This window comes from Actinomyces oris (assembly GCF_001937445.1).
GTDB classification, from domain to species: domain Bacteria; phylum Actinomycetota; class Actinomycetes; order Actinomycetales; family Actinomycetaceae; genus Actinomyces; species Actinomyces acetigenes.
Window position 1 is genome coordinate 69610 of the sequence record NZ_MSKS01000006.1, and the last position, 106437, is coordinate 176046.

The 106437-nt window shown below is 67.9% G+C and carries 76 protein-coding genes, 6 tRNA genes, 2 pseudogenes and 1 CRISPR repeat array; of the genes and pseudogenes, 53 read left to right on the forward strand and 31 right to left on the reverse strand.

Annotated elements, in window-relative coordinates:
• Positions 1-25: 25 nt before the first annotated feature.
• Positions 26-99, reverse strand: a tRNA-Leu gene (locus BKH20_RS01725).
• 54 nt (positions 100-153) lie between these two features.
• Here BKH20_RS01725 and BKH20_RS01730 point away from each other — a divergent pair.
• On the forward strand, positions 154-762 hold the full coding sequence (locus BKH20_RS01730) for an ANTAR domain-containing response regulator (RefSeq protein ID WP_009405613.1): 609 nt from the start codon (positions 154-156) through the stop codon (positions 760-762).
• A gap of 33 nt (positions 763-795) precedes the next feature.
• Here the strand turns inward: BKH20_RS01730 and BKH20_RS01735 are convergent, their stop codons facing one another.
• On the reverse strand, positions 796-1434 hold the full coding sequence (locus BKH20_RS01735) for a PaaI family thioesterase (RefSeq protein ID WP_256277305.1): 639 nt from the start codon (positions 1432-1434) through the stop codon (positions 796-798).
• A gap of 17 nt (positions 1435-1451) precedes the next feature.
• Here BKH20_RS01735 and polA point away from each other — a divergent pair, with 17 nt between their 5' ends.
• The 8 genes from polA to BKH20_RS01775 all read left to right on the forward strand — a co-directional run bounded on the left by polA (position 1452) and on the right by BKH20_RS01775 (position 15819).
• On the forward strand, positions 1452-4289 hold the full coding sequence (gene polA / locus BKH20_RS01740) for a DNA polymerase I (protein WP_075389686.1): 2838 nt from the start codon (positions 1452-1454) through the stop codon (positions 4287-4289).
• Between the two features lie 310 nt (positions 4290-4599).
• On the forward strand, positions 4600-6054 hold the full coding sequence (gene rpsA / locus BKH20_RS01745) for a 30S ribosomal protein S1 (protein WP_009393299.1): 1455 nt from the start codon (positions 4600-4602) through the stop codon (positions 6052-6054).
• 200 nt (positions 6055-6254) lie between these two features.
• On the forward strand, positions 6255-8000 hold the full coding sequence (locus tag BKH20_RS01750; protein WP_075389687.1) for a hypothetical protein: 1746 nt from the start codon (positions 6255-6257) through the stop codon (positions 7998-8000).
• A gap of 88 nt (positions 8001-8088) precedes the next feature.
• On the forward strand, positions 8089-8739 hold the full coding sequence (gene coaE, locus BKH20_RS01755) for a dephospho-CoA kinase (RefSeq protein WP_256692978.1): 651 nt from the start codon (positions 8089-8091) through the stop codon (positions 8737-8739).
• A 112-nt stretch (positions 8740-8851) separates the two neighbouring features.
• A complete protein-coding gene (locus BKH20_RS01760; RefSeq protein ID WP_075389689.1) occupies positions 8852-9583 on the forward strand; it encodes a transcriptional initiation protein Tat in 732 nt (243 codons plus the stop codon).
• A 351-nt stretch (positions 9584-9934) separates the two neighbouring features.
• Positions 9935-12031: an excinuclease ABC subunit UvrB gene (gene uvrB / locus BKH20_RS01765; RefSeq protein ID WP_075389690.1), complete on the forward strand. Its 2097-nt coding sequence runs from the start codon at positions 9935-9937 to the stop codon at positions 12029-12031.
• A 240-nt stretch (positions 12032-12271) separates the two neighbouring features.
• A complete protein-coding gene (locus tag BKH20_RS01770) occupies positions 12272-13276 on the forward strand; it encodes a TerC family protein (RefSeq protein WP_075389691.1) in 1005 nt (334 codons plus the stop codon).
• A gap of 56 nt (positions 13277-13332) precedes the next feature.
• Complete coding sequence (locus tag BKH20_RS01775; RefSeq protein WP_075389692.1) at positions 13333-15819, forward strand: HAD-IC family P-type ATPase; 2487 nt, start codon at positions 13333-13335, stop codon at positions 15817-15819.
• Positions 15820-15894: 75 nt separating this feature from the next.
• Here BKH20_RS01775 and BKH20_RS01780 read toward each other — a convergent pair whose 3' ends face one another.
• Positions 15895-16179 carry a YciI family protein gene (locus BKH20_RS01780; protein ID WP_075389693.1) on the reverse strand — a complete coding sequence of 95 codons (285 nt, stop codon included), beginning with the start codon at positions 16177-16179 and terminating at the stop codon, positions 15895-15897.
• A gap of 139 nt (positions 16180-16318) precedes the next feature.
• Between BKH20_RS01780 and uvrA the strand changes: the two genes are divergently transcribed.
• Positions 16319-19165 (forward strand): excinuclease ABC subunit UvrA, encoded by a 2847-nt coding sequence (gene uvrA, locus BKH20_RS01785; RefSeq protein WP_075389694.1) that lies wholly within the window; start codon positions 16319-16321, stop codon positions 19163-19165.
• Between the two features lie 60 nt (positions 19166-19225).
• On the opposite strand, the pseudogene BKH20_RS01790 reads toward uvrA, so the two are convergent.
• A pseudogene (locus tag BKH20_RS01790) lies at positions 19226-21851 on the reverse strand (DUF2339 domain-containing protein).
• Positions 21852-22059: 208 nt separating this feature from the next.
• On the opposite strand from BKH20_RS01790, the gene BKH20_RS01795 reads away from it, so the two are divergent.
• Positions 22060-23436 carry a UTP--glucose-1-phosphate uridylyltransferase gene (locus tag BKH20_RS01795; RefSeq protein WP_075389695.1) on the forward strand — a complete coding sequence of 459 codons (1377 nt, stop codon included), beginning with the start codon at positions 22060-22062 and terminating at the stop codon, positions 23434-23436.
• Positions 23437-23604: 168 nt separating this feature from the next.
• On the opposite strand, the gene BKH20_RS01800 is transcribed toward BKH20_RS01795, so the two are convergent.
• Positions 23605-23677 (reverse strand) — tRNA-Val (locus BKH20_RS01800).
• A gap of 150 nt (positions 23678-23827) precedes the next feature.
• Here BKH20_RS01800 and BKH20_RS01805 point away from each other — a divergent pair.
• From BKH20_RS01805 to BKH20_RS01825, 5 genes are all read left to right on the forward strand, one after another.
• Positions 23828-23900: transfer RNA gene (locus tag BKH20_RS01805), tRNA-Gly, on the forward strand.
• 36 nt (positions 23901-23936) lie between these two features.
• Positions 23937-24007 (forward strand) — tRNA-Cys (locus tag BKH20_RS01810).
• A 1-nt stretch (position 24008) separates the two neighbouring features.
• Positions 24009-24083, forward strand: a tRNA-Val gene (locus BKH20_RS01815).
• A gap of 125 nt (positions 24084-24208) precedes the next feature.
• A complete protein-coding gene (gene uvrC / locus BKH20_RS01820; protein ID WP_075389696.1) occupies positions 24209-26356 on the forward strand; it encodes an excinuclease ABC subunit UvrC in 2148 nt (715 codons plus the stop codon).
• 167 nt (positions 26357-26523) lie between these two features.
• The gene (locus BKH20_RS01825) at positions 26524-27987 is read left to right on the forward strand and encodes a glycoside hydrolase family 1 protein (protein WP_075389697.1); all 1464 of its coding nucleotides are present in this window, start codon (positions 26524-26526) and stop codon (positions 27985-27987) included.
• A gap of 30 nt (positions 27988-28017) precedes the next feature.
• Here the strand turns inward: BKH20_RS01825 and purT are convergent, their stop codons facing one another.
• Positions 28018-29304 (reverse strand): formate-dependent phosphoribosylglycinamide formyltransferase, encoded by a 1287-nt coding sequence (gene purT / locus BKH20_RS01830; protein WP_075389698.1) that lies wholly within the window; start codon positions 29302-29304, stop codon positions 28018-28020.
• A gap of 120 nt (positions 29305-29424) precedes the next feature.
• On the opposite strand from purT, the gene rapZ reads away from it, so the two are divergent.
• The 17 genes from rapZ (at position 29425) to BKH20_RS01920 (ending at position 47836) form a co-directional block, all read left to right on the forward strand.
• Positions 29425-30399 (forward strand): RNase adapter RapZ, encoded by a 975-nt coding sequence (gene rapZ / locus BKH20_RS01835; protein WP_070658938.1) that lies wholly within the window; start codon positions 29425-29427, stop codon positions 30397-30399.
• A gap of 3 nt (positions 30400-30402) precedes the next feature.
• Positions 30403-31413 carry a gluconeogenesis factor YvcK family protein gene (locus BKH20_RS01840; RefSeq protein WP_075372579.1) on the forward strand — a complete coding sequence of 337 codons (1011 nt, stop codon included), beginning with the start codon at positions 30403-30405 and terminating at the stop codon, positions 31411-31413.
• A gap of 263 nt (positions 31414-31676) precedes the next feature.
• Positions 31677-32657 carry a DNA-binding protein WhiA gene (gene whiA, locus BKH20_RS01845; RefSeq protein WP_075389699.1) on the forward strand — a complete coding sequence of 327 codons (981 nt, stop codon included), beginning with the start codon at positions 31677-31679 and terminating at the stop codon, positions 32655-32657.
• A 248-nt stretch (positions 32658-32905) separates the two neighbouring features.
• A complete protein-coding gene (gap, locus tag BKH20_RS01850) occupies positions 32906-33913 on the forward strand; it encodes a type I glyceraldehyde-3-phosphate dehydrogenase (protein WP_070658941.1) in 1008 nt (335 codons plus the stop codon).
• 112 nt (positions 33914-34025) lie between these two features.
• The gene (locus BKH20_RS01855) at positions 34026-35219 is read left to right on the forward strand and encodes a phosphoglycerate kinase (RefSeq protein WP_070658942.1); all 1194 of its coding nucleotides are present in this window, start codon (positions 34026-34028) and stop codon (positions 35217-35219) included.
• 15 nt (positions 35220-35234) lie between these two features.
• Complete coding sequence (gene tpiA / locus BKH20_RS01860; protein WP_075389700.1) at positions 35235-36014, forward strand: triose-phosphate isomerase; 780 nt, start codon at positions 35235-35237, stop codon at positions 36012-36014.
• Positions 36015-36245: 231 nt separating this feature from the next.
• The gene (gene secG / locus BKH20_RS01865) at positions 36246-36488 is read left to right on the forward strand and encodes a preprotein translocase subunit SecG (RefSeq protein ID WP_070658944.1); all 243 of its coding nucleotides are present in this window, start codon (positions 36246-36248) and stop codon (positions 36486-36488) included.
• A 90-nt stretch (positions 36489-36578) separates the two neighbouring features.
• Positions 36579-37502, forward strand: a complete 924-nt coding sequence (locus tag BKH20_RS01870; protein ID WP_075389701.1) for a site-specific tyrosine recombinase XerD — start codon at positions 36579-36581, stop codon at positions 37500-37502.
• Positions 37503-37653: 151 nt separating this feature from the next.
• Positions 37654-38526 carry a ParA family protein gene (locus BKH20_RS01875; protein WP_009406376.1) on the forward strand — a complete coding sequence of 291 codons (873 nt, stop codon included), beginning with the start codon at positions 37654-37656 and terminating at the stop codon, positions 38524-38526.
• Positions 38516-39337, forward strand: coding sequence for a segregation and condensation protein A (locus BKH20_RS01880; RefSeq protein WP_075389702.1), 822 nt, complete (start codon positions 38516-38518; stop codon positions 39335-39337). Before BKH20_RS01875 ends, BKH20_RS01880 begins: the two co-directional genes overlap by 11 nt.
• Positions 39334-39933 carry an SMC-Scp complex subunit ScpB gene (scpB, locus tag BKH20_RS01885; protein ID WP_070658947.1) on the forward strand — a complete coding sequence of 200 codons (600 nt, stop codon included), beginning with the start codon at positions 39334-39336 and terminating at the stop codon, positions 39931-39933. The genes BKH20_RS01880 and scpB overlap by 4 nt, the downstream gene beginning before the upstream one ends.
• The gene (locus tag BKH20_RS01890) at positions 39930-40904 is read left to right on the forward strand and encodes a pseudouridine synthase (protein ID WP_075389703.1); all 975 of its coding nucleotides are present in this window, start codon (positions 39930-39932) and stop codon (positions 40902-40904) included. The genes scpB and BKH20_RS01890 overlap by 4 nt, the downstream gene beginning before the upstream one ends.
• On the forward strand, positions 40901-42061 hold the full coding sequence (locus BKH20_RS01895) for a prephenate dehydrogenase (protein ID WP_075389704.1): 1161 nt from the start codon (positions 40901-40903) through the stop codon (positions 42059-42061). Before BKH20_RS01890 ends, BKH20_RS01895 begins: the two co-directional genes overlap by 4 nt.
• A 129-nt stretch (positions 42062-42190) precedes the next feature.
• Positions 42191-44350 carry a bifunctional cytidylate kinase/GTPase Der gene (gene der / locus BKH20_RS01900; protein ID WP_075389755.1) on the forward strand — a complete coding sequence of 720 codons (2160 nt, stop codon included), beginning with the start codon at positions 42191-42193 and terminating at the stop codon, positions 44348-44350.
• 66 nt (positions 44351-44416) lie between these two features.
• On the forward strand, positions 44417-45595 hold the full coding sequence (locus BKH20_RS01905) for a low temperature requirement protein A (protein WP_256692979.1): 1179 nt from the start codon (positions 44417-44419) through the stop codon (positions 45593-45595).
• Between the two features lie 225 nt (positions 45596-45820).
• Positions 45821-47476 carry a glucose-6-phosphate isomerase gene (pgi, locus tag BKH20_RS01915; protein ID WP_070658951.1) on the forward strand — a complete coding sequence of 552 codons (1656 nt, stop codon included), beginning with the start codon at positions 45821-45823 and terminating at the stop codon, positions 47474-47476.
• A 63-nt stretch (positions 47477-47539) separates the two neighbouring features.
• The gene (locus tag BKH20_RS01920; RefSeq protein ID WP_075389707.1) at positions 47540-47836 is read left to right on the forward strand and encodes a rhodanese-like domain-containing protein; all 297 of its coding nucleotides are present in this window, start codon (positions 47540-47542) and stop codon (positions 47834-47836) included.
• A 61-nt stretch (positions 47837-47897) separates the two neighbouring features.
• Here the strand turns inward: BKH20_RS01920 and BKH20_RS01925 are convergent, their stop codons facing one another.
• From BKH20_RS01925 to zwf, 8 genes are all read right to left on the reverse strand, one after another.
• Positions 47898-48767 carry an HAD family hydrolase gene (locus tag BKH20_RS01925; protein ID WP_075389708.1) on the reverse strand — a complete coding sequence of 290 codons (870 nt, stop codon included), beginning with the start codon at positions 48765-48767 and terminating at the stop codon, positions 47898-47900.
• 143 nt (positions 48768-48910) lie between these two features.
• Entirely contained in the window at positions 48911-49873 is a 963-nt protein-coding gene (locus tag BKH20_RS01930) for a CAP domain-containing protein (protein ID WP_075389709.1), read from the reverse strand.
• Positions 49874-50345: 472 nt separating this feature from the next.
• Positions 50346-50422 (reverse strand) — tRNA-Pro (locus tag BKH20_RS01935).
• Positions 50423-50522: 100 nt separating this feature from the next.
• Positions 50523-50960, reverse strand: coding sequence for an RNA-binding S4 domain-containing protein (locus BKH20_RS01940; protein ID WP_075389710.1), 438 nt, complete (start codon positions 50958-50960; stop codon positions 50523-50525).
• A gap of 22 nt (positions 50961-50982) precedes the next feature.
• Positions 50983-52044 carry an HNH endonuclease family protein gene (locus tag BKH20_RS01945; RefSeq protein ID WP_075389711.1) on the reverse strand — a complete coding sequence of 354 codons (1062 nt, stop codon included), beginning with the start codon at positions 52042-52044 and terminating at the stop codon, positions 50983-50985.
• Positions 52045-52126: 82 nt separating this feature from the next.
• Positions 52127-52918: a 6-phosphogluconolactonase gene (pgl, locus tag BKH20_RS01950; protein ID WP_075389712.1), complete on the reverse strand. Its 792-nt coding sequence runs from the start codon at positions 52916-52918 to the stop codon at positions 52127-52129.
• The gene (locus BKH20_RS01955; protein WP_075389713.1) at positions 52911-53879 is read right to left on the reverse strand and encodes a glucose-6-phosphate dehydrogenase assembly protein OpcA; all 969 of its coding nucleotides are present in this window, start codon (positions 53877-53879) and stop codon (positions 52911-52913) included. Before BKH20_RS01955 ends, pgl begins: the two co-directional genes overlap by 8 nt.
• Complete coding sequence (gene zwf, locus BKH20_RS01960; protein ID WP_075389714.1) at positions 53876-55459, reverse strand: glucose-6-phosphate dehydrogenase; 1584 nt, start codon at positions 55457-55459, stop codon at positions 53876-53878. The genes BKH20_RS01955 and zwf overlap by 4 nt, the downstream gene beginning before the upstream one ends.
• Before the next feature lie 368 nt (positions 55460-55827).
• On the opposite strand from zwf, the gene gndA reads away from it, so the two are divergent.
• The 7 genes and pseudogenes from gndA to BKH20_RS01995 form a co-directional block, all read left to right on the forward strand.
• Positions 55828-57303 (forward strand): NADP-dependent phosphogluconate dehydrogenase, encoded by a 1476-nt coding sequence (gndA, locus tag BKH20_RS01965; RefSeq protein ID WP_075370944.1) that lies wholly within the window; start codon positions 55828-55830, stop codon positions 57301-57303.
• A 73-nt stretch (positions 57304-57376) separates the two neighbouring features.
• Positions 57377-60076 (forward strand): aminopeptidase N, encoded by a 2700-nt coding sequence (pepN, locus tag BKH20_RS01970; RefSeq protein ID WP_075389715.1) that lies wholly within the window; start codon positions 57377-57379, stop codon positions 60074-60076.
• A 257-nt stretch (positions 60077-60333) separates the two neighbouring features.
• Positions 60334-60786 carry an FHA domain-containing protein gene (locus BKH20_RS01975; RefSeq protein WP_070658962.1) on the forward strand — a complete coding sequence of 151 codons (453 nt, stop codon included), beginning with the start codon at positions 60334-60336 and terminating at the stop codon, positions 60784-60786.
• Entirely contained in the window at positions 60783-61547 is a 765-nt protein-coding gene (gene ftsR / locus BKH20_RS01980) for a transcriptional regulator FtsR (protein ID WP_176747130.1), read from the forward strand. The genes BKH20_RS01975 and ftsR overlap by 4 nt, the downstream gene beginning before the upstream one ends.
• A gap of 131 nt (positions 61548-61678) precedes the next feature.
• Positions 61679-62155, forward strand: a complete 477-nt coding sequence (locus BKH20_RS01985) for a hypothetical protein (protein WP_075389716.1) — start codon at positions 61679-61681, stop codon at positions 62153-62155.
• Between the two features lie 317 nt (positions 62156-62472).
• Positions 62473-63000, forward strand: coding sequence for a MerR family transcriptional regulator (locus BKH20_RS01990; RefSeq protein ID WP_075389717.1), 528 nt, complete (start codon positions 62473-62475; stop codon positions 62998-63000).
• 31 nt (positions 63001-63031) lie between these two features.
• Positions 63032-63260: pseudogene (locus BKH20_RS01995) on the forward strand (aldo/keto reductase); the annotation flags it as partial.
• 23 nt (positions 63261-63283) lie between these two features.
• Here the strand turns inward: BKH20_RS01995 and BKH20_RS02000 are convergent.
• Positions 63284-64885, reverse strand: coding sequence for an Hsp70 family protein (locus BKH20_RS02000; RefSeq protein ID WP_075389718.1), 1602 nt, complete (start codon positions 64883-64885; stop codon positions 63284-63286).
• A gap of 308 nt (positions 64886-65193) precedes the next feature.
• Here BKH20_RS02000 and BKH20_RS02005 point away from each other — a divergent pair, with 308 nt between their 5' ends.
• The 4 genes from BKH20_RS02005 (at position 65194) to BKH20_RS02020 (ending at position 70533) form a co-directional block, all read left to right on the forward strand.
• Complete coding sequence (locus BKH20_RS02005; RefSeq protein ID WP_075389719.1) at positions 65194-66432, forward strand: inorganic phosphate transporter; 1239 nt, start codon at positions 65194-65196, stop codon at positions 66430-66432.
• A complete protein-coding gene (locus BKH20_RS02010; protein ID WP_081381558.1) occupies positions 66429-66674 on the forward strand; it encodes a hypothetical protein in 246 nt (81 codons plus the stop codon). Before BKH20_RS02005 ends, BKH20_RS02010 begins: the two co-directional genes overlap by 4 nt.
• 43 nt (positions 66675-66717) lie before the next feature.
• The gene (locus BKH20_RS02015) at positions 66718-68250 is read left to right on the forward strand and encodes a glycoside hydrolase family 32 protein (protein WP_075389720.1); all 1533 of its coding nucleotides are present in this window, start codon (positions 66718-66720) and stop codon (positions 68248-68250) included.
• A 231-nt stretch (positions 68251-68481) separates the two neighbouring features.
• The gene (locus BKH20_RS02020; protein WP_178388536.1) at positions 68482-70533 is read left to right on the forward strand and encodes a sucrose-specific PTS transporter subunit IIBC; all 2052 of its coding nucleotides are present in this window, start codon (positions 68482-68484) and stop codon (positions 70531-70533) included.
• 16 nt (positions 70534-70549) lie between these two features.
• Here BKH20_RS02020 and BKH20_RS02025 read toward each other — a convergent pair whose 3' ends face one another.
• From BKH20_RS02025 to BKH20_RS14480, 5 genes are all read right to left on the reverse strand, one after another.
• Positions 70550-71581: a LacI family DNA-binding transcriptional regulator gene (locus tag BKH20_RS02025; protein WP_075389722.1), complete on the reverse strand. Its 1032-nt coding sequence runs from the start codon at positions 71579-71581 to the stop codon at positions 70550-70552.
• A 110-nt stretch (positions 71582-71691) separates the two neighbouring features.
• Entirely contained in the window at positions 71692-72315 is a 624-nt protein-coding gene (locus BKH20_RS02030) for an SGNH/GDSL hydrolase family protein (protein WP_075389723.1), read from the reverse strand.
• 44 nt (positions 72316-72359) lie between these two features.
• On the reverse strand, positions 72360-73109 hold the full coding sequence (locus tag BKH20_RS02035; protein WP_075389724.1) for an ABC transporter ATP-binding protein: 750 nt from the start codon (positions 73107-73109) through the stop codon (positions 72360-72362).
• Positions 73106-73456, reverse strand: a complete 351-nt coding sequence (locus BKH20_RS14475; protein ID WP_256692980.1) for an FtsX-like permease family protein — start codon at positions 73454-73456, stop codon at positions 73106-73108. Before BKH20_RS14475 ends, BKH20_RS02035 begins: the two co-directional genes overlap by 4 nt.
• 71 nt (positions 73457-73527) lie before the next feature.
• Positions 73528-73827, reverse strand: a complete 300-nt coding sequence (locus BKH20_RS14480) for a hypothetical protein (RefSeq protein WP_256692981.1) — start codon at positions 73825-73827, stop codon at positions 73528-73530.
• A gap of 426 nt (positions 73828-74253) precedes the next feature.
• Here BKH20_RS14480 and BKH20_RS02045 point away from each other — a divergent pair, with 426 nt between their 5' ends.
• Positions 74254-75525: a GNAT family N-acetyltransferase gene (locus BKH20_RS02045; RefSeq protein ID WP_075389725.1), complete on the forward strand. Its 1272-nt coding sequence runs from the start codon at positions 74254-74256 to the stop codon at positions 75523-75525.
• A gap of 33 nt (positions 75526-75558) precedes the next feature.
• Here the strand turns inward: BKH20_RS02045 and BKH20_RS02050 are convergent, their stop codons facing one another.
• The 3 genes from BKH20_RS02050 to serC all read right to left on the reverse strand — a co-directional run bounded on the left by BKH20_RS02050 (position 75559) and on the right by serC (position 79709).
• Positions 75559-76680, reverse strand: a complete 1122-nt coding sequence (locus BKH20_RS02050; protein WP_075389726.1) for a 6-phosphofructokinase — start codon at positions 76678-76680, stop codon at positions 75559-75561.
• A 627-nt stretch (positions 76681-77307) separates the two neighbouring features.
• Positions 77308-78498: a phosphoglycerate dehydrogenase gene (locus BKH20_RS02055; RefSeq protein ID WP_075389727.1), complete on the reverse strand. Its 1191-nt coding sequence runs from the start codon at positions 78496-78498 to the stop codon at positions 77308-77310.
• 131 nt (positions 78499-78629) lie between these two features.
• Complete coding sequence (gene serC, locus BKH20_RS02060; RefSeq protein ID WP_075389757.1) at positions 78630-79709, reverse strand: 3-phosphoserine/phosphohydroxythreonine transaminase; 1080 nt, start codon at positions 79707-79709, stop codon at positions 78630-78632.
• 312 nt (positions 79710-80021) lie between these two features.
• Here serC and BKH20_RS02065 point away from each other — a divergent pair, with 312 nt between their 5' ends.
• Together BKH20_RS02065 and BKH20_RS02070 are read left to right on the forward strand one after the other, a co-directional pair.
• A complete protein-coding gene (locus BKH20_RS02065; RefSeq protein ID WP_075389728.1) occupies positions 80022-81578 on the forward strand; it encodes a DUF4832 domain-containing protein in 1557 nt (518 codons plus the stop codon).
• Between the two features lie 173 nt (positions 81579-81751).
• Positions 81752-82678, forward strand: a complete 927-nt coding sequence (locus tag BKH20_RS02070; protein ID WP_075389729.1) for an ADP-ribosylglycohydrolase family protein — start codon at positions 81752-81754, stop codon at positions 82676-82678.
• A gap of 1159 nt (positions 82679-83837) precedes the next feature.
• Positions 83838-84475: a CRISPR direct-repeat array (repeat unit 28 nt; unit sequence CCTCTACCCCCGCGTGCGCGGGGCTGAC).
• Between the two features lie 18 nt (positions 84476-84493).
• Here BKH20_RS02070 and csb2 read toward each other — a convergent pair.
• The 5 genes from csb2 to cas3g all read right to left on the reverse strand — a co-directional run bounded on the left by csb2 (position 84494) and on the right by cas3g (position 91360).
• A complete protein-coding gene (csb2, locus tag BKH20_RS02075; protein ID WP_075389730.1) occupies positions 84494-85810 on the reverse strand; it encodes a type I-G CRISPR-associated protein Csb2 in 1317 nt (438 codons plus the stop codon).
• A complete protein-coding gene (cas7g, locus tag BKH20_RS02080) occupies positions 85803-87014 on the reverse strand; it encodes a type I-G CRISPR-associated RAMP protein Csb1/Cas7g (protein WP_075389731.1) in 1212 nt (403 codons plus the stop codon). Before cas7g ends, csb2 begins: the two co-directional genes overlap by 8 nt.
• 64 nt (positions 87015-87078) lie before the next feature.
• A complete protein-coding gene (locus BKH20_RS02085) occupies positions 87079-87654 on the reverse strand; it encodes a type I-E CRISPR-associated protein Cas6/Cse3/CasE (protein WP_075389732.1) in 576 nt (191 codons plus the stop codon).
• A gap of 24 nt (positions 87655-87678) precedes the next feature.
• Positions 87679-88590 carry a hypothetical protein gene (locus BKH20_RS02090; protein ID WP_256692982.1) on the reverse strand — a complete coding sequence of 304 codons (912 nt, stop codon included), beginning with the start codon at positions 88588-88590 and terminating at the stop codon, positions 87679-87681.
• The gene (gene cas3g, locus BKH20_RS02095) at positions 88583-91360 is read right to left on the reverse strand and encodes a type I-G CRISPR-associated helicase/endonuclease Cas3g (RefSeq protein ID WP_075389734.1); all 2778 of its coding nucleotides are present in this window, start codon (positions 91358-91360) and stop codon (positions 88583-88585) included. Before cas3g ends, BKH20_RS02090 begins: the two co-directional genes overlap by 8 nt.
• Before the next feature lie 389 nt (positions 91361-91749).
• On the opposite strand from cas3g, the gene BKH20_RS02100 reads away from it, so the two are divergent.
• Positions 91750-93060, forward strand: a complete 1311-nt coding sequence (locus BKH20_RS02100; RefSeq protein ID WP_075389735.1) for an ATP-binding protein — start codon at positions 91750-91752, stop codon at positions 93058-93060.
• A 43-nt stretch (positions 93061-93103) separates the two neighbouring features.
• On the opposite strand, the gene BKH20_RS02105 is transcribed toward BKH20_RS02100, so the two are convergent.
• From BKH20_RS02105 to BKH20_RS02115, 3 genes are all read right to left on the reverse strand, one after another.
• A complete protein-coding gene (locus BKH20_RS02105; RefSeq protein WP_075389736.1) occupies positions 93104-94612 on the reverse strand; it encodes a glycoside hydrolase family 36 protein in 1509 nt (502 codons plus the stop codon).
• A 138-nt stretch (positions 94613-94750) separates the two neighbouring features.
• Positions 94751-95968, reverse strand: coding sequence for a Gfo/Idh/MocA family protein (locus BKH20_RS02110; protein WP_075389737.1), 1218 nt, complete (start codon positions 95966-95968; stop codon positions 94751-94753).
• Between the two features lie 10 nt (positions 95969-95978).
• Positions 95979-97466 carry a CCA tRNA nucleotidyltransferase gene (locus BKH20_RS02115; RefSeq protein ID WP_075389738.1) on the reverse strand — a complete coding sequence of 496 codons (1488 nt, stop codon included), beginning with the start codon at positions 97464-97466 and terminating at the stop codon, positions 95979-95981.
• A 201-nt stretch (positions 97467-97667) separates the two neighbouring features.
• On the opposite strand from BKH20_RS02115, the gene BKH20_RS02120 reads away from it, so the two are divergent.
• The 5 genes from BKH20_RS02120 to trxA all read left to right on the forward strand — a co-directional run bounded on the left by BKH20_RS02120 (position 97668) and on the right by trxA (position 106384).
• Positions 97668-98177, forward strand: coding sequence for an NUDIX hydrolase (locus tag BKH20_RS02120; RefSeq protein ID WP_075389739.1), 510 nt, complete (start codon positions 97668-97670; stop codon positions 98175-98177).
• Positions 98174-100630: a DUF6049 family protein gene (locus BKH20_RS02125; protein WP_075389740.1), complete on the forward strand. Its 2457-nt coding sequence runs from the start codon at positions 98174-98176 to the stop codon at positions 100628-100630. Before BKH20_RS02120 ends, BKH20_RS02125 begins: the two co-directional genes overlap by 4 nt.
• Complete coding sequence (locus BKH20_RS02130; protein WP_075389741.1) at positions 100627-104937, forward strand: murein biosynthesis integral membrane protein MurJ; 4311 nt, start codon at positions 100627-100629, stop codon at positions 104935-104937. Before BKH20_RS02125 ends, BKH20_RS02130 begins: the two co-directional genes overlap by 4 nt.
• A gap of 85 nt (positions 104938-105022) precedes the next feature.
• The gene (trxB, locus tag BKH20_RS02135) at positions 105023-105949 is read left to right on the forward strand and encodes a thioredoxin-disulfide reductase (protein ID WP_075389742.1); all 927 of its coding nucleotides are present in this window, start codon (positions 105023-105025) and stop codon (positions 105947-105949) included.
• A gap of 108 nt (positions 105950-106057) precedes the next feature.
• Positions 106058-106384, forward strand: a complete 327-nt coding sequence (gene trxA / locus BKH20_RS02140; RefSeq protein WP_070658888.1) for a thioredoxin — start codon at positions 106058-106060, stop codon at positions 106382-106384.
• Positions 106385-106437: the final 53 nt, after the last annotated feature.

Here is a 106437-nt window from a genome sequence, read left to right on the forward strand (position 1 = left end):
GTGGGAGCCCCCTTCAGTTCATGAGTACCTCCGGTGGGACTCGAACCCACAACACTCCGATTTTGAGTCGGATGCCTCTGCCAATTGGGCTACGGAGGCACGCCGCCGGCTCTGCGGGGGCGCTAACAGCGAGATCATACTAGGATCGCAGCCGTGAGCAATGAGTCCAGCACCACCAAGTCCCGCCGGGTGCTCGTCGCCGAGGACGAGACCCTCATCCGCCTTGACATCGTCGAGACTCTCACCGACGCCGGCTACGAGATCGTCGCGGAGGCCGCAGACGGTGAGGAGGCTGTCCGCCTGGCTGATGAGCATGACCCTGACCTGTGTGTTCTTGACGTCAAGATGCCGGTGACCGACGGCATCACCGCGGCGGAGAGGATTCTCGAGAAGCACAACTGCGCCGTCGTCATGCTGACCGCCTTCTCCCAGACCGAGCTCGTCGAACGAGCCAGCGCCGCCGGCGCCATGGCCTACGTCGTCAAGCCCTTCACCCCGGCGGATCTCATCCCGGCACTTGAGATCGCCATGTCACGGCACGAGGAGATCCTCTCCCTGGAGAGTGAGATCTCCGACCTCACCGAGCGCTTCGAGACCCGTAAACGCGTTGACCGGGCCAAGGGACTGCTCATGGAGCGCATGGGGCTGAGCGAGCCGGAGGCGTTCCGCTGGCTGCAGAAGACCTCCATGAACCGGCGTCTGACCATGCGCGAGGTGGCCGACGCCGTCATCGAACAGGTCGGTTCGGCCAAGAAGGACTAAGCGCCCACTGATCGCCCTCTGCGGAGCGGCGCCTCAGGTGAACAGGCTGCGCAGCGTCCCGACGGCGATGGTCCGCTCCTCGTCGTCAGTGACCGTCACCTGGTAGACCACGGTGCGACGGCCGCGGTGAAGAGGAACGGCGGTGGCCTTCACCCAGCCCTGGGACACGGAGCGCAGGTGGCTGACCGTCAGCTCCGCCCCCACCGGGACGGCACCGTCGGGCGCTGCCGCGCGCGCGGCCACGGAGGCAGCCGTCTCAATGATCGCAGCGGTGGCACCGCCGTGCAGGATTCCGACGACCTGTCGGGCGCCATCGACCGGCATCCGGACCTCGGTCCGATTCGCGTCACGAGTCACCACCTCCATCCCGAGGGTCTCCATGAGCGTGCCCTCCTCACTGTCCTCCAGCACCGCGTGCAGTGCTGAGGAGGCGGAGACGGCAGAGCCCGCGGGACGCGGATCCGGGTACGGGCGCCGGGCAGGGTCCGGGAAGGCCACGGCGGAGGCACTCGCTCCGGAGTAAGAGGCCGCAGTGACGCGGCCTACGGGGCCCAGCGGCCCGACGACCGCCGGCGAGCCGGGGGAGTCGGCGGAGGCAGGAGAGGCCTGAGAGTCACTGGAGCCCCCTACGCTGATGGGGGAGAGGGGCGAGTCGGACTGTGGATGGGTCATGGGCCTAGGCTGGCACGGTGAGCACCACCGAGACCAGCCCTGCGACGAGTCCAACACCTCAGTCCCCCTCGGATCCGGTACCCGAACGGCTTCTTCTCATTGACGGACACTCGATGGCCTTCCGCGCCTTCTACGCGCTGCCCGTCGACAACTTCACGACGTCGACGGGGCAGTCCACCAACGCCGTCCACGGCTTCGTGTCCATGTTCCTGTCGCTGCTGGACAATGAGCGCCCCACCCACGTGGCGGTCGCCTTCGACCTGCCGGGAGGCACCTTCCGCACTGAGGAGTACGCCGAGTACAAGGGAACCCGCGATGAGACGCCGCAGCCCTTCCTCGGGCAGGTCGAGCTCATCCAGGAGGTCCTGGAGGCCATGGGCGTCACAGCGCTGACCGCGCCGGGCTACGAGGCCGACGACATCCTGGCCACCCTGGCGACCTCTGCCCAGGCAGAGGGCATGGAGGTCCTCATCTGCTCCGGAGACCGCGACTCCTTCCAGACGGTCACCGAGCGGTGCACCGTGCTCTACCCGGTCAAGGGCGTGTCAACACTGCGTCGCATGACGCCTCAGGAGGTGGAGGAGCGCTATGGGGTGACGCCCGAGCGCTACCCGCACCTCGCCGCCCTGGTCGGCGAGACCAGCGACAACCTCCCCGGAGTCCCGGGCGTGGGCCCCAAGACCGCCGCCAAGTGGATCAACCTCTACGACGGGCTCGACGGCGTCATCGCTCATGCGGACCGGATCAAGGGCAAGGCCGGCCAGTCGCTGCGCGACCACCTCGACGACGTCGTGCGCAACCGCCGCCTCAACCACCTGCTCACCGACCTGGATCTCGGAGTCGTCCCGCGCACCGACCTGCGCCTTGCGGGCGCCGACCGCGCCGGCCTGGCACGCGTGTTCGAGGCCCTGGAGTTCCGCACCCTGCACCAGCGGGCGCTGCGCATCCTGAGCTTCACCGACACCTCCGACCACGCCGAGCCGGGCGAGGCAGAGGAAGCCGGCGCTTCGAACGCACTGAGCGACCTGGAGATCGTCTCGCTGGGACACGATCTCGCCGCGGGGCAGCTGGCTGACTGGTTGGAGGCCGGCCTGCCGGCAGATGGCGACGACGGCACCCGCCCCCTGGGTGTCGATGTTGTCGGCGCCCTCAGGCCGGTGGAGGGCGATGCCGTGCTCGTGTCGCTGTCCGATGGCTCTCGGGCGGTCGTCATCGATCTCGCCGAGATCCTGCCCGAGGACGAAGCCGTCCTGGCCCGGCTCCTGTCCGACGTGGAGCGCCCCAAGCTCGTCGCCGACGCGAAGGGCAGCTGGCACGCGCTGAGCGCCCGGGGGCTCACACTCGACGGCGTCGTCGCAGATCCCTCGCTGGCCGGCTACCTGTGCCGCCCTGAGCAGCGCAGCTACGACGTCGACACCCTCACCCAGCGCTGGCTCGGCATCGACCTGGCCTCCGTCAACGAGAACGGAGCCAGGGGCGACGGCGGCCCTGGCGACTCCCAGAGCGCCTTCGACCTCGAGGCCCTCACCTCCGAGGCCGTTCCCGCATCCCACCTGGCCAGTGCACGTCGGGCCGCCGCCCTGCTCCCGCTCCAGGCCGTGCTCGATGAGCAGATGGCGGCTCGTGATGTCACCGGACTGTTCACCGACCTGGAGATGCCCGTGGCCGCGACCCTGACCGTCATGGAGAACGCCGGCATCGCCGTCGACGACGCCGTGCTCCAAGCCCGCCAGACCGAGCTCGACGCCCGCGTGACCCACGCCGCTGAGGGCGCCTACGCCGCCGCCGGGCGAGAGCTCAACCTCTCCAGTCCCAAGCAGCTCCAGGCCGTCCTGTTCGACGAGCTGAAGATGCCCAAGACCCGCAAGACCAAGACCGGCTACACCACGGACGCCGATGCCCTGGCCGGGCTGTATGCCAAGACCTCCCACCCCTTCCTGGAGCACCTTCTTGAGCACCGCGACGCCATCAAGCTGCGGCAGACGGTTGAGGGACTGCGCAAGGCGATCCAGCCCGACGGTCGCATCCACACCACCTTCCAGCAGACCATCGCCGCCACGGGGCGCCTGTCCTCCACCGACCCCAACCTGCAGAACATCCCGGCCCGTCACGAGGAGGGGATGCGCATCCGCGAGGCCTTCACCGTCGGCGAGGGCTATGAGTGCCTCATGACCGCCGACTACTCCCAGATCGAGATGCGCATCATGGCGCACCTGTCCGCAGACCAGGCGCTGATCGAGGCCTTCCGCAGCGGGGAGGACCTGCACCGCTACGTCGCCGCCCTCGTCCACGGCATCAGGGTCGAGGACGTCACCGCCCAGCAGCGCAGCCACGTCAAGGCCATGAGCTATGGACTGGCCTACGGTCTGTCGACCTTCGGACTGGCCCGTCAGCTCGGTATCGACAACGCCGAGGCGGCGGATCTGAGGAACGCCTACTTCGCCAGGTTCGGGAAGGTTCACGACTACCTGGAGTCCGTCGTGGAGCAGGCGCGCCGCGACGGATACACCGAGACGATGTTCGGGCGCCGGCGCTACCTGCCCGACCTGACCAGCGACAACCGGCAGCGCCGTGAGATGGCTGAACGGGCCGCCCTCAACGCTCCTATCCAGGGCAGCGCCGCCGATATCGTCAAGAAGGCCATGATCGACGTCGACAGCGCGCTGAGCGAGCAGGCACTGGCAAGCCGCATCCTCCTGCAGATCCACGACGAGCTCCTCATCGAGGTCGCGCCCGGAGAGGCCGAGGCGGTCGAGGCCCTCCTCAAGGAACAGATGGGCGGGGCGGCAGAGCTCTCGGTCCCCCTGGACGTCGCTGTCGGACGAGGACGCACCTGGCGTGAGGCCGCCCACTAGAGGACCCTTCCAGGACCCGCGCTCTTGGCCGAAGAAGCCGGTGATATATGAATGAGATCGGCACGTCATCCTTTTGACATCAAGTCGTCAGATGACGTGAGCGATTGCACGTACGTACGGGATAATGCTTGAGCATCGTCTAGTTACGGATTCGTCACGTACTGCTAAGGTTTACTCGTGCGCTTCTGGGCGTCTCCTATGAGACTGATCCAACCAGGATGATGAATTGGTCCGGGCCGATCCACGTCACTGGGGAGCGCGCAGTCCCTATCAACCCGATCCAACTATCCGCATTCGGAGCATCCACTCAATGACAACCACTACGCCCAGCCCCGCCCCGGTCGCCGTCAACGACATCGGTTCGACCGAGGAGATCCTCGCCGCCGTTGACGAGACCATCAAGTACTTCGATGACGGCGATATCGTCGAGGGCACTGTCGTCAAGGTCGACCGTGATGAGGTCCTCCTCGACATCGGCTACAAGACCGAAGGCGTCATCCTCGCTCGCGAGCTGTCCATCAAGCACGACGTCGACCCCGATGAGATCGTCTCCGTCGGCGATGAGATCGAAGCCCTCGTCCTGCAGAAGGAGGACAAGGAAGGGCGTCTGCTCCTGAGCAAGAAGCGCGCGCAGTACGAGCGCGCCTGGGGCACCATCGAGCGCATCAAGGAGGAGGACGGCGTCGTCACCGGCTCCGTCATCGAGGTCGTCAAGGGCGGCCTCATCCTGGACATCGGCCTGCGCGGCTTCCTGCCCGCCTCCCTGGTGGAGATGCGTCGCGTTCGCGACCTCCAGCCCTACGTGGGCCGTGAGCTCGAGGCGAAGATCATTGAGCTGGACAAGAACCGCAACAACGTGGTCCTCTCCCGTCGCGCCTGGCTCGAGCAGACCCAGTCCGAGGTCCGCACCAACTTCCTGCAGACCCTGCAGAAGGGGCAGGTCCGCTCCGGTGTCGTGTCCTCCATCGTCAACTTCGGTGCCTTCGTGGACCTGGGCGGCGTCGACGGTCTGGTCCACGTCTCCGAGCTGTCCTGGAAGCACATCGACCACCCCTCCGAGGTCGTCGAGGTCGGCAACGAGGTCACGGTCGAGGTCCTGGACGTCGACTTCGACCGCGAGCGCGTCTCCCTGTCGCTCAAGGCGACCCAGGAGGACCCGTGGCAGGCCTTCGCCCGGACCCACGCCATCGGCCAGGTCGTTCCCGGCAAGGTCACCAAGCTGGTTCCCTTCGGTGCCTTCGTCCGCGTCGAGGACGGCATCGAAGGCCTGGTCCACATCTCCGAGCTGGCGCAGCGTCACGTCGAGGTCCCCGAGCAGGTGGCCAAGGTCGGAGACGAGGTCTTCGTCAAGGTCATCGACATCGACCTGGAGCGTCGTCGCATCTCCCTGTCGCTGAAGCAGGCCAACGAGGGAGTCGACCCGACGTCGGAGGACTTCGACCCCAGCCTCTACGGAATGGCGGCCGAGTACGACGAGCAGGGCAACTACAAGTACCCCGAGGGCTTCGACCCGGAGACCAACGAGTGGCTCGAGGGCTACGACGCCCAGCGCGAGGCCTGGGAGGCCGAGTACGCGGCTGCTCACGCCCGCTGGGAGGCCCACAAGGCCCAGGTCGCCAAGGCCCTGGAGGAGGAGCAGGAGTCCGGTGCTCCGGCGGCCCCCGCGGGCGGCACCTCCTACTCCTCGGCTCCGTCGGAGGCCTCTGGCACGCTGGCCTCCGATGAGGCCCTGGCCGCTCTGCGCGAGAAGCTCACTGGTAACTGAGCATCCGCACCTCTTCACTGATCAGAACTGATCTCTGACATCATCTGAGGGTCTCTGCCTGTTCTGCAGGTAGAGACCCTCAGATGTCGGTGCCTTCTCCCCATCGCTCGGGCACCTCACCTGTGCCATGCTGTGGCCGGGGCCGGCGCTCCCTGCCTCCCAGGAGCAGGAACCTGTACGTGACGACCGTTGGAGACGATATGAGCTATTGGGGCGACATTGCCCGTGCTCTGGAGGATGTCGACCCCGTCTGCCCCAGTCGCGCCGCTGCAGCGGCCCTGTGGAAGGCGATCGCCGCCGACGACGGCGAAGGGGCGGCTGCGGGAAACGCGCCCGACCAGGTGGTGCAGGCGGTCTGCGCCGTCGACCGGGCGTGGCTGGTTCAGCTGGGCCAGGACCCGGACACGAGCAGGAAGAGCCTTGAACAGGCGATCGCCTTCTGTCAGGGGATTCGGGCCGCCCACGGCTGCTCGACGCTTCCACTGCGCTACGCCCAGGTGGAGCTGTCCGCCGTCCTCGGCCTCAGGGACGAGGCCCTCGAACAGCTCCGTGAGGCCAGACTCTTCTCCTTCGGCAAGACCGACACCGGAGCCGTCCTGGCCACCGCCCGCATGCATGACGACTACTCCGGCGTCATCAGCACGGCCACGGCCACCCCGAAGCGTGCCGAGGCTGATCCCCTGGAGACCGCGCGGGGGCTGGGAGCGGTGCTGGTCCCCTACCTGGCCCACCAACGGCTCGTTGAGGCCGAGGACGCCTTCGTCTCCTTGAGCCGGCTCGACCTTCCAGATGTGGTGTCACTCCAGTGCCTGGCGGACAGGCTCGAGTACCTGGGGCTGTCCTCCCAGTGGCAGCGGGCCATCGCGCTCATCCGTCACAGCCCCATGAAGGCCGTCTCGGAGGCCTCGGCCTGGCAGCTGATGAACACCGCTGTCGGACTGGCTCTCGTCATGCGGGAGGCCAACCGGGCTGATTACGGAAAGCATGCCCTGGGTGCCTCGCTGAGCTGGACGACGCCGTGGGGGAACCTGGAGCTCACGGCTTGGGACACCGTTGTCCACGCCTATGACGTCATGACCGCCTTCGTGCGTGGCATCGCCCACCGCTTCGACGTCCGCAACGGCAACAATGGCGTGTCGTACCGGGTTGAGATGCGCATGGCCGCCGAGGCCGCAGGTCTGGCCAGCCGGTCCTACGGGACGGTGACGAGCGCCGTGCCGGCTGATCGCGCCCGGCTGCGTAATCAGGGTGCTCTGCTCAAGGACGTCCGTGAGCTGCTCACGCTGTCTCGCGGCTATGGCATGGAGTCGGTGCGACAGCGCGCCATGTCGACCGCGGAAACGGTCAGCGCCTCGCTGTCGGAGGTGGTGGACGACTCCACCCTGGAGCTGGTCGTCGACCTCCGCCTGGCCTTCGGCCGGCTGCTGGCGGCACTGGGCGCCAATGAACGCGCGGAGAAGGAGCATCTCGACACGGCGGAGCTGAGTCTGAGCCAAGGGTGGACGGAAACGGCCTGCGCCGCCCTGGCTCTGGCCTCGCACGCCGCTCAGGCTCGTGGAGACAGCGCTTCCAACGGCCGGGTATGGCGCCAGTGCCGGGAGGCGATGGAATCCTGGCCGATGAACCGGCCAGGAGAACGCTGCGGGATACTCGTCGACGCCGTCGGCGACCCTCTGGTTGCCGTGCAGGTCCTCTCCGCGCTGGCGGAGGTCCTGGTTGACGGGGTGGAGGAGGACCACTCTCGCGCACCGATCATCCGCGAGATCATCTCGCGGGCCTCGGAGCAGGCCTCCCGGTGCGCGAGTCCCCCGCAGGGCGCGGTGGAGTCGCTGGCCCGAGTCGAGGAGCGCATCGCTCCCTACGGGCGGGGCCGGGGAAGAAGAAGACGACCCGGATCAACCACGACGATCACGACTGACGGTCGGGCGGCCTCAGCGGGCGACTGACAGGGCGAGGCCGCGCCTTGTATCGCTGGTGACGCCAGTATCGCCGGCGCGCTGGCCCGGCTCGGGCAGGTCACGGCATGATGGGACCATGCGCCACACACCTGCCCCCTGTTCCATTCGCCGTCCGACGGATCGAGCCCTGCGCGTGGGGCTCACCGGTGGCATTGGTTCAGGCAAGTCGACGGTGGCCTGCCTGCTCGAGGAGCGTGGCGCGGTCGTGACCAGTGCCGACGAGGTCGCTCGTGACGTCGTCAGCCCGGGCAGTGACGGTCTTGCGGCAGTGGTGGCCGAGTTCGGGGAAGGAATCCTGGCCCCGGACGGCTCCCTGGACCGCAGTGCCCTGGGACTGCTGGTCTTCTCCGACGACCTGCGCCGTGTGCGCCTGGAGGAGCTCCTCCTGCCCCTCATCGCAGCAGAGGCGTGGGCTCGGATGGACACGGTTCCGGCCGGGCAGGTGGCGGTCTACGATGTTCCTCTCCTTGTCGAGGGGCAGATGCAGGACCTGTTCGATCTCGTCGTCGTCGTCGAGGCCGAGCTCGAGCTGCGTCTGGAGCGGCTCACCGCGCGAGGGATGACTCGTGACGAGGCACTGGCCCGTATCGCCGTGCAGGCCACCGACGAGGAACGCCGAGCCGTCGCCGATGTCATCGTGTCCAACTCTGGGACGCTGGAGGACCTGCGCGCCGAGGTCGACAGACTCTGGAGCACCCGGATCCTGGAGCCGGGAGCCACCGCCTGACGGCAGGGGAGGCCTTCCCATCGGCGGATACCGCGCCCACTCCTACAGTGAGGCGAGCAGCCACGGCGCCCCGGACGCCGTCGGGCCGGACAGTTCTACGAAAGGAACCGTCATGCCGCCTTCACCGATACAGACTCCCGCTCGTCGGAGCCTTCTGCTGCTCGGCGGCCTTGCTGCGGGCGGGATGCTCGCGGGCTGTGCCGCCATCCAGCAGCAGAACCGGGAGCCGACTGAGGAACCGAGCTCAGAGCCGGAACGGGACATGCCCAAGAAGCCGGTCCTGTACCTCTACCCCACGAAGACGATGGGCCTCTCGGTGTCCCTGGACTATGAGGGGACGCTGACCTACACCTATCCGACGCCGCAGACGCAGGCCGACGGCAGCGTCGCGTGGCAGGTGACGGCAGCACCTGACGGGGACCTGACCGACGCCTCGGGGCGGCACTACCCGTCACTGTTCTGGGAGGGGGAGGAGCCGGCCACCCTCGCTCAGGACGAGGGCTTCGTCGTCGAGGCGGATGCGGTCACCGGTTTCCTGGAGGACAAGCTCTCCACCCTGGGGCTCAGTGAGCGCGAGGCGGCCGAGTTCATCACCTTCTGGGGGCCGCGGATCGCCCAGCGGGGCAGAGCCCTGGTCACCTTCGCCTCTGAGGAGTTCGCGCGCCAGGCCGTCTACCGCTTCACAGACCCCTCCTCGGGTGCCGAGATCGTCCCGGATACCTTCATCCGGGTCTACATCGTCGTCGGGGACGCGCCGCAGACAGCGGTTCGGGAGCAGAAGCTGGTGCCCGCACCCGCCCGGACCGGATTCATCGCCGTCGAGTGGGGCGGAACCGAGAGGTAGAGCCGGAAAGCGGACTCAGCCCGAGCAGCTGCTGCGTCGGGAGGCGGTGCGGGCAGGGCCGAGGGCGCCAACGATGGTGGCGGAGACGGCGACGATGAAAGCCATGAAAGTTCCTTGGACTCAGGGGAAAAGACAGGGCAGACGCGGGCCCAGTGAGTATCCACATGAACATGGAACGGGACGGCCCGGCGTCCTGCGGAGATCACCGTAATAGGCGAACTCGATTGGAAGGTTCCTTCCTGGACACAAAAACGTATCTGTGTGGTGACAGCCGGATCGCAGGATGATGAACGAGCCGCCCGCGCGATCAGAGGTGTCAATGGTGTCGGCCGGACCGCGTAGCCTGAGGGTATGCGTCCCGTTACCGAGCTCCAGCGCGCAGCCAAGCCCTTCGAGGTCGTCAGCCCCTACACGCCCAGCGGTGACCAGCCCACGGCGATCGCCGAGCTGACCGAGCGCCTCCGGGCGGGGGAGAAGGACATCGTCCTGCTCGGTGCCACGGGAACCGGCAAGTCCGCGACGACCGCCTGGCTCGTCGAGCAGGTCCAGCGCCCCACCCTCATCCTGGAGCCGAACAAGACCCTGGCCGCCCAGATGGCCGCCGAGTTCCGCGAGCTTCTCCCGAACAACGCGGTGGAGTACTTCGTCTCCTACTACGACTACTACCAGCCCGAGGCCTACGTCCCACAGACGGACACCTTCATCGAGAAGGACTCCTCCATCAACGACGAGGTCGAGCGCCTGCGCCACAGCGCCACCAACTCCCTGCTCACCCGCCGAGACGTCGTCGTGGTCTCCTCGGTGTCCTGCATCTACGGCCTGGGCACCCCCCAGGAGTACGTGGACCGGATGACGCCCCTGGAGGTGGGCCAGCAGATCGACCGGGACGATCTTCTGCGGCGCTTCGTGACGATGCAGTACACCCGCAACGACATCGACTTCACCCGCGGCACCTTCCGCGTGCGCGGCGACACGGTGGAGATCATCCCGATGTACGAGGAGCTCGCCATCCGCATCGAGTTCTTCGGAGACGAGATCGAGGCGCTGGCCACGCTGCACCCCGTGACCGGCAACGTCATCGACACCGTCGAGCAGGTCTTCGTCTTCCCCGCCTCCCATTACGTGGCCGGTCCCGAACGCATGCAGAAGGCCATCGAGGGCATCGAGGCCGAGCTCGCCGAGCGCCTGGCCCAGCTCGAGCACGACGGCCGGCTCCTGGAGGCCCAGCGCCTGCGAATGCGCACCACCTACGACCTGGAGATGCTGCAGCAGATCGGCATGTGCTCGGGGATCGAGAACTACTCCCTGCACATCGACGGGCGCGAGACCGGCACCCCGCCCAACACGCTCCTGGACTACTTCCCCGAGGACTTCCTCCTCGTCATCGACGAGTCCCACGTGACCGTCCCCCAGATCGGGGCCATGCACGAGGGGGACGCCTCCCGCAAGCGCACCCTGGTCGAGCACGGGTTCCGTCTGCCCTCCGCACTGGACAACCGCCCCCTGACCTTCGCCGAGTTCGAGGACCGCGTCGGTCAGACCGTCTACCTGTCGGCCACCCCGGGCGACTACGAGACCCAGCGCTCCGACGGCGTCGTCGAGCAGATCATCCGGCCCACGGGACTGGTGGACCCCAAGGTCGTCGTCAAGCCCACGCAGGGACAGATCGACGACCTGCTCGAGGAGGTGCGCACCCGCGTCGAGCGCCAGGAGCGGATCCTGGTGACCACCCTGACCAAGCGCATGGCCGAGGACCTGACCACCTATCTCGCCGAGAGGGGCGTGCGCGTGGAGTACCTCCACTCCGACGTTGACACGCTGCGACGCGTCGAGCTCCTGCGCGAGCTGCGGCTGGGGCGCTTCGACGTCCTGGTGGGCATCAACCTGCTGCGTGAGGGCCTGGACCTGCCGGAGGTCTCGCTCGTGTCCATCCTGGACGCGGACAAGGAGGGCTTCCTGCGCTCGACCCGTTCCCTGGTGCAGACCATCGGACGTGCCGCCCGCAACGTCTCCGGCGAGGTCCACATGTACGCCGACACCATCACCCCGGCCATGGCCGAGGCCATCGAGGAGACTGAGCGCCGCCGCACCAAGCAGCTGGCCTACAACGCCGAGCACGGCATCGACCCGCAACCGCTGCGCAAGAAGATCGCCGACGTCACCGACATGCTCGCCCGTGAGGACGTCGACACCGCCGACCTCCTGGCCGGCGGCTACCGGGGCCACGAGGACTCATCGGTGCGGGCCCGACGCAAGCACGCCGCCGAGGCCACAGTGCGCGAGAAGCTCGCCGGGGCGGCACAGGGCGACCTCGCCGAGCTCATCAACGAGCTCACCCAGCAGATGCACGCCGCCGCCGAGGATCTCCACTTCGAGCTCGCCGCCCGGCTGCGTGACGAGATCCAGGACCTCAAGAAGGAGCTGCGTGCCATGCAGGCCGCCGACTGATCTCACAGCCATGAGTGCGTCGGCGGGGCTACGCCGAGAGGAAACGCCCCGTTAGACTCTCGGACGTTATACACGGAGGGGAGTACTCCCAACCAACGGCGACGTCGTCATCACGGCGGTGCGGGCACCACGTACGGTCCTGCGTTCCCGGCGTCGCGGCCAGAGCGGTACGCGCCTTGAGGGCCTGTGCACGTGGCGGGAGGAGACCTCCGGTACCAGTTCCGTACCGGAGGAGAACACGTGGACGTCCACATCCTGGGGTGGATCGGCCTGGCGGCCATCATCCTGGCCCTCATCGTGATCGACATCGTCGGTCACGTGCGCACCCCTCACGAGCCCACCATGAAGGAGGCCGCCGTCTGGTCGGTGGCCTATATCGCCATGGCGCTGGCATTCTCCGGCATCGTCTGGTTCGTGTGGGGCGGGGGTTTCGCCCAGGAGTACCTGGCCGGCTACATCACCGAGAAGGCGCTGAGCATCGACAACCTCTTCGTCTTCGTCATCATGATGTCCTCCTTCAAGGTGCCCCGGAAGTACCAGCAGGAGGTGCTGCTCGCAGGCATCGTCATCGCCCTCGTCCTCAGGCTCATCTTCATCCTCGCAGGCGCTGCGCTCATCAATAACTTCTCCTGGGTGTTCTACTTCTTCGGGGCCTGGCTCCTGTGGACCGCCTTCTCCCAGGCCCGGGAGGGAGTCGAGGAACCCGACGACGACGATGAGGAGTACCGGCCCAGCGGCTTTGTCAAGCTCGTCGCCCGCGTCATCCCCATGACCGACGGCTTCGTGGGCGGCAAGGTCATTCACCGCCACGCCGGGCGCACCATGATCACCCCCATGATGCTGTGCATCATCGCCATCGGTACCGCCGACGTCATGTTCGCCGTCGACTCCATCCCCGCGATCTACTCCCTGACCGGCGAGCCCTTCCTGGTCTTCTCCGCCAACGCCTTCTCCCTGCTGGGCCTGCGCCAGCTCTACTTCCTCATCGACGGGCTGCTCGACCGCCTCGTCTACCTCCACTACGGCCTGGCGGTCATCCTCGGCTTCATCGGCTTCAAGCTCATCGTTCACGCCCTGCACACCAACGAGGTGCCCTTCGTCAACGGTGGCCAGGAGTGGTACGCCATCCCTGAGGCGTCGATCGGCGTGTCCCTGGGCGTCATCATCTCCACCATCCTGGTCACGGTCATCGCCTCGATTCTCAAGTCGCGAGCAGATGCTCGGCGTGCCGAGGCCGCATCCTGAGGTCTCGGCCCCCAGGAGGAGGAGCACCCTCCGACTGATTCACTACTGTGTGACTCGTGAGTACGACGAGTCCCCCCGAGTCCCCGGTGATCGGGCTCAGCGCCGCCCAGGTCGCCGAGCGTGTCAGTTCCGGACGGACCAACGAGTACCGCGAGCGGACCTCCCGCAGTGCCGTCCAGATCCTGCGAGCCAATGTCTTCACGATCTTCAACGGCATCCTCGGCGTCGCGCTGGTCCTCGTCCTGGCACTGGGGCACTGGGCGGACGCTCTGTTCGGTTTCGTTCTGCTGCTCAACACCGCCACCGGGACCCTGACGGAGATCCGCGCCAAGCGCGCCCTGGACCGTTTGTCTGTGCTGGAGACGCCCCGCGCCGTTGTCGTCAGGGACGGGACTGAGACCGAGGTGGCGGTCGGCGAGGTCGTCCTCGACGACGTCGTACGGCTCCGGGCCGGACAGCAGGTGCCTGCTGATGGGGAGGTCCTGGCCAGTGACGGACTGGAGATCGATGAGTCGATCCTCACCGGTGAGTCCCGGCCCGTGCGCCCCGTGAGCGGAGCGCAGGTCATGTCCGGGACCACGGTGATGGCCGGGACCGGGCTGTTCCGCACCACCGCGGTCGGCGGGGACGCCTACGCCCACCGGCTGGCCCGGGAGGCCCGCAGGTACTCGCTCGTCGTCAGCGAGCTGCAGGCTGGGACCAACCGGGTGCTGCACTGGATCAGCTGGGTCATCGTGCCCGTGGCCCTCGTGCTGGTGTGGTCCCAGCTGCGGTTGAGCGGAAGCATCGCCGAGGCCTGGAGCAGCGGCGCCTGGCGGAACGCAGTCGTCGCCGGTATCGCGGGCGTGGTCAGCATGGTGCCCCAGGGCCTGGTCCTTCTGACCTCCGTCAACTTCGCCACCGCCTCCCTGTCCCTGGCCAGGCGCAACGTCCTGGTTCAGGAGCTGCCTGCCGTCGAGGTCCTGGCCCGGGTCGACACCCTGTGCCTGGACAAGACCGGCACCATCACCACCGGCCGCATCCGCCTCGGGGAGATCCAGGGCGCCGACGGCGGTCGGGCGTCCTGTGAGGTGCTCTCGGCGCTCGCCCTACTCAGTACGGTGGGGGAGCCCAACGCCACCGCCGACGCCATCAGGGAGGGGCTCAGCGATCCCGAGCGCCTCGGCGAGCACGGCCTCAGGGAAGTCCCGGAACCCGGCGAGGCGGCCTTCTCGACAGACGTCGAGTCAGTGCCCTTCTCCTCGCGCCGCAAGTGGTCCGCAGCTCGCGACCGCTCCGGCACCACCTGGGTGCTCGGCGCCCCCGAGATCCTCCTGGCAGGACACAGCGAGTCAGTACTGGATCGTGCTCGTCAGATCGCCGCGCAGGGAGCGCGCGTCGTGGCCCTGGCCCGCTCATGCTCACCCTGGAGGCTGATTCCGGGGGAGGAGGAGCCTCGGCTTCCCGACGACCTTGAGGCCGCAGGGATCGTCGTTCTCACCGAGGAGATACGCCCCGACGCCGCCGAGACCCTCGCCTACTTCCGCCAGCAGGGCGTCGACGCCAAGGTCATCTCCGGTGACAGCCCTGAGACCGTGGCCGCGGTTGCTCGTCAGGCCGGAGTCACCGCTCCTGACGGCGGCGAGCTCGTCGCCCTGGACGCACGTACCCTGCCTGCCGGAGCGGGCAGCGGGCAGGAGACGGAGGAGGACCTGGACCGCCTGGCCGACGCCGTTGAGGGCGCCAGCGTCCTGGGACGGGTCACTCCCGAGCAGAAACGGGCACTGGTGCGGGCACTGAAGTCCCGAGGGCACGTCGTCGCGATGACCGGGGACGGCGTCAACGACGCCCTGGCGCTCAAGGACGCCGACCTCGGCATCGCCATGGGCAATGGGGCACCGGCCACGAAGGCGGTTGCGCGCCTGGTGCTGCTCAAAGGAGAGTTCTCGGCCCTGCCCGGGGTCGTGGCCCAGGGGCGCCGCGTCATGGCCAACACCGAGCGCATCGCCTCCCTGTTCCTGGCCAAGACCATCTACGCCTCGCTCATCGCCGTCGTCGTGTCAGCCCTGGCGGTCGCCTACCCGTTCCTACCCCGTCAGTTCACGGTCGTCTCCTCTCTGACGATCGGAATCCCCGCCTTCGTCCTGGCCCTGGCCCCCAGTGACCAGCGCTACCGGGAGGGGTTCCTCAGACGAGTGCTCAGCCTGTGCGTACCGGCGGGACTCATGGCGGGCACCGTGACCCTGACCACGTACCTCTGGCTGACACTCACCCACGCCCCGCGCGCCCAGGTGACCACGGCGACGACCCTGGTGCTCATCACCTGCGGTCTGTGGCTGCTTACACTCACCGCCAGACCGTTGACGAGCTGGCGGCTGGGGCTGGTGGTCCTCATGGGGGCGATCGCGGTCCTCGGCGTCGTCGCCCCGCCGGTGCGCGCCTTCTTCCTTCTGGCCTGGCCCACCCCCGGCGTGTGGTGGGTGATCGCGCTCATGGCGGGCCTGGCCGTTGGCGGCATCGAGCTGGTCCACCTGGTGCGACGCCGGATCGTGCGTGACCGTTAGGGACCGCACCCTGAGGCGTGAAGGCACATCGCCGCTGAGCGTGAAGACCGGTGCCTCAGTCCGGGTCAGGCCGGCTCAGGCCAGGACCCCGATGACCGGGTTCCACTCGCGCGCGATACGCTCTGAGATGAAGCCTGCCTGCTGGAAGGGGTCCTCCTCGAGCAGGGCCAGCGCGCCGGCCTCGTCGTCGGCCCGCACGACGATGAGGGCGTCATGGGTGCCCACGTAGGGGCCTGCGGCCAGCAGCCGGCCCTCATCGGCCAGCCGGCCGTTGAAGGCGCGGTGCGAGGGCCGAACAGTGGCCATCTCCTCGTCCTTGTCAGTGACGTAGCGGTACTCGACGGCGTAGATCTTGCTCATGACCTCAGCATAAGGGCGGCAGCGCCAGCCGTGGAGAGAACCCAGGAGCGCAGGCATTCTTCCGCCGTCCCGACCATGAGACACGTCGAACACATGTGCGATGCGCGGGACGCGCAGTCACCCCTTAGACTCGAATCCCGTGAACGACTCTCTCATCATCCGTGGGGCCCGCGAGCACAATCTCAAGGGCGTCGACCTGGACCTGCCGCGCGACACGATGATCGTCTTCACCGGACTGTCGGGCTCGGGCAAGTCCTCCCTCGCCTTCGACACGATCTTCGCCGAGGGGCAGCGCCGCTACGTGGAGTCCCTGTCCTCCTACGCCCGCCAGTTCCTCGGCCAGATGGACAAGCCCGACGTCGAACTCATCGAGGGCCTGAGCCCGGCTGTCTCCATCGACCAGAAGTCCACCTCGCGCAACCCCCGCTCAACAGTGGGCACCGTGACGGAGATCTACGACTACCTGCGTCTGCTCTACTCGCGCGCCGGTATCCAGCACTGCCCGGTCTGCGACGCCGTCATCTCCTCCCAAACCCCGCAGCAGATCGTCGACCAGGTCCGCTCCCTGCCCGAAGGCACACGCTTCCAGGTTCTCGCCCCCGTGGTGCGCGGACGCAAGGGCGAGTACTCCGAGCTCTTCGGCGAGCTGCGCGGACGCGGCTTCAACCGGGTGCGCGTCGACGGCGCCGCCGAGCGCCTCGACAACCCCCCGACCCTCAACAAGCGCCTCAAGCACGACATCGAGGTCATCGTCGACCGGCTCGTCGTCCGCGAGGGTATCCGCCAGCGCCTCACCGACTCGGTGGAGACAGCGCTCGGCCTGGCGGAGGGCCTGGTCATCATCGAGCAGGTCGACCTGCCCGAGGACGACCCTGACCGGGAGCGACGCTACTCCGAGAAGCGCGCCTGCCCCAACGAGCACCCCCTGGCCCTGGACGAGATGGAGCCGCGCACCTTCTCCTTCAACGCCCCCTACGGCGCCTGCCCCGCTTGCACCGGGATCGGCACCCGGCTCGAAGTCGACCCCGAGCTCGTCGTCCCCGACGAGGAGCTCACCCTGGCCGAGGGTGCCGTCGCCCCCTGGTCGAGCCACCAGAAGTACTTCACCCGCCAGCTCGAGGCCCTGGGCAAAGAGCTCTCCTTCGACGTCGACACCCCCTGGCGCGCCCTTCCGGCGCGTGCGCGGGAGGCGATCCTGCGCGGCAAGGACTACGAGGTCAAGGTCACCTACCGCAACCGTTGGGGGCGCGAACGCATCTACTCCACCGGCTTCGAGGGCGTCCTCGACTACGTCATGCGCAAGCATGACGAGACCGAGTCCGACTGGTCCCGGGAGCGTTACCAGGCCTACATGCGTGAGATCCCCTGTCCCGTCTGCGACGGAGCCCGGCTCAAGCCCGAGGTGCTGGCCGTGCGTGTGGGCGAGCTGTCCATCGCTCAGCTGTGCGAGCTTCCGATCAACGAGGCCCGCGACTTCCTGGCCGACCTCAACCTCACCGGCCAGGCCGCCCAGATCGCCGGAAGCGTCCTGACGGAGATCAACGCGCGCCTCGGCTTCCTCGTGGACGTGGGTCTGGACTACCTCAGCCTGGCCCGCGGCGCGGCCACGCTCTCCGGGGGTGAGGCTCAGCGCATCCGCCTGGCCACCCAGATCGGCTCAGGCCTGGTGGGCGTCCTCTACGTCCTGGACGAGCCCAGTATCGGTCTGCACCAGCGCGACAACACCCGACTCATCGAGACCCTCCAGCGACTGCGGGACCTGGGTAACACGCTCATCGTCGTCGAGCACGACGAGGACACCATCCGCTCGGCCGACTGGATCGTTGACATCGGGCCGGGAGCCGGCGAGCTGGGCGGTGAGGTCGTCTACTCCGGTGACGTCGCGGGCCTGGCCGGAGCCGAGGGCTCCATCACCGGCGACTACCTGGCCAGGCGGCGTCAGATCAAGATCCCCGCCACTCGACGCAAGCGGGACAAGAACCGTGAGGTCACCGTCGTCGGCGCCCGCGAGAACAACCTCAAGGACGTCACCGTCTCCTTCCCGCTCGGCGTGCTCACCGCCGTCACGGGTGTATCCGGCTCGGGGAAGTCCTCCCTGGTCAACTCCATCCTCTACCAGGTGCTCGCCAACAGGCTCAACCGGGCCCGCGGCGTACCCGGCAGGCACAAGACGGTGCGGGGAGTGGAGCACCTGGACAAGGTGGTCCACGTTGACCAGTCACCGATCGGGCGCACGCCCCGGTCCAACCCCGCCACCTACACCGGCGTGTGGGACCACATCCGCAAGATTTTCGCGGCCGTGCCCGACTCGAAGGTGCGCGGCTACGGACCCGGGCGCTTCTCCTTCAACGTCAAGGGCGGACGCTGCGAGTCCTGCAAGGGTGACGGCACCCTCAAGATCGAGATGAACTTCCTGCCCGACGTCTACGTCCCCTGCGAGGTCTGCCACGGCGCCCGCTACAACCGGGAGACCCTGGAGATCCGCTACAAGGACAAGACGGTCGCCGACGTCCTGGACATGACCATCCACCAGGCGGCCGACTTCTTCTCCGCCTCCTCGGTCATCTCCCGCCACCTCAACACCCTGGTCGAGGTGGGACTGGGGTACGTGCGCCTGGGACAGTCGGCCACCACTCTCTCCGGCGGTGAGGCCCAGCGCGTCAAGCTCGCCACCGAGCTGCAGCGCCGCTCCACCGGCCGGACCATCTACGTCCTGGATGAACCGACCACCGGGCTGCACTTCGAGGACATCCGCAAGCTGCTCGGGGTGCTTCAGGGGCTGGTGGACAAGGGCAACTCCGTGGTCGTCATCGAGCACAACCTCGACGTCATCGCCAACGCCGACTGGGTCATCGACATGGGCCCCGAGGGCGGCAAGGGCGGGGGAACCGTCGTCGTGGCTGGGACCCCGGAGAAGGTCGCCGCCACCGAGGCGTCCTACACCGGCCAGTTCCTGGCCCCGGTGCTTGAGGCCGCCCGCGGCTGACGCCCGTGCCCGCTCCGGTCCGGCTCAGCTGGACGGTTCGACGGCGGATCCTCGCCGCGCTCAGATGCTCCCGGGGCCCATGGGGACCTGGTCGTGCTCGCGACGCTGCTCCTGCGCGAAGCGGTTGTAGAGCAGTGAGAGGACGAAGCAGACGACACCTGCGGCCGCCAGCGAGATGACTCGAATGATCGAGTTCTGCGAGGCCACGTCCATAACGGCGAGCTTGAGCACGGACAGAAGCACCAGGGTCAGTCCGTAGTGGCGCAGGATCGTCAAACGCGCGCCGAAGCCCAAGACGATGCAGGCTCCGCCCGTCAGCAGGACCAGCACCGATATGAGGACCGAGCCCGGTCCCACCTCGGTGGCCACCATGACTGCGAACCACATGAGCAGCGAGTTGCCGATCGCAAGGCTCAGACACACCTCCGCTCTCCGCCGCCAGGGAAGCAGGAGCCACGTGGCGCTCGCGCCCAGTCCCAGGGCGACGGCGACCAGTAGCAGCATCCAGACAGACGAGGACGCGGCATCAGCCCACGACAGCGTCGCCAGCGCCAGCATGGCCACCATCCCCGAGACGATCCAGGACGGTGCCGGCGCTCCCGTCTGCCTCCCTGATGGGTCGGGCAGGGCCGCGCCGTGGGGGCCTACCTGGTAACGGGCTCCTCGGCACTGCCCACTGAGCACTCGCAGGGGTGTGGCGCCACCAGAGACCGCACCCAGCGCGATGAGTGCGATCGTCACCAGGCCCGGGACCATGCGCAGGGCCGCCCAGGTGCCCTGGGAGTCCTCCACGAGGCCGGATCCCAGGAACGGAACGAGGACGGTGAGATTGAAAGCCACTGCCGCCAGAGCCGCCCGCAGGGCCAGCACCCGTGGCTGAGTGCGTGAAGGTGCGGCATACGGAGCCGGGACCGCAGAGCTGCGTGCGACTCGGTCACCGAGCCCCTCGGCCACGCACACCATAAGCGCAGAGATCACCACGGAGATGATCAGCGACCACGAGTCGCTGCGGGAGTAAGCAGTGCCCGCAGGCACGAGAATCGGCGCCGTCCCGAGAAGGGCCAGGATCGGGGCCGGCTCCACTCTTGCGTTCATGATGGCCGGGAGAAGGCACAGCATCGCAGCGACGACGACGAAGAGATGGACCCGGGGGGGCGTCAATGACCACCATGCCGGCCAGTGCGAGGGGGAAGAACGCGGCCTCGTGCCCGATCGCCATGGCGCGGCGCCAGTGATCGGGGCAGTAGCCCGGGAGAGTCGCGAGCGCCGCCGCGGCCAGCAGGAGAAGCTCGAGGAGATAGGTGATGACGACGACGGTGTGCGCCAGGTGCAGAGTCATCTGCCCCATCAACAGGTTGATGAACCCCACCATGAGCACCGCCGCAGTCAGGCCCCAGTCCCAGCCTGAGGTCTTGACACCAATGCTCCACAGCCGTGTGCTCGCGTGCATCGTCTGAGACACCAGCAGCACGCACAGGATGAGACTGATGCTGGTGCCGCCGACGGTGGAGACGCGCAGCATCGGCTGGATCGGTGCGGCGATGAGGGCTGTCGCCGTCGCCACCATCGATGTCACCGGATACCAGGCGGCCGACCTCATCCGTCCGGTGTTGCGCGACAGGACGGTGCAGGTCAGCGCCAGCACCGTGACATAGATACTGACCATCAGCCACGTGACGAGCGCGGCCTGTGGCTGGCGCGCCACGTGACTGACTGCGAACCCGATGGTCACCAGAGCGCCGATAGTAGAGACGACCGCGGTGAACAGCACCCGTGTCATATGCGACACGGCCAGAAGCACGATGCCCCAGCAGGCCATGAGGATCAGCGCGGGCTCCGGGCGGAGCATCCCGCCGAGAAGGACGGCTCCCACGACGGCGACAAAACCCAGCCCCCCGCCAGTTCCCGTGATCGTCGCTGCGGCGACACGGTGATGGGGATGACGGAGCCCCAGTCGAGCTCCGGAGGCCGTCATCGTGACCGCGATGAGTGCCAGCCCCAGGATCTTGACAGGGTTGGGAATGGAGCCCCAGACGAGAGCCAGCAGACTGACCCCGGCAGACAGCACGAGCACCGCTGCGGCGCCGGAGAGCAGATAGCGCCCGAGGTTGCCCTCCCGCATCGCTCGCTGGACCCAGCCCGGGACTGCCTCGGCCTCAGCGCCGCCTGCCTGGCCGATCCCGGTCGGTCCCACCTGGTTCGTCCCTTGCGTATGAGGGGCGTTGCCCGCCACGGGGGCAGGCTGCATCGGAGCCGGGCTCGCCTGGGGCGCGAAGGATCGCGCGGGCTCCACGGGGGCGGGAGGCTGGAAGCGTTGGTCCTGCGGTACCTCAGTCTGAGTAGCTCGGGGAGCGTCAGTGGACAGGGGCGTTGTGGGGTGGGCGGTTCTGTCCTCCGGGAGAGGGCCGTTGACCGGGGCCTGAACGGGGGACTCGTTGAGACGCTGCCAGGAGTGCTCCGAGGCGGCCCTCGTCTGCGGGGGAATCGCAGGCGGAGTCGTCTCCGGATGGGAGGGGCTGTCGCTCCTCGCCGTGGCGGGGGAGTCGCTGCTCTCCTGCGTCGGGGCGGCGGAGGAGTAGGTCAGCCAGGTGACGCGCTCCGCGAGCCAGTCGATCTTCCTCTCGATGAGGTCCAGTCGCTGCAGGACCAGGGCGACATTCGGCCCGACAGTGGGCGGTATGGACATGACGGTTCTCCTCGTCACTCGGTGCTCGGCGGTGAGCACGTGTCACTCAACCGGATCATCTGAGAGTAAAGGGGAGTCGTCGATGTCGTGAAGGGGGTACAAGTGCCCTGTGGATAACTCGAGAACCGGGAGAGGTCCGATCCTTCAAGAACGAACAGAACCGAACAAAGTGACACAAGAACGGTCAGGCTGAGATAGGCTGCGCGTCATGAGCGAGAACGGACTCACTTCAGCCCAGCACAAGATGCGCGACGCCGGCGTCGCAGAGCAGGCCATCACGGTCTTCACCCACTACTACCAGGCCCTGGAGGCCGGAGCCACAGGACTCATCCCCGAGGAGACCATCGAGCCCCTCACCCAGATCGACTCCCTGGCTGACGTCGAGGTCAGCGAGGAGGAAGCCCGCGAGGCGCTGAGCAAGACGGTCTTCATCCGGCTCAATGGGGGCCTGGGCACCTCGATGGGCCTGGATCGCGCCAAGTCCCTTCTGCCGGTGCGTGACGGCAAGACCTTCCTGGACCTGCTGGTCGATCAGGTCCTGGCGGCGCGTCGACGTTACGGCGTGAGCCTGCCGCTGATCCTCATGAACTCCTTCCGCACTCGCGAGGACTCCCTCGAGGTGCTGGCCGGGCACCCCGAGATCCAGGTCGACGGCCTGCCCCTGGACTTCCTGCAGAACCGCGAGCCCAAGCTGCGCGCTGACGATCTGACTCCCGTGGAGTGGGAGGCCGACCCCGAGCTCGAGTGGTGTCCTCCGGGCCACGGCGACATCTACACCGCCCTGCTCGCCTCCGGGCTGCTGGACGCCCTCCTGGACAAGGGCTACCGGTACGCCATGACCGCTAACTCCGACAACCTCGGTGCGGCCCCGTCGGCCAGGATCGCCGGCTGGTTCGCGGCCTCCGGTGCGCCCTATGCCCCAGAGATGTGCCGCCGCACTCCGGCCGACGTCAAGGGCGGGCACTTGGCCGTGCGCAAGAGCGACGGGCGCATCATCCTGCGTGACACGGCACAGACCCCCGACGACCAGATGCACTTCTTCACCGACCAGTTCCGCCACCCCTTCTTCCATACGAACAACCTCTGGTTCGATCTCAAGGTGCTGCGCGACACCCTGGTCGAGCGGGGAGGGATCCTCGGGCTTCCGCTCATCAGGAACAGCAAGACGGTGGACCCCGCCGACTCCTCCTCGACGCCAGTCATCCAGCTCGAGACGGCCATGGGGGCCGCTGTGGAGGCCTTCGAGGGGGCGACTGCCATCGAGGTGCCCCGCTCCCGCTTCCTGCCGGTGAAGACCACCAACGATCTGCTGCTGGTGCGCTCGGACGTCTACAAGGTCGACGACGACGGTCTGCTGCAGATGGTCCCGGAGCAGGCCTGCACCGTGAGTCTCGACCCACGCTTCTACAAGAAGATCCAGGACTTCGAGGCGCGGTTCCCCGACGGCGTCCCCTCCATCAAGGAGGCGCAGTCGCTGACCGTGGATGGCGACTGGACCTTTGGCGCCGACGTCGTCGCCACCGGTGAGGCGCACGTGGAGGCGGAGGGCTCGCCCGGAAGGATCGCCGACGGCACCCGGATCTGAGTAAGCCGTTGGTCGCGACCTTGCCGGTCGTTACTGGCCGTTACTGGCCGTTACACGGTGGCGCCGGACTCTCAGTCATGAGGTCCGGCGCCACCGCGCTGAGCAGGAATGAAAAACGCCTGCCCTCCAAAGAGAGGGCAAGCGTAGGGAAAGTAAAGTGCTGTCCGGTGGGCGATACTGGAATCGAACCAGTGACCTCCTCGGTGTGAACGAGGCGCTCTAACCCCTGAGCCAATCGCCCGGTGCGGCGCTAACCATAGCCAGGCCGGTGCCCCCGGAGCAAACGGCTGCCCGGTGAGGTGAATCACCGCGATGCTGTTTGCCTGTCACTGCGATCGTGATGCTATGGTTTTCCAGCACCGAGCGGTTCGGTCGGACCGTGAGGAGTCATGCGGATGTGGCTCAGTTGGTAGAGCATCACCTTGCCAAGGTGAGGGTCGCGGGTTCGAGTCCCGTCATCCGCTCCGAGGAGCCGGGAGCGCCCAGCCCCAGCATCTCATGGTGGGTTGGCCGAGAGGTTAGGCACCGGCCTGCAAAGCCGTTTACACCGGTTCGAATCCGGTACCCACCTCGGGCGATTGGCGCAGCGGGAGCGCGCTTCCCTGACACGGAAGAGGTCACTGGTTCGATCCCAGTATCGCCCACCACCATGATGAAGGTCCGGTCCATACTGGCTCGGACCTTCCACTATTTCGGATTCCTGTGGGGCCTGGCGGCCGACTGCAGGGCGGCGTGTCGTGAACGAGGATGATGGGCGTCTACCCTTGCGGGCATGGCCGACCCCTCGACGTACCGTCCTGCCCCGGGCGAGATCCCCACATCCCCGGGGGTCTACCGCTTCCTGGACGGGCAGGGGCGCGTCATCTACGTCGGCAAGGCCAAGAACCTGCGTCAGCGCCTGTCCAGCTACTTCCAGGACCTTGCCGCCCTGCACCCGCGCACCCAGAAGATGGTCACCACCGCATGCGCGGTGGAGTGGACAGTCGTGTCCACCGAGGTGGAGTCCCTGGCCCTGGAGTACTCCTGGATCAAGGAGTTCAACCCCCGTTTCAATGTCATGTACAAGGACGACAAGTCCTACCCCTACCTGGCGGTGACGATGGGGGAGACCTACCCCCGCGTGCAGGTGGTCCGCGGGGCCCGCAAACCGGGAACCCGCTACTTCGGTCCCTTCGTCCAGGCCTGGTCCATCCGCGAGACCGTTGACCAGCTGCTGCGGGTGTTCCCGGTGCGCTCCTGCTCCGCCGGGGTCTTCCGCCGTGCCCAGGCCTCGGGGCGTCCCTGCCTGCTGGGCTACATCGATAAGTGCTCCGCCCCCTGCGTGGGCCGCATCAGCCCACAGGACCATCGGGCGCTGGCCGAGGACTTCTGCGCCTTCATGGCCGGGCGCACCGGTCCCTACCTGCGTCAGGTCGAGGCGGAGATGAAGGCCGCTGCCGCCGCCCTCGACTTCGAGAAGGCCGCCCGCCTGCGTGACGACGCCGCCGCACTGCGCAAGGTCATCGAGGGCAACGCCGTCGTTCTGCCCGACGCCACCGACGCCGACGTCTTCGCCCTGGTCCGCGACGAGCTCGAGGCCGCCGTTCAGGTCTTCCACGTCCGCGGCGGCCGCGTGCGCGGGCAGCGCGGCTGGGTCGTCGACCTCATCGACGATGCCGGGGACGCCGAGCTCATCGAACGCCTCCTGGAGCAGGTCTACGCCTCCCTCATCGATCCGGCTGACGCCGGCGCCGTCCACCACAGCGGCGCCCCCACCTCCTCGGGTACCACCACCTCCGTCGGGGTGGGGGAGCGCGCCCCGTCCAGCCCCCTGCCCCGCAGCGGTCCCAACGGTGACGCCTCCCGGCGCAACGGGGAGTCAGCGGCCACGAGCGTCGACGACGTCGCCCACACGGCCACCACGGCGGTGCCCAAGGAGATCCTGGTCCCCGAGATGCCCAGCAACGCCGCCACCGTACGTGCCTGGTTGGTCGGCCTGCGCGGGGCGAAGGTCGACCTGCGCGTCCCGCAGCGCGGTGACAAGGCCGCCCTCATGGATACGGTGCGCAAGAACGCGGAAGAGGCCCTGCGGCTGCACAAGACCCGGCGGGCGGGAGACCTCACCCAGCGCACCCTCGCCCTCGACGAGCTCGCCGAGGCCCTCGACCTGCCCGAGGCGCCCCTGCGCGTCGAGTGCTACGACATCTCCCACACCCAGGGCACCTACCAGGTCGGCTCCATGGTCGTCTTCGAGGACGGCGCCCCCCGCAAGTCCGACTACCGGCGCTTCACCGTTCGCGGCCAGGACGGCAGCGGCGCCGCCGACGACACCGCCGCCATGCACGAGGTCCTCACTCGGAGGTTCAAGCGGCTCATCGCCGAGCAGGGGCGCGGTGAGGCCGCCGCCCGAGCGGCTGAGGAGATCGAGGACGTCGAGGGCATTGCCGTCGCCTCCGGGCCCATTGATCCGGAGACCGGCAAGGCTCGGCGCTTCTCCTACGCGCCCGGGCTGGTCGTCGTCGACGGCGGGCTGCCGCAGGTCAATGCCGCGCGCACCGTGCTCGACGAGCTCGGCATCGACGTGCCGCTCATCGGCCTGGCCAAACGCCTGGAAGAGGTGTGGGTGCCGGGGGAGGAGTTCCCCGTCATCCTGCCGCGCACCTCACCCGCCCTCTACCTGCTCCAGCACCTGCGCGACGAGTCCCACCGCTTCGCCATCACCCACCACCGCAAGAAGCGCTCGGCAGGCATGACCCGCTCCGTCCTGGACGGGATCCCCGGCCTGGGACCGGCTCGTCAGGCGGCCCTCCTGCGGGAGTTCGGCTCGGTGAAACGCATCCGGCAGGCCGATGTGGACGACATCACCCGTGTCAAGGGCATCGGACCGGCTTTGGCAGGTACTATCTTGGCCCACCTCAACAGTCCAGGTGCTGAACAGTAGTGTGATTTCACAACGTGCTGGACTGATGTCAACCTGCAGGACTGAGGCCGTACGCCGCCGCGAGGCGCAGGTCGGCGCGGCCGTCAGTGCGATCATGGCAGGGGCGGTCACTGGCCCAGAACCTTCTGAACCTGCCACCCGACAGAAGATACAGAGGATGAGGAGCTATGACCGCACCATTGCCTGACCCCGACCTCGACCTGCGCTTCCCCGAAGGCTTCCTGTGGGGCGGAGCCACCGCCGCCAACCAGATCGAGGGCGCCTACAACGAGGACGGCAAGGGCCTGTCCGTCCAGGACGTCATGCCCCGGGGCATCATGACCCCGCCCACCCAGGCCCCCACACCGGACAACCTCAAGCTTGAAGCCATCGACTTCTACCACCGCTACGCCGAGGACATCGCCCTGCTGGCGGAGATGGGATTCAAGGTCTTCCGCTTCTCCATCGCCTGGAGCCGCATCTTCCCACTCGGAGACGAGACCGAACCCAACGAGGAGGGACTCGCCTTCTACGACCGGGTCCTCGACGAGCTCGAGAAGCACGGCATCGAGCCACTGGTCACCATCAGCCACTACGAGACCCCGCTGCACCTGGCGCGCACCTACGACGGCTGGACCGACCGCCGCCTCATCGGCTTCTTCGAGCGCTACTCCCGCACCCTGTTCGAGCGCTACGGCAAGCGGGTCAGGTACTGGCTCACCTTCAACGAGATCAACTCCGTGCTCCACGAGCCCTTCCTGTCCGGCGGCATCGCCACCCCCAAGGACAGGCTCAGCGAGCAGGACCTCTACCAAGCCATCCACCACGAGCTCGTCGCCTCCGCGGCCGCCACCAGGATCGCCCACGAGACCAACCCCGACATCCAGGTCGGCTGCATGATCCTGGCCGTGCCCACCTACCCGCTGACCCCCGATCCCCGGGACGTGTGGGCGGCCAAGCAGGCCGAGCGCGCCAACTACGCCTTCGGGGACCTCCACGTGCGCGGCGAGTACCCCGGCTACCTGCTGCGAACCCTGAGAGACAAGGGCATCGAGCTGGAGATCACCGAGGAGGACCGCGCGCTGCTGCGGGAGCACACCGTCGACTTCGTCTCCTTCTCCTACTACATGTCCGTGTGCGAGACCGTCACCCGGTCGGCCGAGGCAGGCCAGGGCAACCTCATGGGCGGCGTAACCAATCCCACCCTTGAGGCCTCCGAGTGGGGATGGCAGATCGACCCGGCGGGCCTGCGCACCATCCTCAACGACTACTGGGACCGCTGGGGCAAGCCCCTGTTCATCGTCGAGAACGGCCTGGGAGCCAAGGATGTTCTCGTTGACGGCCCCAACGGCCCCACGGTCGAGGACGACTACCGCATCGCCTACATGAACGACCACCTGGTCCAGATCGCCCAGGCCATCGCCGACGGCGTCCAGGTCCTGGGCTACACCTCCTGGGGCTGCATCGACCTGGTCTCGGCCTCCACCGCCCAGATGTCCAAGCGCTACGGGTTCATCTACGTCGACCGCGACGACGACGGCAACGGCACCCTGGCCCGCTACCGCAAGAAGTCCTTCGACTGGTACCGCGACGTCATCGCCTCCAACGGCGCTTCCCTCGTGCCCCCGTCGCAGGAACCGCCGCGGGCGTAGCCACTGCGATTCCGGGCTCGGGCGGCCGGCTCAGACGCTGGGACGGATCGACCCGGCGGCGGACCGCGCCCTGTCTCGGGCGACCTGTACGTCGTCGGCGCTGGCCACGATGACGCCCAGGCGCCGCCCCGGGTGGGCCTCAGGCTTACCGAAGAGCCGCAGGTCCACGCCCTCCTGCGCGAGCGCCTCGTCAAGTCCCGCGAAGCGCACGCCCTCGCCCGGCGCGGACTCCCCCGTCGCCTTGACGGTCACCGAGGCGCCGGGGGAGTGCAGCGTGGTGTCCACGGGCAGGCCCAGCAGGGCGCGGGCGTGCAGCTCGAACTCGCTCAGGCGCTGGCTCGCCAGCGTCACCAGGCCGGTGTCATGGGGGCGCGGGGAGACCTCGGAGAAGAGGACGTCGCGCCCGCAGATGAACAGCTCCACCCCGAACAGGCCCCAGCCGCCCAGCGCCGCGGTCACGCACTCGGCCACCTGGTGGGCCCGCTCCAGGGCCACCGGGCTCAGGTGCTGCGGCTGCCAGGACTCCACATAGTCCCCGTCGACCTGCCGGTGCCCGATCGGCTCGCAGAAGCTCGTCACCGTCTCTCCGGTACCCGGGTCGCGCCAGCGCACCGTGAGCAGGGTGATCTCGGTGTCGAAACGCACGAAACCCTCCGCGATGACCCGGCCTCGGTCGACCCGCCCGTCGGCCGCCGCGTAGCGCCAGGCCGCCTCCAGGTCCTGCGGCCCGCGCACCACCGACTGGCCGTGGCCCGACGAGGACATGACCGGCTTGACCAGGCAAGGGAAACCCACCTGCTGGGCGCCCGCTGCCAGCTCCTCCTGGCTGGAGGCGAAGGCGTAGGGACTGGTTGCCAGCCCCAGCTCCTCGGCGGCCAGGCGTCGGATGCCCTCGCGGTTCATCGTCAGCTGCACCGCACGGGCGGTCGGCACCACCCGCACCTCACCGGCCTCCTCCAGGCCCGCCAGGGCATCGGTGGCCAGCGCCTCGATCTCGGGGACGACGACGTCGGCGCCGCTGGCGCGGATGGCGGCCGTCAGAGCCTCGGGGTCGCTCATGTCCACCGTCAGGGCGTTGTGCGCCACCTGCTGGGCCGGAGCCCCCTCATAGCGGTCGATCGCCGTGACCTCCACCCCCAGGCGGGTCAGAGCGATCGCCACCTCCTTGCCGATCTCACCGGCACCCAGCAACGCCACCTTCGTCGCGCTGCTGGTCCAGGGTGTACCCAGCACCGGGGCTGTGGGTCGGTGCGTCGCAGTCTCCTGGGGCGCGCACTGGGGCGAATGGGCGCGGTCGGACATGGGGGAGGAGCTCATGGGGCCTCCTGGTATCTGGCGCCGAGAACCGGCGGCAGTGAGTACTGGCAACGATGAAACGCTACCGGTAAACCGACGTCGGCGACGGGCGGAGCGAGCTGGACATGCGATGCTTGGGACATGCATGACGAGCGCCGCCCTCAGTCCTCCTCCGGCAAGCGCCAGCGGCTTCAGGACACGGTTCCCATTGAGATCCCCGCCCTCGATGAGGCGACTCCTCCGGTTCCCCCGGCAGAACGCCCCGAGATGATCATTGTCACGGGCATGTCCGGGGCGGGGCGCTCGCGCGCGGCCAACGCGCTGGAGGACCTCGACTGGTACGTCGTGGACAACCTGCCGCCCCAGCTGCTGCCGGCCCTGTCGGGAATGATGACGACAGTCGGCGCCGGGGTACACCGGCTGGCCGCGGTGGTAGACGTGCGCAGTCGCGAGTTCTTCTCCCATTTCATGGACTATCTGCGCAAGGTCCGCGACAACGGCACCGACGTGAGGCTCATCTTCCTGGACGCCTCCGACGCCGTCCTGGTCCGACGCTTCGAGTCCTCCCGCCGACCCCACCCGTTGCAGGGCAGTGGCTCCGTCCTCGACGGGATCGAGCACGAGCGCACTCTCCTGGGGGGCTTGCGTGGCGTGGCCGACAGCGTCATCGACACCTCCAACTACTCCGTCCACGACCTCGCCCGGCGCGTGCGCGAGCTCGTGGCGCACGAGTCCGACCTGGCCCTGCGCATCAACGTCATGTCTTTCGGGTTCAAGTACGGCATCCCCCTGGACGCCGACCACGTCCTGGACGTGCGCTTCATCCCCAACCCCTACTGGGTCTCCGAGCTGCGCCACCTCACCGGACGCGACGCACCGGTGGCCGACTACGTCTTCGCCCAGAAGGGGGCGGCGGCCTTCGTCGACGGGTACGCCGACCTGCTCATCCCCGCGCTCCCGCAGTACGTTGATGAGCTCAAGCCTCACGTCACCCTGGCTGTGGGCTGCACCGGTGGCAAGCACCGTTCCGTGGCCTCGGCGGAGAGGCTCGGGGCCAGGTTGAGGCGGGCGGGTTTCGAGGTCGTTGTCCAGCACCGCGATCTGGGACGGGAGTAGGCAGTGGGAACAACGATCGATGCGGCGGGCTGGCCCCGTCGCGGTGAGGAAGGACCGGCCGTCGTCGCCCTGGGAGGTGGGCACGGACTGTCCGCCACGCTGCGGGCGCTGCGCCACGTCACCCACCGGCTGACCGCCGTCGTCACTGTTGCCGACGACGGAGGTTCCTCGGGACGCCTGCGCCGGGAGTTCGACTGCCTGCCGCCAGGAGACCTGAGAATGGCGTTGGCGTCGCTGTGCGAGGACTCTGAGTGGGGACTCACCTGGCGGGACGTGCTGCAGCACCGTTTCGAGGGGCAGGGAGAGCTCGACAATCACGCCCTGGGGAACCTGCTCATCCTGGCGCTGTGGCAGCTGCTGGGGGACGAGGTCGCCGGGCTCGACTGGGTGGGGCGCCTGCTGACGATTCACGGCCGCGTCGTGCCCATGTCCTCCTCACCCCTGGTTATTGAGGCTGACATCGTCTCCGGGGGGAACCGGCGCCGGGTCAGTGGGCAGGTGGCAGTGGCCTCGGCCCGCGGGCGTCTGGAGAACGTGGTGATGGTTCCCGAGGACGCCGACGCCCACCCCGAGGCGCTGCGCGCCATCGATGAGGCGGAGTGGGTGGTCCTAGGGCCCGGCTCCTGGTACACCTCAGTGCTCCCGCACCTCATCCTGCCGTCCATGCGTCGCGCGCTGGTGAACACCTCGGCCCGTAAGGTCGTGGTCCTCAACCTCTCCGCTCAGCAGGGCGAGACCGACGGGATGACCATCGCCGATCATCTACGGGTCCTGAACCAGTACGCGCCCGACCTGCGCCTGGACGTGGTGCTGGCCGACCCCTCCACCGTTGAGGACGTCTCCGACCTTGAAGCCGTTGCCGCAACCATGGGGGCCACGGTTGTCCTGCGGCAGGTGCGCACCGGCGAGGCCCTGTGCCACCACGACCCGCTGCGCCTGGCAGCCGCCTTCCGGGACGCCTTCGAGGGAGCACTGGGAGACGTCACCGATCTCAGCGAACGTGATGGCATGTGATGCTGGACTCATTGACGAGTCCTGCTGCCCGTGATCGTCCATAATTCTCCGCGGCCGCTTTCAGCCGGCTGCCGGGTGCTGCGGCTAGAAATTCTGCATTGATACGCCTCGGGCGCCGTTTGACAGCGCTTTGACGTCTCAGCCGCTTGGCCCGCTCCGTTCGAGCAGCGCCTCGCCTGCACCTAGGACGCCCTGGCAACGGCAGCGGCCTCCACCATGCCCCTAGACCCGAATCACGAACCCCGACCACGAGGAGCCCGCCCATGTCACTGACGGTCACCGTCAAGGATGAGCTTGCGCTCGTCGCCACCGAGAACGCCGCCCAACGACGGGCCGAGGTCTCCGCGATGCTGCGCTTCGCCGGAGGGCTCCATATCGTCTCCGGGCGCATCGTCGTCGAGGCCGAGCTCGATCATGGGGGAGCCGTGCGCCGGCTGCACCAGCACCTCAAGGAGCTCTACGGGATGGAGCCCGAGGTGATGGTGGTCCAGGGTGGTTCCCTGCACCGAGGATCTCGCTACGTGCTGCGCGTGGCCAAGCGTGGCAAGGACCTGGCCCGGCTGTCCGGGCTGGTCGACGACCGGGGCCGGCCGGTACGGGGCATGCCGGTGGCCGTCATTCAAGGAGGGCGCAACGCTGCCGCCGCCGCATGGCGCGGAGCCTTCCTGGCCCGCGGATCCCTGACCGAGCCCGGCCGGTCCTCCTCCTTGGAGGTCACCTGTCCCGGCTCTGAGGCCGCACTTGCCCTGGTCGGGGCCGCGCGGCGCTTCGACATCTCCGCCAAGGCCCGTGAGGTGCGTGGGGCCGACCGCGTCGTCGTTCGCGACGGTGAGGCCATCGGTGTCCTCCTGGAGCGGATGGGGGCGCCGGAGGCCTTCAAGGTCTGGGCCGAGCGCCGATCCCGGCGCGAGTCGCGGGGCACCGCCAACCGGCTAGCCAACTTCGACGACGCCAACCTGCGCCGTTCGGCCCGCGCCGCCGTCGCCTCGGGGGCCCGCGTCGAGCGCGCCTTCGAGATCCTGGGGGACGACGTCCCCGCCCACCTGCTTCAGGCCGGCCGCCTGCGGGTCGCCCACAAGCAGGCCTCCTTGGAGGAGCTCGGGCAGCTCTCCGACCCGCAGCTGACCAAGGATGCCGTGGCCGGGCGTATCCGGCGCCTCCTGGCCATGGCGGACAAGCAGGCCCACGAGCTGGGCATCCCCGACACTGAGTCTGTTCTCACCCAGGAGATGCTCGAACCCTGAACCGAGATAGGACCTCGGTCCTTGCCTCGGGGTGCCCGATGGTCTTTAGTCCCCCTCGGACTGGCTTGTGCATCACAGTGTTCGCCCGTGGCGTGGTCGGCGACTCCCAGCGCCCGCCCAGTGTGACTAGACTCGGCCGTGCCGGAGCCGATTCGGATATGAGCTGAAGAAGTTCCGGCAGCACACGCCATGTGTGAGAAGAGCCCAGCAACCGTGCGCCGCCAACCGGCGCACTAGGAGGACACAAAGTGACCACCCGCGTTGGTATTAACGGCTTCGGCCGGATCGGCCGCAACTTCTTCCGTGCCGCCCTCGAGCAGGGCGCCGACATCGAGGTTGTCGCCGTCAACGACCTGACGGACAACAAGACCCTGGCCCACCTGCTCAAGTACGACTCGATCCTCGGTCGTTTCGACGGCGAGGTCTCCTACGACGAGGATGGCATCACCGTCAACGGCAAGCACATCAAGGTGCTCGCTCAGCGCAACCCCGCCGACCTGCCCTGGGGCGACCTGGGCGTCGAGGTCGTCGTGGAGTCCACCGGCTTCTTCACCGACGGCGAGAAGGCCAAGGCCCACATTGACGGTGGTGCCAAGAAGGTTGTCATCTCCGCTCCCGCCAAGAACGTCGACGGCACCTTCGTCATGGGTGTCAACGAGGGCGACTACGACAACGCCACGATGAACATCGTGTCCAATGCCTCGTGCACCACCAACTGCCTCGCCCCCCTGGCCAAGGTTCTCCACGAGAACTTCGGCATCGAGCGCGGCATCATGACCACCATCCACTCCTACACGGGTGACCAGCGCGTCCTCGACGCCCCGCACAAAGACCTCCGCCGTGCTCGCGCCGCCGCCCTGAACATGATCCCCACCAAGACCGGTGCCGCCCAGGCCGTGGCCCTCGTCCTGCCCGCGCTCAAGGGCAAGTTCGACGGTCTGGCCGTGCGTGTCCCCACCCCGACCGGCTCGCTGACCGACCTGACCTTTGTCGCCGAGAAGGAGGTCTCCGTCGACGCCGTCAAGGCCGCCGTCAAGGCCGCCGCCGAGGGTGAGCTCAAGGGCGTTCTCGAGTACACCGAGGACCCGATCGTCTCCACCGACATCGTGGGCAACCCGCACACCTCGATCTTCGACGCCACCGAGACCAAGGTCATCGGCAACCTCGTCAAGGTCCTGTCCTGGTACGACAACGAGTGGGGCTACTCCAACGCCCTGGTCCGCCTGACCGCCCTGGTCGGCTCCAAGCTCGCCTGAGACCAGACCGAGAGCATGACTCTCTAGGAGACGGCGCCCGCGCCACGCTATGCGTGCGCGGGCGCCGTCCGTCCCACACCCACACCATCACCCACAACCGATGAGAGGCTTTATGAAGACCATCGAGTCCCTGGGCGACCTCAAGGGCAAGCGAGTCCTGGTCCGCTCCGACTTCAACGTGCCGCTGGACGCCGACAAGAACATCACTGACGACGGTCGTATCCAGGCTGCTCTGCCCACCCTGCGTACCCTGCTCGACGCCGGTGCCAAGGTGATCATCGCCGCCCACCTGGGACGCCCCAAGGGGCAGGTCAACCCCGACTACTCCCTGGCCCCTGTCGCCAAGCGCCTCGCCGAGGTCACCGGCGTCAAGGTCACCCTCGCCAAGGACACCGTGGGCGAGTCCGCCAAGGCCGCCGTCGCCGCAGCCGGTGACGGTGAGATCGTCCTGCTGGAGAACGTGCGCTTCAACGCCGCTGAGACCTCCAAGGACGACGCCGAGCGCGAGGCCTTCGCCGCCGAGCTCGCCGCCCTGGCCGACGTCTTCGTCTCCGACGGCTTCGGCGTCGTGCACCGCAAGCAGGCCTCCGTCTACGACGTGGCCAAGCTGCTGCCCGCCGCAGCCGGCCTGCTCGTCGTCAAGGAGATCGAGTCCCTGGGGCGCGCCGTCAACAACCCCGAGCGCCCCTACACCGTGGTGCTCGGCGGCTCCAAGGTCTCTGACAAGCTCGGCGTCATCTCCAACCTGCTGGGCAAGGCCGACCGTCTCCTCATCGGCGGCGGCATGGCCTACACCTTCCTGGCCGCTCAGGGCCACGAGGTGGGCACCTCCCTGCTGGAGAAGGACCAGATCGACACCGTCAAGGGCTATCTGGAGACCGCCAAGGCCAACGGCGTCGAGCTGCTGCTGCCCGTCGACACCGTCGTGGCCCCGACCTTCGCCGCGGACGCCCCCGCCACCGTGGTGCCTGCCGACGAGCTGCCCGCCGACCAGATGGGGCTGGACATCGGTCCTAAGACGCGACAGCTCTTCGCCGACGCCATCGCCACCTCCAAGACCGTGGTGTGGAACGGCCCCATGGGTGTCTTCGAGTTCCCTGCCTTCGCCGAGGGCACCAAGGCCGTGGCCAAGGCGATCTCCGAGTCCGACGCCTTCTCCGTCATCGGCGGTGGCGACTCCGCCGCGGCCGTGCGCACGCTCGGCTTCGATGAGGCCACGTTCTCCCACATCTCCACCGGCGGCGGCGCCTCCCTCGAGCTCCTCGAGGGCAAGACCCTGCCCGGTATCGCAGTGCTCAACGACTGAAGGAAGGCAACCCAGATGAGTAACCGCACCCCGCTCATGGCGGGAAACTGGAAGATGAACCTCGACCACCTCGAGGCCAATCACCTCGTCCAGGGCCTGGCGATGGAGCTCAAGGACCACGACCACGACTACACCAAGTGCGAGGTCCTTGTGATCCCGCCCTTCACGGACATCCGTACCGTTCAGACCATCGTCGAGGCCGACTCCCTGAACATCAAGTACGGCGCCCAGGACGTCTCCATCCACGACAACGGTGCCTACACCGGTGAGATCTCCACCGAGATGCTCACCAAGCTTGGCGTCAGCTACGTGGTCATGGGGCACTCCGAGCGTCGCGAGTACCACGGCGAGTCCGACGCCCTCGTGGGCGCCAAGGCCCGCAAGGTGCTCGACGCCGGGATGACCCCCATCCTGTGCTGCGGTGAGGCCCTCGAGATCCGCAAGGCCGGCACCCACGTCGACTTCGTCCTGGGGCAGATCCGCGCCGCCTTGGAGGGATGGAGCGGCGAGGACGTCGCCAAGATCGTCATCGCCTACGAGCCCATCTGGGCCATCGGCACCGGCGAGACCGCCACCGCCGAGGACGCCCAGGAGGTGTGCGGAGCGATCCGCGAGGCCCTGCGCGCCGACTACGGTGACGCTACGGCCGACGCCACCCGCATCCTCTACGGCGGCTCCGCCAAGCCCGGCAACATCAAGGAGCTCATGGCCCAGCCCGACGTCGACGGCGCACTCGTCGGCGGAGCCTCCCTCAAGGCGGACTCCTTCGCCGCCATGGCAGGCTTCTACGCCTGAGCGACCCGAGCCGCGACGAAGGAGCCGAGTGATCGTCTCCCCGTAGCGTCTCACCACTCACTGACAGGGTCCCGGACACCTCACACCTCGAGGTGTCCGGGACCCTGTGCGTTGCAGGTAGACTGCCACGCGGACAGGTGGGGGCGCGGACCCTGTCGGGAGTCGCGCCGGACCCAGCCGGAGCGTGAGGCCCCCGCAGCAAGACTGAACCAACAACGAAGGGAACGTGACGTGAACGTAGTGCGTATCGTCCTTCAGGTGCTGCTCGTCCTCTCGAGCTTCTTCCTCATCATGTCGATCCTCCTGCACAAGGGCAAGGGCGGCGGTCTGTCGGACATGTTCGGAGGCGGTATCTCCTCCTCGGCCGGGTCCTCCGGCGTGGCCGAGCGCAACCTCGACCGCATCACGGTGACGGTGGCCGTCATCTGGACGATCACGATCGTCGGGCTCGGCCTGGTCGCCAAGCTCGGCTGAGCATCGGCGGATCCGACGAGCACTGCGCACACGACGGAGCCGACCGTCGATACCACCCCCGATCCGCGTGGCGACGTCCTGGACCGGGGGCTGCGCGGTTACCTCGCCCACCTGCGTGTTGAGCGAGGGCTGAGCCCCCACACCCTGAGCGCATACGAGCGCGACCTCGGCCGCTACCTGCGTTATCTGAGAAGCGCAGGCATCTCATCCCCGCAGGAGGTCAGTCGCAACGACGTCGCCGGCTTCCTGGAGGTCCTGCGCTCCGGCTCCGACGGGGCCCGCCCACTGGCGTCGTCGTCGGCATCCAGAACCGTCACGGCCGTGCGCGGTTGGCACAAGTTCCTCCTGGCCGAGGGCACCACCACCGAGGACCCCTCGGCCACCGTGCGCCCGCCCCAGCCCAGAAGGCGCCTGCCCAAGGCCTTAGGGATCGATGAGGTCCGCCGCCTCCTGGAGGCCGCAGGTGTTGACGACTCCCCGGTGAGCCTGCGCGACCGGGCGCTGCTGGAGGTCCTCTACGCCACCGGCGCCCGCATCTCCGAGGCGGTGGGGCTCGTCGTCGACGATCTCGACACCGGCTCCCGGCTGCTGAGGCTGTTCGGCAAGGGACGCAAGGAACGCGTGGTCCCCATGGGGACCTACGCCTGGGAGGCGCTGGACGCCTACCTGGTACGAGGCCGGCCGATCCTGGCTGAGAAGGGCAGGGGAGTGCCGCAGGTCTTTCTCAACACCCTGGGCAGGCCCCTGAGTCGGCAGAGCGCCTGGGCCGTCCTGCAGCAGGCCGCTGAACGGGCCGGGCTCATCGGGACGGACTGCGCCGACGAGCGACGCATCTCCCCCCACACCCTGCGCCACTCCTTCGCCACGCATCTGCTGGCGGGAGGGGCGGACGTGCGGGTCGTCCAGGAGATGCTCGGACACGCCTCGGTCACCACCACCCAGATCTACACGAAGGTCACCGTCGACCACCTGCGGGAGGTCTACGCCACCAGTCACCCGCGGGCTCTGGCCTGATCACCGAGCTCATCGCCGCAGGCCGTGCTCCCGGTCCAAACCTGAGTGCGCACCCGGTCGCGCCTGAAAGCAGGATCCTGTCAGGGCTGTTCTCTGGCGTGTCCCGTCTGAACTGGGCGATGTCGGTCGGCTTTCGACTAGGCTGGGCGACGTGAATGACTCCATCCAGCCAGGCCTGATCGACAACCCCGGCACCGACGAGAGCGAGGAGAAGGACTTCCCCGTTCCCGCGCCGCTGGAGTCGCACGGACCCGCTCGGGTCATCTCCATGTGCAACCAGAAGGGCGGCGTCGGAAAGACCACGACGACGATCAACCTCGGCGCGGCGCTGGCCGAGCTGGGGCGCAAGGTCCTCATCGTCGACTTCGACCCCCAGGGAGCGGCCTCGGCCGGCCTGGGCATCAACGCTCACGAGCTCGACTCCACCATCTATGACCTGCTCGTCGCCAGCCGTCCGGATATTCGCACGGTCATCCACGAGACCACGGTGGAGGGACTGGACATCGTCCCGGCCAACATTGACCTGTCTGCAGCTGAGGTCCAGCTCGTCAACGAGGTTGCCCGCGAGCAGGCCCTCAAGCGGGTGCTGCGTCCGGTTCTCGACGAGTACGACGTGATCCTTGTGGACTGTCAGCCCTCGCTCGGACTGCTGACCATCAACGCCCTGACCGCCTCCCACGGCGTCATCATCCCGCTGGAGACCGAGTTCTTCGCCCTGCGCGGAGTGGCGCTCCTGGTCGAGACCGTTGAGCGCGTCAAGGACCGTCTCAACGCCACCCTGGAGATTGACGGCATCCTCGCCACCATGGTGGACTCCCGCACCCTGCACTCACGAGAGGTGCTCGAGCGCCTGGAGCAGGCCTTCGGCGAGCAGCTCTTCGACACGCGCATCCGGCGCACGATCAAGTTCCCGGACGCTTCCGTGGCCAATGAGCCGATCACCAGCTACGCGCCCTCCCACCCCGGCGCGGACGCCTACCGCCGGCTGGCCCGTGAGGTCATCGCCCGCGGCGATGTCGCCTGAGCCGGAGGAGCAGGCGCCGCCCCGGCTGCCCGGATTCAGTGTCACGCTGCCCCAGTTCGAGGGGCCCTTCGACCTGCTTCTGAGCCTTATTTCCCGCAAGCGGCTCGACGTTACCGAGCTGGCGCTGGCCGAGGTGACCGACGACTTCATCGCCCACATGCGCTCGGACTGGGACCTGGGGCGCGCATCGGAGTTCATCGTCGTGGCTTCCACCCTCCTGGCTCTCAAGGCCCATCGCCTTCTGCCTCACGACGAGGACGAGGAGGAGCCCGACCTCGAGCTGCTCGAAGCCCGTGACCTGCTTTTCGCCCGGCTCCTGCAGTACCGGGCCTTCAAGGAGGCCGCCGCGGCCTTCCGCCACCGGGCGGAGACCTCCGCACGCAGCCACCCCCGCATCGTCACCCTGGAACCGCATCTGGCGGCGCTACTGCCCAGGCTCGTGGCCACCATCACCCCCGAGGAGCTGACCCGGATGGCGGTGGGTGCCTTCACTCGGCCCACGGATCCGGGCGTCCAGACCGTCCACCTGCACGAGCGAGTACCGGTCGGTCAGCAGCTGAGCCTCATCGCCGGCAGGCTGCGCAGCCACGGAACCCTGACCTTCGCCCAGATCATTGAGGACGCCGAGCGCGCCGCCGTCGTGGTGGCCCGGTTCCTCGCGCTGCTCATTCTCCACCGGCAGGGCAGCGCCGAGCTGGAGCAGATCGAGGCCATGGGCGAGATCACCGTGACCTGGTGCGGCGGCCAGGACGACCTGACCGGCATGATGACCTCTGAGAACCTCACTGAGCTCGAGGAGGAATTCGCATGAGCGAGGCCGCCGGGTCTCAGCTGCGCAGTGCTGCTGAGGCCATCCTCATCGTTGCCGACGAACCGGTGACCACCTCTGCGATCGCCGAGGCCCTCGGCATTGACGAGAGCGCCTGCGAGGAGCTGCTCGAGGAGCTGGCCGCCGAGTACCGCGGAGAGGTGCCCGGCGGCCGTGCTCACGGATTCCTCCTGCGACGGGCAGCAGGCGGGTGGCGCTTCGCCTCCGTGCCCGAGCATGCCGACCTCGTCGAGCAGTTCATCATCGGCGGCGCCACCGCACGCCTGAGCCAGGCCGCGCTGGAGACCCTGGCAGTCGTCGCCTACCGGCAGCCGGTCACCCGGGGACGCGTCGCCCAGATCCGCGGGGTCAATGTCGACGGCGTCATGCGCACCCTCCATGCCCGCGGTCTCATCGAGGAGGCCGGTGCCGAGACCTCCGGTGCGATCCTGTACCGGACCACGGGAGACTTCCTGGAGTACCTGGGAATCGACTCCCTGGACGAGCTGCCACCCCTGGCTCCCTACCTCCCCCGCGTCGAGGCGCTGGGGGAGATCGTCGAACAGGCCGATGAGATGGCCGGTAGGAGGACCCCATGACCCTGAGGAACCGCCACATCCGAAGTGAGTCCGTGCCCCACAGCGACTTCGGGGCGCAGGAGTTCTACGACGAGGACGACCTCGAAGAGCTCGACGAGCAGGCTGACGCCGCCGATCTGGCCGCCTTCGACGCCCAGGCCATCGGTGAGAACGAGGAGTCCCGTCTGCTTCAGATGCGTGAGCGCGCCACCAAGGGCGGTCAGGACGACCCGCACGTCGCCTCCGGACAGCGGCTGCAGAAGGTCCTGGCCCACGCCGGGGTCGCCTCGCGCCGTGCCTGCGAGCAGCTCATCGCCGACGGCCGCGTCAGCGTCGACGGCATCACCGTCACCGAACCGGGCGTCAGGGTGGACCCGCTGGCCCAGGAAATCCGCCTCGACGGCAGCCGAATCCTCACCAACCCCGAGCTCATCACCCTCATGCTCCACAAGCCGGCCGGGGTGGTCACCACCATGGAGGACCCCGAGGGCAGACCGACCGTGGCCCAGTACGGACGCGACTACCTGGCCGAGCACCCCGAGCTGCCCGACTCGCTGCGCCTGGTGCACGTCGGCCGCCTCGACACCGAGACCGAGGGGCTGCTCCTGCTGTCCAACGACGGCGAGCTCTCCCACCGGCTCATGCACCCCAGCTTCGAGATCGCCAAGACCTATGTCGCCATCGTCGAGGGACAGGTCGAACCCTGGGTCCCGCGCAAGCTGCGCCGTGGCATCGAGCTGGAGGACGGTGAGGCCAAGGCGGACCGGGTCACCGTCAAGGACTCCGGGCCACGCGGTTCCATCGTCGAGATCACCCTCCACTCCGGCAAGAACCGCATCGTACGACGCATGCTGGACGCCGTCGGCCACCCGGTGACGCGCCTGGCGCGCACCAGACTCGGACCGCTGCGGCTGGGCAACCTGCACCCCGGCCAGACCCGCCTCCTCAGCGGTGAGGAGATCGCCGCGCTGCAGCAGGAGGTCGGGCTGTGAGCGCCCCCGAGCCGCGGGCGTCAGTGTCCACGCGCGGCCCGGTGCTCATCGTCGGTACGGGGCTGCTGGGCACCTCGCTCGCCCTGGCGCTGCGGGCGGCGGGTGTCGAGGTCCAGCTCGCCGACACCTCGCCCACCTCCCTGGCCCTGGCCCGAGACATGGGCGCGGGAGCGCTTCATGGCGAGGACAGCCCCGAGCCACAGGTCGTCGTCGTGGCCACGCCGCCCGACGTGACCGCCGACGTCGTCGTCGCACAGCTGAGCGCCCACCCCAGTGCCGTGGTCACTGACGTCGCCTCCATCAAGGAACACGTCGTCAACGAAGTCCGGTCCCGGGCGGGTGCCGAGGCGCGCAGGTACGTCGGCTCCCACCCGATGGCAGGCCGGGAGCGTTCGGGCGCCGGTGCCGCCGACTCCGACCTCTTCGCCGGGCGCCCCTGGGTGGTTGTCGCTCAGGACTCGGATCCGCAGGCGGAGCTGGTCATCAGGAACCTGGCGGTCGATGTGGGCGCCAGCCCGGTGCGCATGGGTGCGGCGGAGCACGATGCCGCCGTCGCCGCCGTCTCCCACGTGCCCCAGCTCGTCTCCTCACTCGTAGCCGCCCGGCTGGAGGAGCTGGGGGAGGGGGCCCTGGCCCTGTCGGGACAGGGCCTTCGTGACGTCACTCGGATCGCGGCCTCCGACCCCCGGCTGTGGTCGGCCATCATCGTGGGCAATGCCGGGCCCGTGGTCGGCCTGCTGCGCCGGATCAGTGATGACCTGGGTGCACTGATCACGGGGATCGAGGCCGCCGTCTGCGATCCGGATCGCCCAGAGCACACAGCCCCGGGAGCGGCACGTGTGGTCGCTCCCGGGGCTGTCGGCGCGATCACCGACGTCATGACTCGGGGAAACATCGGTCGAGCACGCATTCCCGGCAAGCACGGCGGGGCGCCGCGCCGCTACACCGAGGTCCAGGTCCTGGTACCCGACGCCGCCGGCGAGCTGGGCAGGCTCTTCTCCGACGTCGGTGCCGCCGGTGTCAACATCGAGGACTTCTCCCTGGAGCACTCGGCCGGGCAGAGCGCGGGCATCGCCCTCATCTCCGTCCTACCGGCGGCCGCCCTACGGCTGGAGGAGGCCCTGGACGCCCAGGGCTGGCGCGTCGTCGCGGGTTGAAACCGGTTAACCCGTTTGTGGAAGGTCCCTGTGTCAGTGCTCATGGGGGCCTGATCCGCAGTACCGCGCCGAAGTGTGGGACGCTTGGCCCAGTTCATGACCGTCAATCGGACCCTGATGGAGGGCACCATGGGAATCGTCGTTGCGATCGACGGACCAAGCGGATCGGGCAAGTCCACCGTCTCGCGGCGCGTCGCCGCCGAGCTGGGACTGGCCTACCTGGACACCGGTGCCATGTACCGGGCCGCCGCCTGGTGGTGCGAGCACGAGGGGATCGACCTGGACGACGGGGCCGCCGTCGCCGAGGCCGTCGCCGCGATGCCCCTGCACATAGGCCTGGATCCCGAGCACCCCACCTTCACCGTGGACGGCACAGACGTATCGACTGCGATCCGTGACCCGCACATCGCCACCGTCGTCTCGAAGGTCGCCACCAACCTCGAGGTGCGCGCCGAGCTGGCGCGCCGCCAGCGCGAGATCATCCGCTTCGAGGCGACCGGGCACACCGGGTCCTTCTCCGGCGGTGCCGGCATCGTGGCCGAGGGACGTGACATCACCACCGTTATCGCGCCCGACGCCGACGCCCGCCTGCTGGTGACCGCCTCCGAAGAGGCCCGCCTGTCCCGCCGCGCCGGGGACCTGGAGGCCGCCGGCAAGCAGGTCGACGCCGCCGCCCTGCGCGACCAGGTGGTGCGCCGCGACCGCGACGACGCCACGGTCTCCCAGTTCCTCACCGCACCCGAGGGCGTCACCCTGGTGGACACCTCCGAGCTGACCCTGGAGCAGTCCGTTGAACGGGTCCTGGATCTGGTGGAGGAGGCCGCAGACGCCGCCGCCAAGCGGGACGCCCAGGAGGACCTGCGGGCCCAGGCCATGCGTGCGGGCCTGGCCGACTACGAGCTCGATGAGGAGGACCTCGCCCTCCTGGAGGCCGACGGGGGCCTGCCCACCGGCGACAGCATCGAGCCCGGGCTGCCGGTCCTGGCCGTCGTCGGCCGGCCCAACGTGGGCAAGTCGACTCTGGTCAACCGGGTCCTGGGCCGCCGCGAGGCCGTCGTCCAAGACACCCCCGGTGTCACCCGCGACCGGGTCTCCTACCCCGCGGAGTGGGCCGGGCGCCGCTTCACCATCGTCGACACCGGAGGCTGGGAGGTGGACGTGGCCGGCCTCGACGCCGCCGTGGCCACCCAGGCCGAGGTCGCCGTGGAGATGGCCGACGCCGTCCTGCTGGTCGTCGACGCCCAGGTCGGCATCACCGAGACCGATGCCCGCGTGGTGCGGATGCTGCGCCGCAGCGGCAAGCCGGTGGTCCTGGCTGCCAACAAGGTCGACTCCCCGGCCCAGGAGGGGGACGCCGCCACCCTGTGGAACCTGGGGCTGGGAGAGCCCTTCCCGGTCTCGGCCCTGCACGGCCGGGGCAGCGGCGAGGTCCTCGACGCCGTCATGGAGGTCCTCCCGGAGGTCTCCGCAGTGGCTGCTGCTGCGCCGGAGGGGGACCTGCACCGGATCGCCCTCGTGGGGCGTCCCAACGTCGGCAAGTCCTCGTTGCTGAACTCCATCGCGGGCAGGGAGCGCGTCGTCGTCAATGAGACCGCGGGCACGACCCGTGACCCGGTCGACGAGATCATCGAGCTGGACGGGCGTCAGTGGGTCTTCGTTGACACCGCAGGGATCCGCAGGCGCGTCAAGCAGTCACGGGGCGCCGACTACTACGCGGTGCTGCGCACGCAGGGCGCCATCGACAAGGCCGAGGTCGCCGTCGTCCTCCTGGATGCCTCCGAGCCGATCAGTGAGCAGGACGTGCGCGTCATCCAGCAGGCCGTCGATGCCGGCCGCGCCCTGGTCCTGGTCAACAACAAGTGGGACCTGGTGGACGAGGAGCGTCAGAAGATGCTGCTGTGGGAGGTCGAGCACGACCTGGCCCACGTCTCCTGGGCCCCCCACATCAACCTGGCCGCCCGGACCGGCTGGCACACCAACCGGCTCGTGCGCGCCCTCGACGCCGCCCTGGAGGGCTGGACCACGCGCGTCCCCACGGGCAGGCTCAACGGCTTCCTGGGCCAGCTGCAGTCGGCCACCCCGCACCCGGTGCGCGGCGGCAAGCAGCCCCGCATCCTCTTCGCCACCCAGGTCCAGGTGGCCCCGCCCCGGATCGTCATCTTCACCACCGGTTTCCTTGACGCCGGCTACCGGCGCTTCATCGAGCGCCGCCTGCGCGAGGAGTTCGGCTTCACCGGCACCCCCATCCAGATCGGAGTGCGCGTGCGCGAGAAGCGCCAGCGGCGCTGAGGGGTCTTTTCGAGCGACAACGGAGTGACCAGTGTCTAACCACGTACCGAGTACGTGAGGAGAATCGTGACTGCACTAAGACCCGCCGAGCGTCAAGGGATCGGATCGCTGCTGCCACACCGGGCTGTGGACCCGGTGATGCTCTTCTTCGACCTGGTTTACGTCTTCCTCATCACCGAGCTCAATGGTGTCATCCGGGAGGAATCCGGGTGGAGAGGGCTGGCACACGCTGGAGTCCTGCTGGCCCTCATCTACTGGCAGTGGCTGCTGGTGACGATCCAGTCCAGCCTGCGCGACGCGTCGACGAATCGCCACCGCCTCACCATCATGACCCTCATGGTGATCGTCATGGTCAGCGCGGTCGTCGTGCCTCGCGCCTTCGAGGAACGGGCACTGATATTCGCGACGTCGTGCTGGCTCTCGCGCCTGGTCATCACCTTCCGCCTGGCGCGCCACGAGAACTCCAACGCCTTCCGCATGGACCTGGTCTCCAGCCTCATCCAGGGGCCCCTTCTGCTCGGCGGAGCCATCATGGGCGGCAACGGCCAACTGGCACTGTGGGCCCTGGCGGCGCTGTGGGAGATCACCGGCCCCCTGCGGCACAGCCGGGCCATGAGCACCCAGCGCTACGACGTCGGCAACGTCGTGGAGCGCTTCAGCCTCCTCATCATTGTGGCTCTTGGCGAGACCATCGTGTCGATCGCGACTCCTCAGACTGAGCTCGAGCATCTGACCTGGGCCGACCTGGGCGGTCTCGTCGCCGCCTTCATCATCGTGGGCGGGCTGTGGTGGGCCTACTTCCATCACAGCCTTGGTCTCATGGAGCACTACATCAACCGGGCACGCGTTCCCTTCCGTGCCGTGCGCAGCCTCCTCGCCTACGGTCATCTCGCACTGGTGGCCGGACTGATCGCTCTGGCCGCAGGCCTCCACCACGTGATGGAGGAGCCACGTGACCACGTCCCGATGGAGACATCGGCGCTCCTGTGCAGCGGCGTCATCGTCTTCCTCGCCATGTTCGCCGTCATCAGGCTGCGCAACGCACATAGGATCTATCGATCCCGTGTCGTGGCCTGTGCTCTGTGCCTTGCTCTCATCCCTGCAGGCCGTCACATGAGTGGGATGCTCCTGGTCAGTCTCCTCTCCCTCATCACCGTGGCAGAGTGCCTCTGGGAGACACTGGCTCCGGCCGCTGCGGGCGTTCCCGATCTCGATGAACTCGCTGAGCGTGCGGCCCAGGCCTAGCACCGGCCGTTCCACTCCTGTCCGCACGCCTGTTCCTTGGCCCACGCGTCAACAGCGCTGCTCTCCTCCTCAAACGGGTCCTCGACCCGGGGCATGACCGCCCATCGCACGCCGACGGGAACGCTGATGGAGACGAACCGGTTCCGGGAAACGAAGGCGACAATCGGTTCCAGAAGAGCCGCGCCGGACAGTGGCGCGCAGCCGCAACACCCATAGACTGTAGCCATGCTGAATCCGGTTGATCCCACCACCACGCCCGCCTGGAAGCGCCTCACCGAGCTCCACGACACCATGACCCCAGACCTGCGCGCCTGGTTCGCCGACGACCCCGAGCGCGCCAAGCGCTTCTCCTACGAGCTGGGAGACCTCTACGTCGACCTGTCCAAGAACCTGCTGACCGACGACGTCCGCGACGCCCTGGTCGAGCTCGCCGAGCAGGTCGACGTCCCGGGCCGCCGCGACGCCATGTACGCCGGCGAGCACATCAACATCACCGAGGACCGGGCCGTCCTCCATACGGCTCTGCGCCGCCCGGCCACCGACTCCCTGACCGTGGACGGCCAGGACGTCGTCGCCGACGTCCACGAGGTCCTGGAGAAGATCTACGCCTTCGCCCGTCGCGTGCGCTCGGGGGAGTGGACCGGCATCACTGGCAAGCCCATCAAGACAGTGGTCAACATCGGCATCGGAGGCTCCGACCTCGGCCCCGTCATGGTCTACGAGGCCCTCAAGCCCTATGTGCAGAAGGGCCTTGAGTGCCGCTTCATCTCCAACATCGACCCCACCGACTGCGCCGAGAAGGTCGCGGACCTCGACCCGGAGACGACCCTGTTCATCATCGCCTCCAAGACCTTCACCACTCTGGAGACCCTCACCAACGCCCGCATGGCCCGCGACTGGTTCCTGGCCGCCCTCCAGGCCAAGGGCATTGAGACCGACGGCGCCATCGCCAGGCACTTCGTGGCCGTGTCCACCGCCCTGGACAAGGTCGCCGAGTTCGGCATCGACCCGGCCAACGCCTTCGGGTTCTGGAACTGGGTGGGCGGACGCTACTCGGTGGACTCCGCCGTCGGTACGATCCTGGCCGTGGCCATCGGCCCGGAGAACTTCGCCGACTTCCTCTCCGGCTTCCACACCGTTGACGAGCACTTCGCCACCAAGGCTCCGGCTGAGAACGTCCCCATGCTCATGGGCCTGCTCAACGTCTGGTACGTCAACTTCTTCAAGGCCGGCTCCCACGCTATCCTGCCCTACGCCCAGTACCTGCACCGTTTCCCCGCCTACCTCCAGCAGCTCACCATGGAGTCCAACGGCAAGTCCGTGCGCTGGGACGGCAGCCCCGTGACCACGGAGACCGGTGAGGTCTTCTGGGGCGAGCCGGGCACCAACGGCCAGCACGCCTTCTACCAGCTCATCCACCAGGGCACCCAGCTCATCCCCGCGGACTTCATCGCCGTGGCCAATCCCGCTCACCCCACCAAGGACGGGGGAGTGGACGTCCACGAGCTGTTCCTGTCCAACTACCTGGCACAGACCGCGGCGCTCGCCTTCGGCAAGACCGCCGACGAGGTGCGTGCCGAAGGCACCGCCGAGGAGATCGTCCCGGCCCGCGTCTTCGCCGGCAACAAGCCGACCACCTCGATCCTCGCCCCGGCGCTGACGCCCGCGGTCGTCGGAGAGCTCATCGCCCTCTACGAGCACATCACCTTCACCCAGGGCATCGTGTGGGGTATCGACTCCTTCGACCAGTGGGGGGTCGAGCTGGGCAAGAAGCTGGCCCTTGAGATCGCCCCCGCCGTCCAGGGCGACGAGGAGGCCCTCGCAGGGCAGGACGCCTCCACCCGCGGTCTCATCACCCGCTACCGCAGCCTGCGTCACTAGCCCGACCAGACCAGCCGGATGCTCTGTTGTGTCAGCGACTGATAACCCATCGAGGAGGACGTGATGAAGGAAGTGGGCGTCGATGAGCTGCGTCGCCGGCTCGAGGCCAGGGAGGACCTGGTAGTCCTTGACGTGCGTGAGCCCGACGAGGTCGAGCGCGCGGCGATCCCCGGCTCGGTCAACATCCCGCTGGGTGAGGTGGTCGACCGGATGGGAGAGCTCGATGCGGCCCGCCCCACCGCGGTCATCTGCGCCGGCGGAGTGCGTTCCGTCAAGGCGGTCAAGGCTCTGACTGCTGCCGGCTACACCGGTGAGCTGGTCAACGTCAGCGGCGGCATGAAGGCGTGGCTGGGCCAGTAAACCGGCGGGCGACTTCTCGGGACGGCCGCGGACTGACCGGTTCGGGGCCGTCCCGCGTGCCTCAGCCCTGTCTCTGTGAGCGCCTGAGCAGCTCCTCGACTGTACGCAGGACGCCGTCCTCGGTGTTGGCGGGCGCCGTGTACGCCGCTGCGGCATGGATGCCGGGGTGGGCGTTGCGCATGGCGAAGCCCAGGTCCGCGTGGTTGTAGAGATCCAGGTCGTTGAGGTAGTCCCCGAAGACGGCAGTCTGTTCCGGGAGGACCCCGAGCCTGGCCTGAAGCGCCGCCAAGGCCCGCCCCTTCGAGACCTGAGCCGACATCATGTCCGTCCAGTGCAGCCCGGAGACGACGGTCTGCACGTGGGGAACCGCCGCGGTCAGCGCCTGGGAGCTTCCGTTCTCAACATCGTCGAAGTCGAAGACCGCGACCTTGAGCGCCTCATCCAGAGGAATGGCAGTGAGGTCCTCGACGATCTCCAGTGCCTCGTAGTACAACTTGGCCTGTTCCAGGAAGGCCGCATCGGAGCGCTCGATGTAGGCGCAGTACTTGCAGGCAACAACCGCGCCGACGTCGTACCCGGAGGCGACCAGGTGACGGGTCGTGACAATGGCGGCCTCGGCGGCCTGGGCGCTGATGGTGTCGGAATGGACCTCCTCACCTGCGTGGACGACGAAGGAACCGTTCTCGGCGATCAGTGGTGAGTCCTCAACGGCGGGGCCCAGGACCGCACGCAGGTTGGCCAGCTGTCTGCCCGAGGCGGGGGCGAAGACGATGCCGGCGTCTCGCATCTCCGCCACCGCATCCATCAGCCCGGCGGGAACGCACCCTTGGCCATCAAGGAGAGTTCCGTCCATGTCGGTGACAACAAGACGGAGATCGATCTGCGCCGGCAACGCTGCAAGGAGCTCGGGCTCAAGGGGAAGATGCTTCACGGCGTCATCCTCTCAAGGATGACGCCTCCACGTCACCACGGCGCGAGGAGCACGAAGACGGGCGCCTGCTGGTCCACACCGATCAGTGGACAAGCAGGCGCCCGTGAGAGGAGCGGCTCACGCTCTGGGAGCCTTCAGCTCAGTCAGCTGGCCTGACGGCGACGCATGACGAGGACAGCGCCGGAGCCGAGCAGGCCGGCGGCGGCGACGGCGACGGCGATGCTCGGACCGGTGGTGGCCAGCGCGGGCTTCGTCGGGGTGGTGCGAGAAGCCGTAACGACAGGAGTTGCGGACGGCTTGGCCGGGGTGCCGGTCTCAGTGGTCACCGTGGTGGCCGGAGCGGACGGCGTCGGCGTGGCCGCAGGGGTGGTGGTCTCCACGGTCGGGGTAGCAACCGGAGCCGGAGGAGTCGTCGAGGTGGACGGCGTCGACGGAGTGGTCTCCGGGGTCGGCGTCGGAGAGGGGACGGTGCTGCCCGTCGGCGGGGTGTTGGTCGTCGACGGCGGGGTGTTGCTCTTCGTCGTCGTGGTGTTGGTCGTCGTGGTGTTGGTGGTCGTCGTGGTCGACGGGGTCAGCGTCGAGTTGCTGACGTTGTAGGCGGCGAAGTTCTGGGTGGCGTACCACTTGCCGTCCGAGGTCTGGGCGAATCCGATGCCGATGGAGTTGACGTTCGGGTCCGTCATGTTCTTGTAGTGGCCAGCGGAAGTGCGCCACTGCTCGAAGATCAGCGCGCCGGTGTCGCCACCCGCGGTACGCCAGGCCACGTTCTCAGAGCCGGTGGTCCAGCCACTAGGGTAGGCCGACGTGAAGTCGGGGCGGTGGCTCATGCTGTTGGCGGCGGCCTGCTGCTCGGACCAGTCCTGTGCGACGGCGTCGAGCTCCTGGTACCGGGTCACGGGCTGAAGGCCCTTGCTGCTGCGCAGCTCGTTGACCTTGTTCAGGACGGTGTCGGCGTACTGGGCCCCCTCCGAGGTCACCTGTGCGGGAACCGCAGCGGCGGCTGCCGGTGCGCCCTCAGGGGCGGCCGGAGCGGCCAGTGCGGCCGAGGAGGCGGTCAGCGGCACGACGGTGAGCGCAGCTGCGGCGATGACGCGCTTGATGTTCATGTGTCGTTCTCTCTGATCGGGAATGTGAGAACACAGTCTGATCTGCACAACCGGCTATGAGCCGATGCGCGGGATGCTGTGAGACACCCTTGATGTCGGTGTTCACTCAACCACAGTCGCGCCGGCCATGCATGTTATTCGGTTGTGACTTTCCTGACCGAATTCGTCACATGACCGAATCGCGTGGCGGACCGTGAGGGGTAGTCCTTTCGTCTTGAGACACTGATGAAAGGTGGGTGTGGGTGTTGGGGTCGCCGGGGAAGCGGCGTCATCACAGCGTTTACTGGATCGTGATTAAGTGTTGGTGAATTGCAGCAGAGGCTGGAAACTAAAATAGACTCAATGGTTGTTATATGGGATGCAAATGTGACTCATGTTGATGAGGGTGGTATCAGAATAATGCGAGGATCTACCGCCGAAGTTCTTTCAAAAAGAAATCCGCACTCTTGTGAAAGAGTGCGGATTCTCATGCTGGTCGGGCTGGCGGGATTTGAACCCACGACCCCTTGACCCCCAGTCAAGTGCGCTACCAAACTGCGCCACAGCCCGTTGACTCGCGGCACCGGGCCGCTTGCAACGAGCAGAACCTTAACTCATGGAACGGCTCCTTCAGAAATCTGCTGGCGGTGAGGCCGCTCACCCCGACATGTCAGGCGCGGTCGTCCTGATGGCGCCCGCCTCCCATGAGGGCGTCGAGCTGACGGCGTTCCTTCTTCGTGGGCCGTCCTGCCCCGCGATCTCGGATGATGGCGGCCGGCGCATCCAGAGGCGACGGGCGAGGGGGAGAGGAGTCGATGTACGCGGTGCGGGCGATAGGAGCACCCACTCGCTTGGTGAGGATCCGAGTGACGGTCAGCAGCCGGTCGAACCCGTCGACGCGGTAGCGGACCTCATCTCCCACCGAGACGTGCTGGGCGGGCTTGGCGGTCTCTCCGTTGATACGCACATGCCCCGCCTTGCAGGCGCTCGTCGCCGCCGAGCGGGACTTGATCTGTCGCACGCTCCACAGCCAGACGTCGATACGGGCCGATGCCGGGGCACCAGGGGTGCTGTTGCCACTGGGTGCGGAACGAGGGTGAGCTGCCATGGTGGCATCCTAAGCAAGTGGCTCAGCGGCGGGGCATGGAACGGCTTCGGCGCCGTGAGGCTGCGCGCCCGCGGCGCTGCCCCCGAACCATGAGTCCCCATCCCAGAACCAGGGCGCCGACGGCCGCCAGCGCGGCGTACCCGGGACTGCGCCACATAACGGAGCCGACCTCCTTCGCGGTACGAGCGGCTCGTTCAGGGAGCGACGCGGTCTCGTTCCCACCGGCGAGGCAGCTGTTCAAGGCGGAGCGCAGCGCCTCCCTGTCGGCCTGGGGCAGGCCGAGCCGGTAGGCGGCTGCCACTGAGACGAATCGACGCGCGTAAGTGCAGCGGTAGGAGGTGTTCTCCGGCCACCAGCCCCCCGGGCCGGTCGGTCGCCAGCTGCCGGTCTCGGTGGAACCAACGGGACAGCTCGCCGGGCCGCAGGCGCCCTTGGCCTGGTTGGCCTCGCCTTTAACAGCGACGAGATTCAGCGGGTCGTTGGCTGCCAGCAGTCGGGTGCGCTCATCCCACTGCCAGGCTCCGTGGGCGTAGAGGTAGTTCAGCGGTACCACATGGTCGATCTGGACGGCTTCCGAGGTCCCCTGACCACGCGTGAAGGTGATCCTATTCCCGGTGTACGGATCCTGAAGGACACCCGCCCAGACGGTGGCGTCCGGACACACACCCGCACCCTGGCCACGTCCCTCCTCACGGGACTGAACGCCGTCGGCACGCGAGAAGTCGGCGTCCGTCAGGTCCCGGGCCAGGATCTCGTTACGAGTGTCACAACCGTCGCCGTCGACGTCGGTCCACGCCTCACCGAACCAGCCGGTGCGGGAACCTCCCTCTGCCCAGGAGTGGGCGGCCGGAGCGTCCTCGGGCAGCTCCGAAAGCGCCTCGAGAGAGGCCTTCGGGGACAGGATGAAGTCTCCTCTACGGTCCCAGGGTGCCTCGTGGAGAGCGGCGAGCTCAGTGGTCGCGGAGTTCTGGACGGGCACCGGCGAGGCGTTATCGGCATGGACGGGAGTGGCGGCTGCCATCCCCGACGCACTGAGCGCACCGAGCACCGTGAGGCGCGCCAGGAGCCGGCCGGAAGCGTTCATAGGGCTACGGTAGCCTGACCCGCCGACACGAAAATCGTGGGCTCGTCACCCGCAGCGCGCCAGCAGGGCGACCGGATCGGACTCAAGCAGGCATCAGAGCGTTGGCCGGCTCATCCAGGTACCAGGTGGTCTGATCCCCCCGGCAGCACGAGGCCGGTGCCTTGAGCACATCGGGGGCTCCTAGACCCAGGCGTACCGCCTCGGCCTTGCCTCCGCCGCCGGCCACCACCATGACCCGGCCGGCATGCTGCAGGGCCTCGAAGGTCAAGGAGTAGCGCTCGGGAGGGGGCTTGGGCGAGTTGCGCACGGCCACGGCGGGCACTCCTACCGCGAGCGCGGCCGGGTGCCCGGGGAAGAGGGAGCAGACGTGTGCGTCAGGTCCCAGCCCTACGTGGACCACATCGAAACCGCCGTGGGTCAGACCTGCCGACTCAAGCTCGTGGACCATACGCGCGGTCGCCTCATCCAGACCGCTGACCTCGTTCGGAGCGGCCAGCCGGTGCGTCTGAGACTCCCTGATGCCTGCGGCGATGAGCGGCGCAGCCAGCAGATCGTTGCGCTGCGGGTCCCCGGCGGGCACGAAGCGCTCGTCACCGAACCACAGGTGGATGGCGCGACGCACCGGTTCGGGCTGAGCGGCGATGAGCGGCGCGAGGGCTTCAGCCAGCGCCATCCCCCCGGAACCGCCTGTCAGCGCCAAGTGGGCGACTCCCCGGTCCGTCACCACCGTGGACAGGATCCGCATGGTGTCCTGGCAGGCCCTGAGCGCGGCGTCGTTCAGTGTGGGAACCACGATGACGTCCGGCGCAGCAGCCGCAGAGGCGGCCGTCTGGATCTCGGCGATCGACTGGGCGTCGGGCGTGCAGTCAGCCATTGAGGGGCTCCTCGAGCAGTGAGGCCAGGACCTCTTGGTAGACGAGGTCGGGGGTGAGTCGGCGCAGCTCCTCGTCGAGGGTGCTGATCGGCTCGCGTCGGGCCATCGTGACCACCTGAGGCTCGGGGGAGCCGGGGCGCGTGATCGTGACCCGCTCCAGGTCGTGGCGGGCGATGATGATCTCGCCGTCGTCGGTTCTGGCGGTGATGGAGGAGATGCCCTTGAAACCCTCTTCATCGACTCGCGTGACCGGCACATCCAGCCGCAGCCGCAGCCAGGTGATCATGAGGCAGAGCGAGGAGTTCCTTGGTTCGCCGGCCACCACCACCTCCCGCAGCCCGCCCGCGCGCAGCAGCGGATCCAGAGTAGAGGCCACCATGGCGCGCCACAGGGTGATGCGGGTCCAGGCCAGATCGATGTCGCCGCGCACGCTCACCGGTGCCAGCTTCCGCAGCGCCCTGGCCGGGAAGTCCTGTGCGGGAGTGTTGGTGATGCGAGTCGAGCCCAGGCGGCCCAAGGGGTCCTGCGAGGGGATCTCAGGGACGGTCGTTGGCCACCACACGACCACCGGGGCGTCGGGCAGGAGGAAGGGCACCACCAGCGTGTCGGTGTGCAGAGCCGCCTCGTCCCAGGGCCTCAGGACCAGCGTCTCGCCGGCGCCGGCGTCGTGACCGACTCGGATCTCGGCGTCCAGGTGTCCACCGGCCTGAGCTGAGACGTGTCCATCACGACTGCGCGGAGTCGCGCGGCCGATGTCCTCCTCAGGCGGCTTGACGACGGCGATGATTCGGCTGGGATGATCCCGGCTGGCACCGTGCGCGGCGCACAGCGCATCCTCCAGGCCCTTCTCGTCGGTGGAGATCACGAGCGTCAGCACCCGGGAGGAGCCGGAGGCCCCCTCGTGCTCCACCAGCCGGGAGACGATCCGGGAGGTGGTCGTCGCGGTCAGTGTGGTAATCATGAGCGCCTCCAGGTGCGGCCGTCGCGGGCAAGGAGTTCGTGGGCACTGGCCGGCCCCCAGGAGCCGGGGCGATAGCCCTCGGGGCTCCCGCCGGCGCTCCAGTGCTCGATGACAGGATCCAGGATGCGCCAGGACAGGTCGACCTCGCGCTGGTGGGGGAAGAGCGGGGCGTCCCCCAGGAGCGCATCGAGGATGAGGCGCTCGTAGGCCTCCGGGGACTCCTCGTTGAAGGTGGCTCCGTAGCCGAAGTCCATGGAGACGTCGCGCAGCTCCATCTGGGTTCCGGGTACCTTGGAGGCCAGCCGCAGCGTGATGCCCTCATCGGGCTGGATTCGCAGCACGATGGTGTTGGCTCCCACGGCCGTGGTGGCCGCTGACTCAAAGGGCAGGAACGGCGGCTGCTTGAAGACGACGGCGACCTCAGTGACCCGGCGAGTCAGGCGCTTGCCGGCGCGCAGGTAGAACGGCACGCCGGCCCAGCGACGGTTGGCGATCTCCAGACGCAGAGCGGCAAAGGTCTCGGTTCGGGAGTCGGCGGCGACGCCGTCCTCCTCCAGGTAGCCCCGCACCGGCAGCCCTCCCTGGAAGCCGGCGTCGTAACGGCCCCGGGCTGCGGTGAGGTCCAGGTCCAGCACCCCGTTGCGCTCCAGGCGCACGCAGTTGAGCACCTTCTCCTTCTCCAGGCGCACCGCGGCCGCCTCCATGCTGGTGGGCTCCTCCATCGCGGTCAGCGCCAGGAGCTGGAGCAGGTGGTTCTGGATGACGTCGCGAGCCGAGCCGATGGTGTCGTAGTAGCCGGCCCGGGTGCCGATACCGATGTCCTCGGCCATGGTGATCTGGACATGGTCGACGTAGCGCTGGTTCCACAGCGGCTCGAACATCGTGTTGGCGAACCGCAGCGCCAGGATGTTCTGCACCGTCTCCTTACCCAGGTAGTGGTCGACCCGGAAGACGTCGTCGGGACGCACGATGCGTCCCACGAGGTCATCGAGCTCTCGGGCGCTGGAGCGGTTGTGCCCGAAGGGCTTCTCGATGACGACGCGCCGCCAGGCGTCAGCCGACTCCTCCACGAGCCCGGAGCGGGCGATCCGCTCAGTCACGGCCGGGAACCATCCCGGGGGGATCGACAGGTAGAAGGCGCGGTTGCCGCGTGTGCCCCGGGTGGCATCCAGGTCATCCACCACGGCCGTGAGCCGGTCGTAAGCGGCGTCATCCTCGAAGGAGGTGAACTCCACGAAGCGCATCCCCGCTGCCAGCTGCTCCCAGATGGCGGGACGCCAGGGGGTGCGGGCACCCGCCCGAGCCGATTCCTCCACGTAGGCGCGCAGGTCGTCGTCGGACCAGGAGCGCCGGCCGACCCCCACTAGGGAGAAGCTGGGGGAGAGCAGGCCGCGGTTGGCCAGGTCGTAGATTGCGGGCAGGAGCTTGTGGCGGGCCAGATCACCAGTGATGCCGAACATCACCAGGACGCAGGGGTCCGCGATACGCGGAAGGCGAAGGTCACGGGCGTCGAGAAGCGGGTTGACCGCCCGCGCGGGTCTCGACGACGGAAACGGAGTCGCAGAGTCGGAGCTGGACACGTCAGCCTTTCTGAAATTCGACGAACGGCGGACCAGGCGCCACCAACGGGTCGTCGGCGCGCTACGGCACTCTGAGCGGAGGCCCGGCCAGGGCCACTGCAGGGACACTGCATGGCCACTGCACCGCCCCGAGGAACTTGTGCTCGCCGCACATGTCACTGTAGCGCCCCCGGAGGCGTCTCACCCGGAAGGGACAGGCCTGCCGTGAGCCGTTACACGCCGTTGCGGACACGTCTGAACCACGGACGCTCCTCGTGCGCGAGGACTGGACGCGGTAGGGTCCTGGCAGAGCGCAACCAGTATCGTCCACCACCAAGGCTTGGAATCGCAGCGCCGTCATCAGGGCTGCGGCACAGGAAAGGACTTCCATGAGCAGCTTCACCCCCGCACCGGCCACAGCCGATCTCGGTGTCTTCGGGCTGGGGGTGATGGGGGCGAACCTGGCCCGCAACCTGGCTCGTCACGGTCACGCGGTCGCCGTCTTCAACCGCACGCTGGCCCGTACCGAGAGGCTCATCGAACGCTACGGCTCCGAGGGCGACTTCGTGCCCGCGGCCGACCTGAAGGACTTCGTGGCCTCGCTGCGCACGCCGCGTGTGGCCATCATCATGGTCCAGGCCGGAGCGGCCACGGAGGCGGTGATCGAGGAGCTCGCCGCCCTCATGGAGCCCGGTGACATCATCGTCGACGCCGGCAACACGCTCTACACCGACACCCGGCGCCGTGAGGTCTCCCTGCGTGAGCGCGGCCTGCACTTCGTGGGCATGGGGGTCTCCGGCGGCGAGGAGGGGGCGCTCAACGGCCCCTCGATCATGCCTGGCGGCACTGCCGAGTCCTATGACCGCCTGGGGCCGATGCTGGAGTCCATCTCGGCCCACGTCGACGGTACGCCGTGCTGCACCCACGTCGGTCCCGACGGCGCCGGCCACTTCGTCAAGATGGTCCACAACGGCATTGAGTACGCCGACATGCAGCTCATCGCCGAGGCCTACGACCTGCTGCGCCACGTCGGCGGGTTCACCGTGGAGGAGATCGCCGAGGTCTTCCGCTCCTGGAAGGACTCCGAGCTCGACTCCTACCTCATCGACATCACCACCGAGGTCCTGTCCCACACCGACGCGGCCACCGGAGAGGCCTTCGTCGACGTCGTCGTCGACGCGGCCGGCCAGAAGGGCACCGGCGTGTGGACCACCCAGACGGCCCTCGAGCTGGGAGTGGCTGTGCCCGCCATCGCCGAGGCCACCTTCGCGCGCGCGGTCTCCTCCTCCAGCGCGGCGCGGGCCGCGGTCCAGGCCGCCGACATCGCTGCAGGAACCACGCAGACGGCCCTGACCGACCCCGAGGAGCGACGCGCCTTCGTCGACGCCGTCAAGCAGGCCCTCTACGGCTCCAAGATCGCCGCCTACGCCCAGGGTTTCGACGAGATCGCCACCGCCTCCAAGCAGTTCGACTGGAACATCGACCTGGGCGCTATGGCCCGCATCTGGCGAGGCGGCTGCATCATCCGCGCCCGCTTCCTGGACGACATCACTCGCGCCTACGACGAGAACCCGGCTCTGGCCAGTCTGCTCACGGCGCCGGTCTTCGCCTCCTCCCTGGCGAAGGTCCTGCCCGCCTGGCGCCAGGTCGTGGCCACCTCCGCCACCACCGGTGTCCCCGCCCCGGCCTTCGCCTCCTCCCTGGCCTACGTCGACCAGCTGCGCTCACGGCGCCTGCCGGCCGCCCTCATCCAGGGGCAGCGAGACTTCTTCGGCTCGCACACCTACCACCGCACCGACGACGTCGAGGGCGTCTACCACACCCTGTGGGCCACGCCCGAGCGCACCGAGGAGAAGTGGGACTGAGACCCCCAATTGAGGCCTCGCACCCGCCCCGTGGAGGCCTCAGTCGCGACCACATAGCGCTAGATTCTGGCGCATGACGACCACCGCGCCCGCCCGCTCAGACAGCCCCACGAACCTGCGTCACGAGGAGGCCTCCTGGCGATCCTCCGTGTGCCAGGTGCCCTCCACCTACGTGGCCGTCGACATCACCGGGGCCGCCGCCCGTCACGAGCCCGCCTTCAGCGTGCGTTGCCTGATGCGCCTGGACATCAGGCAACGCGTCGAAGGCCTCTGGGTGGATTTCGTAGGGCAGGCGGTCGACTCCCTCAGCATCGACGGGCAACCCGTCCCGGTGAGCTGGGACGGGGCCCGTATCGAGCTGCCCGTTCTCGACCCGGGCGAGCACACGGTGGAGATCACGGCGCGCGGCCTCTACTCCAACTCGGGCCAGGGGCTGCACCGCTTCCACGACCCGGTCGACGGCGCCACCTACCTCTACACCCATTTCGAGCCCTCCGACGCGCGCCGGGCCTGGCCTATCATGGAGCAGCCGGACATCAAGACCCGCTTCTCGCTGGAGGTCACTCACCCACGCGGCTGGACGGTCATGTCCAACACCCGACCGCAAGCAGGCGGATCGAGCCGTCAGTCCCCGACCGGCACCGGCTCCGGCTGTGAGACGACATCCTTCGCCGCCTCCAGACCCCTGCCCAGCTACCTCACCGCACTGGCCGCAGGCTCCTGGCACCGAGTGACCGGGCAATGGACGTCCCCGAGCCGTCCGGGCCTGACGATCCCTCTGTCCTGGTCCTGCCGCGCCAGCCTGGCCGAGCACCTCGATGCCGCCGAGCTCCTCGACCTGACCCGCGCCGGCCTGGACCTCTACGACCGTGCCTACGCCTACGGCTTCCCCTGGGACTCCTACGACAGCGTGCTCGTCCCGGAGTACAACCTCGGAGCCATGGAGAATCCGGGCTGCGTCACCTTCAACGAGGAGCTCTACCTCTTCCGGGGGCCGGTCACCCGCTCCCAGAGGGCCGGACGCGCCAACACGATCCTCCACGAGATGTGTCATATGTGGTTCGGCGACCTCGTGACCCCCACGTGGTGGGAGGACACCTGGCTCAAGGAGTCCTTCGCCGATCACCAGAGCACCTGGGCCGAGGCCGAGGCGGCCGGCTACACCGAGGCCTGGGTGAGCTTCGCCTCCACCCGTAAGGCCTGGGCCTACCTGGAGGACTCCCGGCCGGCCACCACCCACCCCATCGTCGCGCAGGTCGATGACGTCGAGGCCGCCCGGCAGGCCTTCGACGGCATCACCTACGCCAAGGGCGCCGCCGTCCTCAAGCAGCTCGTCGCCCACGTCGGCCAGGAGACCTTCCTGGAGGCCGCGGGGCTCCTCTTTGAGCGCAGGGCCTACGGAAACGCCTCCCTGGACGACTTCCTGCGCGTGCTCTCCCAGGTCTCGGGCCGCGACATGCACGACTGGGCCCGCGCCTGGCTCCACACCGCAGGCCCCTCGACCATCACCGATGAGCTGGCCGTTCATGAGGGGCGGATCGCCTCCCTGACCCTGAGGCAGGAGGGAACCGACCCGGTGACCGGGCAGAGCGTCCTGCGTCCGCACACACTCGTCGTCGGCCTGTACTCCGTCGACGGGGGAGGGGCGCTGGTACGCACCCACAGGCTGCCGGTCACTCTGGATGCCGAGCGGCTCGACGTCGCCGAGGCCGTGGGTCTGCCCGCTCCCGATCTCGTCGTCGTCAACGACGAGGACCTCACCTACGCCATCGTGCGGCCTGACGACGCCTCACTGTCCTGCCTGACCACCTCGCTCGGCTCCCTGCGCGATCCCATGGCGCGGTCCCTGGCCTGGTCGATGCTGCACAACCTGGTGCGTGACGCGCTCATCGATGCGGCGCTGTTCGTCCAGGCCGTCCTGGCACACGCCGACGACGACACCGAGCCGAGCACCCTGACCGTCCTGCTGAACCAGGCGCTGCGGGTCGCCTGCAGGTATGCCGGAGGGCACAGGCGTCGTGCGCTCCTGGGGCTCCTCCTGGCCGATGACTCGACCGAGCCGTCGAAAGAGACGGACCCGGCCGTCCTGCGCGGCGGGTGGGGCAGACTCCGTGCTGCCGCGCCGGGCTCCGACGCCCAGATCGTGCGCGCCCGTGCCTGGCTGGAGGCCGCAGGGCAGGCACGGCTGCTCGGTGAGGCGGATAGCGCCCAGGCGGCCACTCGTGCACGCGAGATCCTGGATGGCGCTCTGCCCGGCCTGGAGCTGGACGCCGACATGCGGTGGCGGGCCCTGACCGCCTTGGCGAGACTGGACGCCGTCAGCGCCGACGAGCTCGAGGCGCAGCGGAAGGCAGACCCGACGGCCAGTGGCATCACCCGTCACCTGCAGGCCTCCAGCTCGATGCCCCGCCAGGACCTCAAGGCCGAGGTCTTCGACCGGCTCCTGAACGACACCGCTTTGAGCAACGACCACATCGATGCCCTCGTGGGTGGCTTCGCCGTCGATGCCCACCGAGAGCTGACCGCGGCATTCACCCCTCGATACCTCCAGGAGCTTCCCGGACTGTGGTCCGGGCGCGGCCAGGAGATCGCCACCCGGTTGGTCAACGGGCTCTTCCCGGCCTGCGGGGACGAGGCGGACGCCCAAGCGGTCGAGGACTGGCTTGCGACGCACCCCGAGGCACCGTCGGCCCTGCGCCGGCTCGTCCTCAAGAGCCTCGACGACCTGCGACGTGCTCTGAACGCTCGGCGCACCGGCTCAGAGGATCTCTGAGAGCTCAGACCATCTCCATGCCTGTGAGACCTTTGTCCTAGCCTGACCAACATCAATGCGGAGTCGTGACCTGTTTGAGACCTTCAATCGGTGCTCCTGGTCACCTCGAGGGCATTGTTGCGGGCGTGCAGCGGGTAGGGTCGTGGACAATCATGGAGAGCCATGTCGTGGTGTTGACTCGACGGCGGTGCAACGAACGGTATGGTGGTCCCTGAGGCGGCGCACCGGGCGCCGCAACGAACTGAGGGGCAGGAATAATGTCGAGCAGTCCGATCGAGCAGGATCCCTCCTCCACACAGACCTTCGGGGTCGTTGACGTCGCCAACTCAGTTGACTCCCCGGTGGTGGGGCTGAGCCAGCAGGACGCCGCTGCGATCGCTGCACTGCCGTCGGGAACGGCGCTTCTCCTCGTCCACCACGGGCCGACTACCGGTGCGCGGTTCCTCCTGGACGCCGAGGAGACGACGGTCGGGCGCCACCCCCGTGCCGACATCTTCCTCGACGACGTCACCGTCTCCAGGAAGCACGCAGTCTTCTCATCTCTGCCCGATGGTGGGTACGGCGTCCGTGACTCCGGTTCACTCAATGGAACATACGTCAATCGCACGCGCGTGGAGCAGGCGGCTCTTCGCTCCGGTGATGAGGTTCAGATCGGCAAGTACCGGATGACCTACCACCCCGGCCCCCAGGGCGGAGCCGCGTCTCGGTGAGCGCTGCAACCGCACGAAGCAAGAAGCGAGACGCCCCCTCCTCCTTGCTTGAAGCCTCTGAGCGCCCGGCAGGCGAGACCTGGCCCCGCGGAATCTCTCGAGAGCCCGTGATGAAGATCGGGCAGGTGGTGGATCTCCTCAAGGTGGAGTTCCCTGCCCTATCGATCTCCAAGGTTCGTTATCTCGAGGGTGAGGGGCTCATCAGTCCTCATCGTGTCGGCAACGGGTACCGCCGCTACTCGCAGGCGGACCTGGAGCGTCTGCGCTACGCCTTGGCGGTGCAGCGCGACGAGTACCTCCCGTTGCACGTCATCCGTGACCGTCTGGCACGGCTGGACGCCGACGTCGAGGCCCCCGCTCCACAGCCTGTTGCTCGGGTGGTCGCCCGAGACGGGCAGATCGTCGACGACGGCCCCATGGACCTGGAGGCGCTCTTGGCCCACTCCGGTGCCAGTGAGTCCCAGATCGAGGAGCTCGTCGCCGTCGGACTCATCAGTCCCGATGTTCGGGGGCGTTACAGTCAGCAGAACCTGAGGACCGTGCGTCTGGCCATGGAGATCACCCGCAAGGGAGTGCCCCTGCGCAACCTGCGTGCGGTACGCGCCTCAGCTGAGCGGGAGGCGGACACGATCGATCAGGCGGTGGCCCCGCGCCGCTCGCGGTCGCGCAGTGCCGGTGAAGAGACGGCTCGGGAACTGGCCGAGCTCGTCGCGGATCTGCACACGATTCTGCTGCGTCGCGCCGTCGACGCTCTGGGCTGACAGCGGGTGCCCGCACGCCCAGTAGGCGTTGACCAGGCCGGGCCGCGCGTGTCGACGAAGGTCAGCGTGCGTCGGTTGCGTGTTCCCGGGACAGGGGGGACTGCCTCCCGTAGGGTTGGAACGTGCCATTGATGCAGTTGGTGGGTGTCAGATCCACTGATCCTGATGACGGCTTGGTCGCCGTCCTCGTGGAGGACGGCGGGCCGGCGATGCTGGCCATTCCGGTGACGGCGCACGAGGGACTGGCGCTGCAGGCTCACGGCTCGCACCGGTCGCCCTCCTGGCCACGGCTCCTTGACGACGTCGTCGAGGCACTGGGTGGTCGGATCGGGTGCACTGAGCTCGACGTTGACGATGACGCGCGCATCGTCGCCAGACTCATCGTTGAGACTCCTGCCTGTACCAGTCGGGTGATGACGGTTGCCTGCACTCCGGGGGAGGGGCTGCTTCTGAGCGGATACCACCGGTTCCCGGTGCATGCCAGCAGCTCGCTGACGCGCCTGAGGGCTGTGGATCTCAGTGACGACCACGGGGCGGAGAGACTTAAGCAGTGGCAGCGAATGTTGTCGCAGACTGATGATCTCGCCGATGACGACACGCGGGACTGATGTGACTCGTGTGACTAATGTTGTAATCTGTGTCACTTGTTGAAAGTGACGTACTGGCGGAGAACTGGCTTCATCGCAGGGAATAGTGGGCGCCTGGGAGGCAACTGTTGACCTCAGCTAGAGATTCACGCCCGACGGCACACCGAGATGAGGCGTGCCCTTCGTTGAGCATCGCCCCAAGTGGCCCTATCGTGGAGCCGTGGCCGCACGAGGCGTGCCGCCGCACCAGTTTCAGGTGCGTGTTCTTCCGGCGACAGGAGCAGGTCGTGAGCATGAATGAAGCCAGTGCGATAGCAAGGCCTCAGCGTACTCAGGGCATGCTGTTCGGTGACCCGTTGCCCCAGCTCGATGCCGACTCGGGCTACCGCGGGCCGGTCGCCTGCCGCGCTGCCGGTATCACGTACCGCCAGCTCGACTACTGGGCACGCACCGGCTTGGTCGAGCCGTCGATTCGAAGCGCCAAAGGATCGGGTTCTCAGCGCCTCTACTCTTTTCGCGACATCCTGGTCCTCAAGGTCGTCAAGCGCCTCCTGGACACCGGGGTCTCGCTCCAGCAGATCCGCACGGCCGTCAGCGCCCTGCACTCCCGCGGTGTCGAGGACCTGGCCTCCATCACTCTCATGAGCGACGGCGCCTCGGTCTACGAGTGCACCTCGGCCGACGAGGTCGTCGACCTGGTCGCCGGCGGCCAAGGCGTCTTCGGCATCGCCGTGGGGCGGGTGTGGCACGAGGTTGAGGGAGCGCTGGTGGACCTGCCCGTCGATCACGCTCAGGCTCTCGGCACGCCGCTGGTCGAGGACGAGCTGGCCAAGCGTCGCGCCGCCAAGCGCCAGCAGGCCATCTGAGCGACGTGAGGCGCGCGCAATTTGCCATCGCCAGTGCTATGACGTCGTTGAGACCGTCGCCGGAGTGGCGGCGGATCACGGGGTGGAGCCGGCAGCGGTGGCACCGGCCTGGCTTGCGTGATCGTCCCGGTGTCACCGCTCCGCTGGCCTCGGCGCGCAACCTGAGTCAGCTTCGGCCGATCGTGGAGGCACTGACCCTCGAGGTCAGTGACGAGGAGACCCGGGCTCTCACCCGGGTCTCCGATGCCGCGCGCTCCTGACCCGCTGTGGGGCCGGCCTGCGCCTACAGAGTGCGCCTGCCCAGAACGTAACAGCGGCTGTATCCGTCGGTGAGGTCGGTGATGGTGACGCGAACCAGACCGGCCTCATCGACGCGGTAGTGCTCCTGAATCCGCGGTCCGTGATCGCGCCGCTCCACCGAGTAGGTCCTCAGCTCCTGGTCGTCGACGTCCCGCAGTGGGGCCTCGAAGGGGAAGACGATGTCCTGGTAAGGTGCGATCTCGCCGCGGGGCTCACCGCCCTCGTCGACACCGGCACACTCCACGAAGCGGTACCAGCCGATGTTGTGCGCCGCATCATACTCACGGGTCAGCACCGTACCCTCCCGGCCACCGGGAGAGGCCTGGACTGACTCGGGGCTGAGGATCGCATCGAAGGTGAGACGATGACCGCCGTCGGCCTCGCGGAAGACACCGAAGCCTCGTGAGAGTCGGTCGGTGAGGTCGTAGTCGCTGGTGCGGTCCGCCGCGATCGCCAGACCGATGGCGGTGGAGGCCCCGGGGTAGGGGGAGCGGTGAACCCGGCGACCGAAACGCTCCCGCAGGAGCCTGGGCACCAGAGGCAGACCTGAGGCGCCGCCAACCAGGTAGACGCCGGCGATATCGGTCAGATCCGGGCTCCCGTCGTCCAGCCTGCCGACGAGGGGGGCCATCGTGTCCAAGGACCGCTCAATGAGCGGCGTGCAGGCATTATACAGGTCGGCCACGGGCAGGACGACGTCCTGACCCCTCAGGATGATGAGCACCCGACGGCTCTGAGGGGTGAGGTGCTCCTTGGCATCCCGGCACTGGTCCAGCAGGTCGTCGAGCTCAGTGGGGGAGAGGTCCTCCTCGGCGATGCCCGCCCGGTTCAGGGCCATCGTGGCCATGAGCAGGTCGACGTCGTCCCCGCCCAGGTCCCCCAGTCCGTGAGAGGCCAGCACCTCATGGGAAGTTCCGACGACGTCGACCAGTGAGGTGTCGAAGGTACCGCCGCCCAGGTCGTAGACCAGCACCCGGGTGCGCCTGGAGGAGACGGTGGTCGCCTTGCGATGGGTGTACTCGAACCCGGCTGCACTGGGCTCGTTGAGCATGGCGGCGACACGGAAGCCCGCCTGCTGGAAGGCCTCAAGAGTCAGAAGACGCTGAGCGCCGTAGGCGTGGGCTGGCACCGCGACCACCACGCGGGCGCGTGCGATGTCGATGCCCCGCTCAGCGAGCTCGCTTTCAAGGTGGCGCAGGAAGTTGGTGAGAACCTCCAAAACGGAGAGGGTCTGGTCTCCCAGCCGTACCGGCGTCGATGCCGTCAGCGTGGGGGAGGCCAGGACCCGTTTGAGGCTGCGCAGCAAAGGAGCCCCCTGGTGAGCGGCCTGCCTGGCGGCGAAACCGTGAACGAGCGCGCCTTCGTGCAGTGCTGTCAGTGAGGGGATGAAGTCGTGCTCGTCACCGTGCTCGTCGGTGAAGCTGATAACGGGATAGTTCCCCCGATCAGCACGTGCCACGACGGTGCGTGTCGTCCCCAGATCGATACCCAGGTCGATGTCCGTTGCCGACTCGGAGTCGATCCCCTGGTCGGGGAGGATGCCGCTGCCGATGCTGTCCAGGCTCTTCATGGTGTCCGCTGCCATGCGTTGACCCTATCGTGACGGGCCCCTCTTTCCGGGGAATGCCACCATGTCGAGAGGTACTTGTGGAACGTGACAATTGGCTCAGCGGCTTTGCCCCCGAGATGGGACGAAAGACCGTGTCGCTGGGGAGTGGGCATGACGTGCCTATGAGCCGTCCGGAACCGGTGCGAGGCTCGTATGCGATTGGTTAGGCAGCAGGGGGGTCGGCGGGTAACAATACTAGTGGGTTGCGCTCACGCGACCCGGACCTCGGCAACCGTCTGCCAGGGCGGCCGAGAGGGGCAGCCAAATCTTCCATCGGGAACGGTATGAGCACCATTCTCTTCCTCGTGATCGTTGTCGTCGTGACAGCCCTCATCTTCGACTTCACGAACGGTTTCCACGACTCGTCCAATGCGATGGCGACGTCGGTGGCGACAGGCGCCTTCACACCCAGAAGAGCGGTTCTGGTCGCCGCCGTGCTCAACGTCATCGGTGCCTGCCTGTCGACCGAGGTCTCCAAGACGATCTCTCACGGCATGTTCGACGACACGGTGATCGAGGCGGCGCCGGCCATGATCTTCGCTGGTCTGGCCGGCGCCATCCTGTGGAACCTGGCGACCTGGTTGTTCGGACTGCCGTCGTCCTCGTCCCACGCCCTGTTCGGAGGACTCATTGGAGCGGTCGTGGTGGCGGCCGGGGTGCAGGGAGTCCACTGGGGGACGGTGATCTCCAAGATCATCCTGCCCGCCGTCGTCGCACCGGTGGTGGCCGGGCTGGCGGCAGCGCTGGCCACAGCCCTGGCCTACCGCATCGCGCATCCGACCAACCCCTACTCCGAGAGGCTCTTCCGCAACAGTCAGCGGGTCACCGCATCGCTGGTGGCGCTGTCTCACGGCACATCCGATGGGCAGAAGACCATGGGGGTCATCACGCTGGTGCTGGTGGCCAGCGGCTACCAGGAGGCCGGTACCGGCCCCCACTGGTGGGTCATCGCCGCAGCGGGCCTCGCCATCGGTCTGGGCACCTACTCGGGCGGCTGGCGCATCATGCGCACCATGGGGCGCGGGCTGGTGCATGTCGAGGCGCCGCAGGGCTTCGCCTCCGAGACCGCCTCAACGGTGGCGATCCTGGCCTCCTCCCACCTGGGTTTCGCCCTGTCCACCACCCATATCTGCACCGGGTCGATCCTGGGCTCAGGGATCGGCCGGGGCACCAAGGTCTCGTGGAGAACCGCTGGCAAGATGGGGATCGCCTGGCTGGTGACGCTTCCGTGCTCAGGCCTGGTGGGAGCCGCCACGTCCTATGTCGCGGTCAAGGGCGGGGTGCCGGGCACGATTGCCGTCATCTGCCTGCTCATTCTCGGAGCCCTGGCCATCATCCGTCAGGCGGGCCACAACCGGGTGGATTTTTCCAATGTCAATGACGCCTCCGAGATCGTCGTCGTCAAGCAGGAACCGGAGCTGGGACGTGAACCGCTGACGCTGGACGAGGTGCGTTCCGAGATCGTCAACGGCGTGACGGACCAGGACAGTACGCATCGGATGACGACAGGATCCATGGCATGACCGGTATGGCGATCGACTGGGGCTCGCTGGGGCTGGTGGCGTCAGTGACGGTGCTGGGCACCGCCTTCATCCTCATCATCTGCTCGCTGGCGGCTCGCATGCTGGCCATCGTGCACGCCAAGCACGAGGCCGGCGAGGTCGAAGGGGTGCGTCTGGCTCAGGTCCTGGCGGGCGTCTTCATCACCATTGCGGCCATGATCGCGTTATTCGGCCTGTGGCTCATCATCCCGTACTTCCACTGAGAACCGCCCCAGTACGCGACAGTGGCCCTGCTAACATCCGATCGTGACTGAGGACCTTAAGGGCCTGGCCCTGGATGCGATTGCCGCGTCCACGGCGGCTGATGACCCGGACTATCCCCGCTTCCACGTTGTCCCACCGGTGGGGCGACTCAACGATCCCAATGGGCTGCTGGTCGACGGCGACACCTACCACGCCTTCTACCAGTTCAGTCCTCTTCACCCCCACCGCAAGCTGGTCTACTGGGGGCACTCCTCCTCGACGGACCTACTGCACTGGCGCCACCACGCCCCCGCGGTCATCCCGGACTCCTCCTACGACCGCTCCGGGGCGTACTCCGGCAACGCGATCGTGCTGGAGGGGGCTGAGCTCAACGGCGCAGCCGCTCAGGTTCCCTATCACCTCTTCTACACCGGGAACCTCAAGGACCCGGTGACCGACGAGCGCACCGCCAGCCAGTGCCTGGTGACCAGTGGCGACCTGACCGACTTCACCAAGTGGCCCGGCAACCCCCTCATCCCCACCCATGCTGAGGGATACACCGCCCACTACCGCGACCCGCAGGTCTTCCGGGACGCCGACCGACCGGGGGAGTACCGGATGCTCATCGGGGTCCAGCGCGCCAACGCCACCGGAGCCGCAGTCCTGTACCGTTCCCGGGACCTGGTCTCCTGGGAGCTGGAGGGGGAGCTGAGCTTCCCCGGGGCCGGAGGCGCCTTCGACTCCTTCGGGTACATGTGGGAGTGCCCCGGCCTGGTGCGGCTGAAGGACGAGGACACCGGTGAGGACTGGGACGTTCTCTTCTGGTGCCCGCAGGGCATCAACCCCGACAGGGAGGGCTTTGAGAACATCTTCCCCTGCGTCTACACGGTGGGTCACCTCGTGGGCACTGAGCTGCAAGACACCGGCGGGGTCTTCTACGAGGTCGACCGGGGCTTCGAGTTCTACGCCCCTCAGGTCTTCGCCCGGCGTCCCTCCGAGCCAGGGCCGGTGCTGCTGACCGGGTGGGCGGGCAACGCCTCCGAGGACGACCAGCCCTCCATCGAGATCGGACAGTGGGTCCACGCCCTGAGTATGCCTCGGATGCTGAGTCTCAAAGCGGGGAGACTCGTCCAGCGCCCTGCCGCTTGTCTCCCATACGACGCCGGGGAGCCGGTTCTCGTGGGTGAGTACCTGGAGACGGGCATCTATGAGATCGACCACCTCAGTGGGCACCGCAGCTGGCAGCTGCGTCTGGAGGCCGACGCAGAGCAGACCACGGGGCCGTGGGGACTGCGAATCGGATCGGATGACTCGCACGTGGACATCACTCTGGACGGGCGTGTGCTTCGGGTGGATCGCTCCACCTCCCGCTATACCCAGCACGGCTCCACGCGCGTTGTAACGCTTCCTGAAGGATGCGAGCAGGTGCTGGAGGTCACCCACGACCGCTCGCTGACTGAGGTCTTCGTCGGTGACGGGGCGCTGGTGCTCACCCTGCGCAGTTTCGTCGACATCAACAGCTCGGGAGCGCGACTGATGGTGGGGGAGAGCCTCGCGCTGACAGCTGGCAGCACAAGGACTTTCGCACCGTCCTGAGGCCTTCCCGACGTGGCGTCGCCACGGGAGCAAAGGGCTCCTGAACAGGGCGAAGACAGGGAATTGACCAGGACCTTTCTCTCCGGTTGCAGGGTGCTCTAACTCACTGTAACGTGACTATCGATTGACACAGGTGTGGCCGCAGGGAGTCAGCGATGATCCCGACCGTTGGGTTTCCCCGCCCTCCCAGGTGCTGCGGTCCCATCACGAGAAAGGAACCCCCGGGTGGCAATGGATCACGCCCGCGTGGCGAAGGACGTCCTGACGTACGTCGGTGGCGCCGACAACATCAACGCAGCAGCGCACTGCGCAACGCGTCTGCGTCTTGTCCTCAATGACATGGACAAGGTCGATCAGAAGGCTCTCGACAAGGATCCCGATCTTAAGGGCACCTTTATCGCGGGCGGTATGTTCCAGATCATCGTCGGACCGGGAGACGTCGACCTCGTCTTCTCCGAGATGATCCGAACCGGAGGCGTCAAGGAGGTCTCCAAGGACGAGGCCAAGGAGCAAGCCGCCAAGGGCGGTAACCCGCTCTCCCGCTTCATCAAGACCATCGCGGATATCTTCGTTCCGATTCTTCCCGCCCTCATCGCCGGCGGTCTCATGATGGCTCTCAACAACGTCCTGACCGCCGAGGGGCTTTTCGGTGACCAGGCGTTGACAGAGCGCTGGGGCTGGCTCAAGGACTATGCGGCCCTCATCAACATGATCTCGGCGGCGGCCTTCGCCTTCCTGCCGGTACTCGTGGGCTACTCGGCGACCAAGCGCTTTGGTGGCAACGTCTATCTCGGCGCCGCTATGGGCGCGGCCATGGTCTCGACATCGTTGTTGTCCGCCTACGACATGTCCAATCCGGAGGCTGCGGCGAAGTTCTGGGAGTACACAGGGCAGTCGCCGACCTGGTCCCTGTTTGGTCTGGAAGTGGCCAAGATCGGCTACCAGGCCATGGTCATCCCGGTGCTGTGCGTGGCATGGATCCTGTCCGTGGTGGAGAAGTGGCTCCACAAGCGGTTGTCCGGAACCGCCGACTTCCTGCTGACGCCGCTCTTCACCATGCTGGTCACCGGGTTCCTTACCTTCATCGTCGTCGGGCCGCTCACCCGTGAGCTGTCGATCTGGATCACGGACGGCCTGGACTGGTTGTACAACACAGCAGGTCCCGTGGGTGGTTTCCTCTTCGGCATTGTCTACTCCCCGATCGTGGTCACCGGATTGCACCAGTCCTTCCCCGCGGTGGAGCTGCCGCTCATCGCTGACAAGGCCAATACCGGTGGGTCCTTCATCTTCCCGATCGCCTCCATGGCCAATGTCGCTCAGGGTGCCGTGGCTCTGGCCGTGTTCCTCAAGACCCGTGATGCCAAGATGAAGGGGCTTGCTGGTGCCGGTGGTGTCTCCGCACTCTTCGGCATCACCGAGCCCGCCATCTTCGGTGTCAATCTCCGACTGCGCTGGCCCTTCTTCATCGGAATGGGAGCAGCCGGCGTCGGAGGCATCCTGGTGTCCCTGCTCGATCTGCGCACGCACTCTCTGGGGGCTGCGGGAATGGTCGGCTTCGTGTCGATGCGGACAACGGACATCCCCAAGTACCTCGCCGTGGAGGTGTTCACCATCATCATCGCCTTCGCTGCCGCCTACGTATACGCCTCAACCCGTGGTAAGGCCTCTCTGGCCGGTGACGACGTCGACGCCGATGAGGCCGCTCTGGAAGCCGAGGCCATGGCCGAGCACGCCGAGACCGTCGAGCTGCCCGCTGAGGCCGCCGAGGACTTCACCGTCACCGCTCCGATCCAGGGGCGCGCTATCCCGCTGTCCGAGGTGGAGGACCAGACCTTCGCCTCGGGCATGCTCGGCCCGGGGATGGCCATCGCCCCCTCCGAGGGTCCGGTCGTCTCCCCGGTCGACGGAGAGGTCCTCGTGGCCTTCCCGACCGGTCATGCCTACGGGCTGCGAGCCGCCAGTGGAGTCGAGCTGCTCATTCACGTCGGCATGGACACCGTCCAGCTCGAGGGCAAGCACTTCAGCCCCAAGGTCAAGGCAGGCGACAAGGTTCTGCGCGGCATGCCGCTGGTGGACGTCGACTGGGCCGCCGTCGGAGCCGCCGGCTACCAGACCGTCACCCCCATCGTCGTCTCCAACGCCCAGGGCTACGAGGGAATCGAGGAGCACGGTGCTGGAACGATTCACCGAGGTGATGCCCTCTTCGACGTTGTGCGCAAGACCGACGACTCCGATGACGGCAAGGAGAATGCTCAGGCCGACGCCGCACAGGCCACGGCCTGATCCAGTCAACGGATCACTAGGCGGTACGGCCGGGCAGCAGCTTCACCGGCATGGGGGAGGGGGCTTGCAGGTCCTTCATTCCGGGACCGTCCGACGGCGTGCTCTCCGAGGAGACGGCCGTCGTCGACTCGATCCGGTTCAGGAGCAGGTCGACCGCTGCCCGTGCCAGTTTGGTAATGGGTTGCTGGATCGTGGTCAGCGCTGGCAGGGCGTGCTGCATGGCGACCGTTCCGTCGAAGCCGATCACCTTGAAGTCGTCCGGAATCCTCAGGTCGCGCTGGGCCGCCCACTCCATCACTTGCGCGGCAGCCAGATCGTCGGTGGCGAAGACCGCATCGACGTCGTCGGCCACGAGGTTGAGCCGTTCGCGAATGAGACCGGGGCGCTCACTATTGGGTGTGTTGAAGTCGACAGTCAGGACCACCGGCTCGATACCCGCCTGCTGGAGCACCTGGCGGTAGCCCTTCTCCCGCAGGTTGTGGGTTCCCGTGCGAGAAGTCAGCAGGGCCGGGCGGCGCGCCCCCCGCTTGAGCAGGTGCTCGGCGGCGAGCCGACCGCCGGCCTCGTTGTCGCAGCGGACATTGGGGACGATGGGGGAGAGGTCCCGATCCACACTGACCAGGGGTAGGCGGATCGAGCTGTAGTCGGCCAGGCCGTCATTGTGGGCGCTGGAGATGATGCCATCGACCCGGTGGGAGACGAGAAGGTCGAGGTATTCGCGTTCCCGATCCGCCTTGCCCATGGAGTTGCAGACGAAGGCCCTGTAGCCGCGCTCTGCGAGAAAGTCTTCGACATGCTCGGTCAGCTCGCCGAAGAAGGGCAGGGCGACGGTGGGGACGATCAGACCGATCGAATGCGTCGACTTGCCGTGCAGTGCTCGGGCGATCTGATTGGGGCGGTAGTTGAGCTGCGCAATCGCCTCAGCCACCCGCTCCCGTGTCTCTTGGGAGAGGTAACCACGGTTGTTGAGCACGCGGGAGACTGTGGTCAGTGAGACGCCTGCAGCCTGAGCGACATCGGCCAGTGTGGGTTCGCGGTGTGACTCCACGAGTGGGTCCTCGAGCTCCTTCAGTCGGTCACGGTGAGTGCGATCTGCCGCCAAGCATATGCCTCGAGGGGCCATTACCCAACTGACCTGCGTAAACGTGGTCGGAAGTGTTACGTGTCGGGCAGGATTTCAGCGTAGAAGGAGATCATGGCGCGGGCCATCTGGGCGTGTCCGGCGTCGTCGGGGTGGATCTGGTCGATGGCCAGCCGGTCCTCATCACCGTTGATGGCCGTGCTCAAGGCATCGGTTGAGGTCAGACCCAGGGAGGTGGCCCTCTCATGAACGAGGCGGCGGACGGCTTGGAAGCGTGGGCCGGCCTCCAGTGAGGGGAAGTAGGGGGCAATGACAACCGGCGCACCCCGCAGGCGTGTGGCAACGAAGCTGAGGTCGTGGTCGATCGCCTGTTCGACCAGCTCACGCTGCGAGGGGAGGAAGGCGGCGTCGTTCAGGCCCAGGCTGATCGTGACGATGTCGGGCTCGCAACGCAGAACCGCTTCCAGCCAGGCGGTGTCACGGCACGACGGCGAGCGCTGCCCGCCGGGCAGGTGGCCCCCGCGTCGTGCGAAGAAACCCAGGCCGTCCGCCGCCAGGTTCACTTCCCGCCACCGCTGATGCTCGCACGCGAGGGAGGTCCAGCGATTGCGAGGATGGCTCAGGGCTCGCCAACCGGTGGTGACGGAATCACCGAGGAAGACGGCAGTGGGGAAGTGGTCGGAGTGCGGGATCGTGGACACGGCTACCGACTGTAGTTCTCCATGCTGAGAGGAGCCAACGCTGCTCAGCGGTCATCTTGCGAGTCGCTCCGGCCCTCGTCATCCTTGGCCATGTGCTGCTCCGTCAGGACGCCGTCGTGCATGACCAGTACCCGGTCGCATACGGGAAGCAGCCGCTCGTCATGAGTGACCATCACCGTGGCCTTGCCCAGCTCGTGGGTCTGGTCGGCGAGCAGATGAGCGACGTCCTGCGCCCGTCGAGTATCCAGGGATGCGGTGGGCTCGTCGGCCAGGATGATGTTTGGGTCGTGGTAGAGCGCCACCGCGATGGCAGCGCGCTGACGCTCGCCCCCGGACAGCTCGGAGGGGTAGGCGTGGGCGCGCTTCGTGATGCCGAGCGAGTCCAGCAGATGGTCCCGTCTGTCAGTGTTGCCCTTCGTTTGTGCCGCTCGGTCGTGCAGGCTGAACTGGTCGTTGAGCCTCAGGAAGGGGACCAGCCCCGAGGCCTGGAGGACGAAGCCGATGCGCCGAAGTCGGAGCCTGGCCCGCTGCTTCTCCGACAGGTTGGAGAAGGGCTGACCGGAGATTGTCACGGTGCCGCTGGAGGGGGTGCGCAGGCCGCCCATGATGGTCAGGAGCGTGGACTTCCTTGAGCCGGAGGGGCCCAGGATTCCCACCAGCTCACCAGCACGTAGCTCAAGGTCGGTGCCACGCAGGGCATGAACGGTCTCATCGCCCTGACGGTAGTCCCGGGTCACCGACTCCAGGGACATGACGGGGGTTGTCGCTTCGCTCGCTGCTGCTGATGCGGTCATGAGATGGCCTCCACGGGGTCGATGCGGGAGATGACCCGTACGGAGATGAAGCCTCCGATGACGGAGATGACGATGAATGCCGTGACGATGAGAAGGTCCAGCGGAGCGGAAATCCTGAAGGGCACGGCGCGGGGGAGGACCAGGGACGTCGTGAGCGTCAGAAGCAGGCCGACGCCGATGCCAACGACCGACAGCACGAGGGTCTGGGCACATCCGGAGCGGATGAGGTAGCTGGTGGGAACGCCGCGGGCTTTGAGGATGCCCAGTACCGGCCTCTTCTGCAGCGTCAACACGTAGATGAAGATGCCCAGCACCGTGGAGGCGATGATGATGAGTGAGCCGGTCATGAGGCTGAAGGTGAGGACCTGGGCTGAGTAGCCGGGGAGCGTGCGAACGAGCTCCTCGGTGGTGAGGATCGTCAGTCCCGCGTCCTCGGCGGACTGTGTGGCCTTGCTGTTGGTGCGTTGTCCTTGGCCAGGTCCGTGGCCGCGCTCAGCTGCTTGTCGCTCAAGCGTGAGGCGGAGAGGTTCTCGTTGGAGGCGTCCGTGACGGCGACGCTGGCGGTGTTCCAGCCGTCGATGCCGGCGCGGTAACGATGGGCGAGGCCCACGGCTAACGAAGCCAAGAAAAATATGAGGTAAGCCACCAAAGTGATGACGGAGATGATGAGCGTGAAGCGGACGGGTTCGTGCTGGATCTCGCGCAGCGCGAGGAACATGGGGCTCCCTGAGGGAAAGTCGGCAGCGGGCCGGCTGGCGCGCTCCGTGAGAGCGGTACATGCTGCTTAGGGGTCACACGGTGGATGGTTCAGGGTTGGTGGTCGTTGCGGGGTGGCGACCAGGCAGGACACCCAAGTCCTGCGGCGTGTCGCGGGAGAGGGTCGCTCCAGCAAGAATGACATAATGTACATTATCGGTGTTGAATGAGTGGGGCTTGTTCTGCTGAGGAACGCGCGCGGCATCATGTCCTTGCCATCCGGTGTCGGCGGCGTCCGGCAACATCCCCCTGAACCAGGGACGCTCCTGGGCCGCCCCGTGGACTGCGGCCGTGTCGTGTTCACCGGAACGCTGACGCAGATTGGTGACGGACCGAAGTACGCTGACGGGACAGTACCTCGCCCGGTACATCGAGCAGGTGAACGAACATGCCCTCACGCGAGACCACAACGGCACCGACCTACCGGATCCGTCCGGCGACCATGGCGGACTGCTCCGCTATCCGTCGGATCCGCAACGCCGCTGTGCGGGAGTCCCTGGCCATCTGGACCAGCATCGAGCAGAACTCCGTTGAGGCCGAGGCCTGGTTGGCCCCCATGGTGCAGCGTGGAACGGCTCTCGTCGCCCACGTCAGCGGCAGGCCGCAGGACGTCGTCGGGTTCGCGGTGGCCGGTCCCTGGCACTCCTACGAGGGCTATGCCCGCACAGTCGAGGACTCGATCTACCTCAGCCCGTCGGCTCAAGGGAAAGGGCTGGGAGCCAGGCTCCTCGCCGCCCTCATTGAGGCCTCGCGGCGGGCCGTGGACCGTACCATGATCGCCTTGATCGAGGCGGGTAACGCGACCTCGGTGCGTCTGCATGAGCGCTATGGTTTCACCACTGTCGGCACTGTCCCGCAGGCCGGCGAGAAGCATGGTCAGATCCTCGACCTGACCCTCATGAGCCGTTGCCTGAAAGGACCTACGATGTGCTGTCACCAGAACAAGCCCGCTGACGGAGAGAGTCCCCGATGGGTCAACGCCGACCAGTCCATCGAGTTGCAGCCCGAGGAACCCGCCGTCACTCGGTGGCAGGTCAGCGCTACCGATGAGCTCGTTGCGCACCTGCTGAGCCTTGTCGGAGCCCCGCAGGGGCGGCCGGCGATCGTCGCGGTCGACGGGAGAGGCGGTTCGGGCAAGACCACGCTCACCACGGCGCTGACCGCGGCCGTCCCTGGCGCGCAGGTTCTCCACCTGGATGACCTCATCTGGAACGAGCCGCTCTACGACTGGGACCAGCTGTACGTCGACACCCTGACCCGGCTGCGTCAGGCCGGCAGCCTCGACCTTGTCCCGGACAAGTGGCGCGAGCATGGACGCGAGGGCTCCATCCGGATCCCGGCCGGTTCCCCCGTGGTTTTCGTCGAGGGAACCGGGGCCGGCCTGGCTGCAGTCCGCAGCCTCATTGACGCACACGTGTGGGTCCAGACCAGCGACGACGTAGCCGAGCGCCGCGGCATCAAGCGGGACATCGCCGAGGGAGTCAACGGCGACGCCGAGGAGTCGGTGCGTTTCTGGCACTGGTGGATGGCCGGCGAGCGCCTCTTCTTCGCCAAGGACCGTCCCTGGCGGCGCGCCGACGTCATCGTCTCCGGGGACGCCCCGGCCGGCGTGGAGCCGGGAGAGATCGCCTGGACTCCGGGGCCGCTCCTGGCCCGCTGAGGCGCACAGCCGCCCGCCGCAGACTGTGGGCTCTCAGTCCCCCAGCGCCGTCCCCACCGCGCGAGCGGCCTGAATCCACTCGTGATCGGCTGGAACGAACTTGGTGCGTCCGGCCACATCCTTGAGTGGTACCAGCTCCGTGCCCTGACCGCGGTCGGCCACCATGACCCCGTAGTGGCCCTCGGCGATCGCGTTGGCCCCGGCTACGCCCAGGCGCGTGCCCAGGAGGCGATCCGCGCCGCAGGGTGAACCGCCACGCTGGACGTACCCCAGGATGGACACGCGCGCCTCCAGCCCGGTCAGGCTCTCCAGCTGCTCGGCCAGGGTGAAGGTGTTGGCGCGGTGGGAGGCCTCCAGACGCTTGACGCCCCGCTTGGCCATCGCCTTGCGCTCGGGACTGGAGGCGTCCTTGACCAGGGCACGGGCGTGCTCCAGCTCGGCGTGATCCGTCACTGACAGTGCCCCCTCGGCCACGGCCACCACGGAGAAGGACGACCCGTGGGAGCGGCGTCGCTCGATCTTGTCCGCGATCGCGTCCACCGAGTATGGAATCTCTGGCAGCAGAATGACGTCCGCCCCACCGGCGATGCCCGCGCCCAGGGCCAGCCAGCCGGCCCGGTGCCCCATGATCTCGGTGAGGATGATGCGGTGGTGGGAGTGCGCCGTCGAGTGCAAGCGGTCCACGGCCTCCGTGGCGATCTCCAGGGCCGTGGCGAAACCGAAGGAGGAGTCAGTGTGGACGATGTCGTTGTCAATGGTCTTGGGCAGGTGGATGACGTTGAGACCCGCATCCATGAGGCGTTTGGCGTTCTTCGCGGTTCCTCCCCCGCCGAGGCAGACTAGGGCGTCGATCCCGTTCTTCTCGCAGTTGTCCACAATGGTGGGCACCATGTCACGGGGCTCGCCGTCCACCATCATGCGATGCACCTTGTCCCGGCTGGTTCCCAGCATGGTTCCGCCGGTGGTGAGGATCCCGGACAGGGCGGCGGGGTCGAGCTCGGTGAAGCGGTTCTCGGCCAGGCCGCGCATACCGTCCCGGAAGCCGATGAGCTCCCAGCCGTGCTCCTGGATCGCCGCCTTTCCGAAGCCTCGGATCGCTGCGTTGAGTCCCGGGGCGTCGCCGCCCGCCGTGAGAATGCCGATGCGCTGAGCCATGGAACCAAGTATGCCGTTCCTTGCCAGCCCGCACAGGCTGTAGGCGCCTGTTCCGGAGATTCTGGCGATGCTGACAACAAGGTTCTTCGCTGAAACTGTGCTGTCTCCTCACTTGAGAGACATGTGAGTGTCATGGCTTCTGAGGCGTTCGGTGGCCTCGACGCAGCACTCACTTCGGCCCGAGTCCCGCCTCGGGGCGGTCTGCTGCACGAGGGTGGGGATCTACTGGCCGGGGGTTGTGCGTACTGCACGAGCCCCGGACCCCTATGGAGTACACCCGACGCTCGTGCAGTGACGCCCTACCCTCGTGGAGTGGACGCTGGAGGGTGGGATCGACTCCGCGGTGCCTTGGCGGCGAAGTCGGCCGCGTAGGCCACCGTCGCGTTCGTACCTTATGCCTCGCGTTCGGGGGTTCAGGGTACGAACCGGCGCCCTACCCTACGAACGCGAGGGCGGGGCTAAGCCGGTCAGGCGTGGTGCATGCCGCACGGTCCCCCGGCAAGCCACCCAACCAGTGTCTCAGATGTCATGACATCCGAAACTCTCAGAAGTCATGAGACGACACAGGCCCCCGCGGGTGCAGACCGCGCGCCTTCAGCTGCGTCCTTAAGCCCCGGGGACCCCGGCTCAGATGCAGCGCGCGGACAGCACGCCGTCGATCGCGCGCAGCTCCTCAAGGACCTTGGGCTCGATCTCACCCTCGACGTCGACCAGCATCACCGCCAGCTCACCACGCGACTTGTTGAGCAGGTTGGCGATGTTCTGCCCCTGCTGGGCCACGATCGTGGAGACCTGGCCGACCATGTTGGGCACGTTGCGGTTGACGATGACGAGCCGGTGCGTGCCCTCCTGGCGCGCCATGACGGCCTCGGGGAAGTTCACCGAGTTGTGGACCTGCCCGTCCTCGAGGAAGCCGCGCAGGGAGTCCACCGCCATCATGGCGCAGTTGCGCTCGGCCTCCTTGGTGGAGGCGCCCAGGTGCGGCAGGGAGATGCACTTGGGGTGCTTGTGGACCTTCGTGGAGGGGAAGTCGCACACGTAGCCGCCCAGCGTGCCCTCGTCCAGGGCGGCCACGACGGCGTCGGTGTCCACGATCTCGGCCCGCGCGAAGTTGAGCAGCACCGCGGTCTCCTTCATGAGGGCCAGGCGCTGGGTGCTCACCAGCCCGCGGGTGGCGGGGATGAGGGGCACGTGGACGGTGAGGATGTCGGCGCGGCGGAAGACCTCCTCCATGGAGTCGGCCCGCTCGACCTCGGCGCTCAAGTGCCAGGCGTGCTCCACGGAGATGCCCGGGTCGAAGCCGACGACGTTGAGCCCCAGCCCCAGGGCGGCGTTGGCCACCTGCACGCCGATGGCCCCCAGCCCGATGATGCCGAGCGTGCGGCCGGGCAGCTCGAATCCGACGAACTGCTTCTTGCCGGCCTCGACGGCCTTGGCGATCTCGGCGTCGTCGCCCTCAAGGGTGTGGGCGAAGCGGGCCGCCGGGATGAGGTTGCGCGAGGCGATGAACAGGCCCGCCAGGACCAGCTCCTTGACGGCGTTGGCGTTGGCGCCGGGGGTGTTGAACACGGGCACGCCGCGCTCGGTGAGCGCCTCGACCGGGATGTTGTTCGTGCCGGCGCCGGCGCGGGCCACGGCCAGGACCGAGTCCTCGATGGGGGTGTCGTGGAGCTTGGCCGAGCGCACCAGGAGGGCGTCGGGCTCCTCCACGGAGCCGCCGACCTCGTAGAGCTCGTCGGGCAGGCGGGACAGGCCGGCCCCGGAGATGGCGTTGAGGGTACGGATGCGGAACTTGTGGTCAACGCTGCTGGTGGTCACGGAACTACTTTCTGCAGAGCGGTCCGGGTGGGGAAGAGGTTGTGACGGGCGGCCGGGCTCACGGGCCGGTGGTCGGACCCGCAGGCCAGGCGAGACGGCCGGGACTGCCGGGACAGCAAGCCAGTGGGCGCTCAGGCCCGGGCGGCGAAGTCGGTCATGTAGTCGATGAGGGCGCGCACGCCCTCGATCGGCATGGCGTTGTAGATGGAGGCGCGCATGCCGCCCACGGAGCGGTGGCCCTTGAGGTTGGTGAGCCCGGCGGCCTGGGCGCCGGCCAGGAAGTCGGCGTCGCGGGCGGGGTCGGCCAGGGTGAAGGGCACGTTCATCCAGGACCGCGAGCGCTCCTGAACCGGGTTGGTGTAGAAGTCGGAGGAGTCGATGAAGCCGTAGAGGAGCTTGGCCTTGGCGCGGTTGCGCTCGGCCATCGCCTCCAGGCCGCCGCCGTCCTCGAGCCAGTGGCCGATGAGCCCCAGCAGGTAGATGGCGAAGGTGGGGGGCGTGTTGAGCATGGAGTCGGCGTCGGCCATCTTCTGGTAGTCCAGGATGGTGGGGGTCACCGGGCGGGCCCGCCCCAGCAGGTCCTCGCGCACGATGACGACGGCCAGGCCCGAGGGCCCCATGTTCTTCTGGGCGCCGGCGTAGATGAGGCCGTAGCGGGAGACGTCGATGGGCCGCGAGAGGATCGTGGAGGAGAAGTCGGCCACGAGCGGGACCTCGCCGGCCTCAGGCACGTAGTCGAACTCGACGCCGCCGATGGTCTCGTTGGGGGTGTAGTGCAGGTAGCGGGCCGCCTCGGGCACCGTGAAGGAGCCGGGCTCGGGGGTGGTGGTGTAGGAGGAGGCGGCCTCGTCGGCGGGCACGACGACGTCGAGCTCGTAGGCGCCGGCCTGCTTGATGGCCTTGGCGGACCACTGGCCGGTGTTGAGGTAGGCGACCGTGTCACCGGGGGCGGTCAGGTTGAGGGGGATGCCGGCGAACTGGGCACTGGCCCCGCCCTGGAGGAAGAGCACACGGTAGTTGTCAGGGACGGACAGGAGGCGGCGCAGGGTGGCTTCGGCGTCGGCCGCGCAGGCCACGAAGTCGGCCCCGCGGTGGGAGACCTCCAGGATGGACATTCCCGATCCGCCCCAGCTGGTGAGCTCGGAGGCGGCCTGCTCGAGGACGGGCAGGGGGAGCTGGGCAGGACCGGCGGAAAAATTGAAGACGCGCACGGAGTCATCATGGCCGCTTATGCGCGCGGCGGCAATCTCGTCCCGCATGGCGACGACGCCTCTCATTGCGTCCCGCCCCGGAAGGCCTCATCGATCCCCTCGACGTTCTGCCTGGCCGACGCCACCCGCCGACGTCGGACCGCAGCCGGAACGAGGCGCAGCGCGGCACGAAATTCTCATGTCCGCCAAAAGTACGAGTGACACAGACCCTCCACTCCGTCAACTGGGCACGTTGTCAGCGATAGCACAGGTGGACCGCTCAACTGGCCGGTAGGGTTTACCCACACCCAAGTCCCTACCTGACAAGTTTTCATGATCGATTCACAGCACGACGAGACCACTTCTGCAGCAGCTTCCGGCTCCAAGCCGAGGGCCGCGCAGCAATCGCACGGCCCAGGTTCTGATCGCACGCCCTCCCTGGGACGCCAGATGCTCGACCGGCTCCGCAGGGGGCGCAAGCCGCGCTTGGGCGCCGTCCTCGTGGCGCTCGTCGCCGTGGTGTCCCTGGCCACCGGGTTCCGGGCCTGCAACTGCAACCGGGCCTGGACGGAGGTCTCCGCGGCGGCCACGCCGGAGGCCAACCCACTCAAGGGCATGATGCCCTTCGCGCCGTCGGACGCCTCCCACTCGCCAGCGCTTCAGGACAACGCCCCGCCCTACACGATGGAGTGGCTGACGCTGCCGGTCAGCGACGTCGTCACCGGGCCCGGCTCGTACTCCTGGGACAAGCTCGATGCGCACCTCAACGCCATCGCCTCGCGCGGGCACCAGGCGGTGCTGCGCTTCTACGTCGACTACCCCGGGCGCCCCAGCGGCATACCGGCCTACCTGCTGAGCTCCCACGCGGTGGCGACCCACGAGTACACGTTCAACGGCAACGCGCCGGGCCAGTCGCTGGCGCCGGACTACAACGACCCCGAGATGATGTCGATGCTCACCGGCTTCATCTCCGCCCTGGGCCAGCAGTACGACGGCGACCCGCGCCTGGCCTTCATCACCCACGGCCTGGTGGGCTTCTGGGGAGAGGGGCACACCTATCCGATGAACGGCAAGGTCTCCGGGGAGAACCCCTCCGGCGAGAACTGGATGCCGTCGGCGGCCAACCAGAACACCCTCATCGACACCTGGGACGGAGCCTTCCAGGTGACGCCGACGCTGGCGCGCTACCCGTCCGCGGAGACGGTCAAGCGCGGGGTCGGCTACCACGACGACTCCTTCGGCTACGCGACGATGGACACCGCCGACTGGCACTTCCTGCCGCAGCTGAAGCAGGCCAAGGCGGACCAGGCCTGGCAGCAGCACCCGATCGGCGGCGAGGTCTACCCGGGCATCCAGGAGTGCTCCGTGCGCAACCCGGGCAGCTGCATGGCCTCGGGCTCCAACGGAGGAACGGTGGACATCAACGCCTCCATCAAGGCCACGCACGCGAGCTGGCTGGTGGACAACTGGGCCTTCACCACGACGCTCAACAGCTCCGAGCGCGAGCGGACCGTGCAGGCCTCCGCCGAGACCGGCTACGACCTGGCGGTGGCGCGCTGGCGGATGCGCAACGGCAAGGTCGAGGTGCAGATCGCCAACAACGGGGTGGCGCCCTTCTACTACAACTGGAACGTGGAGGCGGTGGCCATCAACACCTCCAACGGCATGGAGGTCGGGCGCACCACACTCAGCGGCGACCTGCGCAAGATCGCAGTCGGCAAGACCCAGACCTTCTCCGGGCAGCTCCCGGCGGACCCGGCTGGACAAAACACGATCCTGGTGCGCGTGGTCAACCCGCTGGAGTCGGGTCAGCCGCTGCGCTTCTCCAGCGCCGGCCAGGACCAGACGCTTCCCGGCTACCTCACCCTGGGCCGCACCCCCACCAAGTAGGCCGGGGCCCGACGGCGGAGTCCTGACGGAATGCCGGTGGGTCCTGGCGGGGCCCGGCCCGGAGCCGGCTCGGAGCCGGCCGAGAGCCGGCCGCCCCGGGCCGGGTCCGGGTGGCCGCCTGAGGCGCCGTCATTCCCCGGTCGTCCTCCGCTCATCCTCTGTACTGTGGTCCCATGCATGAGGATCGGATTGTGGGCAGTCTCCTGGGGCTGGCAGTGGGCGACGCCCTGGGTACCACCGTCGAGTTCCAGGCCCGTGACTCCTTCTCGCCGGTCACCGACATGGTGGGTGGCGGGGTGTTCCGTCTGGCGCCCGGGCAGTGGACTGACGACACGTCCATGGCGCTGTGCATCGCCGCGAGCCTGGTGGAGACCGGGGCCTACGATCCCCGCGACCAGCTGGCCCGGTTTGTCCACTGGTACCGCGACGGGTACCTCAGCAGCACGGGCCGGTGCTTCGACATCGGCAACCAGACCCTCACCGCCCTGGGGGAGTTCGAGGCCACCGGCGAGCCCTACCGCATGACGGCTGGTGGGATGAGCGCGGGCAACGGGTCGCTGATGCGCCTGGCACCGGTCGCAATGGCCTTCTGCGACGACCTCGAGACTGCGGGGCGGCTCTGCGCCGACAGCTCGCGCACCACCCATCCCGCCGTCGAGTGCGTTGAGGCGTGCGGGGCCTACGGCCGGCTGATCGCGGCCGCCATCCAGGGGGCGTCGCACGCACAGCTGCATGCGCTGGCCGCCGACCTGGCCGGGCAGGTGACCAGCCCCGAGCTGGCGGCGATCCTGAGTGGCTCCTACCGGGTCAAGGAGCGCGAGGACATCTCGTCGTCGGGCTACGTCCTGCACAGCCTGGAGGCGGCGCTGTGGGCTTTGGCCAGGACCGACACCTTCCTCGACGGGGCGCTGCTGGCCGTGAACCTGGGCGACGACGCCGACACCGTCGGGGCCATCTACGGTCAGCTGGCTGGGGCGCTGTACGGGCGCAGCGGCATCCCGGAGGGCTGGCTGGCCCGTCTCCACGACGCCAGGATGATCGAGGACCTGGCGGCGGGGATCGCGGGGCGGGTCGGAACCTTCAAGGTCGCGGCCGGCTGAGGAGCGGCCGCTGACAGCGGTCTGGCGGGGCGTCAGTGTCCACAACGCTGACATTAACGCCACTCCGATGCGACAATCCAAGAAAGAACCGCGGAATTCCAACGATTCCTACTGGGCCTTCCGACGACGGGACCGCTAATGTCAGCACCGTGGACACTGAGCTGCTGACGTACTCGACTCCGCGAGGTCCTGCGTGGTCTCAGCGGCGGAGCCGGGTGCCCTCATCTCAGGTCCTGCCCATGACAGCGTCGACCGCAGGTCCGTGTACCCCGCTTACGCGAGGCTGACGCACTGCGGCTCACCTGGCCGCCGGACGGTAACGGCAAGCACCGGAAGTGAGAGACGGCGGGGATTGAAAATGGAACTAGCATCTTCAATCCCCGCCCTCCTGGTCAGGGTACATCCTCTCGGGAAGGAACACCATGACTGAGACCGGCCGCCGCCGCGTCATGATCGCCTCGCTGGCCGCCGCCATCATCCCCATACCCCCGCGTACGCGGGGCTGACATGAGAGCGGCCCGGCGGTTGTCGAGGTAGGTGCCTCTACCCCCGCATATACAGGGCTGACCTTCTCGGGCTGGCGGCCCGGATGCGGGACCAGCCTCTATCCCCGCGTGCACGGGGCTGACCGTACCCGTAATCTTGTAGGCTACGTCATCGGTGCCTCTACCCCCGCTTACGCGGGGCTGACGACAGGCCGTAGACGGTCTTGTCGGCGTACTCCCCTCCACCCCCGCATACGCGGGGCTGACCCAATGGCAGTGAATGCCGACAACGTACTCGGCCCTCTACCCCCGCGTGCGCGAGGCTGACCCGGGCTACACCCCTGGCAAGGACATCTACCACCCTCTACCCCCGCATGCGCGGGGCTGACACCCACTTGGCCCATCCGATGAGCGTGTCTGTCCCTTTACCCCCGGCATACACGGGGCTGACACGGTTACCGTGCGCTGCGCCTTCGCCGTCAACCCTCGACCCCCCGCGTACGCGGGGCTGAAGCACTGCGGCTCACCTGGCCGCCGGACGGTGACGGCAAGCACCGGAAGTAAGAGACGGCGGGGGTTGAAAATGACCGAACCATCTTCAATCCCCGCCCTCCTGGTCAGGGTACACCTCTCGGGAAGGAACACCATGACTGAGACCGGCCGCCGCTATCCTCCCTCTACCCCCACATGCGCGGGGCTGACGAGATGCACACGACGGGGCCTTTCACTGAGCAGCCTCTACCCCCGCGCACGCGGGGCTGACAAGAACCGCGCGGTGCACGGCTTCGACTTCACGCCTTTACCCCCGCATGCACGGGGCTGACAGCCGACACCTGGTTCAGCACGTCGATTCGCTGCCTCTACCCCCGCATACGCGGGGCTGACTCAATGCCGTCCTTGTCGATCCACCCAACCTCCCCTCTACCCCCGCGTGCGCGGGGCTGACAGACTCATGAGCTTCTTGTCGTACCCGGTAGAGCCTCTACCCCCGCGTGCGCGGGGCTGACTCAATACCAGCCGCATAGAGGCCGCTATCCCGCCCTCTACCCCCGCGTGCGCGGGGCTGACCGCGGCTCGCGGCGTGCAGTGTGGTACGCGTGGCCTCTACCCCCGCGTGCGCGGGGCTGACAACTCGGGCCACTGCTGGAAGAACTTCGCCTCGCCTCTACCCCCGCGTGCGCGGGGCTGACACACGCAAGCCGACCGGGCAGGTCTCCTGGCCGCCTCTACCCCCGCGTGCGCGGGGCTGACGCCACCTGCCCTCTCCACGCCCCCAGCCCCCAGCCTCTACCCCCGCGTGCGCGGGGCTGACACTTGCTGACCTGCGATGTTAATCGGTTCGGGGGCGCCGCGGGTTCACTGCCAAGGTGGTGGCTCCCAGGGGAACCATGAGGGTGCCGTCGAAGACCACCGGCCCGGGCACCTCCGCGTCGAAGGCGACCGAGACGTGCCAGCGCCCGTTGTCCTCCTGCACATCGACACTTCCGTCGCTTCGCGACTCTGAGTGACGCTCGACCTCAACGAGTCCGCAACCGAGCCCCGAGGCGCATTCCTCGAGTATGTCCATGATGCCTTCAGGTTCCTCCGCCGTCGGCACAACGGTGGTCCACAGCGACGATGGAGCGGTGGCGGCCCGCAGAACTCGAGGCAGAGAAGCCATCGTCCTGGTCTCGGCGAGTCTGGCCTCAACCACCCCCGTTCTCACCGCGAGTCCCACGGATGGAAGCCGAGGCCCCCCGGCCACGAGCACCCCCCGCAGGACGGGCAGGTGACGGCGGCCCAGTCCACCGATGAGTGGCAGCATCCAGCCTGTTTCTTCAAGGGAGTCTCGCAGCTGCTCCATGACGAGAGCAGCGTCGGAGGCATGCACCAGAATTGCGCCTTGTCGCCCACTGTGGGGCATTCGGTAGAGCGAGCACGTGCGCAGCAGCTCCCGAGTATCAGGCGCAGCCCCATCACCGGACTGCACACCCACGAGCCGGTAGGGAGCGGTGGGTCGCACGCCCATATACGGATGCGTCCCCGTCACGGTGCTGCGGCGCCGCTCCTCCTCGCGGGCGTCCAAAGCAGCCAGGAGTCCTTCCGTTCCCACCCGCAGCTGAATCCAGCCCGTCGGGTCCGGTTCCCAACAGAAATGGCCAGGTGGCACCTCGACAGCACCGTCGACGACGTCGAGCAGCACGGGTGAGGTCGGACGCCCGAGGTACTCCACAAACCGCGCCACCTTCTGCAGAATGCCCAGATCGACTGGGCCATCAACGGCGAAGGTCCAACGCACGACGTCGTCCCGGCCGGTACCGACCATCATGCCGCACTCGGGATCTTTCGCCTGCTTCTCCAGGAGGCGGTCGTTTCGGTCGACAATCCCGGTCGGCGAACCGTTCTTGTCCATCTTCAACTCGTTGTTGACGGGAACCCACCGCCGGTAACCGATCTGACGCTCACCGGCCAGAGGGGCGGTGATCCGTGGAGGAAGGCATCGGAAGAGAGCCTCGACCTCGGTGATGCCTTCTCCGAGGCCATGGGCGGCAGACAGCATCGCGGCCAGTACCCGCGCTGGAGCCGGCGGCCATTCGGCGCGCCCTTCTCCATCGTGCGCGTTGAACTCTCCGAGGGGGAACGAGGCCGTGATGGTCGGATCACTCATCACTGCGTCCGTCAGTCTTGCGCCCGTCGACATCCAGGATGATCTTTCCCAGCGGGGAGTTGTGGGTGATCGTGACCGTGGTGGCGCCGTTCCAACCGATCTCCTGACCCAGGTCACGCACGAGGTCCACCAGCTCATCAACCTCCGGCAGTGCGAGGGGCTCGGAGGGTGCTCCGTGCCTCTCGACCTTGACCTCGAGGCCCGGCTCGCGCAGACGCAGTTCCGCCCCTGCGCGCAGGTCCAGCCGTTCCTGCAGCAGTCGGTACAGCAGCAGGGTCAGGCTGACCACCAGCGCTCGCGCAGGCTCCGAGCGAGAGAAGGCGAATGTCCTCAACCCAGCAAGGGAGAAGAAGGCCTTCCCCACGATAGAGTCGTACGTTAAATCTGACGGAGCCTCAGAAATATCAAGCGGAGGCAACGATCCAATCCCCAGAGCGGAAAGCTTTACTCCACGAATCGTCGTTTTATTACTGGTTGCCGCGAAGAGCGGATCCGTTTTCCCGGCCATACGACGGCGCTCAGACACGCCAGTCGCAATAATCTCCGACGTGAACAGTCTCGCAGAACGCGACTCCGCAGGGTTCATGACGTAGTAACCAAGATATTTGTCTCGCGTCGCATTCAGCTCACCAGCATCCTTGCGCCCACTTTTCTTCCCTCCCTTATTGGCTTCATCAACAGCCTTCTGGGAGCGCTTCGTCTGCGAGTGCCACCATCCGAAGGGAATCGCTGTGGGGAATCCAGTGAGCAGAGCATCCGGCTGGGAGCGAGTGGCATTCTGAATTCCCTCAAAATCGACCCCCTTGGCGGTGAGCTCGTCTCGTATGAGCCTCCACGTGGCGTCGGCCTGCCGGTGCGAGAGCTCCACGGAGGTGGTCAGCACCTCTCCGTCCTCATCGACGAGGACCACCATGGGGAAACCCAGCACCTCAGCGAGGGTGTTGGTTCCCCCTCTGAAGCGACTAGCGAGAAGCACCTCGCACCGCGAGGCCTGGGATCCCCACGTATCAATTGTGGCCGCCTTCCCATCGTCGACAGTTTCAAAGAAGCCGACAATCTTGCCGTCCTGACGGATCGTGCCCGCCGGCGGTGTCACGGTCATTCCTGCCAATGAGTCGTATTTACTGGTCACGCTGATTCCAGCCACCGCACCCTCCTCCATAAGGGCACCGATGGTGGAGCGAAATTCCTGAGCCGTCGTCATCGTCCAAACTCCTTATCTGCATATCTATTGTCATACTGGTCGAGCACCACTCTCATTCACGCCCTCACAGCACCAGAGGCATTCCGTAGCCGTAGGCCTTCCCCCTCCCGATGCCCTGGTGGTAGGCGGATGCGCCAGTCTCACTGATACTGTTCACCGTGCCGGTGAGGTCCCGGAGCGTGAAGGAGCGTCCGCCTCGTCGGCCCACGAACCACCTCGGCGAGACCGTCAGCTCACTGACCTCCAGACCATGGCGCTCCAGCAAATCGGTGGCCCATCCGTGAGCTTCTTCGTCGAGGACGGCGCGAACGCGGTTCTTTCCGGATTCATCGGCATGACGCTTCTCAGCCACCACTCGAACAGTGAAGCGCTGACCGACAGCGAACCCTGACGGCGCCTCGATGGCCTGCGTTCCGGGCAGATCGATATCGGCCCGGAATCTGATGACCAGGGAACCCTTCCGCCCGCCGTACTCGGTTGGTAGGGCCAGGCGGTACAGGACGCCGAGGTCTGCGCGAATCGACCGCGAAGCGCCTCTGAGATCCGGCAAGTACGACATGGCGCGGCGATGGACGGCATCAGGTGTCTCCAGGTCCGATAGCGCCTTCGCCAGCGGGAGGACTGCGATCTGATCAGGCATGGGTTGTTGTCACCTCTTTCTCTCTCATGCCCCGGGGTGGGCGGGCCCGAACGATGTCACTTTGGCCGTAGAACCGGTGCCGCGAATGAGGGATGTCCACCGGCGCCACGGCAGTTCGGGCGGTGGGGACTCGTGCAGATCGATGATCGCCTCCGTCGTGAGGGGAACCGGGTGCAGCACCCAGGTAAGGGCCTTGGCCGGATACTCTCGCGTCATCTCACGCTGCTGCGGCTGGAGGAGCAGGTGCCCGCAGAAGGCCAGGAGATCCACGAGCGGGTAAACGTCGCACTCCTCCGATCCGCTGGTAATACGCGGGGTCGCCTGGCTGGCGGAGAAGCGCAGCCCCGGCTTGGCCCGAGCAACGGCAAGGTCACCGTGCACAAGTCGATCAAGGTGTGCCGCCCCCGCAGCGACAGCATCGTCGGCAGTGGCCCGTGACGCACCCATGAGCCTCCAGGTGTCCTGCACCGACTTGGCGGTATGGCTCTTGCCGCTGAGCAAGGTCAACGCCGAGGAGCGGACCTGGAGATCCTGCATGCCCGTACTCTTCAACCGCTCGGCTGACGTCGCTGACGTATCGAAGACGGCTACCGGCCCACATGCCCTGAGGTCGCTCGTCTTGTCGGCGGCCTGCCAGCCGGCATGTGACAGGACGTTGACCGCAGATCGCGTGGGCGTCGTCGTGGTAATACCGCGCAACCCACGCTCCCCGAGGCCCCAGGTTCGCTCCACCAGGCCACGAGCGGCTACCTTCACCAGCTCATCCGTGTCCCCGCCATAGCCGACGACGGGGACTGCCTCCCCCTCGAAACGGAGCGTCGCCCCCGGCAGTAACGAGACCAGTCCCCAGGTCGCCAGAACATAGGCTGCGCGATTTCCCGGCAGCGCAGTCAGGCGGTACTCGGCAGGCTCATCAGGGCATTGCACGCTACTCATGGTTCTGCTCCAGTTCTTGCGAGACGTCCCAGTCAGCCAGGCGAAGGATCGCCTCGACCAGCGCCAGGGTGTAGGGGCCGTAGCGATCATTGAGACGGTGGAAACGGTTCATGGCCTCAGCCCAAGAAGGGCCACACGGGTCCTGATGCCGTGGAGCTGTTCCGTGCTCAGGCAGGCACACCGGTCCTGGGCCTCGGAAGCGGCCGTGGTGACTGAGAACCAGATGCATCACCAGGTCGGGATCGTGCGCCGTCCGCTCACCCTTTTCCAGCTGCTCCTCCAGGCGATCAGCGGAGGCCGCTTCGTGCCTCCAGCCGGAGGGAACGCCAGCCATGCGCATGGAGCGGTTCCAGTACCTGCGAGGGAGCCGAGACTTGCTCAGCGGCCTTCGACGCTCCCGCTGCCTCGACTCCTCAAGAAGGAGGAAACCGCTCTCATCCACGGCTGCGCCCAGTGCGGCCTGCATCCTGGGATCGGCCTTGCCATCGTCATGATGGCGCCCGGCCGTGACGAGGTCCTCCACCAGGCTCTCCGGCAGACCGACGGCTCGGGCCCACTGTCCTGCACGCTCACCCACCCGGTCTCCGTGGCCCCACAGGGTGCACTCGTCGGCGTCATCCTCGGTGCTCGCGGGACCTTCGGTGGCGGCCTCCACAAGCCGCAGGCGGAGCCACGGGTGAAGACTGTCAGCGCCAAGAACGTCGTCGATGATCTGCCAGCCCGGTGGCACTGCGAGCAGGGCCGCCTCTTCCAGGAGGTCGGCGTACGGGTCGTCGGTTCGCAAGTCACCCCCGGACAGGTCCGTGAGGATAACCGCCTCCCTCCGGCTCGTCCCCGTCGCGAGGGACACCAGCTCCTTGGACACCTCCTCAGCCGTGGCGCCGGGCATGACGTGCTGCTCGGAGTAGTCACGACCGGCGTTCTCCAGCCCATAGGGGTTGCTGTCGTCGCTCGGCGCCAAGACGAGGATCTGACCGGGAACCAGATCGGGAAGAGAGTCCCCGGCCTCAAGGACGCGCGGCTCCTGCAACGTCGGATCGATGATGACGAGGGGCTGCGTTTTCACCGCCTGTTTCGCTACCTCCCGAGCATCGTTCAGCGGGATGCTCCAGGCCTCGGCTCGAAGATCGGGCCGCCAAAGAGTCAGGTCCTCTTGGAGGGCATCGGAACTGACACCGGCGAGGTCTCCCACACTCTTGCGGAAAACGATGAATGTGTCCGGCCGTGGATCGGCCAGTGGCCGGATCCACGGGTGGACCGGGGCGTCGTTGCGGGATCCCAGGGTGCGCAGGTAGGCGGCGAAGACATTCGGAGGGATGATGACCGGGACCTGAGTCGCGTTCACCAGCTCCTCTCGCCCGTCAGCCTCATCGAGCCGCTTCACCACCTCACCGAGGGTGGTGGCTCCGTCGATCAGCTCGACGACGGCGTCTGCGGCTCCGCCGTGGATCGGGTCCTTACTCGTGGTGGAGTGAACGATGGTCACGCTGCCGTCGGAGCGGGCTCCGACCCGGTTGACCCGTCCTAGGCGCTGCACCAGGGAGCCGGCCTGACAGCTCTCCGTCAGGAGGTGGGTGAAGTCGAGGTCGGCACCAACCTCCAGAGTCGATGTGGCCACGACGACGGTGGCCTGAGCGTCCTGACGGCCCTCGGCCCCCGTCCGATAAGGGCAGAGTCCCTTCACGACGTGCTCGCCACGGCGAGCAGGCATCCCGCCGACCATGACGTCCACGTGAGGAGCCTGCTCCTTCAGCTTTCGGGCCTGCTTCTTCAACCCGGCCACGACCTTCTTGACGGTGTCCAGGGTGTTGCAGAAGACGACCAGCGACTCTCCCCGGCTCAGCTCCTTCGCGCGGCTACACGCCTGCTCCGTGAGAGCGGCTGCCGCTTTGCCTTCCACGCAGTGAACGTCCACTGGGACACCGTCACGATGCGCCCGCCGCGCAGCCAGTTGCGGATCGAGGCGGCACTCCTCCTCCCAGTCCAGGCTGAGACCGGGAGTCGGTTCCTGGTCGGCCCCCCGGTGGAGGGTGGGAAGCGTCATGGGTGTCGCCGTCATCGCCATGACCTGCAGGCCCGGGACGCTGTCACCACAACGATCCTCGAGCCTGCTCTCTTCGCTGCGGAGCACGAACAAGGTGGTCAGGGCCTGTTTGGAGAGGTGCGCCTCGTCGAGGACCCAGAATGCATCCAAGCCAGTCAGCGCGGCATCGATGCTGCGGCGGTAGGGCGAGAGCTGGTAGCCGCGGAACAGCAGACGGGACACGGTCATGTCGAGTGTTCCCAGGATGATGGCTGGGCGCGAGGGGTAGCGCGTGTGCTCCGTGAGGTCTCGATCAGTATCAGCGAGCCCGCCGCGCAGGCGACGCACCTCGAGCACCTCCGCCTCAGCAGGGATCGCGAAAGCCGAGCGCAGCACCTCGGCCACGCGCCTCACCGCCGACCGGTCACCTGCACCTTCTGCGAGCGCCTTTCTGATCCTTTGCGCCGCCTCGAAGGAGTCATCGACGACGGCGCGCCGGTCGACAACGAGATGCAGTCTCAGGGGGACCACCCGCTTCCGACGACGCCGGCTTACCTGCTCGGCGTCCTGTGCCAGCGCGTACAACCACCCGATGAGGACCGCGAGGGTCTTGCCCATCCCGGTCGGGACGCTGAGGTGGGACGGCGGCTCTCCCTGGGCGAGGCGCTCGGCCAGGCGCACCTGGTAGTCCCTGGGTTCATGCCCAGTGATCTCGCGGAAGAGCTCTGCGAAGTCGAGGCGGCTCACATCAACACTCCTGAGAAGTTGGTCTTACCATAGATAAGTTCAACCCCCAGTCCCCTGGGGCAGCACCGCCAGCACTTCCGTGCGAACCATTGATAATCCGCTACCTCCACCAGCTGTGGAGCCGATGTGCCTCCTGAGAGACACGGCGGCGATGAGACTCATCTTACAGTTAGCGAGCCCGCCTGTCACTGCCCGCTGCTGTGCTGAGGCTCCAGAGGGGCGCAGCGGACAACACTGAACGCGACCAAACTGATCATTAACTCTTGACCAAATAGTCGATGAAGGCACGACCAATCTGATCGTCACCCAGCGCTCCCAGACCCCAGAGTTATCCACAGGCCCACTCTTTTGGCTGTACGGCGGCACAAAGTGGCCCTTACGATCAGTTCATGACCACCTACCAGCCGCGTCTCATGGACCAGCGCCTCGAGGAGCTGCTGCGGTCGGTCCCGGCGGTCAGCGTCGAAGGAGCCCGCGCCGTCGGGAAGACCCGCACCGCCAGAGCCCACGGCACTACCTTCATTGCCGTTGACGATCCCGATGAACGCGCCCAGCTCGCCGCCATCGGATCGCGCTTCACCACACTTCCCAGCCCTCTCGTCATCGACGAGTGGCAACGCATGCCCGAGCTGTGGGACCGGGTACGTCGCGCCGTCGACGACGATCCCTCTCCCGGCCGTTTTCTGCTCACCGGGTCCTCCACACCGTCCCAGGCGCCCACCCACACCGGCGCAGGACGGATCATCACTCTGAGGATGCGTCCCTTCAGCCTGGCCGAGCGTGCGATCGAGACCCCAACGGTCTCGGTGGGGCGCCTGTTAGGCAGTGGCCTCGGCACTCAGGACCCCTCCGCCCTGACCCCGATCGAGGGGTACACGAGTGTCACGATCGACCAGTATGTCGATGAGATCTGCCGCTCGGGCTTCCCCGCCATCAGGGAGCAGCCACCTTTGGGGCGCAAGGCCCAGCTGGACGGATACATCGAGCAAACGCTCCGACATGATCTACCGGAGGCGACGGGCGGCAGGCGACGTCCACGATCCGTGAGGGAGTGGCTGACGGCCTACGCCAGCGCGGTGGCCACAACGGCGAGCTTTACCTCCATTGCCGAGCTGGCGACCAGACCCCTGAGCACCGACATGGGCTTGGCGACGGCGCGCTCCTACCGAGACCATCTCAGCGGAATGTGGCTATTGGACCCAGTTCCGGGCTGGAGCCCCAGCGAGAACGAGTTCTCCCGTAACAACCTGACCGACAAGCACCAGCTGTGCGACCCGGCCCTGGCCGCTCGTCTTCTCGGATACGGTCCCGCCGAGGTGCTCGGGGTCGGCCACCCGATCCTCACCAGCCCTCGGGGCACCCCGCGCCGCCCCCGAGTGCTCGGCTCACTATTCGGGTCCCTGGTGATTCAGAGTCTTCAGGTCTACGCCGAGGTCCTCAGTGCCCGGGTCTTCCACCTGCGCACCAAAGGCGGGCTCCAGGAGATCGACGTCATCCTCGAAGGAGCCGACCGTCGGGTCGTCGCCTTCGAGATCAAGGCGAGGGCCACCCCCAAGTCGGAAGACACCAAGCACCTGCGCTGGCTGCGCAAGAAGATCGGGCCGAGGCTCGCGGACGCAGTCCTGGTGACCACCGGTCGTCTGGCCTACCGGGACGAGGACGGGATCGCCGTCGTGCCGGCCGCCCTGCTGGGACCGTAGGACCTCGGCCTGCTCCCAGCCCCGACGCCGTCCCAGCCCCGCCTCACAGGGGGTAGGCCGACGCCTTGCCTTCGATGGCCTCGGTGAGGTCGATCTCGCGCTCGCCCAGACTGAAGCGGTAGCGGCCCAGGATCTCCAGGGGCTCCTCCTCAGCCGCCAGGTAGGCGCGCACGGCCTCCTTCTCCTCCTCGTCGAGCCAGGTCATCTGGTCCGACAGGCACCGGTAGCGGCTGGCCTCGGCCACGTCGCGCAGCCACTGCATCTGGGTGTCGTCCAGGAGGTTGCGGCGGTGGCGGAAGAAGACGACGTCGGGGTCGACCCCGATGACCCGCCCCAGCCAGAGCCGGTTGATGCCGGCGTGCAGGGCGTTGTAGGCCTTGGCGTCGGATAAGTCGTCGGAGGCGTAGTTCTCCCACATGGGGGCCACGTCCGGCCCCACCCGCACCGCGTCGAGCAGCCCGATGGAGGGCATGATGAGCGCCCCGGAGCCCAGGAGGAAGGTCTCCTCCCCGGCGGTGTCGCGCACGAGGCGCAGCCCGGTGCGGTAGGCCTCCTCCCGGTCGATCTGGCGGTGGCGGTAGCCGGGGATGGCGGCGGCGTTGATGAAGTCGAGCTTGAGGTAGCTGAAGCCCCACCGGTGGACGATCTTGGCGATGAGCTTGCGCACGTAGGTCTGGGCGGTGGGGTGGGTCGTGTCCAGCGCGTAGTAGTCGCCGCCCCAGTTGGAGCCGGCCACGGCCAGTCCGCCGTCGGCGTTGTGGACGAACATCTCCGGGTAGTCGCGCACGGCCCGCGAGCCGGGCAGGGCGATGAAGGGCGCCACCCACAGGCCCGGCTGCATGCCGGCCTTACGGATGCGGGTCGCGGCGGCCTCCATGCCGTCGCCGAAGCTCTCGCCGGCCTCCCAGTCGCCGACCGCGACCTCCCAGCCGTCGTCGATCTGCAGCGTCTTGAAGCCCAGCTCGGCGACCTGCGGGATCTCGCGCTCGAGGGCCTCCTGCGAGATGGTCTCGTAGTAGGAGTACCAGGAGCACCACACGCTCTGCGGCTCGATCGCCCGGCCCCCCAGGCTCTCGCCGAGCTCGCGCGCGTAACGGGCCATGACGGCGGTGGCCGGGCCGGGCAGGATCACCCAGCGCGCCGGGTCGCCGGACTCGGTGAAGGCCTCCAGGACCGCGGTGTCGGCGCGCAGCCGCGGCGTGCGCCCGTCCAGGCAGCCCACGAGCAGCGCCCCGGCGGAGTCTTCCAGGACCGCCATCCAGGCCGAGTGGTGGCGGGCCGGGTCGTCCCAGGGGGCGTCGTCGGCGGTCCGACGGCGCTGCTCGTTAGCGATACGCATGGGCGCCTCGCTCAGGCGGCGCCAGCCCGACGGCGACCAGGAGTTCTGGCCGGTGCGGTAGAACTCGCCGTCGCGCATGTCGTGCAGGAGGGTCAGGTGGGAGGCCTCGACGTAGACCGCGCCGGTGGCGCCACCGGCCCCGTGCTGCGTGGTCACCGTGCCGTCGCAGGCCAGGGCGATGCTGCGCCCGGTCAGGGTGATGTGGTGAATCATGCGCTCTCCTCGGCTCCGGCCTGTCCTGCCCGCGGGTCGGGTCCCCCTTAAGGCACCGGCACCGCCCGGCTCGCACTGTACGTGCTACCGACCGTACAGACCGACATTTTCTTCAAAGATGACGCGGAGCCGCGTCGTTTATGAAGATTCCGTCGGTAAGTGAGGATTGTGTTGCCCACGGTGGAAGTAGGTCGCCAGCTCCGCGTCGAGCTCGGGCACGTCAAAGGGCACGGAGCCCGAACGCAGGGACCGGGTGGCCAGCACGCCGGCTGCGACGGCGTCGCGCGCACTGACCGGGGAGACCTCGGTGGCCCCGCCGTCGCGCACGAAGCGCAGGAACTCGTCGATGGCGAGTTGGTCGGCGCTGTCGTGCCCGGTGCCCTCCTCAGCGATGACGTACTCCTGGGTGGCGCGCTCGGCGTAGTGCTCGGTGCGCTTCGTCCACACCTTGACGACGTCGCCGGCCCCGTCACCGAGGTTCTCGGCCCGGCCACGGGTGCCGATGACCGTGTAGCTGCGCCAGTAGTCGGGGGTGAAGTGGCACTGCTGGTAGGAGGCCATGACCCCGTTGCGCATGGTCATCATGAGCATGGAGTGGTCCTCGACGTCGATGACGGGGTTGAGCCCGCCCACCTCGTCGGCGGGCCAGTGCTCGAGGCTGAACCAGTCCTGCATGACGGTGCCGGCGCTCGTCCCGGCCGGGCGCCGCTCGGCCTCCCCGTAGACCATGAGCCCACCCATGCCGACGACGCGGGCCGGTGCGGAGTGAGCCAGCCAGCTCATGACGTCGATGTCGTGGGCGGCCTTTTGCAGCAGCAGGCCGGTGACGTGGCGGCGCTCGGCGTGCCAGTCGCGGAAGTAGTAGTCGCCGCCGTTGCCCACGAAGTGGCGGCACCAGATGGCCTTGACCTCGCCGATCCGCCCGGAGTCGATGATCGACTTCAGCAGCCGCACCACCTCCATGTGGCGCATGTTGTGGCCCACGTAGAGGCGGGTGCCAGTGCGTCGGGCCACCTCCAGGATGCGGTCGGCGGCCTCGATGGTGATGGCCAGGGGCTTCTCCAGGTAGACCGGGATACCGGCCTCAAGGAAGAAACGGGCCAGCTCCTCGTGCGTGTCGTCGGGGGTGGTCAGGACGACGGCGTCGATCCCGTGCCCCAGCAGGTCGCGGTGGTCGGCCACGACCGCCACGCCCTCGGGCAGGAGCCGCTGGGCGCGCGCGGCCGCGTCGGGGGCGGTGTCGGCCGCGGCGACGAGCCGGGCCGACACCGGTGAGGAGTCCGCGAGCGCGGCCAGGTAGCAGCGGGCCCCGATGCCGACGACACCGACCCGCAGCTGCCTTGATGCTTCACGCACTCTGTCTCCCTCAGCTCTTCTGGCGGGCCGCCCACCAGGAGCGCAGTGCCTGGCGGGCCAGGTCCTCGCCGATCGGCCCCTTCTCCATACGCAGGTCCATGAGGAAACGGTAGGCCTCGCCGACGACCGGCCCGGGGGCCACGCCGAGCTCGGCCATGATCTGGCCGCCGTCGAGGTCGGGGCGGATGGCGGCCAGCTCCTCGGCGGCACGCAGGGCCTCGATGCGTTCCTCGAGGTCGTCGTAGGCGCGGTCCAGCATGGCGGCCTTGCGGCGGTTGCGGGTGGTGACGTCGGCCCGGGTGAGCCGGTGAAGGCGCTCCAGCAGGGGACCGGCGTCGGTGGCGTAGCGGCGCACGGCCGAGTCCGACCAGGCGGCGTCGACGTATCCGTGGAAGCGCAGGTGGAGCTCAACCAGCCGGGAGACGTCCTTGATGGTCTGCTTGTCGAAGCGCAGGGCCCTAAGGCGCTTGGCCGTCATCCGGGCGCCGACGTGGTCGTGGCCGTGAAAGGTGACGGTGCCGTCGGGCAGGAAGCGGCGGGTGGCGGGCTTGCCGATGTCGTGGAGGATCGCGGCCAGGCGCAGCACCAGGTCGGGGCCGGGGACGGGCCCGTCGGGCCCGGTCTCCAGGTCGATGGCCTGGTCCAGGACGGTCAGGGTGTGCTCGTAGACGTCCTTGTGGCGCTTGTGCTCGTCGACGGTCTCGCGCAGGGCGCTCAGCTCGGGCAGGACGACGTCGGCCACGCCGGTGTGGACCATCAGCTCCAGTCCGCGCCGGGGCCAGGGGCTGGTGAGCAGGCGCTCGAGCTCGGCGCGCACGCGCTCGGCGGAGACGATCTCCAGGCGGGGGGCCATCTCCTCCATGGCGGTCATGACGTCCATCTCGACGTCGAAGCCGAGCTGGGCGGCGAAGCGGGCGGCCCGCATGATGCGCAGGGGGTCGTCGTCGAAGGACTGCTCAGCACTGACGGGGGTGCGCAGGACGCCGGCGGCCAGGTCGGCCAGGCCTCCGCAGGGGTCGACGAGCTCGAGGTCGGGCAGGCGCAGCGCCATGGCGTTGACGGTGAAGTCGCGGCGGGTGAGATCCCCGGTGAGGGTGTCACCGTAGGTGACCTGGGGCTTGCGCGAGCCGACCTCGTAGGCCTCGGTGCGGTAGGTGGTGACCTCCACGATGGTGGAACCCTTGCGCGCGCCGATAGTGCCGAAGGCCCGGCCCACGTCCCAGGTGGTCTCGCCCCAGGCGGCCAGGATCTTCTCGGTCTGCTCGGGGCGGGCCGAGGTGGTCAGGTCCAGGTCGTGGGGGGCGACGCCGAGGAAGGCGTCCCGCACCGGCCCGCCGACCAGGGCGATCTCGTGCCCGGCGCGCACGAAGGCGTGCCCCAGGGCCGCCAGGGCGGGGGGCAGACCCTCGAGTGCCTGACGGGCCGTGGGTGTCAGGCCCCGGTTCTCGGCGGCATCCGGGGAGTCGGCGGGTTCAGCAGGAGCGGGGTGCGCAGTCATCGACCCAAGCCTGCCATGAACCCTCACCGGCGCGCCGTCGTCCTCGGCCTCAGCCACCCTGTGGTGAGGACCATCCCAGGCAGCGGTCACGGCCGCCACCGACCACCGCCACCCTCACGTTCGTCCGCGGATGGCGCAGTTGTGTGCGACGACGTACTCGGCCAGCGGCGCCCGGCGGCTCGAACGCCCTAGAGTGTCCCCATGCCCTCTCCACGCACTCGCACGCCCCGCGCCGGAAACCCGGCCCGCCGGGCGGGTGCGCGCGCCCTACCGATCGTCAACGAGACCAGTGCCGGAGGCCTGGTCGTCGACGTTCAGAACGGGCAGGCCTTCACCGCGGTCATCGCCCGGCGCAACCGGGGCGGACGGCTGGAATGGTGCCTGCCCAAGGGGCACCTGGAGGGCACGGAGACCCCCGAGCAGACCGCGGTCCGCGAGATCATGGAGGAGACCGGGATCACCGGTCGGGTTCTTCGCCACCTGGCGACCATCGACTACTGGTTCGCCGGCCACGAGCACCGCGTCCACAAGGTGGTGCACCATTTCCTGCTGGAGGCGGTCAGCGGCACGCTGACCACGGAGAACGACCCGGACCATGAGGCCGAGGACGTCGAGTGGGTCGCCCTTGACGACGTCTCCCACCGCCTGGCCTACCCCAACGAGCGCCGTATTGTGACCGCGGCCTGGGACATGCTGGTGGGGGATGGATGACGGGCACCACCTGTCTGTACGCGAAGGTGGTCACCACGCTGGGCTCCCGACTGCGGAGCAGGGCGATGGTGACCATTGCCGCGCTGCTGGGTGTGGTCGGCCTGGTGATGTGGCCGGTGGCCGCTCTGCCCACGGCCGAGGCGGACCAGGGCTCCGGCGCGCTCCCGCTCGCGCAGTCCGCCGGGCTCTCCGCTGAGGTCGCACCTGCCGCACCGGCAGCCCCGTCCACGACGACGGCCCCCTCCACGGCCCCAGCGGCAGCGAGCGAGAAGACCACCAACCAGGTGACCGTGAGCATCGACGCCCTGGCCCCCGAGGTGCTCCGCAGCGACCAGGACCTCAACCTGACCGGCACCATCACCAACGGAACCACTCAGACCATCACCGGGGCGGACCTGGTGACCCGGGTGCAGCGATCCACGGAGTCCACGAGCCGGGGCCTGAGCAAGTGGCTGACCGGGACCGATGAGTCGGGACTGTCAGACCCGTTCACGGTCCCCCTGGGTCATGATCTCCAGCCGGGGGGCGTCTCCCAGTTCTCCATCACCGTCCCCGCCGACGAGCTGCCGCTGAACAGCACTGACCAGTGGGGGCCGCGCGGCGTCTCCGTCGCCCTGGCGACCCAGGACGTCTCCCTGGCCCAGGACCGCAGCATCCTCGTGTGGGACAGCGGTGCCTCCGTCGCACCGATGCGCATGACCGTCTTCCTGCCGGTCACCGCTTCCGCTCAGGAGATGGCGGTGCTGTCGGGCCCACGCACCCGGGAGCGCACGGAGGCCCTCAGTCGTATCCACAATCGGGTCCTCGGCCTGGTGAGCATGGCCGGCGACGGCGTCATCGCCGCCGTCGACCCGGCACTGGTCGAGGCCCTCGGTGTCACCACGGCCAGTCTCGAGCAGGCCGCCCGCAACAACAGCTCCCAGCCCTCCACGCCGGACGCCTCCCCTCAGGCGCCCCAGAGCACCGACTCCTCCGCGTCGTCGCCCCCGACCGCTCCGTCGACGACGGCCCCCTCGGCGAGCGCCGCCCCCTCCCCGCAGACGGGGGGCAACGCCACCGCCTCACCGTCGGGCAAGGCCCCGCAGGTCTCCAACGATGTCACTCAGCTCTCCGCGGCTCTCGCGCGGGCCATCCACTCCGACAGCCTGGTAGCTCTGCCGTGGGGCGACTCCGACACCGCGGCCCTGGCGCACCTGCAGCAGACGAGCCTCATCGAGACCGCCGCACGGCGCACCCAGGAGTCGGCCATCGTCAAGGCGGGGGCCCCGACGTCGGTGTCCTGGTTGGCCTCCAGCGTCGCGGACGCCACCACGGTCAATGCGCTGGCGCAGCCGGATTCGACCATCATCGCCTCACCGGAGTCCTTACCTCCGTCCGACGAGCTCACCTACACCCCCTCCGGTCTGGGCGCCTCCGGGAACCACGCGGTCCTGATCCCGGAGCAGTCCCTGTCGGGGGCGCTCACCGGCCAGGACGCCAACCCCACTGCCTCCAATCAGGGCGATCCGACCACCCAGAGCACCCAGGCCTCCGCACTCGACACCCGCCAGCTGCTGCGCGGGGACAGTGCCATCCTGGTCCGCCAGGCCCCGATGCTGGAGCGGGACATCGTCGTGGCGATGCCCCGCCAGGCCGCCTCCGCCGTGCAGTCATCGGTCGTGCGGGAGCGGGTGTCCGCCCTGCGCTCCGTCCCCTGGACCCAGTCCCAGACCCTGGGCGCCCTCCAGGAGAGCGCCCAGCACGAGGTCGCGGCCGTGAACGAGGGCACCTCGCGGATCGAACGTTCCGAGACACCGGACACGGTGATCGACGACGACGAGCTGTCCGCCGACACCCTCGCCGCCGCCGGCCGTACAGCCACGACCCTGCAGTCGATCTCCTCAGTGCTCTCCGAGCCGGCCGCGCTGCTGGGCGACTACACCGACCTGGAGGCGGTGGTCTCCTCAGCATCCTGGCGGGCCGACCCCACAACCCGCAACGCCCAGGTTCCGGCCGCCGAGGCGGCCGGCGCCGGCGTCACCTCCTCGCTGGCCGCGGTGCCGTCGTCGACCATCAATCTCATCAGCTCCGAGGCACAGCTGCCTGTGCGCATCACCTCCTCCCTGGCCCAGGACGTCACGGTCCAGGTCTACCTGGTCTCGAACAACAAGCGCCTCCGGGTCCCGCGCACCACCACCGTGCGGGTCCCGGCCCACCAGCAGGCCAAGGTCACGGTGCCGATCCAGGCCGTCGGCTCGGGCGACGTCGCCCTGACGGTGCAGGTGCTCGCCGCCGACGGCACCACCGTGGGCACCCCCACCACCGTCAACATGCGCGTGCGCGCCGACTGGGAGGGACGCGGCACCGGCATCATCGTCGGGGTCCTGGTCTCCATCGTGGTGATCGGTACGGTGAGGACAGTACGACGAGGCCGCCGCACCGCAGTGGCCCCGGCTGCACAGGAGACGGCATGAGCATGATCAAGCACGCACGAGCCCGGCGCTTCCTCTCCCAGGGGCGCAGCCAGGCCTCCCTGGCGCGCTCCTCGGCCATCATGGCCTCGGGGACCCTGGTCTCCCGCATCCTGGGCATGGTGCGCAACGCCCTGATCGTCATGGCGCTGGGCGCCACCGGCTCGGGGGCCGCGGACGCCTTCAACACGGCCAACAACCTGCCCACCTACCTGTACAACATGATGATCGGCGGGATCCTCAACGCGATCCTGGTGCCGCAGATCGTTCAGGCCCTCCGACGACGCAACGGCCAGGAGGTCGTCAACCGCCTCTTGACCGCCGCGGCCACGCTCATGCTGGCGGTCACCTGCATCGCGACCGCGGCCGCGCCCCTCATCTTCACCCTCAACGCCAACTCCTTGGCCCAGGGGCAGTGGCGCACGCTGTCCTTCGCCTTTGCGTTCTGGTTCATGCCGCAGGTCTTCTTCTACGGCCTGTACGCCCTGTGGGGGCAGGTGCTCAACGCCCGCTCGAGCTTCGGGCCCTACATGTGGTCGCCGGTGCTCAACAACATCATCTCGATCGCCTCGATCCTGCTCTACCTCCATCTCTACGGTCGCTACACCACCGGTCAAGGAGCAGAGGTCTGGGACTGGAGGCGGATCACTCTCATCGGGGCGACGACGACCCTGGGCATCGCGGTTCAGGCGCTGATCCTCTATATCCCCCTGGTGCGCTCCGGGTTCCGGCCGCGCATCATCTTCGGGGTGCGGGGCCTGGGGCTGGGCAAGACCGTCAAGGTGGCCCTGTGGGCGCTGGCCGGGGTGGGCGTGGCCAGCCTGAGCAACTGGATCACCTCCAACCTGGGCTCCTACGCGGTCACGGCCTCCGAGCAGCCCGAGTACGCGAATGTCATCGTGCCCTCCACGACCATGTGGCTCAACGCCTACCTGGTGTACATGCTGCCCCAGTCCCTCGTGGTCACCTCCATCATCACGGCCCTGTTCACCCGGATGAGTGAGAAGGCCGCGGCCGGGGACGCCGCCGGCGTGCGCGAGGACCTCTCCCTGGGGCTGCGCTCGGCGGGTGTCTTCACGGTGCTGGCCACCGCAGGGATCTGCGTCCTGGCCGTCCCGGCCCTGCAGCTCTTCACCCCCTCGATCACCCTGCCCGAGGCCCAGGCCAGCGCCCCCATGCTCATCGCCCTGGCACTGGGCATCGTCCCGCAGGGGATCTGGTTCGGGACCCAGCGGGTGATGCTGGCCTACTCCGACACCAAGCGGCTGCTGCTGGCCGACGTCGTCGTCGGCGTCATCCCCGTGATCCTGTGCGTCCTGGCCTACTTCGTCGCCCCGGCCAACCACTGGATGACCTGGGCGGGCGCGGCCAACACGATCAGCCAGATCGGAGGCTGCGTGGTAGTCATCCCCATGATGCGCTCCCACCTGCCCAGCCTCGACGGCCGCAAGATCGTCACCACCCACCTGCGTCTCATCATGGCGGCGGCGCCCGCGGTCGTCGTCGGGATCCTGCTCAATGCGATGCTCGGTGACATCGACGCCGACTCCTCCCTGGCCAACATGACCGCGGCCCTCGGACACATCGCCGTCGTCGCCACCGTCATGTCGCTCATCTACCTGCTGATGGGGCGCGTCATCAGGATCGAGGAGATCACGGTCGCCTTCCGGCCCTTCTCGCGGATCCTGTCCACGCTCGGTCGTCGTCTGCCCGGCGCCCCCGGGCGGGCGGTCCTGGCGGCGGCGGCCTGGTTGTCACCGCCACAGCCGCAGACCCAGGCGACTGCTCAGATGGCCGCCGTCCAGACGCCTCCGCCCCCGCCACCGCCGCCACCGGCTCAGGCGGTTTCAGGCCCCTCCAGTGCTTCAACGAGGGCGACGGCACACGGTGCTGTTGGCTACACCTCCGGCGGCACCCAGGCGGTTGCGCCCGCACCGCCGCCACCGGCGCAGGCGCATCCCCACTCCTGGGGACAGCCGGGTCAAATGGGGTCTCAGTACGCGGGTGGCCACCCGTCTCAGCCCGTGGCGGGCCGCACCTATAACAGGCAGCCCGGTCACCGGCTCGCACCGCCGCCACCGACAGCCTCGCAGGCCGCGGCCGCGCCACCGCCCCCGAGCACAGGTGCCGCAGCCGGCTCCTCCCACCACTGGCACACCCCGGGGCACGCCCCGGCCAACGCTCCCGGGAGTATCCCGCCGTCACTGCCGCCCAGTATTCCCCCTTCCCGGGTGGCCACAGGGCGCTCCGCCCTCCACCCGTCACACAGCTCTGCCCACACGGGCCACATCACCCCGGTCTGGAGCCCGCAGACAGTTACGATGGGGTCAACTGGTTCAGATGGACAACCATCTCAAGGAAGGAGACGTATGTCGGAGGCGACGCCGATCGGCAGTGGCCGCTACGGGCTCCTGGGAACGCTGTCCACCACTTTGCCGCGCATTGTCAGACACCGTGGCGTCGACACGATCCTGGATCGAGACGTCACGATCCTGGTTCTCACCGACGCGACGCTTCATCGCGACAACGTCCTGGAGTCGGCCAGCAGGGCGGTGCTGGTCGAGGACCAGCGCCTCCAGCAGGTCTACGACGTCGAACGCGCCGAACCCTCCGTCATCGTCACCGAGCCGCTGACTGGACGCACCTTCTCCTCCCTGGTCTCCCGGGGCATGCCCCCGGAGCAGGCGCGCGCCATCATCGGTGAGACCGCGCAGGCGCTCGACGCCGGTGCTCGCAAGGGCCTGCACCACCTCAACCTGTCTCCGGAGTCCATCCGCGTTCTTCCCGACGGAAGGGTGAAGGTCAGCGGCTTGGGGATTGAGGCCGCCGCCCTCGACCTGGAGAGCCGGGTCGCCGGCCATGACCCCACAGCCGCCGACCGCGCCGATGCCCGCTCCCTGGTGGAGATCCTCTACTACGGTCTGACCGGCCGGTGGCCGGGCAAGCGCCCCGGTATTCCCTCCGCACCTCGACTGGGCGGTGTCCCGGTCAAGCCCTCCACGCTCGTGCCGGGAATCGATCCGATCCTGGACGAGCTGTGCGAACGCACCTGGAGCAGCCAGCCCCCTATCTCCGCAGCTGAGGTGGCACGCTCACTGGGCACGTGGGGCCAGGTGGCCGGCTACCACGAGTCCGGGCCAACACAACGCCCCTCGTCCCAGCATCCCTCGTCGAACAGCGGCGCCACCGGTGGCAGTGGCAGCGCAGCCGCGGGTGCGACGGCCGCCGTCAGTGCCGCGGGAGCCGGCGTCGCCAACGCGGCGCGCGGAGTCCTGGACAGGCTGCGGCGCAGCGGTGCGGGCAAGAGCACCACGGTCAGCGCGCCGGCAGGGCAGATGGCACCCTCACCGGTTCAACCGGAGCCGGCACCGTCCGTGCCCGCCGCCTCCGATGCACCTGCCGAGCAGACCTCCGTCATTGAGGCGGCCTCCGTTACCGCAACGCCGGCCACGCAGGCCCCTGATCCGCAGCAGCCCGAGTCGGCGACTGCGCAGGAGCAGTCCGCCGACGACGCCTACGTCAAGGTCACCGGGCCGACGAACCCGATCCCCAATGTCCTGTCGACTGCCTCCGAGACCGTTCCCGGGCCGGCACCAGTCCCGGTCGAGCCCTTCACCGGCAGCTTCCCGGCCTTCGATGACGACGAGGACGAGGAGATCGACCCCGAGGCCGCGCGCCGTGAGCAGCGCACGACCAGCTCGGTCCTGATCACCTTCGTTCTCATGGTCATCGCCCTGCTCGTGGTGGCCAGCTACATCGTGTACCAGACGATCGGCATCCCCTTCGCGGACAAGGACCGCGCGGCCGCTGACACCGTCCCGTCGGCCAGTGCTCAGGAGAACGGCGGTGGGGGCAGCCAGCAGCCCGCGCCCCAGCCGACCGCGGCCAAGCCGGAGATCGCGGGCGTGAACGTGGTCAACAACCCGAGCTCGCAGGCGGCCAACAACCAGCAGTACCTCGCTGACGGGGACACGAGCCGCCCCTGGTTCTCTCACAACAGCAGCAGCCAGGACCTGAGCCAGCCAATCGACATCGAGATCAAGCTCAAGAACCGCGCCAAGGTCTCTGAGATCGACTTGCAGGGCACCAACGACGGCGGGCAGGTTGAGGTCCGTGCCACGGACCTCAACAACGCCGACGGCGGTACGGTCCTCGCCCAGGGTCCCTTCACCTCGGGGAGCACCACCCTCAAGGTCGACAACCCCCAGGAGGTCGACACCCTCGTCATCAGGGTGACCCAGCTGCCCAAGAACAGTGAGCCCGGCGAGTACCCCTACAAGGCAACAGTGACTGAGGTCACAATTAAATAAGACCTTCCCTGGGAACAGACCGTATTGATCACCAGTTACCTTAGGCAGTCGCGCACTGCGGCCCCATCCGCTCGTCAGGAGAGTCATGATTCACGACGTCGTCATCGTCGGCTCCGGTCCCGCCGGCTACACAGCCGCCATCTACGCGGCCCGCGCCCAGCTCAATCCGGTCATCCTGGCCGGTTCGGTGACTGCCGGCGGTGCCCTGATGAACACCACCGAGGTGGAGAACTACCCCGGCTTCGTCGAGGGCATCATGGGTCCTGAGCTCATGACCCAGATGCAGGAGCAGGCCGAACGCTTCGGCGCCGACATCCGCTACGAGGACGTCACCGCCCTCGAGCTGGAGGGCGATGTCAAGCGCATCACCACCTCTGACGACGTCTACGAGGCCCGCACGGTCATCATCTCCACCGGCTCGGAGTACCGGCACCTGGGCATCGACGGGGAGGAGCGCCTCTCCGGCCACGGTGTGTCCTACTGCGCCACCTGCGACGGGTTCTTCTTCAAGGATCAGGACATCGTCGTCGTCGGTGGTGGGGACTCGGCCATGGAGGAGGCCACCTTCCTGACCCGCTTCGCCCGCTCCGTGACGGTGGTCCACCGCCGCGACGAGCTGCGCGCCTCGGCTGTCATGGCCAAGCGCGCCCATGAGGACCCGAAGATCTCCTTCGCCTGGAACTCGCGAGTCGTCGAGCTTCACGGCGAGGACTCGCTGACCGGTGTCACCCTGGAGGACACCGTCACAGGGGAGCACCGCCGGCTTAAGGCCACGGGTCTGTTCGTCGCCATCGGACAGGTGCCGCGCAGCGAGCTGGTCGCCGACGTCCTCGAGCTCGACGAGGCCGGCTACATCAAGGTCGAAGCGCCTTCTCAGCGCACCCGCATCCCCGGGGTCTTCGCCTGTGGTGACGTCGCCGACCCCACCTACCAGCAGGCGATCACGGCGGCCGGTTCCGGCTGCCGCGCGGCCCTGGACGCCGAGCACTACCTGACCACGCTTCAGGCCTGAGGGCCGGCTCTCTGCACTCAGCACAGGGCGGGGCCGGCACCGCCGACGTCGCATCGCCGGCCCCGTCCATCCTGACTCACCCACCCACAACGTTCGAGGAGAACAATCATGTCCGAGGCTCTCGCCGTCACCGACGCCACCTTCGAGGAGGAGGTCCTCAAGTCCGAGGTGCCCGTCGTCGTCGACTTCTGGGCCCAGTGGTGCGGCCCCTGCCGCCAGATGGCGCCGATCGTGGACGAGGTCGCCGCTGACTTCGGTGACAAGGTCAAGTTCGTCAAGGTCGATGTGGACGCCAATCCGGCCACGGCCCGCTCCTACGGCGTGCGTTCCATCCCGACCTTCGCGGTGGTGCGCGACGGCGAGGTCTTTCACCAGTTCGCCGGCTCGCGCCCGAAGGCCTCCTTCAAGGCCGAGGTGGAGAAGGTCCTGGCCTGAGCCCGGGGCTTCACCCACTCTTCTCACTCTCACGTATTGGCCTCACCGAGCCG

What these genes read in the sequence shown, in the direction of transcription:
- BKH20_RS01735 (WP_256277305.1), bottom strand. Translation starts at nt 1,434, where the DNA reads ATGACCCATCCACAGTCCGACTCGCCCCTCTCCCCCATCAGCGTAGGG.
- rpsA (WP_009393299.1), top strand. Translation starts at nt 4,600, where the DNA reads ATGACAACCACTACGCCCAGCCCCGCCCCGGTCGCCGTCAACGACATC.
- BKH20_RS01750 (WP_075389687.1), top strand. Translation starts at nt 6,255, where the DNA reads ATGAGCTATTGGGGCGACATTGCCCGTGCTCTGGAGGATGTCGACCCC.
- coaE (WP_256692978.1), top strand. Translation starts at nt 8,089, where the DNA reads ATGCGCCACACACCTGCCCCCTGTTCCATTCGCCGTCCGACGGATCGA.
- BKH20_RS01760 (WP_075389689.1), top strand. Translation starts at nt 8,852, where the DNA reads ATGCCGCCTTCACCGATACAGACTCCCGCTCGTCGGAGCCTTCTGCTG.
- uvrB (WP_075389690.1), top strand. Translation starts at nt 9,935, where the DNA reads ATGCGTCCCGTTACCGAGCTCCAGCGCGCAGCCAAGCCCTTCGAGGTC.
- BKH20_RS01780 (WP_075389693.1), bottom strand. Translation starts at nt 16,179, where the DNA reads ATGAGCAAGATCTACGCCGTCGAGTACCGCTACGTCACTGACAAGGAC.
- BKH20_RS01795 (WP_075389695.1), top strand. Translation starts at nt 22,060, where the DNA reads ATGAGCGAGAACGGACTCACTTCAGCCCAGCACAAGATGCGCGACGCC.
- uvrC (WP_075389696.1), top strand. Translation starts at nt 24,209, where the DNA reads ATGGCCGACCCCTCGACGTACCGTCCTGCCCCGGGCGAGATCCCCACA.
- BKH20_RS01825 (WP_075389697.1), top strand. Translation starts at nt 26,524, where the DNA reads ATGACCGCACCATTGCCTGACCCCGACCTCGACCTGCGCTTCCCCGAA.
- purT (WP_075389698.1), bottom strand. Translation starts at nt 29,304, where the DNA reads ATGAGCTCCTCCCCCATGTCCGACCGCGCCCATTCGCCCCAGTGCGCG.
- rapZ (WP_070658938.1), top strand. Translation starts at nt 29,425, where the DNA reads ATGCATGACGAGCGCCGCCCTCAGTCCTCCTCCGGCAAGCGCCAGCGG.
- whiA (WP_075389699.1), top strand. Translation starts at nt 31,677, where the DNA reads ATGTCACTGACGGTCACCGTCAAGGATGAGCTTGCGCTCGTCGCCACC.
- BKH20_RS01855 (WP_070658942.1), top strand. Translation starts at nt 34,026, where the DNA reads ATGAAGACCATCGAGTCCCTGGGCGACCTCAAGGGCAAGCGAGTCCTG.
- tpiA (WP_075389700.1), top strand. Translation starts at nt 35,235, where the DNA reads ATGAGTAACCGCACCCCGCTCATGGCGGGAAACTGGAAGATGAACCTC.
- BKH20_RS01880 (WP_075389702.1), top strand. Translation starts at nt 38,516, where the DNA reads ATGTCGCCTGAGCCGGAGGAGCAGGCGCCGCCCCGGCTGCCCGGATTC.
- scpB (WP_070658947.1), top strand. Translation starts at nt 39,334, where the DNA reads ATGAGCGAGGCCGCCGGGTCTCAGCTGCGCAGTGCTGCTGAGGCCATC.
- BKH20_RS01890 (WP_075389703.1), top strand. Translation starts at nt 39,930, where the DNA reads ATGACCCTGAGGAACCGCCACATCCGAAGTGAGTCCGTGCCCCACAGC.
- der (WP_075389755.1), top strand. Translation starts at nt 42,191, where the DNA reads ATGGGAATCGTCGTTGCGATCGACGGACCAAGCGGATCGGGCAAGTCC.
- pgi (WP_070658951.1), top strand. Translation starts at nt 45,821, where the DNA reads ATGCTGAATCCGGTTGATCCCACCACCACGCCCGCCTGGAAGCGCCTC.
- BKH20_RS01920 (WP_075389707.1), top strand. Translation starts at nt 47,540, where the DNA reads ATGAAGGAAGTGGGCGTCGATGAGCTGCGTCGCCGGCTCGAGGCCAGG.
- BKH20_RS01930 (WP_075389709.1), bottom strand. Translation starts at nt 49,873, where the DNA reads ATGAACATCAAGCGCGTCATCGCCGCAGCTGCGCTCACCGTCGTGCCG.
- BKH20_RS01940 (WP_075389710.1), bottom strand. Translation starts at nt 50,960, where the DNA reads ATGGCAGCTCACCCTCGTTCCGCACCCAGTGGCAACAGCACCCCTGGT.
- BKH20_RS01945 (WP_075389711.1), bottom strand. Translation starts at nt 52,044, where the DNA reads ATGAACGCTTCCGGCCGGCTCCTGGCGCGCCTCACGGTGCTCGGTGCG.
- pgl (WP_075389712.1), bottom strand. Translation starts at nt 52,918, where the DNA reads ATGGCTGACTGCACGCCCGACGCCCAGTCGATCGCCGAGATCCAGACG.
- BKH20_RS01955 (WP_075389713.1), bottom strand. Translation starts at nt 53,879, where the DNA reads ATGATTACCACACTGACCGCGACGACCACCTCCCGGATCGTCTCCCGG.
- gndA (WP_075370944.1), top strand. Translation starts at nt 55,828, where the DNA reads ATGAGCAGCTTCACCCCCGCACCGGCCACAGCCGATCTCGGTGTCTTC.
- pepN (WP_075389715.1), top strand. Translation starts at nt 57,377, where the DNA reads ATGACGACCACCGCGCCCGCCCGCTCAGACAGCCCCACGAACCTGCGT.
- BKH20_RS01975 (WP_070658962.1), top strand. Translation starts at nt 60,334, where the DNA reads ATGTCGAGCAGTCCGATCGAGCAGGATCCCTCCTCCACACAGACCTTC.
- BKH20_RS01985 (WP_075389716.1), top strand. Translation starts at nt 61,679, where the DNA reads ATGCAGTTGGTGGGTGTCAGATCCACTGATCCTGATGACGGCTTGGTC.
- BKH20_RS01990 (WP_075389717.1), top strand. Translation starts at nt 62,473, where the DNA reads ATGCTGTTCGGTGACCCGTTGCCCCAGCTCGATGCCGACTCGGGCTAC.
- BKH20_RS02000 (WP_075389718.1), bottom strand. Translation starts at nt 64,885, where the DNA reads ATGGCAGCGGACACCATGAAGAGCCTGGACAGCATCGGCAGCGGCATC.
- BKH20_RS02005 (WP_075389719.1), top strand. Translation starts at nt 65,194, where the DNA reads ATGAGCACCATTCTCTTCCTCGTGATCGTTGTCGTCGTGACAGCCCTC.
- BKH20_RS02010 (WP_081381558.1), top strand. Translation starts at nt 66,429, where the DNA reads ATGACCGGTATGGCGATCGACTGGGGCTCGCTGGGGCTGGTGGCGTCA.
- BKH20_RS02020 (WP_178388536.1), top strand. Translation starts at nt 68,482, where the DNA reads ATGGATCACGCCCGCGTGGCGAAGGACGTCCTGACGTACGTCGGTGGC.
- BKH20_RS02035 (WP_075389724.1), bottom strand. Translation starts at nt 73,109, where the DNA reads ATGACCGCATCAGCAGCAGCGAGCGAAGCGACAACCCCCGTCATGTCC.
- BKH20_RS14475 (WP_256692980.1), bottom strand. Translation starts at nt 73,456, where the DNA reads ATGACCGGCTCACTCATCATCATCGCCTCCACGGTGCTGGGCATCTTC.
- BKH20_RS14480 (WP_256692981.1), bottom strand. Translation starts at nt 73,827, where the DNA reads ATGTTCCTCGCGCTGCGCGAGATCCAGCACGAACCCGTCCGCTTCACG.
- BKH20_RS02045 (WP_075389725.1), top strand. Translation starts at nt 74,254, where the DNA reads ATGCCCTCACGCGAGACCACAACGGCACCGACCTACCGGATCCGTCCG.
- BKH20_RS02050 (WP_075389726.1), bottom strand. Translation starts at nt 76,680, where the DNA reads ATGGCTCAGCGCATCGGCATTCTCACGGCGGGCGGCGACGCCCCGGGA.
- BKH20_RS02065 (WP_075389728.1), top strand. Translation starts at nt 80,022, where the DNA reads ATGATCGATTCACAGCACGACGAGACCACTTCTGCAGCAGCTTCCGGC.
- BKH20_RS02070 (WP_075389729.1), top strand. Translation starts at nt 81,752, where the DNA reads ATGCATGAGGATCGGATTGTGGGCAGTCTCCTGGGGCTGGCAGTGGGC.
- csb2 (WP_075389730.1), bottom strand. Translation starts at nt 85,810, where the DNA reads ATGAGTGATCCGACCATCACGGCCTCGTTCCCCCTCGGAGAGTTCAAC.
- cas7g (WP_075389731.1), bottom strand. Translation starts at nt 87,014, where the DNA reads ATGACGACGGCTCAGGAATTTCGCTCCACCATCGGTGCCCTTATGGAG.
- BKH20_RS02085 (WP_075389732.1), bottom strand. Translation starts at nt 87,654, where the DNA reads ATGCCTGATCAGATCGCAGTCCTCCCGCTGGCGAAGGCGCTATCGGAC.
- BKH20_RS02090 (WP_256692982.1), bottom strand. Translation starts at nt 88,590, where the DNA reads ATGAGTAGCGTGCAATGCCCTGATGAGCCTGCCGAGTACCGCCTGACT.
- BKH20_RS02100 (WP_075389735.1), top strand. Translation starts at nt 91,750, where the DNA reads ATGACCACCTACCAGCCGCGTCTCATGGACCAGCGCCTCGAGGAGCTG.
- BKH20_RS02105 (WP_075389736.1), bottom strand. Translation starts at nt 94,612, where the DNA reads ATGATTCACCACATCACCCTGACCGGGCGCAGCATCGCCCTGGCCTGC.
- BKH20_RS02115 (WP_075389738.1), bottom strand. Translation starts at nt 97,466, where the DNA reads ATGACTGCGCACCCCGCTCCTGCTGAACCCGCCGACTCCCCGGATGCC.
- BKH20_RS02120 (WP_075389739.1), top strand. Translation starts at nt 97,668, where the DNA reads ATGCCCTCTCCACGCACTCGCACGCCCCGCGCCGGAAACCCGGCCCGC.
- BKH20_RS02125 (WP_075389740.1), top strand. Translation starts at nt 98,174, where the DNA reads ATGACGGGCACCACCTGTCTGTACGCGAAGGTGGTCACCACGCTGGGC.
- BKH20_RS02130 (WP_075389741.1), top strand. Translation starts at nt 100,627, where the DNA reads ATGAGCATGATCAAGCACGCACGAGCCCGGCGCTTCCTCTCCCAGGGG.
- trxB (WP_075389742.1), top strand. Translation starts at nt 105,023, where the DNA reads ATGATTCACGACGTCGTCATCGTCGGCTCCGGTCCCGCCGGCTACACA.
- trxA (WP_070658888.1), top strand. Translation starts at nt 106,058, where the DNA reads ATGTCCGAGGCTCTCGCCGTCACCGACGCCACCTTCGAGGAGGAGGTC.